Consider the following 112736-nt stretch of genomic DNA (forward strand, 5'->3'; position numbering starts at 1 on the left):
AAGGTACCGCCGAGATCCAGAAAATGATCATTGGCCGACGGCTACTCGAAGAGTATCGATTCCAGGGCTAGATGCCCGGTTTGGGGCACTTTCACCGAGAAGAAGATCACACCCTGTCAACACTCTTCGGCCGCCGACTCAGCTTCCTGGCTTGCCCAGTTGTGGCCCGCAACCGATAGCATCCGGAAAAAGCCGCCGTCCCCCGTATCACTGCGCGGCATCATCCGCTACGAAGGTCATCCATGCCCCACAGCCAAACCTCTGCACCACGCGACGGCATTCTTCAGGGACGCCTTGCTCGCGGAGCATCGCCGTGGCTCCTGCCGACCGTCGCAACCGCGGCACTCAGCCTCGCTCGCGCGCGCCGCTCCAAGGGCGCCGCGGCCGTAGCCGTGCCCGCCACCGCGCTGGCGGCGGGCATGCTGTGGTTCTTCCGCGACCCCGAGCGCGAGATCGCTCAGGGCCGGGTCATCTCCCCCGCCGACGGCGTGGTGCAGAGCATCATGCCGTGGAAGGACGGGCGGACCCGCGTCGCCATCTTCATGAGCCCGTTGAACGTCCACGTCAACCGCGCGCCCCTGGCCGGCACCGTGACGTCCGTGGAGCACATCCCCGGCGGGTTCGTCCCGGCGTTCAACAAGGAGAGCGAGAACAACGAGCGCGTTGTCTGGCACTTCGACACCGAGCTCGGCGACATCGAGATGATCCAGATCGCGGGCGCGGTCGCACGGCGCATCGTGCCGTACGTGCCGCAGGGCACGAAGGTGGAGCAGGGCGAGCGGATCGGCCTGATCCGGTTCGGCTCGCGCGTCGACATCTACCTCCCCGAGGGTGTCGAGGTGGACGTCGAGGTCGGTCAGAAGACCGTGGCTGGGGTGACTCGCATTGACCGTGGTTGATCCCGAGACTCAGGCGGGCTGGGTGCCCGAGGCGGTGGAGGACGAGGCCGACGAGGAGATGCCTCTCTCACTGCGCCTCTCGATAGCGGACACCCTTACGCTCGGCAACGCCACGTGCGGCTTCATGGCGGTGTACTTCACCACCACGGGGATCCTCATCCCGCACCTCCAGGGCAGCAACGAGAGCGGCATGGCGCGGCACTCCGCCGCGACCGCCGTGATCCTGATGCTCTGCGCGGCCGTCTTCGACCTCTTCGACGGGCTCGTGGCGCGCAAGCTGCGGTCCTCGCCGATGGGCGCGGAGCTGGACAACCTGTCGGACCTGATCAGCTTCGGTCTGGCGCCGGCGTACTTCGTCCTCGTCTACGGCATGGTCGCCGACGACGCCCATCAGCGGGTGGCGGCGGTCGGCGCGATCGTCGTGCTGCTGGCGGTGGTGCTGCGGCTTGCGCGGTTCAGTTGCGTGACCGTGAAGGACGGCACCTTCCAGGGCATGCCGTCCCCCTTCGGAGCGCTGACGGTCGTCTCGATCGTGCTCCTGGAGCTGCCCTTCGTGGCGACGCTCCTCGCGATCATCGGCACGGCCTGGCTCATGGTCAGCCGCGTCGAGTACCCGAAGCCGCGGGGCCCCCTCGCGGTGGCCATGCTCTCCTGGATCGTCGCGGCGATGGGGCTGCTCGCGGCCTGGGCGTTCGAGGCGCCGGGCGGCCAGCTGCTGCTGCAGACCGGCTGCGCGCTGCAGCTCGTCCTCGGTGCGGTGATTCCCCTCTTCGCCACGGCTCGGAGGGTGAACAACTTCCGCGGCAATCGTCGTGAGGCGCGCGCCACGCAGTGACTTAGCGTCGCTTGAACGGTGCGAAGAGGGGCCTGAACCGGATGGTTCAGGCCCCTCTTCGCGTACCCTCTGTCGCCCTTCGGGCTCGTCCTCAAGCGCCGGACGGGCTGAGAGTTTGCGGGCTCGTCCTCAAGCGCGGGACCGGCTGAGAGTTTGCGGGCTCGTCCTCAAGCGCCGGACGGGCTGAAGCCTCGTGCGGCCTGTGCCGTGCCCGGCTTGCGGACGACCCTCATTCCGCCCGTCGCCTTCTTGTCCGGCTGGAGGATCACGCTCTCCTTGGAGGAGGGGGCCTTCGGGTTCGTGAAGTTCTGGGGGACGCCGAAGCCCGCGTCGAAGTCGTCGATGGTCAGGAGCGCCTTGTCCACGCCCTCGCGGGTGAGGTCCTTGGCGGCGCACGCCTTCTTCAGGGCCTCGCCGAAGACGGACGCCGCCGTCCAGCCCGCCACGACGCCGTTGTCCAGGGCGTCCTCGGGGTGGGCCTTGCGGTAGTCGGCGACGAGCTTCTTCGCGGCGTCCGTGTCCGCCCCGATGGGCAGGGTGGGCGAGGCCACGTAGTAGTTCTTCGTCAGGGCCGGGCCCGACTGCGTGGCGAGGAGCTGCGGGGCGAACGCGGAGTTGTTGCCGATCACCGGGACGTCGAAGCGGCCGGCCGCCGCGACACCGACCAGGGAGGCGGCCTGGCGCGGACCCGCGCTGATCACGACGGCCTTGACGCCCGCCTTCTTCAGGGCGGAGACCTGGGCGGTCATGTCGTTGTCCGTCGGCTTGATCTTCTGCTCGACGACGGTGAGCCCCGCCTCGGCGGCCATGTGCTTCGAGCCCCTGAGGGCGCTCTCTCCGTAGTCGCCCTCGAAGTAGACGTGGCCGAGCTTGTCGCCCTTCTTGAGGCCCTTCTCCTTCATGAGGAAGTCGATGGCGTTGATCGTCTCCAGGTCGTACGTCGAGCCGACCACGCGCACGTACCGGCTGCCCAGCAGGTTCGACGACCAGGCCTGCGGCAGGACCAGGCCCTTGTCGCCGTCCACGCGCTGCTTGACCGCGGCGACGAACGGGGAGCCGATGAACTGGGCGAAGCCGAGCACCTTCGGCTCCAGCTCCGTGTAGGCGGCGACGGCCTTCTGCGGGTCGTAGCCGTGGTCGCGGACGGTGAGCTTCAGCTTGCGGCCGCAGATGCCGCCGTCGGCGTTGACCTGGTCGACGTAGAGCTGCTGGGCCTGGGTGACGCTCTTGCCGAGGGTGGCGTAGACGCCGGTCATGTCGGTGAGCACGCCGAGGTCGATGCTCTTGGCCGTCACGCCGGTGCCGGTCCGCACCCCTCCCGCGCCCTCTCCCCCGCCGTCGTCGTCCTTCGCCTTCGAGCTGCACGCGGTCAGCGCGAGCAGCGCGGCGAGGGCGGTGGTGGCCGCCGTGGCCCTGGTCAGTGTGTGCATGCTTCCTCCCCTGGAGTGTCTGGACGTGGCCTGCTGCGCCGGTCGGCGATGCGTACCAGGCCGCCGGGCAGGAAGAGCACCACCGCCACGACGGCGGCGCCGTACAGATACCGGGACGCCTCACCCGGTGAGATCCCGCCGGTGCCGGGCGCCGAGACGAGCGGCAGGGCCTCGCTGTACCGGCCGAGCAGCTGCGGCAGCAGGGATACGAGGGCGGCGCCCGCGACCGCGCCTGCGACCGACCCGAGGCCGCCGATGACGATCATCGCGAGGTACTCCAGGGAGAGCGTCATGCCGAAGTAGTCGGGCACGGTGCGCTGGAAGACCAGGGCGAGCAGCACGCCGGCGAGGCCCGCGTACATCGACGAGAGGACGAAGACCCCGGCGCGGTAGCGGGCCACGGGCACGCCCATGACGCCGGCGGCCACCCGGTGGTCGCGGATGGCGTTCAGGGCCCGCCCCGGGCGGCCGCGCAGCACGCCGCGGGCGAAGAGCCCGCAGCCGAGGAGCAGCACGAGTCCCGCGTACCAGAGCTTCTCCGCGGACCCGAACGGTACGGCCGCGATCACCACCTCGCGCTCGTCGAAGGTGAGGCCGAAGAGGTCGAGGGGCGGCACCTCACGCCCGTTGGAGCCGCCCGTGAGGTCGTGCGCGTTGAACAGCACGTGCTGGCCGATGAAGATCAGGGCGAGCGTCGCGATGCCGAGGTAGGCGCCGTGCAGGCGGCCCGCGATAGGGCTGAAGAGCCCGCCCGCGAGCCCGGCGAGGGCCACCGCGAGGGCCGCGGCGACCCCGGTGGGCAGCGATAGCCCTGTGAGGCCGTCGCCGCCGTCCCCGGCGAGCGCGCAGTATCCGTACGCCCCGATGGCGAGGAAGAAGGCGTGCCCCATGGAGAGCTGGCCGGTCGCGCCGGTGAGCAGGTTGATGCCGATCGCGCCGATGGCGGCGGCCATCGCGAAGAGGCCTGCCTGGAGCCAGAAGCGGTCGAGGTAGAAGGGCAGCGCGAGCAGCAGGACCGCGCCCGCCGCCCAGAGGTACGGGCGGGGGCTGCGGGCGCGCTCGGTGCGGATACGGGTACCGGTTCGGGTACGGGTGCCGCTGCTGGTCTCAGACACGGGCGAGCTCCTTCGTGCCGAAGAGTCCGGCGGGCCGGATCAGCAGGATCGCTGTCATGACGAGATAGGGCGCGAGGTCGCCGAGGCCCCGGCCGAGGAAGGTCAGGTCGCTCTGGTAGCCGGTGGCGAGGGACTCCGTCACGCCCACCACGAGTCCGCCGACGAGGGCGCCGGTCGTCGAGTCGAGGCCGCCGAGGATCGCGGCCGGGAACGCCTTGAGCGCGGCCAGCGAGGTCGTGCGTTCCAGGCCCGGCGTGGGGAAGACCGTGAGGAAGAGCGCGGCGACGGCGGCGAGGGCGCCCGCCACCGCCCAGGCCCCGAGGGAGACCCTGCCGAGCCGCACGCCCATGAGCGCGGCCGTCTCGGGGCTCTCGGCGGCGGCCCGCATCGCCACGCCCCACGAGGTGTGGCGGAAGGCGAGCAGGAAGACGGTGATGAGCAGCGCGGCGGCGACGAGCGCGGCGATGCGGGTGTGGGCCACGGAGACCGGCCCGAGGGTCAGCACGCCGTCGCCCCAGGGGTCGCCGAGCGGCAGCACGTCCGTGCCGAGGCGGCGGGTGAGTTCGGTGGTGAGCAGGATGTCGACGCCGATGGTGACGATGGCGAGCACGCTGGGGTCGCTGCCCCGGTAGCGGCGCATGACGAGGAACTCGACGGCGGCGCCGACCACGGCCGCCCCCGCGATGCCGACGAGCAGCGCGGGCCAGAAGCCGAGGTCGTCGTGGAGCGACGCGGTGAGGTAACCGCCGGCGAGGAGCAGGGAGGCGTGCGCGAAGTTCACCACTTCGGTGGCGCGGAAGATGACGACGAAGCCGAGGGCGATGAGGGCGTAGACGGACCCCAACGAGACGCCATTGAGGAGGAGTTCGGTGAGGGTGGTCATGAGCGGGGCTCTCCTTCGCCGCTGCGGTCTCCTTCGGCGGTGCGGTCGCCGTCGCCTTCCGGGGTGCGGTCGCCGTCGCCTTCGGCGGTGCGGTCACCGTGGCCCGTGCCGCCGCTCTCCCCCGTACCACCGCTCTCACCGAGGTAGGCACGGATGACAGCCGGGTCGTTCTGTACGGCGCCCGGGGTGCCGTCGGCGATCCGGCGGCCGAAGTCGAGTACGGTCACCGCGTCCGCGAGCCGCATCACCACCCCCATGTCGTGTTCCACCAGGACGATCGAGATGCCGAGGCTGTCGCGGACGCCCGCGATGACGGCCGCGGTGCGGCGCCGTTCGTCGGCGGTCATGCCGGCGACGGGCTCGTCGAGGAGCAGCAGCCGCGGCTCCATGCACAGTGCGCGGGCCAGCTCGGCGAGTTTCTGCTGCCCGTACGGCAAGGAGCCCGCGGGCAGGTCGAGTTGGCGTTCCAGGCCGACGAACGCGGCGATCTCGCGGACGCGTTCGCGGTGGCGGCGCTCCTCGCGGGCCGCCGAGGGCAGCCGCAGTCCTGCGGCCACGAATCCGGCGCGGGTCAGCCGGTGGCGGCCGAGCAGCAGGCTGTCGGCGACGGTGGCGCGCGGCGGCAGGGCGAGGTTCTGGAAGATCCGGGCGACGCCCAGGCCCGCGATGCGGTGCGGGCGCATCCCGGTGAGCTCGTGGGTGCCGAAGCGGACGCTGCCGCTGGTGGCGCGGTAGACCCCGGAAAGGACGTTGAAGCAGGTCGACTTGCCCGCGCCGTTGGGCCCGATGACCGCGTGCACGGTGCCGGGGCGGACGGTGAAGCTGACGGCGTCGAGGGCGGTGAGCCCGGCGAAGCGGACGGTCAGCTCACGCACGTCCAGTGACGGCACATCCCGGGGCGGTACGGATACGTCCAGGGGCGGCACGCTCCCGGTCGACGCATCCAGGGCCGGCACGTCCCGCCCCCGCGCACGCTCCCGCCCCGTCACGGCGTGCCCTCCCACCGCGTAAGGACCGGCAGCGCGCCGAGGCCGTGGGAGGCGTCGGCCGCCGCGTCCTCGTCGACCACGCCCAGGTAGCGGCGGCGCACCTCGTCGGTGGCGGCGAGCTCGTCCGCGGGCCCGGCGAGGGCGACCTCGCCGACGTCGAGGACGTACGCCGTGGAGGCGAGCCGCAGCGCCAGGGCCGCGTTCTGCTCGACGAGGAGCACCGAGGTGCCCTGCGCGTTGATCTCACGGATGGTGTCGGCGATGCGCGCGGCCATCAACGGCGCGAGCCCGAGGGAGGGTTCGTCGAGGAGGAGCAGGCGCGGGGAGGCCATCAGCGCCCGGCCCACCGCGAGCATCTGCTGCTCCCCGCCGGACAGCAACCCCGCGCGCTGCGTGCCGCGTTCGGCGAGGACGGGGAAGAGGTCGTGGACCCGGCGCAGGGCCGCCGCCTTGACCGCGCGCGAGCCGGTGCCGCCGAGCGCCCCGGCCCGCAGGTTGTCGGTGACGGTCATCCGGGCGAACACCCGCCTGCCCTCGGGCACTTGTGAGATCCCGGCGCCGACCACGCGGTCCGGCGCCAGCCCCTCGATGCGGCGCCCGCCGAAGTGGATGTCGCCCGAGGTGAGCGCCCCGCCGTGAAAGCTGAGGGTGCGTGAGATGGCACGCAGCAGCGTGGACTTGCCCGCGCCGTTGCCGCCGAGCACGGCGACGACGGCGCCGTCGGGCAGGTCGAGCGAGACCCGGCGCAGGGCCCGTACGGGTCCGTACCCGACCGACACGTCGCGCACGACGAGCCCTCCGCCGCGCAGGCAGGCCCCGGCCCGGTCCGCGCGTTCCCCTGTGGACCCGTCCACGTGTCGACCCCCTTGTCCCGCACGGCCCTTCGCCATCGCGTGGCGCTCACCCCAGCACCGCGGGGGCGGCCCGTCCACGGGCCGCGGGCGAAACGCTGCGGGAGACCAGCGGGGGCGGCCCGCGGTTGTGCACGCGCACAACACCGCGTGTCAGGGGCCTGCCGGAGTGGGCCGAGGGGTGGCATCCTCCGCACCAGCGCTGATCTGACGCCGTCGTCGACGGCATGCCGGCAACACCCTCTCGACGTCCCCGAGACGTCCCGGAGCGCGGCGACGGAGGCAACGATGACCGGCCCCACGGGCGGACGCAGGCCGCGGAACGGACACGACTGGAAGCTCCTCAAGGAGGCGTGCACGGCTCTGCTCCCCCGGCTGCCCGAGCTGGTCGAGGAGCATCTGCGCCAGCTCGGCGAGCACTCGTCGGTGTACGGGCACGTCCTGCCGCACGACGCGCAGTGGGCGGAGGCCGAGGAAGCCATGCGGATCGGCATCGAGGCGATCTCCGCGCCTCGGGCGTCGCCGCGCCGCGACCTGGAGTACGCGGAGGAGGCGGGCCGCCGCCGCGCCCAACAGGGCCTGCCGCTCGACCTGTTGGTGCACTCGTACCGCAACGCGGGCTATCTGGTGTGGGACGCGCTGTTGGAGGGCGCGGCGGGGCGGGAGCCGGAGCGGCTCGCGGTCCTGATGCGGTCGGCGACGATGGTGTGGTCGGCGGTGGACGCACAGGCCGCAGTGGCGTCCGACGCCTACCGCGCGACCGAGCTGGAACTGCGGCGGCGCACCGACGAACAGCTCCAGGCGCTGCTCGACGCGCTGCTCGAGGGCAGGTCCGCGCCGGGGCTCGCGGCGCGCGCGGCGGCCGGTCTCGATCTGCCCGAGCACGGGCCGTACGCGGTGGTGGTGCTCCGCGTGGAGCGGCGCGACGGGCGCGAGGCCTTCCACCGGCAGATCCAGCGGGCCGGGTACCGCTTCGTCTGGCGGATGCGGACGGACTGCGAGGTCGGCGTGGTCGCGCTCGCCCCGGCGGGCAGCGGCTGCGCGGACGGCCCGGAAACCGACGGCTCTGCCGGCGGGGACGGCTTCGGCAGCGGGGACGGCGGGCTCGACGGGCTGGCCCGGCTCCTTGAGGGCCGCTGCCCCGGCCCCGGCGGGATCAGCCCCGTCGTGGGCGGCCTCGCGGAACTGGGCCACGCCCGGCGGCTCGCGGAGCTCGCGCTGCGCACCTGCCCGCCGGACGCGACCGGCATCGTACGCCTTGACCGGCGGATGCCGACGGCCCTGGTGGTGAGCCAGCCGGAGCTCGCGGGGTTGCTGGTGGCGGACGTGCTCGGCGAGGTGCTCGCGCTCGAACCGGCGGACCGCGCGGTGCTGTTGGAGACGCTGGACGCGTGGCTGGCCTGCGAGGGTTCGGCGGGGCGTGCGGCCGGGCGCCTCTACTGCCACCGCAACACGGTCTTCAACCGCCTGCGCCGACTGGAGCAGTTGACCTCCCGCTCGCTGGCGCGGCCGCGGGACCTGGTGGAGGTGGCGCTCGCGGTGGAGGCGCACCGGCTCTCGCACCGGGCCCGCCCGGCGTGAAGGGGCGGGCCAACCCGGCATGAAGGGGGCGGGCCCGCCCGGGGTGAAGGGGCGGGCCCGGTACGGGAGTTCAGGTGCTGATCAGATCCTGGAAGGCGCTCGCCGACTCGGCCGTCGACCGGCCGAAGGGCGCGTCGAAGTTCCAGACCAGGAAGAGCAGGAAGGCGATCAGGGCGCTGAAGGTGCCCGCGAGCAGCATTTCCCGTGCGGAGCGCCTGATCTGCAGCGTGAAGATCAGGCCGACGGTGACGAGCGCGCCGCTGACCAGGCCGAACCAGACCACTCCGGGGAGGGTCTCCTCGGCGTTGTCCGCGCGGGTGCGGCGCGCCTCGTCGGCGGCGGCCACCTGGTCGAGGAGCGGCTGGTAGGTCTGCGCCTCCAGGTCGTTCGCGGGCGGGCGCTCGGCGATGTCCTGGCGCAGGGTGTCGAGGAGTTCACCGCCGCGGTCGGTGAGTTCGTGGTTTTCGATCATGCGCGGCCACTCGACGCGGGTCACGTGCTCGCCGTACTGCCGCACGTCCTGCTGGACGCGCTCGCGCACGTCCGCCGGGTAGACCTGTACGCGCCGGGTGATCTCGTGCAGGGCCTGCGCCTCGTCGCGGGTGCCGTCCTGGGCGGCGCCGCGGGCCTCCCAGACGCCGGCGATGGCGAGGCCGAGGACGATCGCGTAGACGACGCCGACCATCATCACCATGTATTCGAGGACGTCGGGCGTCTGGCTGGGGTCGTCGTCGTCCGGCACTCTGCGGTGTCTGAGCACGGTGACGGTCAGCACGACCGCGCAGGCCAGCACCATGGCCAGACCGAGTACGAACCATTCCGTCACGTGGGGCCTCCGGAGGGCGGGTTGGGGCGGGATCGGGCGCCGGACGCGGCGGAGCGCGAGCGTGGGCGCAGCAGTGCGGCGGCGAGGACCGCGGGGGTGGTGACGACCATCGTCGTGGTGACCATCGAGCGCCCGCCCACCCGCTCACGCTCCCCGGCGGGGTGGTAGCCGGGTGGCCCGAAGGACGGCGGGGGCGGCGGGGGCGGCTGGGCGGACCGCGCCCGCGCGGGGTGCGGTGCGGTCTCCAGTCGTACGGGAACGACGAGCTCCCGCACCCGTGGCGCGGCCGGCGCCGGTGGTTCGGCGGGGCGCTTGGTGGGGGCGGGGGCGGGAGCGGGTGGGGGCGCGGGAGGAGGGGCCGCGTGGAGCGCTCCGGGGGCGGGAGTGGCGACCGGCGCTCGGGCCGGCCGCGCGCCGGGGGTGCGGGCCGGTTCGGGCACCGGCTGCGGCGCGTCGTCGGCCGCGGCGGGCGGCAGGTCCGGACGGCAGATCTCCAGCCGTTCCGCCAGGACCACGCCGAGCGCCTCGACCCGCGCGTCGACGGACAGAGCGCCCACCGGGCAGAGGGTCGCGACGATGCCGAGACCGCCCCCGAGCTGCACCCACCCGGTCAAGATCGAGTCCTCTTCACGCCCTGAAGAAACGATCACGTCCCCGGTACGACACGGGGCGGGCTTGCAGCCCGATCCAACGGGCGCGGACGAGAGGCCCCGCAGCCGTGCGGGCAGCCGCGGAGGCGGGGAACCGGGGGCGAAAAAACCCGAAGCCACGGCCGAGGCGAATCCTGGCGGAGGCGCCCGACCCGAGACGGGTCCTGGCGGAGGCGCCCAACCGAGACGGAACCTGGCGGAGGCGCCCGACCGAGACGGGTCCTGGCGGAGGCGCCCAACCCGAGACGGAACCTGGCCGAGGCGCCCGACCGAGACGGATCCAGGCGGAGGCGCCCGACCGAGACGGAACCTGGCCGAGGCACCCAACCGAGAGGGATCCAGGCGGAGGCGCCCAACGAGACAAGCCCGCCCCCGAGGCAGACCTCAGGTGAGATGCACCCGGCCAAGGCGAACCTCGGCCGACATAGACCCCGGCAGAGACACGCCCGGCCCTAGGCAGACCGCAGCCGAGGTGACCCGGCCGAGGCGGACGCCGACCCGAGACAGACCCCGACCGAGGCAGACCCCCGTCCGGGACAAACCCCGGCCAAGGCAGACCCCGGCCGGGGAGACGCCCCGGCCGAGGCGAACGCCCCGGCCGGGGAAAACCCTCAGGCCAGCCTCGGGCCGGAGACCCTCAGGCCAGGAAGTCCCGGGCGATGCCCTCCGCCACCGTCTCCAGGATCGGGCCCGCCTCGGCGATGCACCGCGCTACGTCCGGCTCGACGTCGGTCAGCGCGTACGCGCGGCGGATGCCCGCCCTGCCGAGGACCTCCGGGGCGAGCGCGAGGCGGCCGCAGACCGCGACGACCTCGACCCCGGCGGCCCGCGCGGCGGCGGCCACCCCGGCGGGAGCCTTGCCGTGCAGGGTCTGCTCGTCGAGCGAACCCTCACCGGTGATGACGAGCGTGGCCCGCTCCAGCGCGGGCGCGAAGCCGAGCACGTCGAGCATGACGTCGATGCCGGGCCGGAAACCCGCGCCGAGGCCGACGAGCGCGCCATACCCGATGCCGCCCGCGGCACCCGCGCCCGGCGACTGCGCGTACTCGGCGGCCTTGGGGCCGATGGCCTTCTCCAGGACCGTGGCGAAGTGGGCGAGCGCGGCGTCCAGCGCGGCGACGTCCTCCGGGGTGGCGCCCTTCTGCGGCCCGTACACGGCCGGCGCGCCCTTCGGCCCGGTCAGCGGGTTGTCGACGTCGCTGGCGAGCACGATCTCGACGTCCTTCAGACGCGGGTCGAGGCCCGACAGATCGGCGGTGGCCAGCTCCTTGAGCGGGCCGCCGCCGGGCGCCACGGGGTCGCCGTCCGCGTCCAGGAAGCGCGCGCCGAGCGCGGCGAGCATGCCCGCGCCGCCGTCGGTCGTGGCGCTGCCGCCGACGCCGAAGACGATGGTGCGGGCGCCCGCGTCGAGCGCCGCGCGCAGCAGCTCCCCGGAGCCGTACGTGGTGGAGGTGAGCGGCGCGAAGACGCCCTCCGGGAGCAGCTGGAGGCCCGAGGCCTCGGCCATCTCCACGACGGCGGTGCCGTCCTTCAGCGCGTACGCCGCCGTCACCTGGTCGCCGAGTGGCCCGGTGACCCGCACCTCGCGGCGCTCGAAGCCGCCCGCGACGGCCGCCGCGACCGTGCCGTCGCCGCCGTCGGCGACCGGCAGCGCCTCGACCGTCGCATCGGGCGCGACACGGCGCAGGCCCGCCGTCACCCGCTCGGCGACCTGCACGGCCGTGAGCGAGCCCTTGAACTTGTCCGCGGCGATGAGCACGCGCTGCGCCGGTCCGCGCCCCGCCCGCTCGTCCTGAGCGGGCGCCGGCGCGTGCGCCTGCGTCCGTCGCCCGTGTCCCGCCGTCCCTGCAGCGTCCGCCACCTTGGTTTCCCCTTGCTTTCGGGCCTTGCTCGCGTCAAGGCAGTCGCGCCGCTGCGACCATAACCGCAGACGGGGCCCGCTGCCCATGGCCACCCACGCCGCGAGACGGCGTGCCCCGGCGAAAAATCCCCTCATACCGCTTCATAGTGGTGCGCCATGAGCACGGAAATGATCGATCAGCCCCTCCCCGGCGACGGCCCGCCGGATCCCCCGCCGACCGGCCGGGGCCCGGCGGAAGGTTCGCCTCCGGACGGCACCCCCGACCACGTCGTCGTCGGCATCGGCGTGGCGGCCGTCCTCGCGGTGGTCGCCTGGGCCGCGCTCGGCAAGAAGTCCTTCGAGCACGCGTCGGACACCGCGCTCGGCTGGGTGCTCTCCAACTTCGCCTGGCTCTTCGTGATCGCCGCGGACGTCTTCCTGGTCCTGTGCGTGGTCCTCGCGCTGAGCCGCTTCGGCGCGATCCGGCTCGGCACGGACGACGCGCGGCCGGAGTTCACCAACCTCGCGTGGATCGCGATGATGTTCAGCGCGGGCATGGGCATCGGCCTGATGTTCTACGGCGTCGGGGAGCCGCTCACCCACTATCTGAACCCGCCGCCCTCCTCGGGCGCCGCGCCCCGCACCGGCGGAGCGGCCCGCACCGCCCTGGAGTACTCCTTCTTCCACTGGACGCTGACCCCGTGGGCGATCTACGGCATCGCGGGCCTCGCGCTCGCCTACGCGGGCTTCCGCAAGGGCCGCGGCAACCGTCTCAGCTCGGTCTTCGTGCCGCTCATCGGCGCCCGGCGGGCGGCGGGGTGGCCCGGCCGGCTGATCGACCTGCTCGCGGTCTTCGCGACCGTCTTCGGCACGGCCACCAGCCTCGGCGTGGGCGCCCTCCAGGTCGCCACGGGGCTCAACCTCACCACGGGCGTCGAGGACTCGACCACCCTCCAGCTGATCATCATCGTCTCGCTCGGCGCCGCCTTCGTGGTGTCGGCCTTCTCGGGCGTGCACAAGGGCGTGAGTGGCTCAGCACCCTCAACATCGTGCTTGCGGCCTGTCTGATGCTGTTCGTCTTCGTCCTCGGCCCGACCGTGTACGTCCTCGACGCGATCCCGGCGAGCGTCGGCGGTTATCTGCACCAGCTGCTGCCGATGGCCTCGCGGACGGGGGCATTCACCGACAGCGGCTGGCTCGGCGCCTGGACGATCTTCTACTGGGCGTGGTGGCTGTCCTGGGCGCCGTTCGTCGGCACGTTCATCGCGCGCATCTCGCACGGCCGGACGATCCGCGAGTTCCTGATCGGCGTGCTGCTGGTGCCGAGCGGCGCCACCATCGTGTGGTTCTGCGTGATGGGCGGCACCGGCATCCGGCTCGACGCGACCGGCCGGGTGGACATGGCGGCGCGGGTGGAGGAGGGCGCGGAGTCCTCGCTCTTCGCGATGCTGGACGCGCTGCCGCTCGGCACCTTCACGTCGTGGGTGGCGATGATCCTCGTCATGACGTACTTCGTCACCAGCGCGGACTCCGCCTCCCTGGTGATGGGTTCGCTCAGCAGCCGTGGTTCGCTGCACCCGCCGACCTGGCTGGTCGTCACCTGGGGCGTCCTGATGGCCGCGGTGGCGGCGGTGCTCCTGGTCGCGGGCGGCCTCGACTCCCTGCAAAGCGCGACGATCCTGGTGGCGCTGCCGTTCGCGGTGGTGATGCTGGCGCTGTGCTGGGCGCTCCTGAAGGAACTGCGCGAGGACCCCGGCGCGGGCCCCGCACGCGGCCACGCCCTGCACGGCCTGCGGGACGCGGTACGGACGATGGTCGGCGACGCGATCACCGAGCAGGCTCCGGACCGGCATCGCCGGTTGCGCCGCATCGTGAAGTCCCGGAACAGGGAGGGGGATTGAGGGAGGCGGGGTGATGGAGGTCGGGGCGATGGGAAGGCGGGGTGCTGCGGTGCGAGGGCCACGCTCTTGGCGACCAGGCCCACGTTCACGGAGCACCGCTCTCCTGAAGCGGGTGTCGCAGGTTCGAATCCTGCCGGGGGCACTGATTGCATAGCAGGTCAGCGCATGCGCGAGGCCCCTCGTTCGTTCGAACGAGGGGCCTCGCTGCTGCCCGGAGTCCACATAGAGTCCACATCCCCCAGTGATCATGAAAACCGCTCCGCTCCCAGTACGGGGGCGGAGCGGTTCGCTCTGTCTCAGAGGGATCGGCGCCTCGGCTCGGACGGACACGCTAGGCCCGGCAGCCGCCTCGACAGCCCGCACACGAGGCGAGGGCATCCTACCGTTCCGGTCATGTGCTGGGGACGATCGGCAGGCGCCAACTGGGGCCCTCGGCGGCGTTTTCAAGCCAGATTCGTTGGCGGCCCGGCTCGACGCTCACCCCGAACTCGGTTGCGGTCGGCGCACCCGCTGCGTGCCACAGCGCGAGCGACTGCTCGACCTCGCCCCACAGCGACACCGGGCCACCCTCGCGCACCGACCAGCCGTCGCCGTCCGTGGCACCTCCGCAGCGGTGCGGGATTCGTGGGGGGGGTGTGCGGGTGGGTGGTCGGGCCGCCCGGCGGGAGCCGCGGGGGAGGACTCACCGCCGAGCGACCCTGTCTTAGTGGTGCGCCGCGGTCTGTATGTGCCGAGCCGAGGCGGCGACGCTCGTAGCCGCGAAGTACAGCCGTCCGGACCTCGTCGACGTGATGAGGTACTCGTCGACCTCGGGGCCGACCGCGGCGGGCGACAGTGGGTCGAGGCCGACGGCGAGCAGCACGTGCCCGATCTCGGTGATCATCCGTCCCCAGTGCCCGGCTCGGGTGGTGAGGGCGTGCGGGGTGCCGTCGAGGCGGACCAGGACGACGCCGTCATGCACGGCGATCCGCTCGCCCACGTCGGGCAACGTCCGGTCGGCCGGGGCTGCGCCGAGGGCGTGCACAACACTGCGCATGCGGGACTCGATCACGGCCGCGGTGTCGTCGTCGCGTCTCGGCGTCGGGTGCGTGATCAGCATGGGAGCGAACCCTCTGCCGTCGCTGGTGTGGTCGACCCACGGCCGGACCGACAGGGACGCGATTACGCCCGGTGTCGGCACGGCCGGGGCGAGTTGGTCGGTCGTCACTTCGCCGCCCCCTCATGACTGTTGGGCGGGCCGACCTTGAACTCGGCCCAGACGGTATGCCCGGGGCCCTCGTGCCGGTTCACGCCCCAGTCGTCCGCGAGGGTCGCAACGAGGTAGAGCCCGCGGCCCGAGTCGACGTCGGCGGCCGGTTCCTTCACGTACGGGGCCTGTCCGTCGCTGCCGCCGCCGTCGCGCACCTCGACCCGCAGCCGCTCGTCGCGGCCCACCACCCGGACGAGGAATCCGCGGCCGACACGGCTACCGTGCCGGATCGCGTTCGTCGCGAGCTCGGAGACGCACACCTTCACGTCGTCGAGCCGGTCGTCGGGCTCCCAACCGGTGAGCGCCGCCGCGACGAACGAACGGGCTTCCCCGACGGATACCGGTTGGCGGCTGAACAGTTTCGGGCGTGGTTGCTGCACGGGCGGCCCACCTTCGAGTGTCAGGTTCGTCGGCATGTTCACCGCCGGGGAAGGCCCAGGAGGTAGGCCAGCCGTTCGGCCGTGCCTTCCTCGTCGCCGGTCTCGCCGAGCTCGTATCCCCAATCCGTGACATAGCGCCCGTCGCGGTGGTCTACCGCCTCGACGACGCCCCGGTTAAGCGGGTTCGACACACTTACTGTCGTTTCATCCGTATTTGTTACGGACAGACCATGCGCCGTAAGTTGCTCCGCCAGAATGGCTGCGGTGTTCGCGTCCATGCCTCGATCCCACCGCAGCAGCATGCGGCGCGGGATATGACAACCTATGACACGGAGTTGATCATGCCTCTGACCTTGACGATTACTGGCACGCGGTCAACCGAACACCACGAACTCACCTATTACGCCGACCTCTTCGCCCGATACTTGGGCGCCTTCGCCGACGACGAATCGCACTTCTACATCGGGGGCGCGAAGGGAATCGACAGTCTCACCCTGTTGTGGCTCGCCGAGAACTCGAAGTCGAAGATCACGATCGTCGTGCCCGGGACGGTGGCACAGCAGCCGGCCGAGGCACGGGAGGCGATCGACCGGTGCCGCGAACGGATCGTCGAGATCGCCGAGTTGGGCGCCGAAGAACTGCGCACCCCGGCGTACCACGCCCGAAACCGGTGGATGGTCGATCACTCCGACCTGGTGATCGGGTTCCCCAGGGAAGGGACCGAAGGCACGTCCGGAACCTGGCAGACGATCAACTACGGTGCACAGCAGGGTAAACCTCGCCTGATCGTGCCCGTATGACCCACTCGGCGGGCATCATGAGGACATGAGCACGCACGACAGTGCCGTCGGCGCCGCCACACTCAAGAGACTTCGGCAGCGCCGCGGTTGGTCCCTGCGAGACACCGCGCAAGCCCTGATCGATACCGCTACGCAGCTCGGGCAGCCGCTCGATTCGAGCCTCGCCAGTGTGCAGCGATCGGTCGCACGGTGGGAGAGCGCTATGGCGCCCACCCTGCCGAGCGAGCGATATCAACTGTTGCTCGCGCGCCGGTACGCGCAGGATGCCGCCGGGCAGACGTCGCTCGGTCCCGGCTCGGACTTCGCCGAGCTGCTCGACGCGCTCGCTCACCTCGGGGAGAACGAGCAGCGCCTCGACGAGCTGCGCACGCTGCTCGTGCGGACAGCCACGGATGCCGGCGGCGGGCTGCTCGCACTGCTCGGGCCGACGACCGAGGTCGCTCTGTCGGCCGCCCTTGCTGATCCGTCCCGCGCCGACGAGGAACTGCTCAGCGCGATGCGCGTCGCAATTAACGACGTCAACCTGCGAGTGGGCAGCATCCCGTTCGTACGCCTACAGCTCTTGCTCGCCCCGGTCGTCGAGTCGTGCCGACGTCTACTCGACGAGACCGCAGCAGTCCCCGACGTCTTCGTTCCTGATCTTCAAACGGTTGCCGCACAGGCGTACACACTCGCCGGGCGGTTCGCATTCGAGACCCGGGACGACCAGGCATCGCAATCTCTCTACGCTGCGGCCACGACGGCGGCCGGCGCGATCGGGGCGCCGTGGCGACGGGCCATGGTGCACATGAGTCACGCGCTCGTGACGCTGTACTCGACCCCGGGGCTCGATCCCGCGAAGGCACTCGTCGACGCCGCGGTACGTGACGCACGAGCGGGTGAGAGCGTGACCGTTCGCGCCCGTGCCCATGCCTTGCAGGCTGAAATCGCGGCTCGGGCCGGGGCGGGCAAGCTGCGAAAGCTGCCCTCGCGCTCGCCTGGTACGACATGGAGAGCAGCCGCGACGGCGACCCGGCGACAGCGTCGACGAGCTTCTCGCCCGCTCACCTGCGGGGCTTCGAGGGGGTGACGTCGCTCTACGTCGGCGACGCGTCCGAGGCACACGACTACTTCGCCCGATCGGCAGCCTCGCTTGTCGCCCCGCGAGAACGAGTGCAGCGGGCGATCGTGTCGACCGACCAGGCGCTCGCGCGCATCCGCCTTGACGACCCGCGGTCGGCCGCGGACCTGTTGCACGGTTGCGTCGACGCAGCCACCTCGACGGGCGGGCGAGTAGCCGTGATCCGCCTACGTCGGGCTCGCCGTGACCTACGTCAGTGGCGACAAGAAGACTTCGTGGCCGACCTCGACGACCACATGATCGACTCGCTCGGCGCCTAATCGCCGATACGAAAGATCCCCACTTCCCGGACAATTGATCGAAGGGGTCAGATTCACGATGCCCAGACCGCGCAATCAGTCCACTGCGAACCGCATGGAACCCCTCGGTCAAGTAGCCCGGGAACTCTGGCTTCTGAGTGGCAACGAGTGCTCCTTCGCTGGGTCCACGACGAGTTGCTTGGCGCCGGTGATGAGACCGACGTTCAGGTTGGTGTCGGTCCACTTCTGGTCGCACGCCTCGCCCCGTCGCAGTCCACGGAGCGATCAGGTGGAACAGGGCGTGCAGGGGTTCCCCTTAACGAGGCCGCCGGGTGTTCTCCTGAACCCTGGATGAGCATCTGCGGTTCGATCTCGAATTTGGCGAAGCGGGCCAGGGGGTCCCTCGGCCGGGAGACCAGGCTCACTTCGTGCAGTTGTGCCCCGGAGAGGATCGGCCGCGGATAAGCCATAACGGTCTCCCCGTCGGTGTGAGAGCAGCTCTGGTAGCCGCAGGCGTTGCACGTTCCCTCACCAACGCGCCGCACAGTGACGGGGTGTCGGGTGTCAAGCAGGTGCTCGCACGCATCGATGTCCTGTCCGCACAGGGAGCAGCACCGAGTAGAGGTGAACCCAGCAGACATGCCCCACCTGTAATGCATGAGTGAGAAGGGGAGACATCCCAGCAGGTGTCGTCCGAGTACTCGATGTCGCACCCGAACAGTCCACCTACCAGGGCTGCAACGTGATGGGCGTGGTTGTGGGCGAGTTGGCGGAGGCCGGTGTCTTCGAGGAAATTGTAAGCGTCGACCGCGCGTGCAAGTGCGTTGCGTGCCTCTGTCTCCAAGTCATGCCAGGGACCGGCATGACGCAGTGCGCCGGGCGGCAGGAGAAGGCGGTTCGCCATCAGCGTGTCAGCGGGCCCGTGGCCATGCGCCAATCTCTTGCCCGCAGTGCCAGGCGTGGGGTCGCAGGCACAAGGGGCTCTGTCGGAGCTGCTACGTCTGGGGCGCTCGCGCTCGCCCGGTCGGAGACTGTGTGCGTTGCGGCGGGGTCCCCCGCCGTTGCGGGAGGGTTGGTGCCACGGCTGTTCGCGCCACATGGTCCTCCGCCCATGTGCCGTGCCTTCGCTCACCGACGAGGCTTCGATTTGATCGCTGGTGAGGTTCACCTCCCGCCATGTGAGAGCCGGCATCCGGTCGGGTATGCGGCATCAGCTGCATGCCCCGATGACGGCGGTCCGAGATGGCGGCAGGCGGCTGACCCGAGTGCCGGCAGTGATCTCGCGGAGCCGGACGATCTCTTCGTGCTGGGCGGCGAGGCCGGCCAAGGCCTGACCGCGGAAGTCGGTGAGTTCTTCAATCGTCTCCTCTGCCTGGGCCAGCCATTCCCGGAGCTCAGTTCTCTATGCCTTGAGACGGGTGATCTGGGCCTCGCGAGGGTCAGGGATCTCACCGACGTCTCGAAGCGCCTGGAGGCGTCGTTCGAACTCGGCGCGGAGGTACGCGTATGGGCGGGTGCCGTAGAACGCCGTGCGGTCGGCGGCCGCCTCGTTGGCGAGCGTCTTGACTCGCACATTCCGCCGGATGGCATCTCGCCTCGGAGGAGCCGGTCCATGGTGGCCCGGATGCGGTTCTGTCCTGCTCGGTGGAGTGGGTCGGTGCTCAGGGGGCGGAGCTGGGCGAACATGCCAGGTTCGGGCTTGTTGGGTAGCGGGCCGGAGAGTCAGCCCGTGGGCATGCCGGTCCGGTCGCGTTCGAGCGCGGCGCGCAGCTTCGAGATGGCCCGCGCGACGGCTGGCGCCGAGGAATCGTCGAGCGTACCCCTGAGCAGCTCGACCGCTCCGTCGGCGAAGGTCCTCTCCGCCGCGTCGACGAGTCGGGAGCCGCCGTCGGTCAGGGACAGGAGGGAGGAGCGGCGATCGGACGGGTTCGGCTGTCGGACAGCCCAGCCCTGCCTTTCCAGCCGGTCGATGACCTTGCTGGTCGCCCCGATGCCGATGGCGAACTCGGTAGCGAGGTCCGCCACGCGAGCTTCCGGGTGGTCGCGCAGGTAGCGCAGGGCCTCGAACTGCGAGGTGACGATCCCGTGCCGGTCGCGGAGGAGACCGTTGAGAGCGTTGTACAGACGCGTCTCGCAACGGACCAAGTCGGCGAAGAAGCCCGGGAGGTCTACGGTCTCGTTGTCTCTTTTGGATGCCACGGCATGTATCCTACTTTATATGCCGAGGCATATAGTTCTGTGGAAGGCATTCGCGGTAGAGGGAGAAGCATGAGCAGGGAACAGCGTGCACAGGTCGACGCGATGCTGCGGCAGCCGCGACCTCAAGGCTCCCGGTCGGTCGCAGAGATCCGAGCCGGATTCGAAGCGCTGATGGCCCGAATGATCGTGCCTGACGGCATCCGCACCGCGCGCGCGAAGCTCGGCGACCGGCCCGCATTGCACGTCGAGCCGGCCAGCGACCTCTCACGCGCTGGGACGATCCTCTACTTCCACGGGGGAGGCTGGGTGTACGGCTCCCCGCAGAGCGTGCTGTCGCTGACGGGACACCTCGTCGTCAAGACCGGCTTCGAGGCGTACTCGGTGGACTATCGACTCGCCCCCGAGCACCCGTTCCCGGCTGCGACAGAGGACACTTTGGGCGCCTATCTTGCCCTCCTCGACAGCGGCCTGGACCCTTCGGCCGTCGTGTTCGCGGGGGACTCCGCCGGTGGCGGTCTCGCGGTGACGACCTGCCTGGCCGCCCGCGACGCGGGCCTGCCCCTGCCCGCCGCCCTGGTGGCGTTCTCCCCTGGCCTCGATGCCACCCGTACCGGCGAGAGCATGGTCACCAAGGAAGGGATCGACCCGGTCCTGACCCGCGAGTCCGTGGAACACACCGGGGCCATGTACCTCACTGGGCAGGACCCGCACCACCCGATGCTCAGCCCTGCCGTCCTTGCCGACCTGACCGGCTTCCCTCCGATGCTCATCCAGGTGGGCACCAACGAGATCCTGCTGGACGACTCCACGCGCCTGGCCGCGCGCGCGACGGCCGTCGGAGTGGACGTCATCCTGGACGTCACAGCCGACGTGCCGCACGTGTTCCAGTCGTTCGCCGGCGCCCTGGACGAGGCCGACGAGGCACTGGACCGCGCGGCCTTCTTCATCGGTCAGCGCATCCGCGCCCGGCCGATTGCCCGGTGAGGGCCTCGGCGATCAGGTGCAGCTGACGTTCCAGCGCCGGGCCGCCGGGACGTGCGTCCACCGTCCTCATCGGCACGGTCAGTCGTACTGCCGCTGTGGCCTGCTCGATCTGCGCTGTGACGACGCCAACCGGCTGCGTGGCATACTCGATCGCCATCGCTCGGCCACGGCGGCCGTCCGCCCCGGCACTGAGGTTCGGTAGGATCCGCAGTCTTTGTACCGGGGGAGGAACTATGGCCGAGGGTCGCGGCGCCGAAGGCGTGCACAACCCGCAATCGTCTGACGGTGTCACGGACGAGCAGGCCGCGGTCCAGGTGGTGTACCGGCCTCGGTCTGCCGACACACTGGTCGGCCTTCGGGTCCGCGGGCGGATCAAGCGGACCGGGTTGCTGCTGCGGGGTGTGTTTCTCACTCTGTGGGCAGGGCAGTGGTTGCTCCTCACTGTGGGTCGCGGGAGTTTCGATGTGGTCTCGACCGTCTTGTTTGTGTCCGTCGTTCTGATCGTGTGGGGGTACCCGCGCCTGCAGGCCGCCAGTGTGCAGCGGCTCGTCGGTTGGCAGGGCGAGTACCGCGCCACCGTGTCCCCGGCGGGGATCACCTGCGAGACCGACCACACCACGCTGATCCAGCGGTGGGCCGTCTTCCAGGGCTACCGGGAGACTGCCGGCCACTTCGTCCTGCTGAGTCGGGACCCCAACATCATGTACCTCGGTGTCCTGCCCAAGCGGGGCGTGAATGAGGCCGAGGGCCTCGACCGGCTGCGAGCCATCCTGGACCAGCACACCACTCGCGTGTGAGGAACGCGGCGGGCCCCCACGCCGGCGAAGGTGAACCCGGCCTCTTCCAGTCCGAACAGGGGATCCGCGCGGCCGGCGACCAGCACGGGGGCGAACTGCGGCAGGACGCGCTTCAGCACGGCGGCGTGATCGGTCCAGTCGGGTCCAGTCGATGGCCGCCCAGGTCCGGCGCAGGAGGTCCGGTTCCAACTCCACATCCGGTGTCTTGAGCAGGGCGAGTTCTTGCGCACTGCCCCAATGGCATTCGCAGTTGTTCTCATCGCTATGCGCGGTCGAGCCGGGCTGTGCAGTCCTCAGCTGCCCGGCGCCAAGATCAGCACCTTGAATAGGCGACGTGGTTGAGGACCCGTTGGCGGTCGAGTTCGGTCAACCGCTCTCCTGGTAGTTCACGAACCAGTGGGCGTCGACCTAGCGGGCCATCATGAACCGGTGGTGCGGGCCGATGACGATGCGACAGACGAACTGCGCGGCCTGACAGTCGAAGAGGACGTCGCCGTCGTCGAAGGTCCGGACGGCGCCGGGGCACTGACCAGGGTCATCGCCGCTGACCCGCCAGCAGCCGCCAAAGTCTTCGAATGACCATTGGCTGTCCGCCTCCGCACGGTGGAGGTGCCAGAGACCGGTACAACATGGATAGGTGCCGCGCCCCCCAACTGCCCGAGGAGGCCTGGCACCCCCAGCACGGCATCGTCGAAGTATGGAGGGAGAGGCCATGAGCGCCGCCGCCGCACCTACGGCTCCGACTGCGCCAGGGGTGTGGTCCTGGTGGGGGATTCCGTACACCACCGCCGAGCGGTACCGGCGCCCCGTGGTCGCGGACTTCGATCCGAACCTCCCTTACGACCGCAAAAGCGTCGTCTCCGTCCAGCCCGACAGCGGCGACTGGCTCGAAGCAAGCGGCGGGATGGGCGAGGACTGCCCGCAGCGCGGAGCAGGCTGAGCGTGACACGCGTATTCGCAACATCGTGCTCGGTTTCGCCACCGGCGAGCACTCCCGCCTGTGCCCCGCAGTCACGGACGAGCCCGTCGCGGAAACCTCGGCAACTCTGCTTTCGAGGGCACCGTCCTCTACCAGTAGGTCCTCGATCTGTGGGAGGGCAACGACCACCCCGACGGAGGGCGGGCGACCATCCGGAACAGCGCGCCGAGAGGCGAGACAGAGTGAGGATCGCGGTATGAGCCAATCAACAGCAGCCGGCGACGCCGTGCAGGCGACGATGCGGGCCGTCGTCGTCACCCGGCCCGGCGGCCTCGATGCCCTGGAGCTCAAGGAAGTGCCGGTTCCCGTACGCAAAACCGGTTGGGTACGGATCCGGGTGAAGGCGTTCGGCGTCAACGAGTCCGAGGTCACCACCCGCAAGGGTGAGTCGGACTCGGAGGTCACCTACCCCCGTGTCCCCGGTATCGAGGGCGTCGGCGTGGTCGACGAGGACAGCGGGCTGGGCCCGGGTCAGCAGGTGGCGACCATGATGGGCAACATGGGCCGCACCTACGATGGCGCCTACGCCCAATACGTGAGCGTCCCCGCGGCCCAGGTCATCCCGTTCGAAACCAGCTTGCCGTGGGACGTCGTCGGCGCGCTGCCGGAGATGTTCCAGACCGCGTACGGCTCCCTGACCACAGGCCTCGGCCTGCAGGCGGGGCAGACGCTGCTGATCCGCGGTGGCACCTCCACCGTCGGGCTGAGCGCGGCCACGATCGCGAAGGACCTCGGCGCCACCGTACTGTCCACCACCCGCAGCCCGGACAGGACCGGGGAACTGCGGGCTGCGGGCGTCGACCACCCCCTCATCGACAACGGCACCGTCGCCGACCAGGTGCGCGAGCTGATGCCGGACGGTGTCGACGCCGCGCTGGAACTGGTCGGCTGCTCGGTCCTCGCGGACACCCTGCGCACCGTCCGCCGGCACGGCACCGCGTGCTTCACCGGCGCTCTGGCGGGGCAGTGGTCGATCAACGACTTCACCCCGTTCATGATCCCCGTCGGGGTGCGGCTGACCAGTTACGCGGGCGAGGCCGCCGACCTCCCGGCGGACGTCTTCGCCCGCCAGCTCCAGGCCGTCGCCGAGGGGCGCCTGAGGGTCCCGGTCGCGAAGGTTTATCACGGTCTGGAACAGGTCCGGGACGCCCAGGACGACGTCGAATCCGGCACCACCCCGGGTAAGCACGTCGTCGTCCTGGACGACTGAGAATCGATCGCGGGACGTGGCTCCCCGACGGCATGGGCCCCGAGACGTACTACCGCCGGCTTCGAACGCGCGATCACGAAGCGACTCCGCCACGGGGAGCATCTGCCATCCGACCGCGAGGCCGCCAAGGACGCGACCGCCATCGGCGGCGACTCTACGACCTGAGACGACATCTGATCCCCGAAAGGACTCTCTCGCATGACCAGCACCGCCACCGCTGAACAGGGCGCCGTGCGCTCATGGCTCGGCATCCCGTACGCCACCGCCGACCGCTTCCGCAGCCCGAAGGTCGTGCCCTTCGACCCCGACCTCCCCTACGACCAGAAGGGGCCGGCGCCGCTCCAGGCCGGTGACACCAGCTGGCTCGAGGCCGACAACGGGTTCAGCGAGGACTGTCTGAACCTCAACGTGTGGGCACCCGCCGACGCCGGGGGCAAGCCTCTCCCGGTCATCGTGTACGTCTTCGGCGGCGGGTGGATGCTCGGCGCGAACACCCAGACCACTTCCAACGCGTCAGGTCTCGCCGCGACCGGCCGCGCCATCGGCGTGTCCCTCAACTACCGGCTCGGCCCCTTCGGGTGGCTCTCCCTGTCCCAATACGGCGGCGCTCTCGCAGAAGCGTCGAATCTCGGCCTGCAGGACATCATCGCCGCGCTGCAGTGGGTACGGGAGAACATCGTCCGATTCGGTGGCGACCCGAACAATGTCACGGTCACAGGCCACAGCGCCGGCGCGTTCTCCGCCCTGAGCCTCCTCGCCGCGCCGTCCGCCGAGGGGCTCTACCACCACCTGGCCGCGTTCTCGGGCATGCCATCGCGCCAGGTGCCGGCCTGGGGTGCGGAAGAGCGCGCCCACATTGTCCTCACCACGCTCGGGCTGCAGGACGACCCCGAGCAGCTCCTCACCGTGGACGCGGACCTGCTCGCCAAAACGATGGCCCATACCCAGTCGCCGGATCCCGGTGCCGCGCACGGCGTGGACAACGAAGTCATCGCCATCGTTGATGACCGAGAGCAGTCGAACGGCGTCCTCACGGGCCACCCCATGCGCGTCCTCGAATCTGGTCAACACCGCGACGTCGACATCCTCTTCAGCAGCACCACCCACGAAACCGACTGGTGGGTCCTGCACCGGACCGAAGACTTCGACCCGGGCAGCATGGACGCCCTCATTGCGGAGTTCGCCAACCGGAACCGTATCCCGCGCAGCCGTGCCCGCAAGATCGTCGCCGCCTACGACATCGACGGACGCACTTCTGTCGAGGTCCGCGGTGCGCTGCTCACCGACTTCTCCTTCACGTTGCCGCAGACCCGGGGAGCGCTCGCGCACGCCGCGGCCGGCGGAAACGCGCACCTGCTCGTCGTCGGCCCGGTCGAGGGAGCGCACGCCGTACACGGCACTGAGATGTACGGCATCGTCGGCCAGACCCGCCCCGGCGCCAACGACACGCAGATCGCCCGCGACACGTTCGTCCGGGACGCGCTGCTCGCACTCGCCTGCGGTGACACCGGTGCGCTGTGGGAGCCCGTCACCACGGTGCCGACCGCCAAGGGGATCGGCGACATGCCCTACGACGCCACCGCTCACGCTGAAAAGGTCCTCGAGACTTTCTCGGGCGTTAACCGCCCGTAGCTGCTTCGCCGGGAGTGAGAACCGTCTGAGTCTGTGCGGTCAGCCCAGGGGCCCGGTGACGGCATCGCTGCCATTCCGTTCCCGTCGAGTCCGCACCAACCCCCTGACGTCAGGGGACGCCCCCGGATCCCCCGGACCCTGGACGGCTGAGATCCGGGCATGGCCCCGCCCCGCTCACGGACCGGCCGTATCTACTCCGGACGCGAACGCGGCCGGGGTGAGGCCGGTGCGGTCACGGAAGAAGCGGCCGAAGTTCGCGGTGTCGGAGAAACCGAGATGTGCGGCCACACTCCGGGCATCCCACCGCGCACCTCCCAGCAGGCGCCGGGCTTCGAGCAGGCGCCGCTCGCCGATGAGGTCACGCACCCCTTTGCCGGTGGCGTCCCGGGCGGCACGGCTCAGCGTGCGCACCGAGCAGCCGAGCAGCTCGGCGTAGTCCACCGCCCGGTTCAGTTCACGGAAGTGCAGCTCCAGGGCATCCGCGAACCGGCCGTAGGTGTCACCGCGGCCAGTGCCGGCCGACGCCGCGCCCGTGGGAGCGGTGCCGGAGGCGCTGGCCAGGCGCAGCAGCAGCGATTCGAGCAGGCTGCGCCGCAAGGCATGGTGGACATCGAGGGGGCGGCGTCCGAGCGCCCGGTGTTCGTCGAGGAGCTGGAGCGTCGTCTGGTGGAGCCAGGTGGCGTCGTCGGGGTGTGGGTTCAGCACGGCGGGGGCCTCGTGCGAAGTGAGCGGAGCCAGCAGGCGGGCGGTGCCGGGCGTCAGCACGTCCGGTTCGAACAGGATGAACGGGCCGCGGGCGGTGCCGGGTGGATGCCAGCACTGCGTGTGTCCGGGTCGCACCCACAACCACTGGCCGGGGGCAACGGTCCGCGTGAGGTGGTCGACGTCGTGGAGCAGCTCGCCCGCGGTGACCGCGATGAGGTAGTGGAAGGTGGCGCGGCCCGGGCGGGGCGGGTTCCACGGCCAGTCGTCGTGCTGGGCGAAGAAGTCTTCCACGGTGCTCACCTCCAGCCCGAAGGGCGTGCCGACCGGGGGCTGGAAACCGTACAAGGGGACCTCAGTCGGTTCGGCCTGGCCCTTCGGGGCTGAATGTCGTTTGTCGACCATGATGTGTCCGCAGCCTACCGCCCGTTTTCGGTGGTTTCAGGGCAAGGATGGACTGTGCCGCCGCAACTGCGGGACCCACACTCTGCGGTCTTCGGCGCCGCAGCCCGCTACCACTTCAAGGAGGACAACGCCCCATGACTCTGCACAAGTCCGCCGCCGACTGCGCGCAGGAGCTTCCCGGAGCCGAGCTGGAGCATCCCTTCGGGGACGACTGGGAGGTCTTCAAGGTGCGCGGCAAGCTGTTCATGCTGATGACCGAGGTCCCAGGGCGTCCCGTCGTGATCCTCAAGTCGGAGCCCGGCGAGGCGCTCGCCCTGCGGGGACACAACAGCCACATCACCCCCGGCTACCACATGAACAAGAAGCACTGGATCACCCTGGAAGATGGGGACGGCGTGGACGAATCCCTGGTCCGGGAGCTCGTCACCGAGTCCTACCGGCTTGTCGTCGCTCACCTGCCCAAGGCCGACCAGCCCGTCGACCCGCACACCTACGCCGGCGGCACGCGGGCATCCCGGTGAGCGCGGCCGGCGACCGGCTCCAGGACACCGCCCGCAAGGCGGCCCTCGCCCTGCCCGACGTCAGCCACTCACGCCCCTTCACTCCCCAGCTCGACGTGTACAAGGTCGCAGGCAAGGTGTTCCTCATCGTCACCGACGACCCGGACGAACAGATCATCACGGTCAAGTGCGAACCCGAACACGCCCGTGCCCACATGGACGCCCACGCCTCGATCACACCGGGCCGCTACCTCGACAAACGCCACTGGATCACGCTCAGACCGGGGCCGGGCATCACCGAACGGCTGATCACCGACGCGATCGAGGACTCCTACGACCTGGTCGCCGCCCAGTTGCCACCAGGCGACCGTCCCGACCTCCGATAAACACCCCCAGCGCACCCACCAGCGGCTGCGCTGCCTCCTGTCAGCAACCCCCGTTTCGCTACGCTCGCCGCCGACCGAGAGACCCATGGAACCAACCCTGCCGCTCTTCGACGAGGAGCCCACCCGGCCACTCGCCGACCGCCTGCGCCCCACCCGGCTCGACGAGGTCGTCGGGCAGGACCACCTCCTGGCCCCGAACGCCCCGCTGGGCCGCATGATCGCCCAGCAGCGCCTCAGCTCCGCCATCCTGTGGGGCCCGCCCGGCGTCGGGAAGACCACCATCGCCCGGCTCCTCGCCCACGCCGGCAACCTGGCCTTCGAGCCCGTGTCGGCCACCTTCTCCGGCGTGGCCGACCTGCGCAAGGTCTTCACCGCAGCCCGCAGCCGGCGCACCGTCGGCCAGGGCACCCTGCTGTTCGTCGACGAGATCCACCGCTTCAACCGCGCCCAGCAGGACAGCTTCCTGCCCTACGTCGAGGACGGCACGATCACCCTGATCGGCGCCACCACAGAGAACCCGAGCTTCGAACTCAACGGCGCCCTCCTCTCCCGCAGCCAGGTCCTCGTCCTCAAACGCCTCGACGAAACCGCCCTGTCCACCCTCCTCGACCGCGCCGAACACCTCACCGGCCACCGTCTGCCCCTGGACGACGACGCCCGCCGAGCACTGATCGCCATGGCCGACGGCGACGGCCGCTACCTCCTCAACATGGCCGAACAACTTCAGGCCCTCCCCGACACCGGGACCATCCTGAACACCGCCGTGCTCGCCCACCACATCCAGCAGCGCGCCCCGCTGTACGACAAGGCGCAGGAGGGCCACTACAACCTGATCTCCGCGCTCCACAAATCGATGCGCGGCTCCGACCCGGATGCGGCCCTGTACTGGCTCGCCCGCATGCTCGATGGCGGCGAGGACCCCCTGTTCGTGGCCCGCCGCCTGGTCCGCTTCGCGAGCGAGGACATCGGCATCGCCGACCCGCAAGCCCTTCAGCAGGCGCTCGCCGCCTGGGACGTGTACGAGCGACTCGGCTCCCCCGAAGGCGAGCTGGCGATCGCCCAGGCCGTCGTCTACCTCGCCACCGCCCCCAAATCCATCGCCGTCTACCGCGGCTTCAATGCCGCACACCGCGCCGCCCGCCGCACCGGCTCACTCATGCCGCCCGCCCACATTCTCAACGCCCCGACCCGGCTGATGAAGGACATCGGCTACGGCAAGGACTACCAGTACGACCCCGAGACCACCGACGGCTTCTCCGGCACCGACTACTTCCCCGACGGCATGGACCGCGAGACGTACTACCAGCCCACCCGCAACGGCTACGAAGCCCAGATCACCGAACGCCTGCGCCACTGGGCCACTGGGCCACTCTGCGAGCACGCAGACAACGCGGCTGACACGACAGATGCCGGCCCAGACGACAAATACCGGGTCGGCCGACCAGGCGGTCACTGACGCAACGTCAGCTACCACCTGACGGGCCGTCAGAAAAGCACGTCTGCGCCGAACTTGGCCGCTCCGCTCTCGAAGGCCAGCAGCCGCTGCTTGCGATCGAGGCCGCCCCCGTACCCCGTCAGGCTGCCGTTGGCGCCGATCACGCGGTGGCAGGGCACGATGACGCCGATGGGGTTCTTACCGTTGGCGAGGCCGACCGCGCGGGAGGCGGTGGGGCGGCCGAGCATCTCCGCGAGCTCACCGTACGTACGGATCTCGCCGTAGGGGATGTCCTGGAGCGCGCGCCAGACCGTGCGCTGGAACGGGGTGCCGTCGAGCCGCAGCGGCACGTCGAACTCCGTGAGCTCCCCCGTGAAGTAGGCCGCCAGCTGGAGGGTCACCTCGCGGAACGGGGCGGGGTCGGGGACCCCGAAGGTCTCCTCGGGCGGACGGTGACGCTGCTCGATCATGTAGAGGCCGCTGAGCACGCCGTCGGTCGCGACGAGTGTGAGCGTCCCGTAGGGGCTGTCGATGCGGGTGTGCAGGCGTTCCATGGGCATGGGTCTCGCTGTCCCTTACGCGGGGAGGTGGTTGATCGGGTGGTCGTCGGTGGCCCACAGGTACTGGACCGCGTACGCCCGCCAGGGCCGCCAGGCGGCGGCGCGCGCGGTGAGGGCGGCCGGGGTGTGCGGCAGGCCGAGTTCCTGTGCGGCGCGGCGGATGCCGAGGTCGGTGGGGAGGAAGGCGTCGGGGTCGCCGAGCGCCCGCATCGCGATGACCTCGACCGTCCAGGGCCCGAAGCCGGGGAGCGCGGCGAGCCGGGCGCGGGCCTCGTCCCAGTCGCTCTCGACGCCGAGTCCGAGCCCGCCGTCGGCGAGTTCGCCCACGAGCGTGGTCAGGGTGGTGCGGCGGCTGCGGGGCAGGGCGAGGGACTCGGGGTCGAGCGCGGCGAGCGCCTCAGGGCCGGGGAAGAGGTGGGTGAGGCCGCCCTCGGGGTCCGCGACCGGGGTGCCGTGCGCGGTGACCAGGCGGGCGGCGTGGGTGCGGGCGGCGGCCGTGGAGACCTGCTGGCCGAGGACGGCCCGCACGGCGAACTCGGCCTCGTCGACGGTGCGCGGGACGCGCCGCCCCGGGGCCTTGTCGACGAGCGGCGCGAGCAGCGGGTCGGTCCTCAACTGGCCGTCGACGGCGGCCGGATCGGCGTCCAGGTCGAGCATGCGGCGGCACCGGCTGATGGCGATGGTGAGGTCGCGCAGGTCGGTCAGGGCGAGCCGGCAGCCGATGTGGTCGGGGTACGGGGTGAGGGCGACGATCCCGTGCCCGTAGGGGAGGCTCAGGGTCCTGCGGTACGCCCCGTCGCGCCACTCCTCGACGCCGGGCACCGCGGTGGCGACGAGGTGGCCGAAGAGGTTGTCGGGGTTGAGCGGGGCGCGGAACGGCAGCCGGAGCGAGAGGACGCCACCCGCCGCGCCGGACGCCGAGACACCCGACCCCGTGACACCCGGCGCAGTGACACCCGGCGCAGTGGCACCCGATGACGAGGCACCCGACGGCGCGGCTCCGGGCCGCTTGGGCGTACGGGCCCGCAGCTCCCCCGGCGCCAGCGCGAAGACTTCGCGCACGGTGTCGTTGAAGGTGCGGATCGAGGAGAACCCGGCGGCGAAGGCGATCTCGGCCATCGGCAGCCCGCTCGTCTCGATGAGCAGCCGCGCGGTCTGCGCGCGCTGGGCGCGGGCGAGGGCGAGCGGTCCCGCGCCGAGCTCGGCGAGCAGCTGGCGTTCGACCTGCCGGGTGCTGTAGCCGAGGCGGTGCGCGAGTCCGGGGACGCCCTCGCGGTCGACGACGCCGTCCGCGATGAGGCGCATGGCGCGGGCCACCAGGTCGGCGCGCTGGTTCCACTCGGGCGAGCCCGGGCTGCTGTCCGGCCGGCACCGCTTGCAGGCCCGGAAACCGGCCTGTTGACAGGCGGCGGCGCTCGGGTAGAACGTCATGTTCTCGGCCTTGGGCGGCACGACCGGGCAGCTCGGCCGGCAGTAGATCCGGGTGGTGACCACTGCCGTGAAGAACCAGCCGTCGAAACGGGCGTCCTTCGACTGGACGGCGCGTACACAGCGCTCTGTGTCGGTGTGCATGCCTCCAAGGATCGCGGGTCCCGCTCTCGATGGCTGGCGAGAATCCGACATCGACGTCGCGCTGCCTGGGCCGTCGGACGCCCCAGTCCCGGCTCAGTCCTGCTCGGCCAGGGCCGCGGCGAAGGCGTCGTGCGCCTCCTGGCCGAAGAGCACGAACCGCACCTCGTCGAAGTGCTCGGGCTCCGCCGTCTCCCGGACCGTGCGGACGGCGATGCGGGCCGCGTCGTCGAGCGGCCAGCGGTAGACGCCGGTGGAGATCGCGGGGAAGGCGATCGTACGGGCGCCCAGCTCGGCGGCGACGCGCAGCGACTCGCGGTGGCAGGAGGCGAGCAGCTCCGAGCGGTCCTCTGCGGCGGACCAGACGGGGCCGACGGTGTGGATCACGTGTCCGGCGTCGAGCCGGCCCGCGGTGGTGGCGACGGCGCGGCCGGTGGGCAGCCCCTTGCCGTAGTGGGAGGCGCGCAGGCGGCGGCAGTCGTCGAGGATCTCGGGGCCGCCGCGCCGGTGGATGGCGCCGTCGACCCCGCCGCCGCCCAGCAGCGAGGAGTTGGCCGCGTTCACGATGGCGTCGGCCCGCTGCTCCGTGATGTCGCCCCGGACCAGGGTGATGGCTACGGTCACGACGTACTCCTCAGTGTCTTCCACACGGCCTTCGCGGCATTGTGCCCGGACATGCCGTGGACGCCGGGGCCCGGGGGCGTCGCGGACGAGCAGAGGAAGACCGCCGGGTGGCGGGTGGTGTACGGGGAGAGGGAGAGTTTCGGCCGCAGCAGCAGTTGCAGCCCGCTCGCGGCGCCGCAGGCGATGTCGCCGCCCACGTAGTTGGCGTTGTGCGCGGCCAGTTGGGGTGGTCCTGCCGTGGCGCGGGCGAGGACCCGGTCGCGGAAGCCGGGGGCGAAGCGCTCCAGCTGCCGCTCGACGGCGTCGGTGAGGTCGCCCTCCCAGCCGTTCGGGACATGGCCGTACGCCCAGAAGACGTGCTTGCCCGCCGGGGCGCGGGAGGGGTCGACGACGCCGGGCTGCACCGTGATCAGGAACGGCTTCTCCGGGGCCCGCCCGTGGTACGAGGCGGCGCGCAGCGCGGTGTCGATCTCCCGGCTGCCCGCGGCGACCTGCACGGTCCCGGCCCGCCGCGCCTCCTCCGCGGTCCACGGGACGGGTCCGTCGAGGGCGTAGTCGATCTTGAAGGCGCTCGCCCCGTACCGGTACCCGTCGTAGGCACGGCCGAGCCCGGCGATCCTGGCGAGGGCGGTGGGCGAGGTGTCGAAGACGTAGGCGCGGGCGGGCGGCAGGTCGTCGAGCCGCTTGACCTCGTAGTCCGTGTGGATGCTGCCGCCGAGGTCCTTCAGATACGCGGCGAGCGCGTCGGAGATGGACTGCGAGCCGCCGCGCGGGACGGGCCAGCCGCGGGCGTGCGCGGCCAGCGCGAAGACCAGGCCGACGCCGCTGGTGATGATGCCGTCGAGGGGCGCGATGACGTGCGCGACGAGCCCCGCGAAGAGGGTGCGGGCCCGGTCGTCGCGGAAGCGGCGCATCAGCCAGGTCGACGGCGGCAGGCCCACGAGCCCGAACCGGGCGAGGGTCACCGGGTCGCGCGGCAGGGAGGTCAGCGGCAGCGACATGAAGTCCCGCAGCAGGGTGTCCCACTTGGGCAGGAAGGGCTCGACCAGTCTGCGGTAGGCGCCCGCGTCGCGCGGTCCGAAGGAGGCGGCGGTCTCGGCGACGGAGCGGGACAGCACGGCGGCGGTGCCGTCGAGGAAGGGGTGAGCCATGGGCAGCGCGGGCTGCAGCCACTCCAGTCCGTACCGGTCGAGGGGCATGTCGCGGAAGGCCGGGGAGTTGATGCCCAGCGGGTGGGCGGCCGAGCAGGGGTCGTGCCGGAATCCGGGCAGCGTCAGCTCCTGGGTGCGGGCCCCGCCGCCCACGGTGCTCTTCGCCTCGAAGAGGGCCACGGAGAACCCGCGCCGGGCGAGCTCGACGGCGGCGGTCAGGCCGTTCGGCCCCGCACCCACGATGACGGCATCAAGCATCGGCACCCTCGGACTCCTCTGTCAGCCGGTGGCCTCTGCCGCCAGGATAGGCCGGGCCGCCGGCGCCCTCTCAGACGCCGCCGGCGAGAAGGCCGACGACGCGCCGGGCCGTGGCGGCGTCGCGGGCCGCGGTGAACGGCAGCGCGTTGTTCCCGCCGATACGGAACGGCGCGCCCGTCAGCGTCAGATCGGCGCCGCCGGCCTCGGCGACGAGCAGCAGACCCGCGGCATGGTCCCAGGCCAGCTCCCAGGAGAAGGCGACGGCGTCGAGGTCCCCCCTGGCTATCGCGAGGTACTCCAGCCCGGCCGACCCGCACGGCCGGGGCCTGACCCCGTCCACCGCGAGCCCCAGCAGGGCCTTCTTCTGCTCCTCGGTGGTGTAGTCCGGATGCGAGGTGGCCACGGCGAGGTCCCGGCCCGGCGCGGGCGACCCGGCGATCAGCCGCTCACCGTTCAGCCAGGCACCTTGACCTCGAACGGCCACGGCCAGCTCGTCCAGCGCCGGCGCATACGTCCACGAGGCCTGGACCTCGCCCCGGACGGCCAGGGCGACGAGCATGCAGAAGCCGGGGTCACCGTTGACGAACTGACGCGTGCCGTCGACCGGGTCGACGATCCAGACCGGAGCGTCACCGTGTATCGCCTCGTACGCAACCGGGTCGGCGTGCACGGCTTCCTCACCGACGACGACCGAGCCCGGAAGAAGGGCGGCGAGGTCACGGGTCAGCTGCTCCTCCGCACGACGATCGGCAACGGTCACCATGTCGTGCGGCCCGCTCTTCTGAACGACGTCACCCTCGGCGAGCCGCCGAAAGCGAGGCATGACCTCCGCCGCGGCGGCCTTCCGGAGCGCCTCTTCCACGTCGCGTACACCGTGCGTAAGAAAGTCTTCGATCATGTACCCATGAGAGCACGCCCCACTGACATCCCCGAGCCCACAGCCCAACACCCCCAAAACCCCAGGTAAACCCTAGGCACACCCCCTCCGGCCACCAGCCCGCGACAACCGACGACAACCGGGCGCGGCCAGGGCCGCACGCCCCCCCCCGGCCGGCACCCGCGTACGAGACGGAAGGGGACGTGGGGGTATGTGCGCACGGAGCACCGAGCGCACGGTGGCCCCGCTGTCCACGAGGCGCGGCGAACAGTGGATGGCGAGTACGCACATACCCCCGCGGCCCCGCACCCAAAAACGAACCCAAGGCGCAACGCAAGCCCAAGGCGCCCCCGCACCCGAACCGCTACCGCTACCGCTACCGCCACCGCTACCGCCCCACCGCATACCCCTGCGCCCCGCGAGGATTGGCAGCCCCCGACAGCACCCCAGTACGAGGATCCCGAGCCACCGCACACAACCGCCCCTCCGACCACGCACCCCCCACCGTCACGTCATGCCCCCGCCGCCGCAGCTCGTCCACCACCCCCGCGTCCATCCGCGACTCCACCACCAGGCTCCCCGCCGCCATCCCCCGAGGATGGAACGAGCCGGGAAACGCCTCCGTGTGCCAGCTGGGCGCATCGATCGCCCCCTGCAGATCGAGCCCACCCCGCACCGCCTCCCGCAACACCACCCCCAGGAAGAAGTGCACCTGCCACTGGTCCTGCTGGTCACCCCCCGGCGTACCGAAGGCCAGCACCGGCACCCCGTCCCGCAGCGCCAGCGACGGCGTCAACGTGGTCCGGGGCCGCCGCCCGGGCGTCAGCGAGTTCGGCAGGCCCTCCTCCAGCCACGCCATCTGCAACCGCGTCCCGAGCGGAAATCCCAGCTCGGGTACGACGGGATTGGACTGCAGCCATCCCCCGCTGGGCGTCGCGGAGAGCATGTTCCCCCACCGGTCGACCACGTCGAGGTGGCACGTGTCGCCGCGCGTCCCCCCGTCCGCGACTACCGTCGGCTCCCCGGCCCCGGCGGCCGCCCCGGCCCCCCGGTCCAGCCCCCGCGTCTCCCCCGCGGCCACCGCCACCGCGTGCGCGGACAGCCGGGGCTCCCGTCCTCCGGGGGCCCCGGGCCGCAACAGATACGACGCCTTCTCCTCGATGAGCCGCCTCCGCCCCGCGTTGTACTCCTCGGAGAGCAACTCCCGCACCGGCACCCCCTCCGCCCCCTCTTCCCCTGCATCCCCGTACCAGGCCTCCCGGTCCGCCATGGCCAACTTGCAGCCCTCGACGAGGAGATGGACGTACTCGGCGGACCCGTACGCGGGCAGCTCCGCCACGTCTCGCGGCAGCAGGGCGAACTGCTGCAAAAGCGCGGGGCCCTGACTCCAGGCGCCCACCTTGCACAGGGTCCAGCCGTTCCAGTCGTACGTGACGGGATCCTCGTACGACGCGGACCACCCGCGCAGATCCGCCGCGCTCAGCGTCCCCACGTGCCGCTCGCCGCTCGTGTCCATGGTGGGCCGCCCGGCCTGCCGCACGAGCGCCTCGGCGATGAACCCGCCCCGCCACACCTCACGTGCCGCCTCGATCTGCGCCACGCGTGACCCCTCGCCCGCCTCGGCGGCCCTCGTCTCGGCCTCCGCTGTCAGCCGTCGCCAGGTCGCGGCGAGCGCGGGGTTGCGGAACAGCTCGCCGGGGCGCGGGGAGCGGCCCCCGGGCAGATAGACGTCGGCGGACGTGGGCCACTCCCGCTCGAAGAGCTCCCGTACCGTCTCGACGGTCTCGCCGACCCGTTCGACCGGGGCGTGGCCGTCCTCCGCGTACCCGATGGCGTACTTGAGGACGTCGGCGAGCGACTTCGTGCCGTGGTCCCGCAGGAGCAGCATCCACGCGTCGAACGCGCCGGGCACGGCGGCCGCGAGCGGGCCGGTGCCGGGCACCAGTTCGAGGCCGAGGGAGCGGTAGTGGGCCACGGTGGCGCCGACCGGCGCGCCCCCCTGCCCGCAGAGCACGCGCACCTCGCCGCCGGCCGGCGCGAGGATGATCGGGACCTCGCCGGCGGGCCCGTTGAGGTGCGGTTCGACCACGTGCAGGACGAATCCCGCGGCGACCGCGGCGTCGAAGGCGTTACCGCCGTCCTCCAGGACGGCCATCGCGGACTGCGAGGCGAGCCAGTGGGTGGACGACACCATTCCGAAGGTGCCCTGGAGGGTGGGGCGGGTGGTGAACATATAGGGTCTGACCTCGCTGTTTACGCGCGCCGGAAGGTCGAATCCGCGCTGGGGATCGGGCCTGGGAAGAATCTGGGGAGTTCGGACCGGCACTCTCCTACACCCGGCCCGCGAGCAGGCTATCGATCGCCCTGCGCCCCTTCCTCCCCGCCCTTCCTCCCCGCCTCCGGCATGTAGTGCGCGTAGGGATCGAGTGTGATGGCCGGTGATGAATGCCCCAATCACTTGGCGAGGGGGGCGACTGACTCACGACGTAGGCACGAAGCTCGGCCGCAGACACCTCGTTCAGTGATACATCGCCAGGCGGTAGCACGTGCAACCGAATCCGGACGCCGTACGGTCGGAACCGGCTCGCTCGAAGGAACAAGAAGGCGCCGAACATGGCGACGGTGGCCAGGCCCATCGTCGCGAGCGCCGCCGCACGGGTGCGGTCTCTGACGATGTGCAGCGGCAGCATCGGATGCTTGGCGTGGGACTGCCACCACACGAAGACGGCGAGCAGGGCCACACCGGCCGCAAACAGGGGCAGGACCAACGGGTCGGCCCAACCGGCGGATTCCGCGTCACTGGAGGCGTACACGATCGCCACGAGCCCGCCGGAGGCGAGCAGCGCGCCGGGGATGTCGAGGCGCACCCCGCGCCGCCCAGGGCTGTCCTTGAGGAGGGCCGGCGCGCCGCCGAGGGCGGCCGGCGCGATGGGGACGTCGATGCCATGCCCGGGGCCCCTTCGCGAACCGGGGGGACCCTCGTTGCTGCCCACCGATGTTGCCCGCGGTCGCTGACCAAGTCCGCCGTCATCGGCCGAGGTTCGAGCTGTGACGACTTCTGACGGGTGGCCAGGTGGCACCAGGCAATCCTCCAATGGAGTGAGCGCAACCCACACGAGTGATCGAACACAACATCACGGCTCTCCAAGTCCGTCCCCGGAAGGAGAGAGCCCGGTATTCGAATTCAGGTTCTAGATTTCGCCCGTCTCCACCCGTTACGGCGACACGAGAGCCCCCGTTACCCGCTCACCAGTCCGCATCCCGCCCCGAGGAGCCCTCATGAATCCCGTGCATCTTCCTGCGCTTGTTCATCGCGCGTTCGAAAACACCGCCGCTTCCTCGAGTACTGCTCTGCACTCCGCCGCCGACCTCAACGCCCCGTCCATCGGTGCGTCACGACCGGATACGAGGTGCCGGGCATGACACACGCCAGCGCCCAGCCGGGGCTGCCCCATCCAGACGAGGGGCATAGCCATCCTCCGTCCGGGAGGCAGAACCGGACACGGCCAGCGGCCCCCGCAGTCGCCACGCCGGGGACTCCAGTCCACGGTCACCGGTTCGACGATGCGCTCGTGCTCGCACAGGGCCGGCACCCCGTTGGGCACCTGCCGCAGGAGGGTCGGCTGTGAGCGAGAAGCCTCACCTGCTGATCGCCGACGTCGCACAGGTTCTGCTCCGGCCCAACGGCGCCGTCCTGTGCGTGCTTCGTAATGCGGGCGCCGCCCTGGCACCGGGACAGCTCACTGTCGTGGGCGGTCATCTGCAGGCCGGTGAACCACTCGACCACGCCGCACGCCGCGAAGCGCAGGAGGAGGCGGGAGTTGTGATCACTGCTGAGCAGCAGGAGTTCTGCGGCCTCATCCACCACCACGATGCCGGTGGTGCGCTGGATCGGATCACCGCCGTGTTCGTGACCCAGTCGTGGACGGGCGAGCCGTACAACGCCGAGCCGGACAAGCACGAAGGGCTCTTCTGGGTGTCGATGGAAAAGCCCTCCCCGGACTGCCACCCCTCCACCATCACGATCTTCCACATGCTCACCCACGGTCCGTCCTACCGGGCCACCAACTGGCCTGCGGGAGGCGCCCGGTGAAGAGGTTCTTCGGTCCGGTCACGATGGCCGACCCACAGGTCTCCGACGCCGAACACGAACTGTTCGGCGGACCGCTGCGCTACGACATGGGCTGGTCCCAGCACGAGCACGCGACGTTGGACCTGACCATGATGTCCGCGCTGCGCTCCATGCCCGGCCTCGTCGGGGCCACGCTGCGCCTGGCCTGGCAGGCTGACCGGCGTGCCCTCCTCTCGGTCGGGGTGAGCGAGATCAGCCAGGGCATCGCCGCTGCCGCCGGGCTACTGGCGGTCAACGCCGTCATGCACGCACTGCTCGCCGGCAGCGGCAACGCCGCCGAGCGGCTGCACGCTCTGCTGCCCGGTCTCCTGGCCGCCGCGATCATCAGCGTCGTCAACTCCGTCCTGTCGGCCTGGTCCACCTCTCGCGCGGGGCGGCTGGAGCCCAAGGTCGAGCGGATCGCCACCACGCAGTACCTGGCTGCCGCGGCCCACGTCGAACTGGAGGCCATCGACGACCCCGACTTCCGGCGGCTCGTGGACATCGCCCAGCAGGGTCCCGGCTCCGCCCGCCGGATGATCAGCGCCTGTGTCGCCGCGCTGAACGGTCTCATCTCCCTGGTCACCACCGCGGGCATCCTCGCCGTGCTGCACCCCGCCCTGTTGCCCATGCTGATCCTCATTGCCGCCCCGCGCGGCTGGGGCGCCATGCGGGTGGCCCAGGAGCGATACGTGTCGGTGATGAGCTGGATCGAGCACGTCCGGGCCAGCCGCCTGATCGGCAACCTGCTCACCGAACGATCTGCCGCCCAGGAGGTCCGTCTCCACGCCGTAGGCCCGTTCCTCCTCAGCCGCTACGAGCGCATGGCCGAGAGCGCCGAGGCCGAACAGGAACGCCTCGCCTCCAGCAAGGCCCTGACCGAGTGGGTGGCCTCCGCGCTGTCGGGGCTGGCGATGGCGGCGACCTACGGAGCCATGTTCTGGCTGATCCTGGCCGGGCACATGAGCCTCGCCGTCGCCGGGACCGCCGTCATCGCGGTGCGCACCGGCTCAGCCAGCCTGGGCGCACTGGTGATGAACATCAACCAGCTGCACGAGGAGAGCCTCTACGTCCGTGACCACGGCCGCTTCCTCACCGAGGCCGGCCGGCGGACGCTGCCCGCAGGTGGTGCACCTGTTCCGGAACGGATCAAGGATGTCGTACTGGACCAGGTCACTTACCGCTACCCCGACCGCGACACCGCGGCTCTGGACGGCGTTTCCCTGACGCTGCCCATGGGATCGGTTACGGCGGTGGTGGGCGAGAACGGCTCCGGCAAGAGCACCCTGATGAAGATCCTCTCCGGAATGCTGCTGCCCGAGAGCGGCACCCTGCGCTGGGGCGCGGCAGACCTCGCCGATCTCGACCGCGCCCAGGTCTTCGAGCGGGTCTCCCTGCTCACCCAGGACTTTCAGCGCTGGCCGGTAACCGCCGCGATGAACATCCGCCTCGGCCGCCCCGACCACCCGGCGACCGACGACGACCTGCACCCCTCGGTCGACTACGCCGTCGCCGGTCCCGTCATCGCCAAACTCCCCGACGGCTTACACAGTCTGCTGGCCCGCATGTTCCGCGGCGCCATCGAACTGTCAGGCGGCGAATGGCAGAAGGTCGGTCTGGCCCGTACCCACTGGCGCAGCTCAACCTCGCAAGCGGACGGCGTCCTCATCGTGGACGAGCCGACCTCCGCCCTCGACCCGGAAGCCGAGATCGAAGCCTTCGACCGCATCCGCCGCCTCGCCGCCCCGAACCGGGCCGTCGTCCTGGTCACCCACCGCATGTCCGGCGTCCGCCACGCCGACCACATCTACGTGCTCAACAACGGACACCTCACCGAGCACGGCACCCACGACGAACTCATCGCCCAACAAGGCCGATACGCGGCCATGTTCGACGCCCAAGCCGCCCAGTACGCCCCGAGCACGCTCATCCCGCGCCCCACCGCCCCCGCCGCCCCGGACCAGGTATGACCCGCTCGACCGGAAGGCCCCCCGTGACCACACCCCCCATCCCCACGGACCTCGACGAAGCCACCCCGTGCACCACTGTGCCGGCAGCGCAATACGCCGCGTCCCGGCATGCGGTGTGGCTCGGCGCCGCCGCGATCATCACCGACGAGGTCGGCCGGATCCTTCTGGTCCGGCCCACCTACCGCGAGGACGACTCGTGGCTGCTGCCTGGAGGCGTCGTCGAACCCGGCGAACACCCGCACGTCACCTGTCGGCGCGAGATCACCGAGGAACTGGGCCTGGACCTGCCGCTGTCGGCCGTACTCGCCGTCCACTCCTTCTCCGCACACCACCCGGACCTTCAGCCCGGCCCGATCTGCCCCGGGGAGGCCCGGTTCGTCTTCGACGGCGGAACCCTCACCCCCGACCAAGTGCAGGCGATCCGTCTTCCCCGTGAGGAGCTGTCCGAGTTCGCCTTCCTGGAGACCCGGAACGCAGTGCAGCGGCTGCGGCCCGTGGACGGACAGATCATGCTCGCCGCCTACCGTGCCCGGCTCGGGAACACCGCCACCGCGCACCTGGCCGACGGCCGGCACATCCTCGACGTCCCGCCGCTGGACCGGCACGACGTCCACGTCCGCTACCGGCCCTCGTGGGACAGCCCTCTCCACCGCGGCCCCGTCCCCGACCGGCTGCCCGTACAGCAAGCATGGGCATGGTGCTTCGTCCCCGACGGCAGGGTCGTCCTGGTGGCCGACCCCGGCCCGCAGGGCGCGCTGCCGATGCTGCCGGGCGGCACCGTGGAGGAGACCGACGCGACGCCCGAGGGCACCCTGCACCGCGAAGCCGCCGAGGAGGCCCAACTCGCCCTGGCCGATCCGGTGCGACTGGGCTGGGTGCTGGACGAGACCGGCGAGGTCTACGGCGGTGTGGGGCCCAACGCCCGACTCCGTCTGGCCGCGCAGGTCACCGCCGTCGGACCGGCGGCCGTCGACTCCGCCACCGGCCGCCCCTTCGTCCGCCTGCTCGCCACCCCTGCCCAGGCAGCCGCCCTGCTGAGCTGGGGTCCGCCCGGCGCGCGGCAATCACAGCTCGCGGTGGACACCGCACGCGAGCGGTGGGGTCTGCCCGCCGCTCGCGCCGCCGCCATCGAGGAGATCCCGGCGGAGGGAATGCGGCTGAACTGACCCGAACCCTGCCCCCTCCTCGATTCGTCCCGCTCCCCGCCTCCTGAGGTAGCCCCATGCCGCTGTCGCACGACCACATCCGCACCACCGTCGAGACCTACCTCGCTCGTCACCCTCACGAGCTGGAGCAGCTCGGCGTCTTTCTGGACGCCCTCGACCGGACCGGCGAGGACATCTCCAGCCGCTCGACCTTCACCGGCCATGTCACCTGTGGAGCGATCGTCATCGACCACCTCGGCCGCGTCCTGCATGTGCTGCACCTGGCCAGCGGGAAAGTCCTCGCTCCAGGAGGGCATGCCGAGCCCACTGACGAGGCCCTGACGGCGGCGGCGCTGCGGGAACTGCACGAGGAGACCGGGATCCCGCCCTGGGCTGTCACGCCCTGGCCCGGATACGAGACCGTGCCGCTGGACATCGACGTCCACGACATCGACGCCCACGCGGGCAAGGGCGAACCCGGGCATCAGCACTTCGACCTCCGCTTCCTCTTCCGCCTGCACGCCACGGCCGAGGTGCCGGTCGTGCTCCAGGAAGACGAGGTTGGCGGCATCGAGTGGCGGCCCATGGACCAGGTCACCTCACCGACTCTGCGCGAGAAGCTGCTCAAGCTCCCGCTCCAAGTGGATCCGGAGACGGCCAACGCCTCCGCCCTGATCTACAACGACCGCGGCGAGTACCTGCTCCACCTGCGCGACCACTTCCCCGGCCAGATCTGGGAGCCGGGCATGTGGTCCCTGCTGGGCGGCGGCCGAGAGTCCCAGGACGCCACCCTGGAACACACCGTGCGGCGCGAGCTGCACGAGGAAGCCGGCCTCGACATCGCCGACCTCACCCCCTTCGGCATCGAGCACGCCACCGACGACGCCGACGCGACCGTGCCCATCGCCATCTACGCCGGCCGCTGGAACGGAGACCCCCGCGACCTCCGCCTGACAGAAGGGGTGATGCTGGCCTGGTTCACCCCCGACAACCTCCACCGCCTCCGCATCGCGGACACCACCAGCGATCTCGTACGGCGCCACGCCGCCGGCCACCCGGCGCCGCAGAGCGGGCCCGAACCCGAGGAGGAAGGCCCGGCTTCGCCGCGCGGCACGGTCCCCAACATCATCGGCGTCCACCTCTATCTGGAGCGGCCCGACGGTACGGTGCTGCTCGGGCTGCGCCACCCCGACTCCGCCTTCGCACCGTCCACTTGGCACGTCCTGGCGGGCCACTGCGAACAGGAGAACGCCATCGACTGCCTGATCCGGGAGGCAGACGAAGAAGCCGGCCTGCGCATCGAACGCAAGGACGTCGAACTCGTCCACGTCGTCCACCACATCGGCAAACCCAGGAACCCGCCCCGCCTGGGCCTGTTCTTCCGCGCCCGCGCCTGGAGCGGCGAGCCGGAACCGCGCGAGCCGGACAAGTGCACCCAGTGGAAATTCTGGGACCCCACCGCCCTTCCCGACGATCTCGTCCCGTATACCCGACTGGCTATCACGAAGATCCAGAACGGCGAGCTGTACAGCGAGACGGGCTGGCCCGCATGACCGACACAGCGACCAGCACGCCCCGACACGCTCCCGCTGCGACAGCGGCCGGACGCCCCGACACGCGCCTGGTAGTGATCCGCGGCAACTCGGCGTCCGGCAAGTCGAGCGTGGCGCAGGGCCTGCGAGATCACTACGGTCGCGGCGTCGCGATCGTGGGCCAGGACGTGATCCGGCGAAATGTGCTGCGTGAGCATGACACCGCGGGCGGCGCCAACATCGCCCTGCTCGGCAGGATCGCCCGCCAAGCACTGGACGCCGGCTTTCACGTCGTACTCGAAGGAATCCTCTACGCCGACCGCTACAGCCACATGATCACGTCGCTGGTCCGGGACCACCGGGGTCTCTCAGCCTGCTACTACCTCGACGTGCCCCTGGAAGTGACTCTGGCCCGGCACGCGTCGAAGGCAGACGCCGCGTACCTGAGGCAAGTCACCGAGGCCCACCTCACCTCCTGGTACCGCGAGTTGGACCTGCTCCCCGGCGGTCCGGAGGCCGTGGTCCCGGCCGACAGTACGCTGCAGGACACCGTCGATCGGATCGTGCGCGACACCGATCTGACCGCCGTCGCCTCCGCCCCGCCACCGCAGTGCACGCCCTCACAGGGAGACTCGATGAACCTGGTGTTGATGTCCGATCCGCAGGTCGCCGCGGTCCCGGTGCGCGAGTGCGGAGAGCCGCTCGTCGACGTGCGCGACCACGACTTCCGCGTCGACCCCCGCGAGCAAGACCCACTGGGCGCGTTCGCCCACGTACGTGAAGGCGTCCTCGCCCGGCTGAAGCACGCCCGCTCGCTCCTGCCCGCCGGCACCGACCTGCTGTTCATCGAGGGCTACCGGCCACTCTCCCTCCAGCAGCACTACTTCACCGAGTACCGCGACGAGCTGGCCGCCGCCCACCCCGACTGGACACCTGAGCAACTGCACCAGGCCACCAGCCGGTATGTGTCGCCGCCCGAGATCGCGCCGCACTCCGCGGGCGCGGCCGTGGACGTGACCCTCGTCGACCAGGACGGCCACGAACTCGACCTCGGCACCCGCGTCAACGCCTCCCCGGAGGAGAGCGACGGGGCCTGCTTCACCCACGCGTCGAACCTCAACGACCAAGCGCGCCACCACCGCACGCTGCTGCTCAAGGCGATGGAGGACGCGGGTTTCACGAACTACGAAACCGAGTTCTGGCACTTCTCGGTGGCAGACCGGTACGACGCGCTGATGCGGCAGGAGCCGCACGCGCGCTACGGACCAATCGAACTGCCGTAACGCACCGGCCGACTCGTCCACCTCGTCGCCACCCGCTCCGATCCGGAGACCCAGGGATCGGCCACGGCCACCGCTTCGTGGTGGCCCGCCGGGATCGTACGACCGCGGCGAGCTGTACGAGGTTGACCTGACGGCGAAGGAAACCGGCGCGCCCACGAAGGTGGCGAGCCAGCTCGGGTACAGCGTCCGGGTTGCGACGGACGCCGTGGCACACGCGTACGTGACCAACACTGCCAACGGCTGGCTGTACGAGGCCGACATCGCGGACGGCGAGGGCAAGGGGCGCCGGCGTGTGGCGGCCGACGAGCTCGGCGCCCCCAGCCGGGTGGGTGCCGACGCGGTCATCAGCACCCGCCCGCGCCGCTGCATGGCACAGCTGCTCCCGAGTCGGCCAAGCGCTTCCAGCAACCTGCCTGCACCCCAGCAGCGCCGACTGCGGGCCGCAACGCCCTAAGGGCTGTCCCGCGGATCTTGATTGAGAGCTGCCAACAGGCGTAGGACCAGGTGGTTCGCATCGTTCTTGCGCCATGCGACGGCGACTCGTGTGCGCGCGGTGCCGGGCTCGATCCCGCGGAAAGCAACGCCCTTGAGGCGGATGCGGCGGATGCTGTTCGGGGCCAGTGATACGCCCAGGCCAGTTTCCACCAGGGCGCAGACGGTCTGCCATTCCACGGCGTGCTGGGTCACTTGGGGGGTGAAGCCCGCAGCGGTGCACAGGTTGGTGATCTGGTCGTACAGCGGCGGGCCGACGGCGCGGGGCAGGAGCACGAAGGGGCTTTCCGCCAACTGCTCTACTCTGACGGTCCGTTGTGCCGTGAGTGGGTGTGAGGAGGGCAGGACGGCCACGAACGGTTCGGTCAACACGGTCTTGAATCCGAGGTCCGCGTCATGGGCGGGCGGTTCGCGCAACAGGCCGATGTCGATCACCCTTTCGCGCAGAGCGGCCAGTTGCGGTGTGGTGGTCATCTCCTGGATGTCCAGGTCCACGGCGGGGAACCGTTCCCGGAAGGTGCGCAACAGGCCGGGGAGGACAGTGAGGGCGAGGGAGGCGGCGAAGCCGATCCGCAGGCGGCCGGCCCTGCCGCTGCCGACCTCTCTGGCTGCGGTCAGACCTGTCGCCAGGTCGGTGAGCGCATGCCGGGCAGCGGGCAGGAGTTCCCGGCCCGCCGGGGTGAGGCCGATGTTCCCGGGTTCGCGGCTGAAGAGCGCGTACCCGACCTTGTCCTCCAGGCGGCGGATCTGCTGGCTCAGCGGCGGCTGGGCGATGCCCAAGCGGGTGGCGGCGCGACCGAAGTGGAGTTCCTCGGCGAGCACGACGAAGGCGTGCAGCTGCGGGAGGGGAAGTTCGGGGCGCTCCATACGCAAAGAGATATCACTCCATGCCCGAAAGTGTATTAGACGTATCAGTGCTGGTCACTTAGCGTTCGGCGCATGACAGAACGACGTTCCATCCTCAGCGGCTCGACGTTCGAGGAGCAGATCGGCTACGCCCGCGCCGTGGTCGACGGCGAGTGGGTTCATGTGTCCGGGACGACCGGGTTCGACTACACCACCATGACGATTTCGGACAACGTGGTGGAGCAGGCCGAGCAGTGCCTGCGCAACATCGAGGCTGCGTTGAGCGAAGCGGAGTGCACCTTCGCTGACGTGGTGCGGGTGCGCTATCTGCTGCCCGACCGGGCCGACTTCGAGCCCTGCTGGCCGGTGCTGCGTCGCGCCTTCGGAGAGGTCCGGCCGGCCGCCACCATGCTCATGTGCGGCCTCGCCGATCCCCGCATGAAGATCGAGATCGAGGTGTACGCCCGGCGGATCACCGCGTAACCGCGTAGTCCGGTCTGCGTGAACGGGGGCGCCGTCCCCGAGGTCGGGCGGGGCGATCTGACACGCGCCGAGTGGGTACGGCTCCAACCACTGCTGCCCGGCGGCGGATTGCCGGGCGGACGGTAGAGCGACCATCGCACGGTGATCAACGGCATCCTCTTCCGCCTGCGAACGGGCACGCCCTGACGTGACGTGCCTGCGCGGTACGGGCCGTGGAAGACCCTCTACGAGCGTCACCGCCGCTGGTCGGCGGACGTACTTTGGCTTCGACAGGACGGTCTACAGACGCCGCAACGAGGTCGAACGCACCACCAACGCGCTCAAGACCTTCCGGGCCGTGGCCACGCGCTATGACAAGCGCGCCTACGTTCTTCCCATTGTGACCCCGCTGACCCTTCCCTCGCTGGTTAAGGGGCGGATGCCGTACGGGCGGCGGGGCCGGGCTTGTGGCCGGGGGCCCGATGGTTTCCGAAGGCGACCGTGATGTCGGAGCGTACGAGGACGAAATTGCGGGGGTTGCCCTTGAGGAGGCAATGGCTGAGGTGTCCGCCGGGCGGGAAGGCCCGGTCCAGCCCGGCCTCGGCCCACCAGTGGGCGAGGCGGCCGTCGGCATCGGCCAGCAGGTGCCATCCGGCCCCGGCCAGCTCGCGCTGGGCGTCGCGGAGCTCGGTGTTGGTGTGCTCGTGCCACGGGCCGGTGCTGACTGCGGCTCGGGTGATGCCGAGCCCGTCTCCACCACACGGGTGCCCCAGCACCACACCACCCGTAGGCGTCACAGCTGCGCCCCTCCTGTTCTTCAGAGGCGGAGGTCCTTTGTCACCGTGGAGGCCGGGCTGGTCAGGACTGCGTCGAAGGCATCGGTGACGGGAGTGTGCACGTACGTCCCCTGCAACCGGATGCGGTCGGGCTGGTCGGAGAGTGCGGAGTGGTCGGAGACATGGGTGCGTGCACCGCGAAGATCGGCGATGCCGAGCCCGTGGCCGGCGTCGGCGAACGCGGCCTCGATGCTTCCGGGTTCGGGTGGTGCCAGCGTCGTGTCGCCGAGGGTGAAGCCGAAGGGCGCCTTCTCGTCGCGGTGCATGTCCGCCGTGTGTCCGGCGACGCTGGTCAGAGCGAGCGCGAAATAGCCGTCGCCGAGCGCACGTTGCAGCTGCTGTCCCATGGGGAGCCCCGTGAGGCGTCCGTCGAAGGAGATGGGCTCCTTCTGGATGTGGGCGTTGTGTGCGGCCAGGACGATACGGGCGCCGGGGTCGAGGCGTTCCAGGTGCCAGAGGACCGATCTGGCCATGTAGGCGTCCCGGGCCGAGGTGTCGGCGGTGAGGCCGTTGCCCGCGAACAGGCCGGCCATGGCGCGGAAGGTGTAGTCGGCGTGGCAGGCCCCTTCGAGGCGGTGTGCGGCGAGGTCGTACTCGTGCCGGTCGCCGCGGGCGACGTACAGCGGTTGGAGGGAACGGAAGCGGATGAGCAGGCGAGCCAGAAGCGCGGTGAGGGCGTCCTGTTCGGTGGCGGGCAGGCGCGCCCAGGCGGGCGCGGCCACGGCCGCGGTGCCGCCGGCGAACGACGCGGCGATCCGCATGGCCGTCTCGACGGCCGGTACGGTCTCGGGGTCGACGCGGCGCAAGTAGTCGGCGACCGGGGCCAGGGAGGGCAGCAGGGATCCTCCTGCCGCCGGGATGTCGATCCCGGCGAACCGCACCGGTGAGGAGGCGGTGCGGTTGTGCCGGCGGACCCATTGCAGGGGTTCGGTGAGCCCCACGGGAACCGCCGTGGCGAGGTGGGCCGTCAGGTCCTCGTCCGTGCCCTCCCCTTGGGCCCAGGTATCCAGGGTCAAGCCTTCGCTGAAGCCGTACTCGAAGGCCAGGACGGTGAAGCCACAGCGTTCGACGAGGAACCGCAGGACGCGGCGGCGCAGCAGTGCGAACTCTTCGATGAAATGGGAGTGTTCGCCGATCGCGACGACGCGGGCGTCTTCGACGAGGTCGCGCAGCGGTTCCAGGTCGTCGAGCGGAGCCCGGGGGTCCAGGCTGGTGAGCGGGACGGCATGGTCGCGCAGCCAGTCGGTGAAGCGGGGGCCGGAGGATGTACGCGGCATGATGGCGGCTCGATTCTCAGTGCGCGGAGGTGCCGGGGGCCGCGGCCTCCAGGTCGTCCACGGTGCCGGACATGATCGTGCGGAGATGAGCGGTGAGGTGCGGCAGGGGCCAGTCCCACCAGGCCAGTTCGAGGAGGCGCGCGATGTCGGCGTCGGAGTTCCGGCGGCGCAGCAGCCGGGCGGGGTTGCCGCCGACGACGCCGTAGTCGGGGACGTCGTCGACGACGACGGAGCCGGAGGCGATGACCGCTCCGTGTCCGATGCGGACGCCGGGCATCACCATGGACCGGTAGCCGAACCAGACGTCGTGGCCCACCGTGGTGTCGCCTCGTCCGGGCAGGCCGGTGATGAGATCGAAGTGATCGGTCCACGAGCCGCCCATGATGGGGAAGGGGAACGTGGAGGGGCCGTCCATCCGGTGGTTGGCGCCGTTCATGATGAACCGCACGCCCTCCCCCAGCGCGCAGAACTTCCCGATGATGAGTCTCTCGGGCCCGTAGTGGTACAGGACATTGCGGGTCTCGAAGGCGGTGGGGTCATCGGGATCGTCGTAGTAGGTGAATTCCCCGACCTCGATCAGCGGTGAGGTCACCAGGGGTTTGAGCAGCACGACCCGCGGCTGGCCGGGCATCGGGTGCACCAGAGTCGGGTCGGCGGGCACGAGCGGCATCTGTGATCGCTTTCTCTGTGAACGGTGTGGATGTCAGGTGTGCAGGCCGAGCGTCCCCGTCAGGCGTTGGGGCCGGGGGTGCCGAACCAGCGGCCGAGCGCTTCGTGCAGCGCCGGCGCGGCGGTGTCGTGGGGCTCCTCGACGGCCGCGGCCCAGGCGATGTGTGCGTCCGGCCGGATCAGGACGGCGTCGGCAGGGAAGTCGTCGGTCTTTGCGGTGTGGACGTCGATGCGGAGGCGCCAGTCTGCGGCCACCCGGCGGAGGTCTTCTCGGTCCGCGAGGTCCAGCAGGAGAGGCCGTGCGGTGTGCAGGAGTTCACCGACGCCGGTCACTCCCCGGTCGCCGTGCAGGGTGAGGTCGGGAACGAACGCTCCGGCCCACGGGTGGCGGCCGGATGATCCGGCCATCGGGTAGCGGATGTCGGAGCCGGCCACGAACGCCCCCATGCGGCGCAGCGCCTGCTCGTCGGTGAGCAGTTCCTGGAAGACCTCGCGGAGTGCGTCGGCGGCCGGGTCGGTGCCGCGCCGCAGCGCCACCTGGGCTCGGGTGTGCAGCATGGTGCGCGCGCCGGCGAAGTGCCGTTCGTCGTGGTAGGTGTCCAGCAGTCCGTCCGGGGCCCAGCCGTGGATGTCGGCGGCCACCTTCCAGGCCAGATTGACGGCGTCGAGCATGCCGGCGTTGATCGCCACTCCTGTCGCGGGGAACAAGTGCGCCGCGTCACCGGCCAGCAGGATCCGCCCACTTCGGTACTGCTCGGCTTGCCGGGCCTTGAAGGTGAACCGCGACAGGCGGATCGCTTCGGCCACCGGGAGCTCCGCCCCCAGGACGCGACGGACGCTGTCCTGGAACTCGGCCGTGGACATCGGACTGTCGTCGTCGTACTCGCCGGTCTCGTCCTCGGTGGTGTAGAGGGAGACCACGGGTGAGTCCGACGATGCGCCAACGCCCAAGAGCCCGCGGTCCGTCCGGGTGAAACCTCCCGGCACCGTCCCGAAGCCGGCGATGTCGAGATCCCCGTTGTCGAGCACGGTCACCGTGTCGGGAAAGGTGACCTGGGCCAGCCGGTTGACTTCCGGATAGGTGGTGCCGGGGAATGCGATGCCCGCCGCGTCGCGGACCCGGCTACGAGCACCGTCGCAGCCCACCAGGTAACGGGCGGTCACCCGGTACGGCCCGTCCGGGCTGAGCACCTCCGCGGTCACGGCTGTCTCGTCCTGGACGACCGCGACCACCTGATGCCCGCGGCGGATGTCGGCGCCGAGCTCGCCGACGCGATCCTCGAGCAGCCTTTCGAGCTGCTGTTGCGGGAGCGGCAGGGCATGCAGTGGAGGGTCGGCGAGCTGGGTCAGGTCGAGATGAACGCCGCCGAAGGGGAACCGAGGGGCGGGACGGGGGCCGGTGCAGGCGGCCTCGCATCGTTCCAGCAGGCCCCGGTAGCGCAGCAGTTCCAGGATCTGCCCGCCGAGGCCGCCGGCCTTCGGGGTGTCCCGGCGGCGCGGACAACGCTCCAGCACCAGCGGGTGCAGCCCGGCCAGGCGCAGCTCGCACGCCAGCATCAATCCCGTCGGACCGGCGCCCACAATGATCACGTCGTATTCCATACATGTCCCCCCGTTGGAACGGCACGTGCCGTGCCGTTCAGAAGACCGCACCGGCCACTCTCCCGTCAAGTACGGCACGTGCCGTGCCGATAGGATGGGCGGTATGACCGACCCTCACCGCGGCACCGCCAAGACCGAGGCCATCATGCGGACCACGCTGGAACTGGGCCAGGAGATCGGCTACGCCAAGCTCAGCATCGAAGCGATCGCGGCCCGAGCCGGCGCGGGAAAGCACACCATCTACCGCAGGTGGCCCTCCAAAGGTGCCCTGCTCCTGGATTCACTGCTGTCGCTGCACCAGTCCAGCCTGGACTACCCCGACACGGGCGACATCGTCGCCGACTTGCGCACACAGATCCACGCGGCCGTCGACCTGCTGGGCAACCCGCCCTTCGGTCCGCTGTACCGGTCCCTGATCGGTGAGGCCCAGCACGACCCACAGGTCGCCGCCGCGCTCGACGAGCGCTTCATCGCCCCCCAGGCCGAAATGACCGTCAACCGGTTGAGAGCGGCACAGGAGCAAGGCCAGCTGTCACCCGCCTTCGACCTGAGCCTCGCCATGGCGATGCTCTCCGGCCCGCTCTACTTCCAATTCCTGATCACCCAGGAGCCCTTGACCCACGAGTACGTCGACCGCGTCCTCCACGCCCTCTTCAACGGCATGGGAAAGCCCTCATAAGCTGGGCTATCCGGAGGCGGTGCCGCGGCCAAGCAATACGGGACCCGACACCGCCGGCGCACCCGGCCTCGACGAACGCAGTGAGGAGCCACACGTTGAAGGAAGTTTCATATCAGGGTCGACGTAATCGCGAGGTCGAACTCTGCCGCGATCCGGGCATGCCGACCCTAGTCGAGTTTCAGGCAAGAAATTCCTGGTTCAGTGCGTTTGTTGTCGGCGGCATCGCTAAATCTGCTGGACGCGAGGAGCGCGAACCGGCTTCCATCAGTACGTGGGGTCGCAAGCCCTACCGATTTCTCCTTGCGCCGAGATTCACCCATGCATTCGTTAAACGGATTTCGGACTCGAACAGTGGCGGAGGGATCGCGCGGTGGCAGCTTCGCGCCACCCCTGCCAGTGCCGCCCGCATCCTGTCGTCCGCAGAAATCGGAATGGCGACAGACGTGGTTCGCTGCACCACTGCTGTCCGCTCCGCTAGCTATGAATTTTCACCGAAAATACCCACGCAGGACATCAATATCCTGCACTTCTCCGAAGATGGGAAGAAAGTCACCGAATTGATCGACCCAGCGGTGATCCGCGGGACTTTTAAGATACCGGGACCTGGATATCTCCAAATCGAAACGCCCGGCCCATGGGAGATAAAACTGTAACCACGAAACTGAGCAAGAGATCCGCCTGCCCTTCATCGCAGGCGGATTTCCGTGGCCGCCCACTCGAGTCCGCGTGCGGCGAGTGTGGCGAACTTCCTCGACCACGTTGAACCGACGGTCCCGCCGCACCAAGATCAATCCTTGGCGTTCAATCCTGGAGCACCAGGTCGTCTTCGTGCCCGGCTATTCGGGGAATGGGCCGCGGACCGAGACTCCGCCGTCCAGCACGATCTGCTGGCCCGTGATGTAGCGGGCCTCGTCCGAGGACAGGTAGACGGCCGCAGCAGCCATCTCCTCCGACGTGCCGTAGCGGCCTACCGGGATCTCTGGAACCCAGGTGTCGGAGGGGCCGGTGTTGACGGCAGTGCTGATCGCCCCGCCTGCGACGACGTTCATCCGGATGCCGTCGGCCGCGTACTCGGCAGCGACGGTCCGGGCCAGGCTGTACAGGCCGGCCTTGGCAGCGCCGTAACCGGCCTGCTTCGGAGCGGCCATGAATCCGGTGACGGAGCCGATGCTGACGATGTTCCCGCCGGTGCCCTGTTCCAGGAACAGCCGCAGCACGCGCCGCACCGCGCGAGCCACGTAGCGCAGATTCACGTCGTAGACGGTGTCCCAGTCGTCGTCGGTCATCTCATGCAGCCTGACCGCGGGTACGAAAGCAGCTTGCCCGCCGACCACCGTCATCAGGGTGTCCAGTCCACCGAGTTGTTCGGCCGCGCCGACGATCACGTTTTCGAGCTGCTCGCTGGAGCGGACGTCGCCGCTCAGCGCGTAGGAGACGTGCCCGGCCGCACGCAACTCGTCCGCCGCCTCGGTTGCCCGTGCAGCGTCCACGTCGGCCACCGCCACCGCCGCCCCTGCAGCCGCACAGGACCGGACGATGGTTCGGCCGATCCCGGCCCCGCCACCACCGATCACCAGAATCCGTTTGCCGTCGAGCCTGCTCAACCCGGCCATGTACCCTCCACCCTTGCTCAAGTCGCCCAAAGTTAGTCGCAACGAAGCGGACAAGGAAACAAGAAGGTGCTGAAGGAATCGCGGACGGATGCCAGAGACCGTGCGGCCCGTCGGCTGCGCTCCCGAGCAGCACGTCGTCGGCACCTCTTCCAGGCTCAAAATCGGGTAGGCGCCCAGGACCGGCCGGCGGACATATCGGGGGATGACGCCGTTGCACTTCGCCACGCCGCCACGCTGTCCCAGAGCGCGCCGCCCGCGGAGTTGCTCATAGTAGGCCCGGAGGCCATGTCGCCCAGGGCCGCGAACGCGGAGAGGAAGAATGCAGGCCGTGCATCCGGTTCGCGGCCCTGGTCGCTTCGCCGGCCAGGTCGCCGTCGAAGCCGACGAACAGCCGTCTTGGCCTCGCCGGGATAGGGATCGGCGACCCGCCGCACCGTCAGCGAGATGTCAGGAGACATGATGAAGCGCATCGGGATCATCGGCGTAGGCGAAATCGCCCGCGCAATCGTGGACGGCCTATGTGACGGCATCGAGGAACCACCGAAGATCTGCCTCTCGCCACGAGGAGCCCGTACCGCCGCGGAACTGTCCCAGCAGTATCCGAGCGTGCGGGTGTGCACCGACAACCAGGACGTGGTGAACCGCTCCGAGTTGGTGATCCTCGCCGTCCGCCCCCAGGACCGTGACGAGGCCCTCCCCGGGCTCCGGGTCGGCAGCGACAAAGTCGTGGTCAGCCTCATGACCGGCATCGCCATCAGCGAGCTGCGCCAAACGCTCGCCACCGGCGCCCCCGTGGTGCGCGCCATCCCGCTGCCCTCCGTGCGCGAGTGCCGGTCCGTCACCGTGACCTGCCCCTCCCACCCGGCCGTGGACGACCTCTTCGGCCACCTCGGCGGGACCCTCCCCGTCGCGGACGAAGCGACCCTCAACGTCTTCCAGACCCTGACGGCCACGCTGACCACCCATTACTGGTACCTGGTCACACTCACCGCTTGGGCCGCCCGGCAGGGCATTCCCGCTGAGGACGCCGACCGCTACATCCGCGGCCTGTTCCAGGGCATCGGGCGCGCCTTGAGCGACGAGACCCGTTCCCTGCACCGGCTCGCCGCCGACCACGAGACACCGAAAGGAGCCAACGAGCGCATCCGCACCACATGGTTCGACACAGCCAACTCCGACGCTCTACAGAAGGCACTTGACGCACTTCTCTCCGACCTCAAGTAGTCAAGTGGCGGACGAGGGCGGGCGGTTGAGATGCGCTGCGGCCGTCGCACGCGACTTGATTGGAACTCGCCAAGCGGTCGGCTCCGGAAGTCCTTCGGTGGGTTGACTCCGAAGCCGGGACCATGCCCGGAAACCGGTATCGCCGTAGGCCGCCGGACTTCTAGCCTGTGCTTCATGCATCAGCCCAGACGGCGTGACCGGCGCCTTGCTCGCCACGTGCCACGGGAGCGTGCCCGGTGCCAGCCTTCGCAGCTCACCGGCGCCGGCGCTGATGTGGTCCTGGTCGGCCTCTTTTCAGCGAAGCAGAAGGACTTCGAAGCACTCATGACGTCGGCCGCTGCAGGACTCGCAGCGCGGGGCGCCCGGATTGTCGGGCAGATCGTGCAGCGGCGAGGCGTCTCGGACGGCGGGGCTCAGAAGATGGGCCTGCCCTACTCCTCGCGGACCCTGCTGAGCTACGGGAAGGTCCGCGAGGTGGCTCAAGCGTGTGAGCAGGCCGATGCTGACGTGGTCGTCTTCCTGACAACGCTGACCGAGCGTCAGCAGCGCGCGCTGACAGCGATGCTCGGCCGTCCCGCGGTGAGTCTCGGCGACATCGTCACCGAATGGGGCGGGTCGTGAACACGGGAGCTGTCACCTCGTGGTTTCTGCGTAGGGCCCCGAGAGGCGGGCGCTCAGGACGGCCTGCGGGCAACCCGGGGAGTTCGGGCCCCGAGGGCTCGTCCTCCCGCTCCGGCAGAGGCTGTCGACCGCCCTGCGTGGCGCGGCGGGCCGGATGCCCGTCCGTGAGAACTTGGCTCTCATGACCCCCTCCCAGCACCCGGATCAGTCGCCCGATCCGCGGCGACCGGACCCGGACCCCGACCCCGATCCGCAGCAGACCACCGGCCTGGAGCCGGGCGGGGGCGTGCCCCCGGGCGAGACCCCGCCGGCGGAGAGCAGCATGCCGGGCGCGGGGCCCGAAGAGACGCACAACCCCCCGAAGGGCTGGTCCAAGGGGCCGCTGGCCCTGATCATCGGCCTCGCGGTGCTGATCGCGGCGTTCTTCCTCGTCTACGCGATCGTGCTGCTGCTCTGACGCGTGACCGCGCCCCGGCGGCCGCGGCTCACCGGTGGTCCGCCCGCGTCCGGTGCCAGGCGTCGGGGCCTCGTCGTACGTCACCAGACCGCGGGCCTCGAAGGCGCGCAGCCACCCCTCCATCGGCCAGACACCCCACCGTCGCCGGTAGAGGGCGCCGTTGCGCAGGATGTCGTCGAGGTGCTGGACCGGGGGCGTTTGTGTCGGGTGGTGCTGGTGGAACGCGGGGGCGCCGCCCACCCACCAGAGGTCGACGCCGTGCCGGGTGGCGGTGGCGGCGAAGTCGGTGTCCTCGGCGCCGTATCCGCTGTAGTCCTCACAGAAGCCGCCGACGCGGTTCCAGGTCGCGGCGGTGAGGGCGAACGACAGGGACCAGAACAGGTTCGGGTCTCCCCCGCGCACCACCGTTCCTTCGGCGGGTGCCGGGCGCGCGGGGTGCGGCTCGGCGAGGGCGTCCAGGTCGTCCAGCCGGTAGCCGCCGGGCGGTGCGGGCGGCAGGTAGGTGACGGTCCCGCACAGGAGCGCGTCGTCCTCGGCCGCGCGGGCGTAGCCGTCGAGCAGGGTGGGGCCGGGCACGCAGTCCACGTCGAGGAAGACCAGCAGGTCGGCACCGGCGCCGAGGGCGTGCGCGGCCCCTGTGTTGCGGGCGGCGGCCAGCGGCATCCTGCCCCCGGCCAGTGGGACGGGGACCACGGCGGCCGCGGGGTCCCGGCCCGCGATCAGCGGGCCGATGTCCGGGTCGGCCATGGAGACGATCACGTACTGGTCGGGGCGGCGCTTGCCGCGGGCCAGGCCGTCCTGCTGGAGCAGCAGATGCGCGTGCCGCCCGGCGGCCGGCGTGATCACCGCGGTCCGCATGCGCCCTGCCCTGGTGCGCGGGACGCCGATGTGCGGGACGCCGATGCGCTGGGCGCCGGTCCGCGGGACGCCAGGTCGGTGAGCAGCCGCGCCGCCCGCTGGGCCCCGTCGCCGTGGGACCACTCGTCCCAGCGGTCCGGCCGTGCGGCCGCCCTCGACAGGAGCGCGGGCCACTCCCGTGCGGCGGGCCAGTCCTCCCGTACGGTCGCCAGGCCGGCCGCGCGCAGGGCGTGCGCCGTGGCGTGCTGCTCCCGGTAGGGGCGGTCCTGCGGGATGACGAGCGTGGGTACGCGGGCGGCGGCGCACTCCGCGACGGCGTTCTGTCCGGCGTGGGTGATCACGAGGCGGGCGCGGCAGAGCAGGGGCCAGGGGTCGTCGAGCCAGGCCGCCCGGGGTCCGCCCAGGACGGTCCACGTCCAGTCGGGGGTGGCCCGCTGCGCCTCGGACAGGCGCGCATCGTTGGCGTCGTCCGCGTCGTTCCAACGGTGCGGGGTCCGCGCACTCACCTCCAGCTTCCGGTGCGTCGGCATGTCGCGCATTCCGGATCCCACGCCTCGTCCGAATGCGGGGCGATTCATCTGTTTCACCGGCTTCGCACCGGGTCACCCGGGACCGACGGCCTCCGGGCCCCCGGAACGACATCAGACGCCCCGCGACACGGATGGGACGGCGACTCCTCATGGCCATCGAGTGGAGACGGCGGCAGGGCGGGGTGCGCCATCGGAGTTGCACGGCGCGTCATCGGAGTTGAACGCCTCCGTCCTCGGTGGGGCCCCGCTCGGGCCGGGGTATGTCTCGCCACCGGGACCCGTCCGACGTTTTGGGCGTCACCGTCAGCCCGCAGCTCTGTCCCAGCTCACAAACGGTTCCGACCGAAGGGAATGAAGTGGCCACGTCCAGCTCCAGCGAAGGTCCCCAGAGCAACCCGGTGAAGGAGGCCGCCGAGAAGGTGGCCGACGCACTGCGCCCCGACGCGGGCGGCGGCAACCCGGACATCCCCGGCCGTCCCGCCCCGGAGCCCGTCCAGGTCGAGGAGCCGACGCGGGTACGCGGCCCGCTGCCGCCCAAGCCGGACCAGAAGGGCCCGGCCACGGTCAGCCCGACCGGCGCGGACACCGGCGTCGACCAAGAGGTGGTGGCCCAGCGGGAGGCCTACCTCACCACCGCGCAGGGTGCCCGGCTGTACGACACGGACCACTCGCTGAAGGCCGGCGAGCGGGGCCCGACCCTGCTCCAGGACCACCATCTGCGCGAGAAGATCACGCACTTCGACCACGAGCGCATCCCGGAGCGGGTGGTCCACGCGCGCGGAGCCGCCGCGCACGGCGTGTTCCAGGCCTACGGCACCGCCGCGAAGATCACGAAGGCGGCGTTCCTCGCGAAGGGCGCCGAGACGGAGGTCTTCGTACGGTTCTCCACCGTCCTCGGTTCGCGCGGCTCCGCCGACACCGTGCGGGACACGCGCGGGTTCGCGACGAAGTTCTACACCGACGAGGGCACGTTCGACCTGGTCGGCAACAACATCCCGGTGTTCTTCATCCAGGACGCCGTCAAGTTCCCCGACGTGATCCACGCCGGCAAGCCGCACCCCGACCGGGAGATCCCGCAGGCGCAGAGCGCGCACGACACGTTCTGGGACTTCGTCACCCTGCACACCGAAGCCGCCCACCACACCCTGTGGAACATGTCCGACCGGGGCATTCCGCGCTCGTACCGGATGATGGAGGGCTTCGGCGTCCACACCTTCCGCCTCGTCGACGCCGAGGGTGCGACCACGCTGGCGAAGTTCCACTGGAAGCCGCGGCTCGGCGTGCACTCGCAGGTGTGGGAGGAGGCCCAGATCACCGCGGGCATGGACCCGGACTTCCACCGCCGCGACCTCGCGGACGCGATCGAGGCGGGCGCGTTCCCGCAGTGGGAGCTGGGCGTCCAGGTCTTCCCCGACACCCCGGAGCAGGTCTTCGAGGGCATCGATCTGCTCGACCCGACCAACCTGGTCCCCGAGGAGCTGGCCCCCGTCCAGCCCATCGGGCTGCTCACGCTGAACGCGAACCCGGTGAACTACTTCGCGCAGACCGAACAGGTCGCCTTCCACCCCGGCCACCTCGTCCCGGGCATCGACGTCACGGACGACCCGCTGCTGACCGGCCGCCTGTTCTCCTACCTGGACACGCAGATCTCCCGGCTCGGCGGCCCCAACTTCGGCCAGCTGCCCATCAACCGCCCGCACGCCCCCGTCAACGACATGCTGCGCGACGGCATGCACCAGACGGCGGTGCACGCGGGGACCGCGCCCTACAAGCCCAACTCCCTCGACGGCGGCTGCCCGTTCTTCGCCGGCGAGGACGTCTCGGCCTTCGTGGAGGTGCCGGCGCGGGTCGAGGCCGGGCCCAAGGTACGCCGGGCGCCCGCCTCGTTCGCCGACCACTTCAGCCAGCCGCGCAGGTTCTGGCTGAGCATGTCGCCGGTGGAGCGTGAGCACATCATCGCCGCGTACACCTTCGAGCTGAACAAGTGCTACGAACAGGCCATCAAGGAACGGGCGTTGAGGGTCCTCGCCAACATCGACCCGGAGCTGTGCCAGGAGGTCGCGACCGGTCTCGGCCTTCCGGCGCCCGATGCCACCGAGCCGCTCGCGTCGGTCGACCCGAGCCCCGCGCTCTCCCAACTCGGCCGCAGCTGGCCGACGGACGGCCGCATCATCGGCATCGTGGCCGACCCGGCGGACGACCTCGCGGGCCTGCGGGCCGTGCGGCAGGCCGTCCTGGACGCGGACATGGTTCCGCTGGTGATCGCGGCCACGGGCGGCAAGCTCGACGACCGGCAGGGCGAACCGGTCACCGTGCAGCGGACGTTCACCACCGCGAGGTCGATCGAGTTCGACGCGGTCCTGCTGGGCGGAACGCCCCGGGCGGGGGCGGACGCGTACGGCGCGCGGGACGCCAAGGCGGACGAGCTGCGGGCCGGGGTCACCGACCCGCGGGTGCTGCTCCTGGTCTCCGAGGCGTACCGGCACGGCAAGGCGATCGGCGGCTGGAACGGGACGCAGTCGGCCCTGGAGGCGGCGGGCGTACCGGCCGCGGCCCCCGGAGTGGTGGTCGCCGACGACGGCGCGGCGGTGCTGCGGGAGATCACCTCGCTGCTGGCCGAACACCGGGTCTGGGACCGGTTCCCGGCGAAGGCCTGAGGTGCGGGGGCAGCGCTCCTGAGGTGCGGGGGCGGCGCTGAGGTACTGGGGCGGCGCGAGGTCGCGCCGCCCCACGCGGGTCACAGGCTGGACAGGATCTGCGGTGACAGGGTCTTGATCAGGGTGTTCGTCCAGCGCATCTGCCGCAGGGTCTGAGGGTGGCACTCGGAGGCCAGCCCGAGCAGGTCGTCGTCCTTGGTGGCCTGTGCGACCTGGGCGAGCATCTCCCAGTGCAGGGAGTTCTCCGCGGCGGCGAGGTGGAGTTCCCGCAGATCGCGCAGGAGCAGCAGTCCGGGTTCGGGACGGTGCGCCACCGCGTCGGACGCCTTCTCCGTGAGGGTGGACAGCAGGTGCGGGAGGGACGGGGCGGAGAGTCTGCCCAGGTCCGCGCCGTAGCGTTCGGCGGTGTCGGTCAGGCGCCTTGCGTGCGTGCGGGACCAGTCGGCGAGGTCCAGGCCGACGTGGTGGACCTCGTGTTCGGTGTGGTGGCGCCGGGCCACCGAGGTCAGGTGCCCGGCCAGGTGCTTCTCACCGTGGTGGAGGACCCGCAGGGCAAGGGTGACGCCGTTCACCGGCTCTCCTTTCCGGAGGTGTCTGCCACGGGCCCGGTCGTGTGGGTGACGCGTGCGGACGGGCCTCCTGTCGTGGCCGGTACCGTCGCGGCCCCGGGGCCCGACGCGGGGGCCGAGGCGGTGGTGGTCGGGGCGGGGGCGCTCGTTCCGTCGCCGCGTTCCAGGAGGTGCAGCGCGGCCGCGGCGGTCTTGAACAGCGGCTGCTTGGACACGGGGTCCCAGTCGGTGATGGTGGTCTCGTTCGCCGCCCGGCCCGGGGTGTCCTCGTCGGGGCCGTAGCCGGCGTCCGTGTCCCAGTAACCGTAGTGGAACGGGACGAAGAGCAGTCCGGCGCGGATGTCCGTGACGCGCAGCCGGCCGCGCAGGGCGCCGCGGGGCGTACGGACCTCCACCAGGTCGCCTTCGCCGAGTCCGAGCGCGGTCGCGTCCCGCGCGGATGCCTCCACCCATACGTCGGGGGCGGCCGCGTCGAGTTGGGGGGTGCGGCCGGTCTTGGTGCGGGTGTGGAAGTGGTAGACGGTCCGCCCGGTGGTCAGCTGGAACGGGTATGCCTCGTCGGGCAGTTCGTGCGGCGGAAGGTACGCGGCCGCCTTGAGCAGGGCCTTGCCGCCCGGGTTGAGGGACCGGTACTCCACCGGCTCCTGTGCCGCGCCGGTGACGAGGTCCTTGCCGTAGGACTCGCAGGTGTCGGGGTGGGCCCAGGCGATGCCGTCGGTGTAGAGGCGCTCGGTGCCGTCGGGGGCCCGGTCGTCGCACGGCCACTGGATGCCGCTCTCGCCCCGGAGCTTGTCGTGGCTGAGGCCGGTGTAGTCGCACGGGCGGCCCGCGCTGCACCGTTTCCACGCCTCGAACGCCGTCTCGGGGCCGTCCCAGGTGATCAGCGGCCCGCCGTCCTTGTCGCGGAAGTCCATCCTGGCTGCGTAGTCGAGGAAGATGTCCAGGTCCGGCCGGGCCTCTCCGGGTGGCTCGACCGCCTTGTCCGACAGGTGCACCGTCCGGTCGGCGTTGGTGAACGTGCCGGTCTTCTCCCCCCAGGTGGCCGCCGGGAGCACCACGTCGGCCAGCTGCGCGGTCTCGGTCAGGAACAGGTCCTGGACGACCACGAAGAGCCGCTCCTGCCCCAGGATCGAACGGATCCGGGACAGTTCCGGCAGCGATACGGCCGGGTTGGTCCCGCTGATCCACAGCATGCGGATCGAGCCCTGCTCGGCGTAGCGGAACATCTGCATCGCATGGGTGGGCGGCGCGTAGTGCGGGATGGTCGTCGGCTCCACGTTCCACACCCGCGCCAAGTCGGCGACGTGCGCGTCGTTCTGCCAGTTGCGAAAGCCCGGCAGATCACCGTTGGCGCCGCACTCGCGGGTGTTCTGGGCGGTGGGCTGGCCGTTCATCTGCAGGAGCCCCGCGCCGGGCCTGCCGAGCATGCCGCGGATCAGGTGCAGGTTGTTGACCTGTACGGCGGCCGCGGTGGCCTGGTGGGACTGGTAGACGCCCTGCAGCACGGTGGACAGCAGCCGGTCCGCCGTCCCAAGCAGTTCCGCCGCCTCCCCGATCCGCGCGGCGGGCACGTCGCAGATCTCCGCCGCCCAGACCGGCGTGCACGTCGCCACCCGGGCCGACAACTCGTCGAAGCCGACCGTGTGGGCCTCGATGTAGGCGTGGTCCACCCGGTCGGTACGGATGATCTCGTGCAGGAGGGCGTTGAGCAGGGCGAGATTGGTGCCCGGTCGCGGGGCCAGGTGGACGGCCGCCCTGCGGGCCGCCTGGGTGGGCCGGGGGTCGACGCACACCAGACGGGGCGGGTCGCCGCCCGCAAGCCGGTCCAGGACGCGCATCCACTGCACGGGCTGGGTCTCGGCGAGGTTGTGGCCGAACAGCGCGATCACGTCGGCGTGGTCGATGTCGTCGTAGCAGCCGGGCTGTCCGTCGCAGCCGAAGGACTCCTTCAGCGCCTCGGCGGCGGTGGAGGTGCACAGGCGGGTGTTGCCGTCCAGATGGTTGGTGCCGATGCCGGCCCGGGCAAGGACCGCGAGCGTGTAGTACTCCTCCAGGAAGAGCTGGCCGCTGGTGTAGAAGCCGATCGATCCCGGCCCCCGGTCGGACAGAAGGGTCCGCGAGCGGGAGACGACGCGTTCCATCGCGGTGTCCCAGTCGCACTCCACGAGGCGGCCCTCGTGCCGGACGAGCGGGCGCGTGAGGCGGTCGGGTGCGGCGTTGGCCTGCCAGGCGAAGAGGTCCTTGGGCCCGAGCCGGCCGTGGTTGACGCGGTCCCGCGCCCGGCCCCGCACGCCCGCGATGCGGCCGTCCACGACGGCGATGTCCATGGCGTCGCCGTCGGAGTGCAGGATCGACGCCGTCTGCACCCAGCGCTCCACGTCGTCCGGCGTGACGCCGTCCGCCAGGCAGGTGTCCACGCGCGCGGGCCACGGCTCGTGCCGCCCGAAGGGGGTGCGGGTTCCCCAGGGTTCCGCGATCCGGTCCACGCTTCCTGCGTCCACGCCTGCCTCCCAGCGCCCGCCGCGGCTCGTGCGCACAGCGCCCGTGATCGGTACCCCTCGTGTGCGGCGCATAACTCCGCCATTGCGGCACCTCGGCCGGACACGCGGCGACCGTACTCATCCCGCGAAGAGCGCCTCGATCCGGTCCGCGGCCGTCCGCAGCCCGGTCAGCCGCCCGACCCCCGGTGCGTACGCCCCCGCCCCCGTCGCCCACCCCGGCCCCGCGACCAGCACGGCGGGGCGGGCCCTGGCACCCCGCACCCCCCACTCGGTCTCCGTGACGAGGTGCACCAGTGCCCGGTCGGCGGTGTTGCGCGAGTGGGCCCAGAGGACCACGGCCGAGGGCCCGATGCGCCGCACCGCCTCGTACAGCGCCTCCGCGGGGAGCGCGGCGCCGAACATCCTGGTGGGCAGGCCCCGTTCGCCGAGCACCGCGGTGAGGGCCTCCAGCGCGAGGGTGTGCTGCTCACCGGGTACGCAGGTGAGCAGTACCGGAGCGGCGGGCGCCGGCGCGGACCGGCGCGGGGGCACCACGCGCGCCCCGACGTCCGGGACGCGGCGCAGAGCGGACGAGACGTGCCAGGAGAGCAGGTGCTCGACCTCCACGTACCGCTCGCCGCACGAGGCCCACTTGCGCCCGATGGCGTGCAGGGCCGGCGCCATGACCTCCTCCCAGCCAGTGGTGAGCCCGTACGCGCCCAGCGCGGTCCGCAGCTGTGACTCGACGGCGGGGGCGTCGAGCCGCACCGCCGCCCGGGCGAGGCCGCGGCACTCCTGGCGGACGGTGCCGAGGGAGAGCGTGCCCGGGACGCTCGCGGGACGGGAGCGCGGCACCGTGGCCGCGGCCTCGGTCAGGGCCAGCCGCGCGGCCTCGGCCGGCGGCACGCCGAGGCCGGTCAGCCGGCACATCTCCTCCACCCGGCCGACGTCCTCGGGGCTCCAGCGGCGGTGCCTGCCCTGCTCGCGGCGGGCGGGACCGATCCCGTACCGCCGCTCCCACGAGCGCAACGTGGTCGGCGCGACGCCGAGCCTGCGGGCGACGGCGCCCGTGGCCAGCCCCGCGTCGGCCGCGCCGGACCGCCCGGTGGATTCCGCCTGCCGTGTCGCACCCATCCCGCGACGATACGACGCACAAGCGCTGCGGGTTGTCGCCTCTCACGGAATGTCACCACTGTGGGGCCAACTCCGGCCCGTGTACGAGGAGTACGCGGCACGGTGTCCCGCGCTCCCGGGAGGCAGAGCATGGAAATCTCCGGCGCCCGCGTCCTGGTGGTCGGCGCCACCGGCGTCCTCGGCGGCCTCACCGCCTGCGCCCTGGCGGAACGTGGGGCCGAAGTGGCCCTGGCGGGCCGCAATCCGGTACGCCTCGCCGCACTGGCCCAGGACCTCGGCGACTGCCCCGCCCGCAGCTTCGAGGCGTGCGACCTGGACCAGTGCACCGCCCTCGGCCCGTGGGCGCAGCGGGTCCTTTCGGGGCTCGACGGGGTCCTCGTGACGGTCGGGGCGGCGGGGTTCGGCGCCGTCGAGGACGTGTCCAACGCGGCGGCGGGCCACCTGCTGACGGTCAACGCCCTGTGTCCGATGGCGGTGTTGCGGGGCGCGGCCCCGGTGGTCGCCGACAAGGGGTTCCTGCTGGCGGTCACCGGGGATCCGACGGAACGGCCCGGCACCGCCGACTACGCCGCTTCCAAGGCGGCGTTGAGCGGCTGGCTCGGCGTGCTGGCCGGCGAACTCGCGCCGCGGTCCGTCGCGGTCGTCGACTTCCGGCCGCCGCACCTGGACACGGGCTGCACCGAACGGCCCCTGATCGGCCGGTCCCCCGCACCGCAGCCGGGGGCCGACCCGCTGGCCACGGCGCTGACCCTGGTGGCGAGGATCACCGGGGCCTGAGGTCCCGCGCGCTCACTCGATGCCGCGTGCCTGCTTGAACCGGCTGAGCCCGTCGGCCAGTTCGAGGAGCGGTTCGGGATAGTCGTAGCGCTTCCGCTCCTTCGCGGGCAGCTTCCACGGTTCGTGGATCGCCGCGCCCTTCAGCTCGGCGAGTTCGGGGACCCAGCGGCGTACGTAAGCTCCGTCCGGGTCGTACCGCTTGGCCTGGGTCACGGGGTTGAGCACCCGGTTGGGGCGGCTGTCCGTGCCGGTGCCCGCCACCCACTGCCAGTTGAGCTGGTTGTTGGCGACGTCGCCGTCGACGAGGAGCCGTCGGAAGTGCCGGGCGCCGATGCGCCAGTCGACGTAGAGCGTCTTGGCGAGGAAGCTCGCGGTCAGCAGCCTGCCGCGGTTGTGCATCCACCCCTCGTGAAGGAGCTGGCGCATCGCGGCGTCGACGATCGGATAGCCCGTGCGCCCCTCCTGCCAGGCGCTGATGTCCTCCCGCGCCGCCTTTGCCGAGCGCCAACGGTCGTCGCGCGTACGGTAGTCGGCGGTGGCAGCGCGCGGCCGCGCGGCGAGCACCTGGTGGTGGAAGTCGCGCCAGCACAGTTGCCGCACGAAGGCCTCGGCCCCCTGGCCCGTCCGGGCGCGGGCGTCGCGGACCAGTTCGGTGACGGACAGCGTGCCGAAGTGCAGATGCGGCGAGAGCTTCGATGTGACGTCGCCCGCCAGGTCGTCGTGGCGCTCCTCGTACCCGTCGATGCCGTCGTCGCCGGCGCGCAGCCACTTCTTCCAGCGCGCGCGTCCGATGGCCTCGCCACCCCGGGCGAGCCCCGGCGAGAGGTCGGACAGGTCGTCCCGGTCGGGCAACGAGTCGGAGCGGACCCGGTCGGGGACGCGCACGGTGCGCGGGGCGGCGAGGACGGCCCGGGGTTCCTGTGCGGACCAGCGGCGGAAGTACGGGGTGAAGACGGCGAAGTGGTCGGAGCCCGTGGGGGTCACCTCTCCGGGTGCGAGCGCGGTGACGACGGCGTCGTGGACGTGCAGGCTCCTGCCGTCCTTCTCCAGCGCCTCGCGCAGCCGCCGTTCGCGGGCGTGCGCGTACCGACTGACGCCGCCCGCCATGTGCACGTCCGCGGCGTCCGTCTCCTCGGCGACGGCGCGGGCCTCCTCGACGGGGTCGCCGGTGCGCACCACGAGCCTGCCGCCGCGGTCCCGCAGCCGTCGGTCGAGGTCGGCCAGGCAGTCGGCGAGGAAGGCCGCGCGGTTCGGCCCCATGTCGTCGTGGCCGTCGATCGCCGGGTCACGGACGAAGAGCGGCACGACGGCGTCCGCGCCCTTGACGGCGGCGCGCAGCGGCGGATGGTCGTGGACCCGCAGGTCCGAGGTGAACAGGACGACCGAGATGGGCATGGTGCGTACTCCAGTGGGGGCGGGGCCGGGGGCGGGTTGCCGGGTGTTCTTCCGGGTGTTCTGCCGGGTGTCCTTCCCTTCTTCGGGCCTGCGGTCCTGCGGGGATGCGCCGTCCGGTGCGGGTTCCCCCGTACGGCGCGCACAAGAGGTGCGGTCGGGGACATTTCCGTGCTCGGCTAGCGTTGGGGACGATTCGGCGGTCCGGAACGACGAGCCGGGGGCGGTCGTGGCCCGCGGCCATGGAGGAGACACGGTGCACGGTGAGTACAAGGTCCCCGGCGGCAAGCTCGTCGTGGTGGATCTGGACGTCGAGGACGGCGCGCTGCGCGACACGCGGGTGGCCGGTGACTTCTTCCTGGAGCCCGACGAGGCGCTGGAGGCGATCAACGGCGCGCTGGACGGGGCCCCCGCCGACACGGACGCCGCGGGCCTGGCCGCCCGTATCGACGCCGCGCTCCCGGAGGGCACGGTCATGTACGGCCTGACGTCGGAGGGCGTCGGCGTGGCCGTCCGCCGCGCGCTCGCGCACGCCACGGACTGGACCGACTACGACTGGCAGTTGGTGCACGAGGGCCCGCAGCCGCCCGCCCTGCACATGGCCCTCGACGAGGTGCTGACCCAGGAGGTCGCGGCGGGACGGCGCCCGCCGACGCTGCGCGTGTGGGAGTGGGCCTCGCCCTCGGTGATCATCGGGAGTTTCCAGTCGCTGGCCAACGAGGTCGACGCGGAGGGCGCGGCCCGGCACGGCATCGACGTCGTGCGCCGGATCTCCGGGGGCGGGGCCATGTTCGTGGAGCCCGGCAACACCATCACGTACTCGCTCTCCGTCCCGGACGCCCTGGTCCAGGGGCTCTCCTTCCAGGACAGCTACGCCTACCTCGACGACTGGGTGCTCGGCGCCCTCGCCGACATGGGCATCAAGGCGTGGTACCAGCCGCTCAACGACATCGCGACGGAGGCGGGCAAGATCGCGGGTGCGGCGCAGAAGCGCACGGTGGCGCCCGGCGGCGGCGCGGGCGCGGTGCTGCACCACGTGACGATGTCGTACGACATCGACGCGGACAAGATGCTCGAAGTCCTGCGCATCGGCAAGGAGAAGCTGTCGGACAAGGGCACGCGGAGCGCCAAGAAGCGCGTCGACCCGCTGCGACGGCAGACCGGGCTGCCCCGCGAGGCGGTCATCGACCGCATGATCGACTCCTTCCGCTCGCGGTACGGCCTGACGGAGGGCAAGGTCACCGAGGAGGAGTCGGCGCGCGCGCAGGAGCTGGTGCGCACCAAGTTCGGGACGTCCGGGTGGACGGCCCGCGTGCCCTGATCCGGGGCACGGCACGGACGGTGCGGGCTCGGGGTCAGGACGACCGGGGGCTGCGCTGCCAGGCCGTCGTGCCGAGCATGCCGGTCTCTCCGATGTCGAGGCCGCCGTCCGGTTCGACGGTCTGGCGCGGCTTCCCCTTGGCGGGGCCTATCTCCACGTAGACACCGCTGCCCCGCCGGGTGCTCGCGTCGACGGCCGAGTACCGCCAGACCAGCGTGGTGTACGCGCGCTCCCCCGGCTTCAGCGCGACGCGGTGCGGGCCGGGGTCGTCCATAGTGGTGACCGGCTCCGTGCCCTTGAGCACCGAGACGTCGAACAGGGCGCGGTCGAGCCCGCGGACGCGGATGTCCGGATAGCCGTCGACCACGCGCACGCGGTGGCCGCAGTTGGTCAGCGTCACCGACATCGCGCGCAGCCCCATGGTCGCCGTGACCATGCCGGGGGACATCGTGACGCCCGAGTTCGGGCACGGCGGGGTGCGGCCTGAGGGGGTCGCGGGATCGGCGGGATCGGCGGGACGCGCGGAATCGGTGGGGCCGGTGGGGCGCTGCGTGTTCGCGCCGGGAGGGGCCGCCTCGGCGGGCGGGCGGCGTTCCGGGTTCGTCTCGCGGTCCAGTTCCTCGGAGAGCCCGCAGCCGGCCAGGAGCAGCGCGGTCGCCGACAGCGCCAGGGCACGGCTGAGGGTTCTCGGGAGGCCGGTCACGCCCAGATCATGCCATGGCCAAGGGTGGCGCGGCGGGCCCGCGCCCAGGGGTTCGGCGGTCAGGACAGCTCGGGCACGATCGATGTCCCGTAGGCGTCGATGACGTCCTCGCGCGCGTCGTGCATCGCGTAGAGGGCGAACTGGTCGACGCCCAACTCCTTGAGTTCACGCAGCCGTTCGAGATGAGCCTCGACCGGGCCGAGCAGGCAGAACCGGTCGACGATCTCGTCGGGGACGAAGGCGGTGTCGGGGTTGCCGGCCCGGCCGTGGTGGCTGTAGTCGTAGCCCTCGCGCGCCTTGATGTACGCGGTGAGTGCCTCGGGCACCATCGCGGAGTGCTCGCCGTACCGGGCGACCAGGTCGGCGACGTGGTTGCCGACCATCCCGCCGAACCACCGGCACTGCTCGCGGGCGTGCGCGAGGTCGTCGCCGACGTAGGCGGGGGCGGCCACACAGATCTTCACGTCCGCCGGGTCGCGCCCGGCGTCGGCCGCCGCGTCCCGTACCGCCTTCACCATCCACTGCGTCAGATACGGGTCGGCGAGCTGCAGGATGAAGCCGTCCGCCCGCTGTCCGGCGAGCGCGAGGGCCTTCGGGCCGTACGCCGCCATCCACACCGGCAGTTTGCCGTCCCGTACCCACGGCAGCCGCAGGGTCTGACCGCCGACGTCCGCCTCGCGGCCCTCGGCGAGGTCGCGGATGACGCCGATCGCCTCGCCGAGGCGGGCGAGGGTGTTGGGCTTGCGCCCGGCGACGCGCATCGCGGAGTCGCCGCGCCCGATGCCGCACACGGTGCGGTTGCCGTACATGTCGTTGAGCGTGGCGAAGGTGGAGGCCGTGACCTCCCAGGTGCGGGTGCCCGGGTTGGTGACCATGGGGCCGACCGTCAGCCGGGTGGTGTGCTCCAGGATGCGGCTGTAGATGACGAACGGCTCCTGCCAGAGCACGGCCGAGTCGAACGTCCAGCCGTAGCGGAAGCCGTTGCGCTCCGCGCGCCGCATGAGGCCGACGACCTCCGAAGCGGGCGGGTCGGTCTGCAGTACGAGTCCGAAATCCATGGCCCCGGCTCCTCACGCAGGTCACACAGGTCGAAGGGCGCCTCAGACGCCTCGAAAGCCGCCCGAGAAGGGACAATCCTCGACTTGTTGCCGAGGCTTGGCAAGAGGGACTCGGCGGCCGTACGGCTACGGTTGCGGTCGCTGGCAGGTTGCCTGCCTGGGCGTCAGTGGGCCGGGGTGACCAGGTCGTCCACGACGGTGGTGACGTCGTCGAGGTCCCCGGGGCCGAGGGAACGAATCCGGCCGCCCGCCAGGGTAAGGATCCGGTCGGCGGACGCGAGGCCGTGCGGCTACGTGTGCGCGGCGCGCGGGCGGTCACTGGCAGTCCGCCTGACCGGGCGTCAGCGGGCTGGGCGGCCAGGTCGCCCATGACGGCCGTGACGTCGTCGAGGTCGGCGTGGTCGAGGGAACGGATCCGGCCGCCCGCCAGGGTAAGGATCCGGTCGGCGGCTGCGAGGCCGTGCGGCTACGGTTGCGCGGTGCGCGGGCCGTCGCCGGCAGATCGCCTGACCGGGCGTCAGCGGGCCGGAGCGACCAAGCCGCCCATGACGGCTGTGACTGACGTCGTCGAGGTCACCGGGACCGAGGCCGGTCGGCGGCCGCGAGCCGTGCGGGCTACGTTTGCGCGGCGCACGGGCCGTCATCGGCGGGGCCGCCTGACTGGGCGTCAGCGAGCCGGGGCGACCAGGTCGTCCATGACCGCCGTGACGTCGTCGAGGTCGCCGGGGCCGAGGGAACGGATCCGGCCGTCCTCCAGGGTGAGGATCCGGTCCGCGGACGCGAGGCCCGTCCGCTCGTGGGTGACCAGGAGCGTGGTCCGGCCGCGGGTGGCGTCGAGGATGTCTTCGAGCACCGCTGCGGCCGTGTCCGGGTCGAGGCCCTCGGTCGGCTCGTCCAGGACGAGCACGGGCGGGTCGGCGAGCAACGCGCGGGCCAGCAACAGGCGTTGGCGCTGGCCGCCCGACATGGTGGCACCGTCCCCGCCGAGCACGGTGTCCCATCCGTCCGGCAGCGACTCGATCCAGTCCAGGATCCGGGCACGGCGGGCCGCGTCGCGCAGGTCGGCGTCGGTGGCCTCGGGGCGGGCCAGGATCAGGTTGGCGCGGATGCCGGCGTGGAAGACGTGCGCGTCCTGGGTCATGCCGGTGACGGCGCGGCGGGCGTCGGCGCCCGAGCAGTCGGCGAGTTCGCGCCCGCCGACGCGGATGCTGCCCGCCTCGTACGGGACGAAGCGCATGAGCGCCGCGATCAGGGTGGACTTGCCGGACCCGCTGGGCCCGAGGAGTACGACACGCTCACCGCGCGGCACGCGCAGGCTCACGCCGTCCAGGGCCGGGGGCCCGCCCGGCAGGTGACGTACCGTCACGTTCGTGACGGTCACGTCGAGGGGCCCTCCGGCGGGCAGCGGCTCAGGGGCGGGCGGGTCGGCGACCGGCGCCGGGGTGTCGAAGAGGTCGGCGAGGCGCTGCGCGGAAGCACGCACCTCCGCGAAGCGGCGGGCCGCCGCGGGCAGCGGCGCGAGGGCCTCGAAGGAGACGAGCGCGAGGACCGCGAGGACGGTGAGCTGGACGGCGGGCAGGTCACCGGCGGCGTGGGCGCGCAGCGCGAGCCAGGTGACACCGACCGTCGCGGCGCCCTGCAGCACCAGGACCACGGCCTGGGCGAGGGAGGTGGTCAGGGCCTTCTGCCGCTCCAGTGCGGCGATCCGCGCGGTGACGCCGCGCGCCCGGTCGTGGGTGCGGCCGCGAGCACCGTACGCGGTGAGCTCGGCGGCGCCCTGGGTCAAGTCGACGGTGACGGCGGCGAGTTCGGCGCGTGCGGACTTCTCGGCGTGGCCCGCGCGCCGGGACAGCGCGAGGACGAGGGCGGGCACGAGGAGCCCCGCCACGGCGAGCAGGACGCCGAGCAGCAGTCCGGCGTACGGCAGCAGCACCATGACCGTGCCGGTGGCGGTCGCGGCGACCACGAAGGCGGCAGTGGCCGGGATCATGACCCGCAGCAGCAGGTCCTGGGCGGCGTCGACGTCGTCGACCAGCCGGGTCAGCAGGTCGCCGCCGCGGAAGGCGGGGGTGCCGGCCGGGGCGAGCGGCACCAGCGCCTCGTACACCCGGGCACGGAAGCCCGCGACGGCGCGCAGCACCCCGTCGTGGCCGAGGAGCCGGTCGATGTAGCGCAGGGCGCCGCGGCTGAGGGCCAAGGCGCGTACGGCGACGATGGCGACGCTCACGGCGGCCAGCGGTGGCTGCTCGGCGGCGCGGGTGATCAGCCAGGCGGCGGTGGCCATCAGGGCGACGGCAGCGAGCTCGCTCCCGGCGGCGGCGAGCGCGGCGGGCAACAGCCGCCGCCAGTACGGCAGAAGGTGCCGGACCAGCCGGACGGTGGGCCGCGGACGGCGACCGGTGGCGGGAGCCTCGGGGTGGGAGATCATGAGGCCACCAGCCTTTCCGTGGGCGTCAGTTCGGGGGCGGCCGGCGGGACCGCGAGCATGCCCGCGCGGACCGTGACGATTCGGTCGGCGCGCGGCAGCAGACTCGTGCGGTGCGCCACCACTACCGCGGTGCGGCCACGCATCAGGGCGACGGTGGGACGCGGACCGGTGACGGGAGCCTCAAGGTCCGGAGTCATGAGGCCACCAGCCTTTCCGTGGGCGTCAGTTCGGGGGCGGCCGGCGGGATCGTGAGGGCGCCCGCGCGGACCGTGACGATTCGGTCGGCGTGCGGCAGCAGGCTCGTCCGGTGCGCCACCACTACCGCGGTGCGGCCACACATCAGGGCGACGGTGGCGCGGGTGACGGCCGCCTCGCTCTCGGGGTCCAGGTGGGCGGTGGGTTCGTCAAGGAGCAGGACGGGCGCGTCCTTGAGGAACGCGCGGGCCAGCGCGATCCGTTGGCGCTGGCCCGCGGAGAGACCGGCGCCGTGCTCGCCGAGGAGCGTGTCGTACCCCTCGGCCAGCTCCTCGACGAAGAGGTCGGCCGACGCGGCCCGCGCCGCCTCGCGCACCTCCGCCTCGCTCGCGTCGGGGCGGCCGAGCCGGATGTTGTCGGCGACCGATCCGGCGATCAGGTGGGCGCGCTGCGGCACCCAGGCGACCTGGGCGCACCAGGCGTCGGGGTCGAGTGCACCGAGGTCGGCGCCGTCGGCCGTGACCCGGCCGGAGGTGGGCGTCACGAAGCCGAGGAGCAGGGAGAGCAGCGTGGTCTTGCCGGCGCCGCTGGGACCGATCAGGGCGATGTGCTCGCCGGGGGCGACGGTGAGGGAGACGTTCCGCAGGGCGGGCGCGGCCCGGTCGGGGTACTGGACGGTGACGTCGTCGAGGCGGAGCAGCGCCGTGCGGGCGTCGGGGGCGGGGAGGCGGTCGGCGGGCGCGGGCGTGTCGTCCTCGTCGTCGAGCGTGGTGAAGACCCGTTCGGCGACCGCGATGCCCTCGGCGCTGTCGTGAAACGCGCCGCCCATGGCGCGCAGCGGGAGGTACGCCTCGGGGGCGAGGAAGAGGACGATCAGGGCGGTGTGCAGGCCCACGTCGCCGTGGAGCAGCCGGAGTCCGACGGGGACGGCGACCAGGGCGACGGAGAGGGTGGCGACGGTCTCCAGGACGAGGGAGGAGAGGAACGCCACGCGCAGGGTCCGCATGGTGGCCCGCCGGTGGGCGTCGGCCATCTCGCGCACGACCTTGGTCTGGTGCCGCTCGCGGCCGAACGCGCGCAGGGTCGGCAGTCCGGCCACCACGTCGAGGAAGTGGCCGCCGAGGCGGGAGAGCAACCGCCATTGCCGGGCGGTGCGTTGGGCGGTGTGCATACCGACGAGCGCACCGAAGACGGGGATCAGCGGCAGGGTGATGACGATGATGAGCGCCGACGTCCAGTCGGTCCACCACACCGCGGCGACCACCGTGAGCGGCACCACCGCGGTGGCCGCCATCGTGGGCAGGTAACCGACGACGTAGGGGTCGAGGGCGTCCAGGCCCCGGGTGAGCAGCGTGGCCGTCTCGCCGTGGCGGCGGGCGGCGAGGCGCAGCGGGTTGGTGTGCTGCAGCCGCCCGGTGATCCGGTCCCGCAGGGCGGCCTTGGCGCCGGCCGCGGCGCGCTGGGCGAGCACGCCGCGGAGCCAGGTCAGCAGGGCGCGCAGCACCATGACGGAGGCGAGCGCGGCCGGCGGCCCGATGCGCAGCGCGTGGTCGGCGAAGCCGTCCGCGAGGACGGTCGCGAGCAGCACCGCCTGGGTGACGATGAGCCCGGCGCCCACCAGGGCAAGCACCGAGGAGTACGTCATGTGGCGCCGCAACGCGGGGACTTCGCGCATCAGCCGGCGTTCGACGGGCTTCATCGTGGGGGTGCCTCTCGTCGCTTTCCGGGGATCAGAAGTAGCTGGGGTGACGTTGGCCCGTCCGCCCCCGGAAGGCCCACCAGCTCCAGAACTGGTAGGCGAGGATCGTCGGGATCACCAGGACGCCGAAGCCGCTGAGGATCTTCAGGGTGGCGTCGTCGGTGATGGCGTGGTCGATGTCCAGACCCGCGCCGGCCCCGGTGGTCAGGAGGTACGGGTAGTGGCCGGCCCCCAGGAGCAGCACCGGCAGCGCGGTGGCGCAGCAGGTGGCGACGAACGCCAGGACCTCGTGGCCGCGGGTGAGGTACCACCAGCCCGCGCCGAGCGCCGCCACGAACGCGGCGGTGATGACCGCGGAGGTGGCCCGGTTGGTCATCGAGGCGCCCACGCCGAAGAGGGTGAGGAGGAGCGCGAGCGCTCCCACGGCCGCGGCGCCGCCGATCAGCTTGGCGCCCAACTCCCGCGCCTTGGTGGCGATGTCGTCCTCGGAGCGCAGGGCGACGAAGGCCGCGCCGTGCGCCGCGAAGAGCAGCACGGTGGTGGCCCCGCAGGCCAGCACGAACGGCGTGAAGACCTCACCGAAGCCGATGTGGAAGCTGCCGTCGGCGCGGCGCGGCACGCCGTGCAGCATCAGGCCCACGACGAGGCCCCAGCAGACGGCGGGCACGGCGCCGCCGAACACGACCAAGGCGTCCCAGGCCCGGCGCCCGCGGAGGCTGCGGGAGCGGCGGCGCAGCTGGACCGCGGCGTTGCCGAGGACCAGTCCCGCGAGGATCGCCACGATCAGCGGGTACATGCCGGACAGGAGGGTGCCTTCCAGGTGCGGGAAGGCACCGAACAGGACGCCGGCGAAGGCGACCAGCCAGACCTCGTTGCCGAGGAAGAAGGGCGCGATGGCGTCGAGGGCGGCGTTCCCGCTGGTGCGCTTCTCCTCCGGTTCGTCTCGGCCGAGGAAGGGGTGCAGCATCTGTGCGCCGTAGTCGTAGCCGCCGAGCACAAAATACCCGGCGAGCAGCAGGCCCAGGAGGGCCAGCCAGACGGTCTCCAGACTCATCTCGCTCAACTTTCCGTTACAGCTGGGGAGTTCATGGTGGTGGGTGCCGGGCGGGCCCGGTTCAGAAGGCGGGAACCGGCTGCTTCTCGTCGGCGCTGCCCTCCGGCCCGTCGGGCACCTCGTCCGGGAGCGGTTCGGTGACGCCGAGCTGGGTGGCGTCGGGGCCGCGGCGGGCGAACTTGGTGATCAGGGTCCAGTTGGTGACGGCGAGCGCCACGAAGATGGTGATGAACAACGCACAGGACAGCAGCAGCGACGTCTTCCCGACGTGGGAAAGGGCGTCCTCGACCGTCAACTGCCCGTACACGATCCAGGGTTGGCGGCCGACCTCGCGGACGACCCAGCCGCCGACGGAGGCGATGAAGGGGAACGGGATCGTCGCGACCAGGATCCAGGAGGCCCACCGCCAGCGCAGCAGCCGGTCCTTCCACAGCAGGATCAGGGCGATGAGGGTGATGGTGGAGACGGTGTTGCCGATGAGCGTCATGACGTCCATCGAGACCCGCATCGTGTCCTGCCAGGGCACGTAGTTGCCGGGGCCGTGCTCCTTGACGAGCTGCGCCTGCAGTTCGGCGACGCCGCTGTTCTCGAGCACCGCGTCCTTCATGGGCTGGGTGCGCTCGATGATGGGCCGCTGCATCTCGCCGACGATGACGACGAAGAAGGAGGCGACCGTCGAGATCCACAGTCCCAGCTTCATGGAGCTGCGGAACAGCGCGGTCTCCTCGGTGCCCTTCAGGAAGTGCCAGGCGCTGATGCCGGCGATGAAGACGCCGCCGGTGGTCAGGGCGCCCAGCGAGAGGTGCAGGAGGGCGACCAGGGCACTGGAGTTGGTGAGCAGCGCCGCGAAGTCGGTGAGGTAGGCGACTCCGTCGCGTACCTCGTAGCCCACCGGGTGCTGCATGAAGCCGTTGGCGATCAGGATCCAGTAGCCGGAGGCGTACGCGGTGAGGGCGACCAGCCAGATGAGCGTGACGTGCACGCCTCTGCGCAGCCGGCCCCAGCCGAAGATCCACATGCCGAGGAAGGTGGACTCGGCGAAGAAGGCGATCAGGGTCTCGAGGGCGAGCGGGGCGCCGAAGACGTTGCCCGCGAACTTGCTCAGACCGCTCCAGCTGAGCCCGAACTGGAACTCCATGACGAGGCCGGTGACGATGCCGACCGCGTAGTTGATGACGTAGAGCTGGCCCCAGAAGCGGGTCATACGCTCCCGGACGGCTCTCTGTGCGGGATCACGGGTGAACGCGGCCCGGGTGTGCATGATCGCCACGATGGGGACGAGCCCCATGGTGAGGATCACGAACAGCCAGTGGATGCCGGTCGTGGCCGCGAACTGGAGTCGGGCCAGATCCGCAGCGCTCATGATGCGACCTTCCTGGGGGGACGGTGGCCGGTTGGGACGGCTTGAGGGTTCGGGGTGGGCGGCGGACGGTGGGCGATGTCATCAGGGTCTCGGTCGCGTCCGAGACGGTGGCCGGGTGGGGAGGCCGCCGCTTCGCGTGTGCGGCCGACGGGCACCGTTGCCCGCCATCCGCGCGGTGGCCTCGATCAAAACCGTAGAGAGAATTCCTTATGCAATCCAAGACCGGTTTTGCCATGTGAGGATGTCCCGGAAGGCATAAGTGAAGGTGGATCATGGATCTTCTGCAGTTGCGCTACTTCCAGGCCGTCGCCCGCTTCGAGCACATCAGCCGTGCCGCGGAGGAGCTGCGCGTCGCCCAGCCCTCGCTCAGCCGCACCGTGGCGCGCCTGGAGTCCGAGCTGGGCGTCCCGCTCTTCGACCGGCAGGGCCGCCGCATCCGGCTCAATCAGTACGGGGTGGTGTTCCTGGGCCACGTGGACCGCGCCCTGAGCGAGCTCGACGACGCGCGCAGGGCCCTGAGCGATGCGCGGGACACCGCGCTCGGCCGGGTCAGCGTCGCCTCCGAGACCCTCCTGACCATCACCCATCTCCTGGGCAGTTTCCGCGCGGCGTTCCCGCGCGCCGACGTACGGCTCTACCAGTCGAACGCGGAGGAGATGGACCGACAACTGCGCGCCAGGGAGGTCGACTTCTGCGTCGCGTCGCAGCCGTTGACCGGCGCCAGCCTCGACCGGATCGAACTCGCCCGCGAGGAGGTGCTGCTCGCCGTCCCGCGCGGCCACTGGCTGGACGGCCAGGAGAGCGTGACCATCCGTGAGATCGCCGCCGAGCCCTTCGTCACGACCCGCCCCGGCCAGTGGCAACGCACGCTCCTGGACCGGCTGTTCGCCTCCGAGGGGCTGACGCCGCTGCTGTCCTGCGAGGGCGACGAGCCGGGCGCGAGCCAGGACATGATCAGCGCGGGGCTCGGCATCGGACTCATCCCCGCCATCTCCCGTCAGGCCGGAACCGACTCCCAGGTGCCGGTCGCCTGGGTGCACGTGAACGCGCCCGACTGCCACCGGGTGCTCACCCTGGTGTGGAACCGCGACACCTATCTCTCCGACGCCGCCGTGAAGTTCCGGGAGTTCACGACCAGCAGGCCCTTCATGACACACCGCCTGCCCGACCCCCGCCGCGGCCGCGCCCGCCGGCCATAGAAGCCACGCCCGCCGGGCCCCGGGGACGCCGCCCGCCACCCCCGGGGCCTGTCAAGCACATCACGTCCGGACGTCCGGTTCTGGCCCGCCCGGAACTCCTTTGGTACGCTCCGAGGCGCTGCCGCAACCCTGGCCCAGGACTCGCGTGTCCGAACGGCCAGCTGGTGACGGCGAGTTGATTGGGGTGTCGCGTCCCCCGTCGCCCGCCGGCCGCGCCGTCTCCACCTTCTGTTTCCCCTTGCCAGTCGCCAGGCATCCCTGTCACGGCGCGCCCTGTCGCGCGTCCGGATGCCATCGAGGAGTTCCGCCATGCCCAAAATCACGTATGTCGCCGTCGACGGGGCCGAGACCGCCATCGACATCCCCGAGGGCACGAGCGTCATGCGCGGCGCCGTGTTCAACGACATCGACGGAATCGTCGCCCAGTGCGGCGGCAACATGCAGTGCGCCACGTGCCACGTCTACGTGGACGAGACCACCCTCGACAAGCTGGAGCCGCCGAAGGAGCGCGAGGACGAGATGCTCGACTTCACGGCCTGCCCGCGCAAGCCCAACAGCCGGCTGAGCTGCCAGCTGAAGTCGAGCGACGCGCTGGACGGCCTGATCGTCCACCTTCCCGAACGGCAGAACTGATGACGCACAGCACTTCCCCCGACTCGGTCGTCGTCGTCGGGGCGGGCCAGGGCGGCTACCAGACGGCGGCGTCCCTGCGGGAGCACGGCTACCCGGGCCGCATCACGCTCATCAGCGCCGAGGACGCCCTCCCCTACGAGCGGCCGCCGCTGTCCAAGGCCTACCTCAAGGGCGAGGCCGACGAGGCACAGCTGTGGCTGCGGCCCGCGACGTACTACGTGCGCCAGTCCATCGACCTGGTCGCCGGCACCGTCACCGAGATCGACCCGGCGGCGCGCACGGTGCGCCTCGCCGACGGCTCCTCGTACGACTACGGGCACCTGGTCCTCGCCACCGGCGCCAAGCCGCGCACCCTCGGCGTGCCCGGCACCGGACTGCGCGGCGTACACACCCTGCGGACCTCCCAGGACGCCGCCGCGCTGCAGTCCTCGCTGGCGGGGGCCCGGCGCGCGGTGGTGGTGGGGGCCGGTTTCATCGGCCTCGAATTCGCCGCCGTGGCACGGCAGTTGGGCGTAGAGGTGACGGTCGTCGAGGCGCTCGACCGGCCGCTCGCCCGGGTGGCATCGGCGCGCACCGCCGAGCACTTCACCCGGCTGCACCGCGGCGCGGGCACCCGGCTGCTGTTCGGTCAGGGCGTCGCCGCGCTGCACGGCGACGGCCGCTCCCACGTGACGGCGGTGGAGCTGGCGGACGGCAGCCGGCTGCCCGCGGACCTCGTCCTGGTCGGGATCGGTGTGATCCCGCACACGGAACTGGCGGCCGCGGCCGGGCTTCCGGTGAACGGCGGGATCACCGTCGACTCCCACCTGCTCACCGACGACCCGCACATCTCGGCCATCGGCGACTGCGCGGCGTTCCCGCAGGCGCGCTCCGGCAGCCGGCTGCGGCTGGAGTCGGTGCAGAACGCCGTCGGCCACGCCCAGTCGGTCGCCCGCAGGCTGACCGGGACGCCCGGCCGTTACGACGAACTGCCGTGGTTTTGGAGCGACCAGTTCGCCACGACCGTGCAGATCGCCGGGTTCGACGAGGGGCACGACACCGAGGTGGTCCTCGGCGACGACCCCGACGCCTTCTCGGTCCTCCTCTTCCGCGGGGACGAGCTGCAGGCGGTCGAGTCGGTGAACCGGCCCACGGACCACCTCGCGGCCCGGCGGCTCCTGACGCAGGGCTCCACCTTGACGCCCGGGGATGCCGCGGCGCCGGGGTTCGGCCTTCGCGAGCACCTGCGGAGCCTCGTCAGGGGCGGGACGGAGGCGCCGGTGCCGCTCTGACGGCGGCCCCGCCGGCCGACCGCCGGCGGCTCCGAGGCGGCGCATGCGGGCGACCGGAATCGGCTGATCCTGTTCCGGTCGCGCGCTGACCCGGCCTCGGGGAATTATGGCGGGAATTCTTTACGGCCCGACCTTGCATTTCTTGAATTTTTGCGCCGAGTTGATTTCGGCATGCCGCGTGTGATGCGAATGTCGCATCCTGTTCATGAGTGAAACGTAAAAACACTGTTGATTTGATTCGTTGAACAAGGCAGGATCAAATCCAGGCCAACGGGGGGCCAAAGGTGTCTGCTGCCTGCCCCCTCATGCTCACCGCTTTTTGTGGAGGGGACCTCAATGTCTGATTCCGTCGCAGGTCAGAGCAGCTCTGACGCGGTCGGATCACGTACTCGCAGCGTGCCGAACCCGTTCCAGCGACTGTGCGCGCCGGGCATTTCCGCACCGGAGACAAAGCGCATCGAAATTCTCACCTGAGAACCACTAGATTACCGCTGGATCGGAGTTGCGTCATGGAAGACGTTATACGGGAGATTCGTATCCGCGGGGCACTTCAGCAACCCGACTGGAGTGATATTTCCCAGCTGAACCGGGTCAGGGAGGCGCTGGCCGCCCGCCCCCCGCTGGTCCAGGGCGATGACCTGGCCACCCTGCGCACCCTGCTCGGCAAGGTCGCCGCGGGTGAGGCGATGGTGCTGCAGTCCGGCGACTGCGCGGAGGATCCCCAGGAGTGCACGCCCCGCCAGGTGGCCCGCAAGGCCGCCCTGCTCGACCTGCTGGCCGGCTCGCTCGGCCTGATCACGGGCAAGCCCGTCCTGAGAGTGGGACGCATCGCGGGCCAGTTCGCCAAACCCCGCTCCAAGCCCACCGAAATCATCGACGGGGTCGAACTGCCCGTGTTCCGCGGCCACATGGTCAACGGGCCCGAGCCGGACGCCGAGAGCCGCCGCCCCGACCCCTTGCGGATCATCACCGGTTATATGGCGGCCGGGGACATCGTCGAGCATCTGGGGTGGCGGGAGAGGGCCGCGGGCCGCGACGTCGTGACATCGCCGGTGTGGACGAGCCATGAGGCGCTGCTGCTGGACTACGAGACGCCGATGCTGCGCATGGACGACAAGGGCCGCATGTTCCTGGGCTCCACCCACTGGCCCTGGATCGGTGAGCGCACCCGCCAGGTCGAGGGCGCCCACGTCGCGCTGCTGGCGGAGGTCAGCAACCCGGTGGCCTGCAAGGTCGGTCCCACCATGGAACCGGCCGACCTCCTGGCGCTGTGCGAGCGCCTTGACCCCTGGCGCGACCCGGGCCGCCTGACCCTGATCGCCCGCATGGGCGCCGGCAACGTGAGCGCACGCCTGCCCCGCCTGGTGGAGGCCGTACGCGAGGCAGGGCACCCGGCGATCTGGCTGAGCGACCCGGTGCACGGCAACACCGTCACCGCGCCCGGCGGCTACAAGACCCGCATGGTCGACACCGTCGCCGACGAGATCACCGCGTTCGTCGAGGCGGTGCGCGCCGGCGGCGGCACCGCGGGCGGCCTGCACCTGGAGACCACCCCCGACGACGTCACCGAATGCGCCAGCACCGAGGCCGACCTGGAGCGCGTCGGCGAGCGCTACACCTCCTGCTGCGACCCCCGCCTCAACCCCGCCCAGGCCCTCACCGCCGTCAACGCCTGGCCCGCCTGAACCGTACGTCCGGCCCGTACGGCTCACTGAACAGCGTTCAAACAGCTGAACACGGCACAACAGAACGGTACTTGCGCCACGGCGTCTCACGCGGATGTGGCGGTATTCCAGCGGGAATCCGTCATCGCCGGAGAAGGACGGCGCATCGTGGGCAGCGACCGGCCGGACGGTGCGGTCCGGCCACCGCCCCGCACCGCACGAGCCACCCCGAAGGACCGCCGGGCCGGCGTCCTCCCCCGAGCGCCGGCCCGGCCCCCCTTCCTCCGTACGGAAGATCACCGCAGCTCACAGCGGTACGAGGTAGCACCGGCACGACCAAAGACGAGTGGGAGAACGAAACCAGATGCACACCTATGTAGTCGTCGACGCGTTCGCCAAGGAGCCCCTCACCGGCAACCCGGCGGCGGTGTTCTTCGACAGCGACGACCTGAGCGCGGAGCAGATGCAGCGCATCGCCGGGGAGATGAACCTCTCCGAGACCACGTTCGTGCTGAACCCCAAGCAGGGCGGGGACGTTCACGTACGCATTTTCACGCCGGTCAACGAACTGCCCTTCGCAGGCCACCCGTTGCTCGGCACCGCCATCGCGCTGGGGCAGCGGACCGACGCGGACCGGCTGCGGATCGAGACCGCCATGGGCGTGATCCCCTTCGAGCTGGGGCGCGTCGACGGCAAGGTCGTCTCGACGAGCATGCGCCAGCCGGTGCCCGTCTGGGAGCCCTTCGATCGCGCGGACGAGCTCCTCGACGCGCTGGGCATCCAGGAGTCGACGCTGCCGGTGGAGATCTACCGCAACGGCCCGCGTCACGTCCTGGTCGGCTTCGAGAGCTTCGAGGCCCTGTCGAAGGTGAACCCCGACCACCGCGCGCTCGCGACCTTCCCCGACATGGCGACCAACTGCATCGCCGGCTCCGGCACGACATGGCGCAACCGCATGTTCTCGCCCGCGTACGGAGTCGTGGAGGATGCCGCCACCGGCTCCGCCGCGGGCCCCATCGCCATCCACATCGCCCGGCACGGGCTCGCCTCGTACGGGCAGCACATCGAGATCACCCAGGGCGTCGACATGGGCCGCCCCTCCCCCATGGGCGCGCTGGTGCACGGAGAGGGCGACCGCGTCGACTCCGTCGACGTCTCGGGCCACGGCGTCGTCACGATCGAAGGGCGGATGCATGTCTGATGTACGGCGTTCCGAAACCCTGACGGGCTCTGTGGAGGTGGCCTTCCCCGAGTTCCGCACCCCGCCCGCGGAGCCGTTGGGGCTGTTGTCGTCCTGGCTGAAGGCGGCCACCGAGCTGGGGGTGCGTGAGCCCCGCGCGCTGGCCCTGGCCACCGCCGACGCCCAGGGCCGGCCCTCCTCGCGGATCCTGGCCGTCAACCAGGTCACCGACACCGGGCTGGTGTTCATCACCCACGCCGGCAGCCAAAAGGGCCGCGACCTGGCCGCCAACCCCCACGCCTCGGGCGTCCTGTACTGGCGCGAGACCAGCCAGCAGGTCACCCTGGCCGGCCCCGTCGTCCAGTTCCCGCGCGCCGAGGCCGAACAACTCTGGGCGGCCCGCGCGGTGTTCACCCACCCCATGTCGACGGTCTCCCTGCAGAGCGAGCCGCTGCGCGACCTCGACCACCTCGAGGAGATCCGCGAGCGCGCGCTGGCGCTGGGCGAGCCGGCCCGCCCGCTGCCCTGCCCCGAGGCGTTCGTCGGCTACCGCCTGGAACCGGTGAGTGTGGAGTTCTGGGCGAACGGCACCGACCGCCTCCACGAACGCCTGCGCTACGACCGCACCAGCCAGAACCAGAACCAGGACCAGGACCGGGGCTGGACCGTCACCCGCCTGCAGCCCTGAAACCCCCCACCCGTTCGGAGACCCACACCATGACCTCCCCCATACCCGACCAACTCGCCGCCACCGGGCCGGTGTTCACCAGCCACCTGGACCTGCGCGCCCGCAACCGCCGCGCCGTCGAGCAGTACATGGAGATCGGCCCCGAGGCCCGCCTGCGCCGCTACACCCTCTACACCGACGACGGCACCGCCGCCCTGTTCAACACCGACATCGGCCGCCCCATCATCGTCCAGGGCCGGGAAAAGCTGAAGCGCCACGGGGAACTGTCCCTGAAGGTCCTGCCCGACTGGCAATGGTTCGACGTGCACCTCTACGAGACCCAGGACCCCGCCACCATCTGGGTCGAGTGCGACGGCGAAGGCACCATCCGCTTCCCCGGCTATGCCGAGGGCCGCTACCGCAACCACTTCATCCACGGCTTCACCCTCCACGACGGACAGATCGCCGCCAGCCGCGAATACACCAACCCCATCGAGCACATGCGCGCCCTGAACATCGACACCCCCCACATCAACCGCGACTGGATCCCCTCCTGATCCGCCCATCCGACACTCAAGGGAGAGACAGGCAATGAGCCCGGACACCACCCCCCGGCCGGCGGCCCGCGCCACCATCGACCTCATCACCGCCGCCTGGCACACCCAGGCCGTCTACGCGGCGGCCAAGCTGGGCGTGCCCGACCTGATCGCGGCGGGGCACTCCGCCCCGGCCGGCATCGCGCGGGCCGCCGGCGCGGACGAGGACGCCGTCCGGCGCCTGCTGCGGCTGCTGCTCCGCCTGGACGTGGTCGACGGCAACGAGACCGAGGGCTACCGCAACACCTCCGTGGGCGAGTTGCTGCGGGACCGTCCCGGCTCCCTGCGTGACGTGTGTCTGCTGTACGGCGAGGAGTTCTACCAGGCCTGGGGCGACTCCATCGAGACGTTCCGTACCGGCAGGACCGGCTTCGAGAAGGCGTACGGGCAGTCCCTGGTCGGCTACCTCCGCGAGGACTCCGACGCCGCCAAGCGCTTCCAGCGCGCCATGCGGGCGCAGGCCGACAACTTCGCCTTCGACGCGGTCCCGCAGCACGTCGACTTCTCCGCCGACCGGCACGTCGTCGACATCGCGGGTGGCAGCGGCCAGTTGCTGTCCACCGTGCTCGGCTCGGCGCCCGGGGCCCGCGGCACGCTGATCGACCTGGAGCACACGCTGCCCATCGCCCGCGCGCACCTGGAGCAGAGCGTGGGCGCCGACCGCGCCGAGGTCGTCGCCGGGGACATGTTCACCGTGCCGATCCCGCAGGAAGCCGACACGTATCTGCTGTCCCGGGTGCTCGGCGACTGGTCGGACGACGAGTGCGTACGTCTCCTGAGCTCCATACGCGAGGCCATGGCCCCGCACTCCCGCCTCGTGGTCATCGAGATGGTCGTCCAGGACGGCAGGGCCGGTCTGCTCGCGCCCCTGTGGGACCTGCACCTGATGGTCGTCAACGGCGGCCATCAGCGTTCCGCCCAGGAGTACCGCGGACTGGCGGCCCGTTCCGGCCTGTCCATCGACCGCGCCGTCCAACTCCCCATGGAGGCCTGCGCGATGGTCCTCACCCACGGCGGCTGACCGCCGCCACCGCAAGGCCCGCCCGGCTCCACGCCCGGCCACCTGCCCCGCCCGTCGGCCACCTGCCCGCCCATCCGTCTTCCCGTCGTGACCGAGGAGTCTGCATGTCACCACAGCAGCCGAATCCACCGCGCACCATCAGCACCACCACCGGCCCGTTCGGTCCCGGCATCCACCTCCGGGAGACGGACGGTGTCCGGGGAACCGGCCTCGGCGCCCCCGTCATCCGCGGGCTGCACACATCGGTGGCCGCGTTCGTCGGGGACGCCCCCGGCCTGCCGGACAAGCCGGCCTTCGTACGCCATCCGCAGGAGTTCATCGAGGCGTTCGCGCCGCGCCGCGGGGGCGACGGCACGGCGCGCTCGTACGTGCACGACGCGGTGCTCGGCCACTTCCGCAACGGGGGCGGCGGGGCATGGCTCCTGGGGACGACCACCGAGGGGGACCGTATCGGCGGCTACCGGGCCGCTCTCGCCAGGCTGGAGCGGCTGCCGGAGGTCACCCTCGTGGTGGCACCGGATCTCTGGCGGGTGGAGGAGGAGGCGCAGCGCGTCGCGGAGCTGCTCGCCGGGCACTGCAGACGGGTCGGCAACCGGGTCGCGCTGCTGCACACACGCGCGGGACTCGCCCCCGCCGACGTACACAAGCCCTTTGAACTCCCGGAGCCCGACGCCCAGTTCGCCGCCGTGCACTATCCGTGGATCACGGTGACGGAGCCCGGCGGGAGCGAGCATGTGGCGCCGCCCTCGGGACATGTGGCCGGGCTGTGCTGCCGCGTCGACGTGGAGCGCGGCGCGTACACGGCCCCCGTGGGCCCGCTGGTGGGCGTGGTGCACCACGAGCGGAACGTGTCCGACGAGGAACAGGAGGCGCTGGGGGGTGTGGGGGTGAACTGCCTGCGGTTCGTCCCGGGGCAGGGCATCCGGGTCACGGGGGCGCGCACGCTGTCCGCCGAGGCCGACTGGACGGACCTCGCGGTGCGCCGCCTGGTGAACCACGCCCGCGCGTCGCTCGCGCAGGGCACGTGGTGGGCGGCGTTCGAGACCAACAGTGCTCATCTGCGGTCGCTGGTACGGCAGTCCGCCGTCATGTTCCTGAAGGGATTGTGGCGCCAGGGCGCACTGCGCGGCGAGACCGCGGACGAGGCGTTCCACGTCGTCTGCGACGAGACCAACAACAGCTACGCGTACGACGCGCCCGGCACAAGCGCCACGAACGGCGTGAACGGTGCGAGCGGCGTGAGTAGCGCGGGCATCGGCGATCCGACGCGGGGCCGCGTGGTCCTCGACGTCGGTGTCGCCACCCGGCGGCCGGGTGAGTTCGTCACCTTCCGCATTCTGCACGAAGCCGGCCACAGGAACCCCTGACCGGACCATTCACCCTGAAGGAGATTCACCGCAATGGAGATTCACTCATGCTCGCGGGACCACCGCCAGGAACTCCGCGAGGCGACCGGAGCCATCCTGTGTGACCCGTGCGTGGCGAAGCTGCAGCGTCATCTGCGCGCACTGCCCGGCCTGCACCAGGAGGGTCTGCACCACGTTCTGGCGACGTCGCGGCGGCGCAACCCGACGAAGGTCTCGGGCAGCCGCAAGCGCGATCACCTGAACGTCGCGGCGCTCGACGTCCGCAGCAACATCCTCGCCATCCTGGAGTCGTGGGCGAGTTACGTGGCCGACGAGCTCGACGTCGCTCCCCCGGCCAGGTCCGTCCCCCACCTCGCGTGCTTCCTGCTGCTGCACCTGGAGTGGCTCACGGCGCAGCCGCCGGCGGCGGACTTCGCGGCGGAGGTCCAGGAGTTGCACGTCGAATTGCTCGGGGTCATCGAGCCCGACCAGGCCGACCGCAATCCGCTCACCAGACGCTGTGTGGTGGAGAGTTGCGCGGGGACGATCAACACCTCGCCGCAGCACGAGGGGGCCGCCGGAGCGGCCGGCAGCATCAGCTGCTCATCGGGACACTCGTGGGAGATACGGGAGTGGCTCGTGCTGCGTCACCTCATGGACCGGCAGAGCCGGGAAGCGGCCTGACGCACCCGGTCACCCCGGTCACTTCGGTCACCTCGGTCACTCAGTAGCCCGGGTGATGACGCCGGCGACGCCGACAGCTCGGCCTGTTCAGCGGGAGAGAGCAGGACGGAGCGGGACGTGAGCGCCGACGAGGGCGCGGGGCCCGGACAGATGGTCACGGGGCGCGGGACGACTCACCGCGCCCCGTGGCCGTCTGCGTAGGGGGCTCTTCGCCTAGCGGACCTGCAGGTTGCCGAGGTAGGACCGCACATTGCGGCGCGTCTCGGGCACGCTGTCACCACCGAACTTCTCCGCGACCGCGTCCGCGAGGACCAGCGCGACCATCGCCTCGGCGACGATCCCGGCGGCCGGCACGGCGCACACGTCGGAGCGCTGGTGATGCGCCTTGGCGACCTCGCCGGTGGCCACGTCGATGGTCGCCAGAGCACGCGGCACCGTAGCGATCGGCTTCATCGCCGCACGCACCCGCAACAACTCACCCGTGGTCAGCCCACCCTCCGTACCACCGGAGCGGCCCGAGGTGCGCCTGATGCCGTCATCGGTGCTCACGATCTCGTCGTGCGCCTTCGACCCCGGCACCCGCGCCAGATCGAAACCGTCACCGACCTCGACACCCTTGATCGCCTGAATACCCATGAGCGCGGCGGCAAGCCGCGCATCCAGCCGCCGATCCCAGTGCACGTGCGAACCCAGACCCACCGGCACACCGTAAGCAAGGACCTCGACCACACCACCAAGAGTGTCGCCGTCCTTATGGGCCTGGTCGATCTCCGCGACCATCGCCTTCGACGCATCCGCATCCAGGCAACGCACCGGATCCGCGTCCAGCTTCTCGACATCGGCCGGCGTCGGGTACACCCCATAAGGCGCCTTCGCCGCAGCCAGCTCCGTGACGTGCGAGACGATCTCGATCCCGGCCGTCTCCTTCAGATACGAACGGGCCACCGCACCCAGCGCGACACGGGCCGCCGTCTCACGCGCCGAAGCACGCTCCAGAATCGGACGGGCCTCGTCGAACCCGTACTTCTGCATACCCGCCAAGTCCGCGTGACCAGGACGCGGACGCGTCAACGGAGCATTACGGGCCAGGTCGGCCAGCACATCCGGATCCACCGGATCGGCCGACATCACCTGCTCCCACTTGGGCCACTCCGTGTTCCCCACCATGACCGCGATCGGCGAGCCCATGCTCAAACCGTGCCGCACCCCACCCAGGAACGTGACCTCATCACGCTCGAACTTCATCCGCGCACCACGGCCATAACCCAACCGCCGCCGCGCCAGATGGTCGGCCACCATCTCCGTCGTGACCGGCACGCCGGCGGGAAGACCCTCCAACGTCGCGACAAGCGCGGGTCCGTGCGACTCCCCCGCGGTCAGCCAACGCAACCTGCTCAACGGATGCTCCTCTGTCTCAACCGCGCGTGTTCGGCGGCCTGTTCAGCCGCTCGTGCTCGACGCGAGCGCGTAGCCGGTGAACAGGCGCCGCATCTCGTCGTGGAATTCGGGGAAGGTCTTCGCCACGCAGGACGGGTCGTCCAGCGTGATCGTGCCGGGCGCCGCGAGCCCGAGCACCGAGAAGGACATCGCGATCCGGTGGTCGCGCCGGCACGCGACACGGGCGGGGCGCGGCACTCCGGGGTGGACGGTGATCCAATCGGGGCCGTCCGAGGTCTCGATGCCGCAGGCCCGCAGGTTCGCCGCCACGGCGGCGACACGGTCGGACTCCTTGAGCCGCGCGTGCGCGATGCCGCGGATGGTGATGGGCGCGTCGGCGAGCGGCGCGATGGCGGCGAGGGTCATGAAGGTGTCGGAGATCTCGCCCATGTCGACGGTGAAGCCGCCGCGCAGCCGTCCCGTGCCGGTCACGGTGGTGGCCGCCCGGCCCACGCACACCTCTGCGCCCGCCTGGCGCAGGACGTCGACGAAGCGGAGGTCGCCCTGGAGGCTGTCGGTGCCGAGGCCGGGCACGGTGACGGTGGTCCCGGTGACGGCCGCGGCGGCGAAAATGTAGGAGGCGGAGGACGCGTCGGGTTCGACGACGACGTCGGCCGCGTCGTACGGGCGGGGTGCGACGTGGAGCGTGCCGTCGTCGCTCTCCTCGACGCGGGCCCCGAAGCGCCGCATCAGAGCCAGCGTCATGTCGACGTACGGGCGGCTGACCAGGCTTCCGGTGCGGATGCGCAGGCCGTCGCGCATGAGCGGCGCGGCCATCAGGAGTCCGCTCAGATACTGGCTGGACAGGGACGAGTCCACGGTGAGCTCGCCGCCCGTGAGGCCCCGCGCGCGGATCAGCAGGGGCAGGCCGTTGCCCGGCCCGGGGTCGAGGTCGGCGCCGAGCGCGCGGAGCGCGTCGATGAGGGGGCGCTGCGGGCGGGCCCGCAGCTGCGAGGAGCCGTCGAAGAGGAAGGTGCCGTGGCCGGTGGCGGCGAACGGCGGCAGGAAGCGGGCGGCCGTCCCGGCGTCGGCGCACCAGGGCCTGGCGGATCCGGTCGGGCCGCGGCCCGTGCCCGTCACCTCCCAGAACTCGTCCCGCGGGCCGCTGCGCACGGTGAGACCGCACGCGCCGAGCGCCTCGCGGAAGGCGACGGTGTCCTCGCTCACCAGCGGGGCGCGCACCGTGCTGGTGCCGTCGGCCGCGGCGGCCAGCAGGAGCAGTCGGTTGGTCAGACTCTTGGATCCCGGTATCCGGGCGGCCAGGCCGGCGTCCGGCTCCTTCTCCGTGATCACGCGGGTGCCTTCCTGCGACGGGCGGTGAGGTACGGGGGTACGAGTACGGGGTGGGGGCCGGCGCGTGCCGCGCGCGGCGAAGTGCGGGCCGGGGCTCTTCTTGGGGGGAAGGGAACGCCCCGGCCCGGTCGGTGGGGGTGGTGCCGGCCGGAGTCGTCAGGACCCCGGCCGGCCGCTCACCATTCGAGCAGCGCGAGCCCCGCGGCCATGCCGCCGCCGAACCCGGCCAGGAGGATCAGGTCGCCCGGCCGGAAGGCGCCCTTGCGGGCGGCCGCGTCCAGGGTGATCGGGATGGAGGCGGCGCCGGTGTTCCCGTACTCCTCCAGCGTGAGGTGCGTGGTGGCGCGGGACAGCGACAGGTCCTCGATCACGGTGTCGAGCATGACGCCGTTGGCCTGGTGCGGCACGAAGTGCGCGATGTCGTCGGGCACCACGCCCGCCTCGTGCAGGAACTGCTTGGTCAGCTGCGGCAGTTGCTCCACGACGAAGCGGCGCACCTCGCGGCCGTCCATCGCGAAGTACTGGAGCTTCGCGTCCAGGGCCGCCTGGTCCGGCGGGATCCTGCTGCCGCCCGCGGGCACCTGGATGAGGTCCGACAGCTCGCCGAAGGTGTGCAGGGCGACATGGCGGATCCGCGGGCCCTTGCCGGGGCCGAGGACCATCGCGCCGGCCCCGTCGCCGAACAGCACGACCGTCTTGCGGTCGGCCGGGTTCAGGATCCGCGAGTAGACGTCCGCGCCGATGACCAGCGCGTGGCCGCCGCGGCCCGCCAGCATGCCCTCGACCACGGACAGCGCGAAGACACTGCCGGAGCAGACGGCGTTGACGTCGAACGCCGCGGCGCCCGGCGCGCCCAGCTGCTGCTGCACGAAGACGGCGGTCGGCGGCTGCGGCCGGTCCGGCGTCGAAGTGGCCACCACGATCAGCGAGAGCTGTCCTGCCGTGATGCCCGCCGACTCCAGCGCGGCGCGGCCCGCCGCCACCGCCAGATCCGAGGTCGCCTGCCCGGGAGCGGCCCAACGCCGTTCCCTGATCGCGGTCTTGCGGACGATCCACTCGCCGTCGACCCCGGCCGGGGCGCCTACCTCGTCATTGGAGACGATACGGTCCGGCACATAAGCGCCCGTACCGAGAACTGCGACATCGGCTGCGACATCGGTCATGCGCCTGCCCTACCCTCAACGCGACGTGAATGGATGGTGCCGGTGGCCGGCGCCCGGTCGGCGCCGCCGTACCCGTACGCGGCGTGCGGGGGCGGCCCCGACGGGCCGCCCCCGCACCTGCGGTACCGCACGGGGCCCTACCGCCGTTCGTAGATCCGCTTGTGACCGCGCAGGGCCGCGAGGCGGAACTGTCCGCCGTTCTGCACCGGCGTCGGGTAGTCCCCGCCGTCCGTGGGGAACGACCGCTCGTGCAGCTGCCGGTAGCCCGTGTAGTCCAGCGGCGTGCGCCGCTCGATGGCCGCGCGGTTCTCCGCGGTGCGCAGCCGCTCGCGGTAGCCGGGGACCGGCTCGCCCGCGAAGAACTCGGCGACGCTGCCCGAGCCGTAGCTCAGGAACCCGATCGGGCGCCCTGTCAGGTCGTCGGCCTGGTCGAGGAGCGCGGCGAGGCCCAGGTACACCGACGCGGTGTAGCTGTTGCCGATCACCCGGTTGTATGCGGTGGTCCGGCCCAGCGCCTGCTCGATGGCGTCCTTGTCGGTGTCGTACCCGCAGTAGTTGAGCAGGTGGCGGTGGGCCTTGTACGCCATCTTCGTGAACGGCTGGTGGTAGCAGAACGCGGCGAAGTCCTCCAGCGCCCGGCCGCCCTGCTCGGTGTAGTCCTTCCAGCAGCCCTCGACCGCCTGCAGATAGGCGGAGATCGACTCCTGCCCGTCCACCAGCGCCGCGTCCCGGTAGTTCGGCCGCCAGAAGTCCATCACGTCGGCGGTGAACAGGCCGGAGGGGCCGTCGATGCGCACCAGGGCCGGGTCCGCGCTCACCAGCATGGCCACCGCTGCGGCGCCCTGGGTGGCCTCGCCGGGGCTGTCCAGCTCGTACTTGGAGACGTCACTGGCGATCACGAGGACCTGTTGCTCGGGGTCGCGCGCCACCAGGCCGAGGGCGAACTGCAGCCCGGCCGTCGCCCCGTAGCAGGCCTGCTTCAGCTCCACCACGCGGGCCGCCGAGGGCAGTCCGAGCAGCGAATGGACGTACACGCCACCCGACTTGGCCTGGTCGATGGAGGACTCCGTCGCGAAGACGACGGTACGGATGCGCTCGCTGCCGTGCCGCTCGACGATCGGCGCGGCCGCCGACGCGGCCAGCGTCACGATGTCCTCGTCGGCCGCCGGCACGCTCATCGACTCCTGGCCGATGCCGATGTGATACTTGCCGATCTCCGTGCCGTTGTACGCGGCGAGCGCCGAGTGCGGCAGCACGAACTCGGTCGTCGCGAACGACAGATCATGAATACCTATGCCCGAACCACTGGCCATGCCTCACACACCGACCTTTTCCGTCGTGTTGTCGCGCTCCAACTGGACGTGCGCACGCATCAGTTCACCGGGGTTGGTCTGGGCGGCGAGGAGCGAGAGCTCCCCGCACAGCACGGTCGCCGCGGCGATGACGGCGAGGCGGCGGGCGTTCTCCCCGGGCTCGCGCTCGGCCCGGCAGCCGAGCCGGGCGAGGTTGGTCTCCACGAACTCGATCCCCTTGCCGTTGCCGACCGTGCCGACGATCAGGTTCGGCAGCGTGCAGGCGAAGTAGAGGTCGCCGTCGCGGTCCTCGGCCATGGTGACGCCCTGCGAGCCCTCGACGATGTTGGCCGCGTCCTGGCCGGTGGCCAGGTAGAAGCCGAGCAGCATGTTCGCGTAGTGGGCGTTGGCCGAGCGGATGCCGCCGGCCAGCAGGGTGCCGAGCATGTTCTTGCGGATGTTCAGCTGGACCACCTTGGCGGCGGTCGTGTGCAGGACGTCGGTGACGACGTCCCGCGGGATGAGCAGCTCCGTGACCACGTTCTTGCCCCGGCCGAGGATGCCGTTGATCGCGGTGGCCTTCTTGTCCGTGCAGTAGTTGCCGGAGATCGATCCGTAGGCGATGCCCGGGATGGTCCCCAGGAGGTGCTTCAGGAGCGCGTCGGAGGCCAGCGTCGCCATGTTGTGCCCGGACGCGTCACCGGTGGTGAACTCGAACCGGATGAACAGCAGGTTGGCGTTGATCTCGTGCCGGATGTTCACCAGCTCGGCGAACCGGCTGTTGCCGCGCACCACTTCGCGCAGTTCGTCGATGCGCGCGTCGATGGCGCGGGCGGCCACGTACGCGGTCTGCGCGTCCGTCGCCTCCACGAGCACCGAGCGGGTCATCCGCTCGTCGACGAGGGTGGCGACGATGCCCTTCTCGGCGAGCATGGAGACCTTCGCGCCGCGTCCCACGGAGGGCCACAGCGGCGTCTCATAGGTGGCGAGGGGGACCTGCGTCTCGGTGGTGGCGACGTTCCCGGAGATGCGCAGCGGGCCGACCCAGCGCATCGGGACGCCTGCGATGGCGTGTGTGTCGGTCATCGGGTGCTTCCCGTCAGCTCGGTGGCGGCCGCGACGGAGCGCGAGCGCTGGGCGAAGGGCCCGGTCTCGATGCCCCGGTCGGCGCAGAAGGTGCGGAGTTCGCCGTGGATCAGCAGGTCGCAGCGCTGCAGTTCGGCGGGGGTGCGGGCGCCGAGCATGGTCTGCAGGGCCGCCAGCTGGTCGAGCCAGGTGGAGATCTGTGCGATGAGGGCGGAGACGCCCTCGTCCTTCAGGGTGCGCAGGAACCCGCCGGAGACGCCGACGCCGGACGCGCCGAGCGCCAGGGCGCGGGCCACGTCGAGCGCGTTGCGCACGCCGCCGGAGGCGAGGACCGGGATGCCGACGTCCTGGGTGTCCAGGAGGCAGGCGGCGGTGGACTGGCCCCAGCCGTGCAGGAAGGCGTACTCGCGCAGTTCGCGGCGGCCGTTCTCGATGCGCGCGAAGTCGGTGCCGCCGCGGCCGCCGAGGTCGGCGACCTTGACGCCCAGGCTCTCCAGGAGGAGGACGGTCTCACGGCTGAGGCCGTTGCCGACCTCCTTGACGATCACGGGGACGTCGACGGCCGCCGCGATCTTCTCGATCTGCGGGACCCAGGAGGAGAACGACCTGTCGCCCTCGGGCATCGGCGTTTCCTGGGCCGTGTTGATGTGGATCTGCAGGGCGTCGGCCCGCACCAGGTCGACGGCGCGCTGCGCCTTGTCGACGGAGGCGGTCGCGTTGACGTTGGCGAGGACGAACCCGTCGGGGTTCTCCTTGCGCAGCACGCTGAACGTCTCGGCGCACGACGGGTCCTTGAAGTACGCGCTCATGGACCCGGAGGCGACGGCGACGCCGGTCTCGCGGGCGGCGATGGCCAGGTCCCGGTTGATGACGCCGGTGCTGACGCTGCCGCCGGTCATCGCGTTGATGTAGAGCGGCACCGGCCAGGAGATGCCGGCGAAGCTCGTGGCCAGGGAGACGTCCGGCCGGTCGATGCCCGCCAGCGCGTGGTGGACGAACGACACCTCGTCGAACTGGTTCTGTCCGCTGTGCTGGCGCTGGTGCTCGACGGCCAGCCGGACGTGGTCGTCCTTGCGTTGAGAGATCATTCCTCGTTCCCTTCCATGGCGGGACGGATCGGCAAGGGCCGCACGCCCGCCGTGGTCCACCGTTTCTGTACGTGAGCGATGTCCTGGGCCGCCCCGGCGTCCAGCAGCGCGATGCCGCAGTCGCCGCCGCCCGCCCCGGAGGGCTTGGCCGCGCCGCCGACGGCTTCGGCGGCGTCGCACAGCGCGGTCAGCCGGGGGGTGAAGATGCCGAGTCCGACCGCCTCGTCGAGGCGCGTCAGTTCCTGGCGGGCTCTTCGGATCTGGTGCAGCAGGGTGTCGCGGTCGCCGCGTTCCAGTGCGTCGGCGGCGGCGCGCACGAAGTCGTTGCTGGTCTCCACGAACGCCCGGTGCCCGGCGGTGCCCCGCCAGGCTCCGCGGTCGAGGCCGGAGACGAGCGTCAAGGTCGAGGCGGGGTTTCCGGTCCAGCCGACCTCCAGCGAAAGGCCTTCGGGCGGCGGCAGTCGGCGTACCGCGAAGTCCGGCCAGGGCTCCCGCAGCGCCTTCTCGACGCCGGCGGCGCGGGCCAGGTCGAGTACGGCGATGCGGTCGGGCGCCTGATAAGTGATCCAGCCGCCCCAGGTGCTCGCGGCGAGGTCGCCTCCGGAGGCCTTGGGTTCCAGGCCGGCCGTGGCGAGCATGGCGAGCCGGTACCGGTCCTCGTACGACAGGTCGAGACCGCAGTACGCGGCCACGGCGGCGACGGTCGCGACGGTGACCGCCCCGCTCGACCCGAGCCCGAACTTGGTGCCATTCTCGTGCAGGCCGCTGCTCACCGAGACGTGCAACTCCGGTGCGGGCAAGCCGCGTTCGGCAAGGAGCCGGTTCACGATCTCGACGGAGGCCGCCACGTGTGCGAGGCCTTCGCCGAGCCGCCGGGTGTCCTGCGGCGTCACCCCGGTGAGCTCGCCGTCCCGCCACCGGCAGTGCGCGGGCGAGGCGAGGAGGTCGGAGGAGAGGACGACGGCGGGCGCGTCGGGCTCGGACACGGTGACGGTGATGTACCGGTCGACGGCTACGAGGATCGCGGGGTTGGCCGGGTCCACCACGGCGTACTCGCCCGCGACGAACAGCTTGCCCGGCGCGCGCCGCACGACCGTCCGAGGCGCCATCACCCGTCCTCGTCCAGGAGCCGGGCGGCGGGTCCGGGCCGGGCGACGTGGATCGTGCCGCCCTGCGCCGCGGCGCGCACGACATCGGCCACCCGGTCGGCGTCCGCGTTGCGGCAGAGCACCTTCACGTTCGGCCCGGCGTCCATGGTGGCGTAGGCCGCAACCCCGTCCCGCCGCAGCCCCAGCACGGCGTCGAGCACGGTGAGCGTGGCCGGCGAGAGGTAGCGCACCGCGGGGCGGGCCGCCAGCATCGTGGCGTGCATGCCGAGCGCGTTGCGCTCCGCGATCTCCCCGACGGCCGCCAGGTCGCCGCGGCCGAGCGCCCGGCGCATGTCGGCCAGGTCGTCCCCGCTGGACCGGGCCCACGGCTCGTACAGCGGCGAGGTGTCGACGGTGCGCCGCATGGCCGCGCGGCTGGACACGTCCTTGGGTCCGGCGTTGACGACGGCGACGACCAGCGCGGGGTCGAGGGGGCCGGTGGGCACCGGCTCGGCGTACGAGCTGAGGTCCGCCTCCTCCTCGGTGCCGTCCTCGCGGCCCGCGTGCCAGACCACGAAGTCGCCGAAGAGGGAGCGGGAGGCCGAGCCGGAGCCGCGCCGGGCGAGGCGCGACAGGGCGGTGGCGTCCAGGGCGAGTCCGTAGGCGGCGGCCGCGGCCACGGCCAGGGCGGCGAAGCCGCTGGCGGAGGAGGCGAGTCCGGCGCCGGTGGGCACGGTGTTCTCGGTGTCCACGACGGCGCGGTGGGTGGCCCCGGCCCGCTCGCGCACCAGGTCGAGGAAGGTGACGATGCGCTGCCGCGCGTCGCCCTCGGCGGGTTTGCCGCCGAGTGTCACCTCGTCGTGGTCCGCGCCGGGGGCCTGCCGGACCCGGGTGGTCGTGGGGAAGATGTCCAGGGTCATCGACAGGCTGTCGGTGCGCGGCAGGATGAGCCGTTCGTCGCGCTTTCCCCAGTACTTGATGAGCGCGATGTTGGGGTGGGCCACGGCGGTCGCGGTGCCCGGCGCGCTCGCGCGCACAGAGTGCACCGACTGCACCGACCCGGCCGACGCCGGCCGCACCGACTCGTCCGACCGCACCGCGGTGGCCTGCTGTTCAGCGCCCATGGCCGGTGAACCCCCTCAGCGGTACGACCCAGGTCTGGACGGCGCCGGCCTCGTGCAGCCGCCGGGTCACCGCGCTCGCCTGCCCGGACCGGGTCAGCGCGAGCACACAGCCGCCCATGCCGCCCCCGGTGATCTTGGCGCCGAGGCTGCCCGCCCCGAGCGCGCCCTCGACCAGCGCGTCGATGCGGTCGGTGCTCAACCCGGCGGCGCGCAGTAGCTCGTGATACTCCGTCATATGGTGGCCCAGCTCCTCGGGTTCGCCGTCGGCGAGGGCGTGCCGGGACGCGTCGGTGAGCTCCGTCGCACGGCCCACGAACCGCTCCTGCGCCCCCGGGTGCCGCTGGAAGCCTTCGCGCAGCAGCCCGACGGCGTCCTTGGTGCGGCCCACCTCACCGCTGTCGGCGACGATGAACAATCCCTCGCAGCCGATGGGGAGTTCCTCGGCGTGACCCTGCTGGAAGAGCAGCGGGCCCGATGCGCCCACGGCGGTGGCGTCGACGCCGCTCGCGCGTCCGTGCGCCACGTTCTCCGCGGTCTGTACGAGGTCGAAGGCGGTCTGCGGGGTGACCTCGCGGTCGAAGAGGTCGGCCAGCGCGAAGACGACGGCACGCGCGCAGGCCGCGCTGGAGCCGAGGCCGCGGCCCGGCGGGATCGCGCAGTCCAGGATGACGTCGAGGTGGACGTCGTCGGTCACGTCCATGGTCGCCCGGAACTCGGCGGTCAGCCGCTGCAGCCAGTCAGAAGCCTGCGTCGCCACCGGCCGCGAGGCGGACCCGGTCATCGTCAGGGACACGTCGCCGGAGTCGCCCGGGGTGCGGGCGGACCAGCCGGCGCTCGCCGTGACCGCCAGCTGCGGCACCGGGAGCGCGAGTGCGGGGGCGCCATAAACGACCGCGTGTTCCCCCAGCACGATGGTCTTCGCGTGGGCGCGCCCGATGCCGACCGACCGAGCGCGTCGTACGTCCGGCAATCCCTCCGCCGAGGCCGATGGCGTCAACGCGCTCAGCTCCCTTTGTCTTTTCTGCATGGAGATCGCATCATCCAGAGTTCTAGGAAGAAATGAAGCCGGCCGGATTCCGTGCGGAATCCGGCCGTTCCAGAGAAAGATCTTCAGGCCCTGGCGGGTGAATTGCCGTCAGGAATCCGAACTGCCGTCAGGAATCCGAACGCAGCAGATTCTCCACGCGCTTCTGCCACTGGTAGTACGAGGCGATCTTGTGGTACTCGCCCTTGGGCGTCGACGCGATGCCGTACACGTAGTTGCGGCCCGTCGTGTCGTACGGGGCGTTCCTGATGAGCCGGTCGAACGACGGCGCGAGGTCGATGGGCAGACCCAGCGGCTCCGGCGTCATCACGGAGTACGTGAAGCGGTTGATCTCCGGCGAGTCCCAGCTGAGGGTCACGTAGATGACGAACGAGCGTTCGCAGAACCGCAGCAGCTCCGCGCTCGGCTCGGCGAGGCCGAGCTCGCCGAGGATCGCCCTGACGCCCTTCTCCTCGAAGACCTCGGCAGGCACGCGGTCACCGACACCGCCGCCGAAGTACAGGTTCATGGTGCGCTTGGAGTAGTCGATGCCGACCGTGCTCACCATGTCGGCGAGGCCCCACTTCTTGAAGAAGTCGAGGTTGGCGGCGACACCCTCGGGGATCGAGGGGAGCTTGACCAGGTCGTCGACCTTGACCAGGTTCTCGGCGCTGGGGAAGGACCAGGTCTTCGTGAACCCGCCGGCGACGCCGAAGTCGACGCCGCAGCTGGTGATGGGGAGGTTCTCGTGGACCTCCTTCAGCAGGCTGCCGACCGGGTGGTCCGTCTTCGGCGTGAGGTCGTGCTCCAGGGCGCGGGCGTACGGGTCGAAGCCCTTCGGCAGCATCGTGAAGCGGCAGTCGAGGTCGTCGGCGCTGCTGCCGGTCGACGCGCGGAAGGAGATCACGGAGTTGCCGACGAACTCCTTGTAGGCGTTCAGGATCGGCCAGACCTTCTCGCGCGAACTCGTGACGTCCACGATCTGAGCCGTCTTCTCGATGATCGAGTACAGCTCGTTCAAATCGGTTGTCTCAGACATGGTTCCTCCATGGAGCGATCGGCGGACGCCTGCGGAACGGCAGGGTGAATCTCACGCTTAGGGTCAGCAATTCCCTCCTCGACCTGCGGAGTTCCCCCCTCGGAACAACTCCGGGTCAGGGCAGGCCCATCGGCACGCCTGCAAAGGGAGGGGCCGCCATCGCATGCGCGGCTCTCGCACCGCCCGCAAGAGAGGCGGGACGGCACGCATGAGATGGAATGCGGTGGGAATCGGAACTGCGTCGGGCTCGGGCCCGGTCTCGCCGGCATCAACCGGCGGCTACGGCGCTCAACCCCCGGCCTCGCGGCGGGTTTTGGGCAGAGTCGGCGTGCAGAAATAGTGACACGGGGCCGACCGCCGGGCCAAGCCCCTCCCCGAGTGACCCGGGTCACACCAACGGCGGGGCGGGGCCGATGAGTTCGGCCCCGCCCCGCCGTCCGACCGTCGGCCGGTCACAGCGAGCGTCATGCGTACCGCCGCACCGCTCACGCGTACTGGCAGATCCCCCGCGGCACGTACGACCCGTGCCCCGCGCGTCCCGCGTACACCCGGTCCTCGATGACCGGAACGCCCCGGGACAGCACCGTCTCCACGCGTCCGGTGATCCGCTTGCCCTCGTACGCCGAGTAGTCGACGTTCATGTGGTGCGTCTGCGCGGAGATGGTCTGCTCCGCGTGCGGGTCGTAGATGACGATGTCCGCGTCGGCGCCCGGCGCGATGGTGCCCTTCCTCGGGTAGAGGCCGAACATCCGGGCCGGCGTGGCGCAGGCGACCTCGATCCAGCGGCGCCGGCTGATGTGCCCGTCGACGACGGCCTGGTGCAGCAGGTCCATGCGGTTCTCCACGCCCGGCAGGCCGTTCGGGATCTTGGAGAAGTCGTCCCGGCCCATCTCCTTCTGCCCCTTGAAGCAGAACGGGCAGTGGTCGGTGGAGACGACCTGGAGGTCGTTCGTGCGCAGCCCCCGCCACAGCGCCGCCTGGTGCTCGCGTGGCCGCAGCGGCGTGGAACAGACGTACTTGGCGCCCTCGAAGTCGGGCTCGGCGAGGTTGTCGGTGGACAGGAAGAGGTACTGCGGACAGGTCTCGCCGAAGACCGGCAGGCCGTCGTCCCTCGCGCGGGCCAGCTCGGCGACGGCCTCCTGCGCGGAGACGTGCACCACGTACAGCGGGGCGCCGGCCACCTGGCTCAGCTTGATGACGCGGTGCGTGGCCTCGGCCTCCAGGAGCGCCTTACGGACCTCGCCGTGATAGCGGGGGTCCCGTTCGCCGCGGGCGAGCGCCTGTTCCACCAGGACGTCGATGGCGAGGCCGTTCTCCGCGTGCGTCATCACCAGGCCGCCGTTGGAGCTCGCGCGCTGCATCGCCCGGAGGATCTGCCCGTCGTCGGAGAGGAAGACGCCGGGGTAGGCGGTGAAGAGCTTGAACGAGCTGACCCCGGCCGAGACGAGCGCGTCCATCTCCTTGAGCGAGGACGCGTTCACATCGGACATGATCATGTGGAAGCCGTAGTCGACGGCGCACCGTCCGGCCGCCTTCGCGTGCCAGGCGTCCAGGCCCTCCGCGAGCGTCCCGCCCTTGGGCTGGATCGCGAAGTCGACGATGGTGGTCGTGCCGCCCCAGGCCGCGGCGCGGGTGCCGGTCTCGAAGGTGTCCGCCGCGGTGGTGCCGCCGAACGGCATCTCCATGTGCGTGTGGGCGTCGACGCCGCCCGGGATCACGTACTTCCCGGTGGCGTCGATCACGCGGGCGGCGGTGAAGTTGTGGCTGTCGTGGGTGGCCAGCGCCACCACCCGGCCGTCCTCGGCCAGGACGTCGACGGGCAGTTCGTCGGAGGCCGTGACGACCAGGCCGCCGGTGATCAGCGTGCGGTTGCTCATGTGGTGCGCTCCCTTTCCTGCGGGCCCGCGCGGTGCCGCGCGGTCCTCCGGACGAACTAGGGCCTGTCCGGCGGATCTTGTCGCGGGCGTGGGGCCTGCCACGCCGACCTGCGGCGTTGTCGTCGGTTGCCAACGCTCCGCGTTGCCGCCCTCCTCCGCCTTGCATCTCGACGCACCAGACCCCGCTCACCAGCACGAAAACGCGCGGGCCACCCGTATGCGACCTGATCCGCCGGACAGGCCCTATGCGCTCCGCAGGGCCTGTTCGAGGATCGAGGCGCCCTCTTCCGCCTCCGCGACGGTCAGCGAGAGCGGCGGTGCGATGCGCAGCGCGCTGGTGTCGTGCCCGCCGCCCTTGCCGATCAGGAGACCGCCCTCGCGGGCCGCCTCCAGCACGGCGGCGGCCGCGCGCGGGTTGGGCCGGTCGGTGCCCGGCTCGACCAGTTCGACGCCGATCATGAGTCCGCGTCCGCGCACCTCGCGTACGACGGGCAGCTGTGCGCAGATCGCCCGCAGCCGCTCGATGAGGAGCCCGCCGACCCGCCGGGCGTTGCCCTGCAGGTCGTGCTCCAGGAGGTACGCGAGGTTGGCGAGGCCGGCCGCCATGGTGACCGGGGAGCCGCCGAAGGTCGAGATGGAGTTGGCGTCCAGGGAGTTCATGACCTCGGCGCGGGCCACCACGCCGCCGATCGCCATGCCGTTGCCGATGCCCTTGGCGAAGGTGAGGATGTCCGGCGGGCCGCTGCCCGCGTGCGCCTGCCAGCCCCAGAAGTGGTCGCCGGTGCGCCCCCAGCCGGTCTGTACCTCGTCGGCGATCCACAGGATGCCGTGCTCGTCGAGGACCTCGCGGAAGGCCGCGTAGAGGCCGTCGGGCGGCGAGGTGAAGCCGCCGACGCCCTGGACGGGTTCGGCGATGAGGGCCGCCACTCCCCCGCGGCCCTGCCCGAGCATGTCGCGCAGGTCGGCCACGCAGGCGGCGGTGAACTCGGCGTCGCTCAGGTCGGCGTACGGGCCGCGGCTGCGGACGCCGCCGTGCACGTACAGCGTCTGGAGCGGCGAGAGGCTGGTGGGCGACCACGACTGGTTGCCGGTGATGCCGACGGTGGTGAAGGAGCGGCCGTGGTAGCTGTTGCGCATCGCCAGGATCTGGTTGGAGCGGCGGTGGGCGGTGGCGAGCAGCAGCGCCGCGTCGTTGGCCTCGGTGCCCGAGGTGGTGAAGAAGACGCGTGCGTCGGGGATGCCCGACAACGCCGCGACGCGCTCGGCGAGTTCGACCATCGGGCGGTTCAGATAGAGGGTCGAGGAGTGGATGATCCGGCCCGCCTGCTCGCTCACCGCCTTGGTGACCTCGGGCAGCGCGTGCGCCGTCATGGTGGTGAGGATGCCGCCGAAGAAGTCGAGGTACTTGTTGCCGGCCGCGTCCCACACGTGGCGACCCTCGCCGTGGGTGAGCTCCATGGGCCGCTGGTAGTAGAGCGCGAGCCAGTCGGGCAGCACGGCCCGGTGGCGGTCGTACAGGTCGCTCACGGCTGCACCAGTCCTTCGTAGGCGTCGGGTCGGCGGTCGCGGTAGAACGCCCACTGCTGGCGTACTTCCTCGATGAGGGCGAAGTCGAGGTCCCTGACGACGAGTTCCTCGGTCTTGTCGCTCGCGGGGTCGCCGACGAACTGGCCGCGGGGGTCGACGAAGTACGACGTCCCGTAGAAGTCGTTGTCGCCGTACTCCTCCTGGCCGACGCGGTTGATCGCGGCGACGAAGTACTCGTTGGCGACGGCCGCGGCGGGCTGTTCGAGCTGCCAGAGGTGGGCGGAGAGGCCGCGCGAGGTGGCCGAGGGGTTGTAGACGAGCTGGGCGCCGCCGAGGCCCAACTGCCGCCAGCCCTCGGGGAAGTGGCGGTCGTAACAGATGTAGACGCCGACCTTGCCGACCGCGGTGTCGAAGACGGGCCAGCCGAGGTTTCCGGGCTTGAAGTAGTACTTCTCCCAGAACCCCTTCACCTGGGGGATGTGGTGCTTGCGGTACTTGCCGAGGTAGCTTCCGTCGGCGTCGATCACGGCCGCGGTGTTGAAGTAGAAGCCGGACTGCTCGATCTCGAAGACGGGGACGACGATCACCATGCCGGTCTCGCGGGCGAGCGCCTTCATCCGGGTCACCGTGGGGCCGTCGGGCACCGGCTCCGCCCAGCGGTAGTGCTCGGCCTCCTGGACCTGGCAGAAGTAGGGGGCGTTGAACACCTCCTGGAAGCCGATGACCTTCGCCCCTTGGCGGGCCGCCTCGCGGGCGTGCTCCTCATGCTTGGCGATCATGGATTCGGTGTCGCCCGTCCAGGTTGCCTGGACCAGTGCGGCGCGTACGACGTTGACCATGAGCTGCTCCTTCGCAAGTCCGTGAGAGGACGTCAGAGAGCTTCTACGCACGTAGACTTGCTGCGTGGATTAGGAGAACGTAAGCCTCCGCCGAGGGGCTGAGCAAGACCATCGCCGTCAACCGGCTCAGTCGATCATGATTCGCACCCGAGCGGCCGAGAAACGGGCCGAAAGGGACAGAGTCAGGGGCAGGTACAGGGGCGGGCCGGGTCAGGGTGGGTCAGGCGCTGAAGCCCGCGACGCGCAGGGCGTGCACGAGATCCCAGTGGTGTTCGTCGGAGACTCCCTTGGCCGTCTCCAGGAGGACGGGGATGAGGCGGTGCGGATCCGTGTGCGCGCAGCGGGCCACGTCCTCCGAGGTGCGGACGCGGACGTAGGAGTCCAGGAGCGCGCGGGCCTCCCGCTCCCGGTCGGCGTCCATGAGGGCGAGGATCGCCTCGGCGATCTCGGGCGCGGGACGCGCGACGCCCTGCCGCAGCAGCTTTCTGCAGTCGTCGCCGCGGCCCGCCCCGGCCAGCGCGTCGGCCAGTGCGACGAGCCGGTCGGGCGGCAGGGAGGCGGCCTCCCAGAGCAGGGTGGCCCAGTCGGCGCCGAGGCCGGCGCGGTGCAGTTCGCCGGCGAAGAGCGGCAGCCGGGCGGCAGGCCAGGCCGTGGCCTCCACGAGCACGCCGTGCGCCTCACCGCTGCGGCCCTCGCCCCGGAGCCGGATGAGGTCGCGGACGGCGTCGGAGGTGGCACGGGCGTCGGTGTCGGGGCCGGGTGCGGTTGCGGCTTCGGCACGCCCCCGGGGCCGCGTCTGGGCTTCGGTGTGGTGCGGGTCGGATTCCTGCGCCGCCGGAAGGGATGGGACCGACGAGGCCGCCACCTGCGGGAAGCGCGCCCCCCGGGGCGGCTCACCCGCGGACGCCGGTTCAGGCCCGGCCACCGGCCCGCGCGCGCCCTGCCCACCGCTGTCCCCGAACCCGGCGAACCGTGCGCCGCGCGGCCGCCGCCGGGAACGCTCGGGCCCCTGCCGGGGTACGTGGGGTCCGGCGTCCGGCGCCGAGTGGCGCGGCGCGGGCGCCGGCTCGAAGTCGTCGACCGGGGCCGGGCCCACGGCGTGGCCGTCGGCGACCACCTCACCGGCCTCCACAACGTAGTCGGCAAAGCCCCCGGCGAACCCACCCGCAAACTCGCCCGCAAACCCCTCGGCCGAGCCATCACCGTGACTCCCCGCAAGGCCCCAAGAGGCGCCCCCGCCGTACTCCCCGGCGAAGCCACCGCCAGGCCCGCCACCCACGCCCCCACCGGCATCCACACCCGCACCCGCACCCACGCCCAGGCCCGCTCCCCCGCCGAACGAGTCCCCCGAGAAGTCTCCCCCCGGCGCCCCCGCACCGAGGTCGACCCACGTCGGGCGCTCCACCTCGGTCAGGCGGTCCATGCGCTCCCGGAGTTCGGCACAGCGCGCCGTGGCCCGCTCGTGGTCGTCCCGTACCCACGCCAGGTCGAGGTTGATGCGGTCGGCCTCGTCCGCGTCGAGCGCCGCGGCCAGTTGCCGCGACAGGTCCGCCTGCCGCTCCAGGGCGACCCGCTGCTCCCTGAGCATCATGTCGAGCCGGTCGCCGAGGAGTTCACGGCCGCCGGGCCGGGCGTCGTACGCGTCGAGCGAGGCCCGGTGCAGGGCCTGCGCCCGGCCCCGTTCACGCTCGGCCTCGGGGACGCCGCGGTCCGCCGCGAGGTCGTGGAGCAGCGCCTGCACCACGTCCCAGGGCGGCACCTCGGCGCCGTCCACACAGGCCCGCATGCCGTCGGGGTCGCGCTGCCAGAACACGCCGCACCAGCCCGCGTCCTGGTCGAGACGCCCGAGCAGTTCCCTCAGGTATTTCGCGAACTCCCCTACCTGGTCCGGGAGTTGTCCCACTGCCATCTGATCCGCACCGCCCCGTGGAGACTTGGAGTCTTCCGGTCCGGAAGATAACACCAGATGAGTTACGGGACGACTACATGCAGTTTTCCGGACCTCCCTTACCGCAGGTCACTCCCGAGTCCACCGCCTCACTTGTCCGGCCGCACCACCATCGCCGAACCGCCGCCCCTGCGGGTCTTCTCGGCGGCGGCGAGCCACTTGCCGCCGGGCAGCCGCTGCACGCCCGTGGCCGCGCCGATCTCGGGGTTCTGCTTGAAGGAGTGCCCGAGGGACTCCAGGGACGCGCGCGACGGACTGTTCCAGAGCCCCGGTTCGAGCTCGGTCTGCGCCGCGTTGCGCTGGCTCGCGCGGGGCGCGGCGATGGCGTCGACCAGCGGCAGGCCCCGGTCCACGAAGCCGGTCAGGGTCTGCAGCACGGTCGTGACGATGGTCGCGCCGCCCGGTGATCCGAGCGCCACCACCGGCTTGCCGTGCTTCAGCACGACGGTCGGGGCGATCGAGGAGCGCGGCCGCTTGCCCGGTCCCGGCAGGTTCGGGTCGTGCACCGCCGGGTCGGCGGGCGCGAAGGAGAAGTCGGTGAGTTCGTTGTTGAGCAGGAAGCCCCGGCCCGGGACGGTGATGCCGCTGCCGCCCGTCGACTCGATGGTGAGGGTGTACGCCACGACGTTGCCCCACTTGTCGGCCGCGGTGAGGTGCGTGGTGTTCTCGCCCTCGTACGTCGTCGGGGCCGCCTCGTCACCCGTGCCGCACGCCTCGGGGTGGCGCGGGTCGCCGGGCGCGAGCGGGCTCTTGAGGACGGCGTCGTCCTTGATCAGGCACTCCCGCGAGTCGGCGAACCGCTGGGAGAGCAGTTCCTTCGTCGGTACGTCCTCGAAGGCGGGGTCGCCCACCCAGCGCCCCCGGTCGGCGAACGCGATGCGGCTGGCCTCGATGTAGCGGTGCAGGTACTTCGCCTTCGACGCCTTGGAGAGGTCGGTGCGCTCCAGGATGTTCAGCGCCTCGCCGACCGTGGTGCCACCGGAGGAGGAGGGGGCCATGGAGTAGACGTCGAGGCCCCGGTAGGAGGTCTTCGTGGGCTTCTGCCGCTTGACGCCGTACGCCGCGAGGTCCTTCGCGGAGAGGTCGCCGGGGCGGGCCACCCGGCCGGATCCGGGGTCGACGGGCGGCTTGTTCACCGTACGCACGATGTCCTCGGCGAGCTTGCCGCGGTAGAGGGCGTCCACGCCCTTGCGGCCGAGCTCCGCGTAGGTGCGGGCCAGGTCGGGGTTCTTGAACGTGGCGCCGACCACCGGCAGCTTGCCGCCGGGCAGGAAGAGCTTCGCCGTGGCGGGGAAGTCCGCGAACCGCTCCTGGTTCGACTCGGTCTGACCGCGGAACGTCGGGTCGACGGTGAATCCGTCGCGCGCGAGCCGCTCGGCGGGCTTCAGGAGCGTGCCGAGGCTCTTGCTGCCCCAGGTGTCGAGAGCCGACTGCCAGGTCGCGGGCGTGCCGGGGGTGCCGACGCTGAGGCCGCTGGTGACCGCGTCGGCGAAGGGCAGCGGTTTGCCGTTCTCCAGGAACAGTGCGGAGTCCGCGGTGCGCGGGGCGGTCTCGCGGCCGTCGATGGTGGAGACCTTGTGGGTCCTGGCGTCGTAGTGGACGAAGTATCCGCCGCCGCCCACGCCCGCCGAGTACGGCTCGGTGACGCCGAGCGCGGCGGCGGTGGCGACGGCCGCGTCCACGGCGTTGCCGCCCTTTTGCAGGACCTCGATGCCGGCCGCCGAGGCGTCCGGGTCGACGCTGGCGACGGCGCCGCCCGCACCGACGGCGACCGGCGTCTTGTCCGGGGGCCTCGCGGGACCTTGTGCGGATGCCGGTTCCGCTGAGCGCGTAGGCGAAGGGGGCGCGGCCGCACCGACCGACACCAATACCCCTCCGACCGCCAATAGGGTCAGATTCCGTACGACAGCACGACGCATTCGTACCTCCAGTCAACAGCCGTCTGCGCAGCGTAACTTCGAGTCGCCCGTCGCGTCAGGACCTCCTCGAACACGGGTCCGGCGGGCCGCTAGCATGCGCCCCCATGACTGAAGACGTGCGGAACATCGTCCTCGGCCTGATCGCGGTCGGCATCAGCGCCGCCCTTGGCTGGCTCGTCCGCGGCGCCCTGTGGAAGCGCAGGCTCCGCCGCAAGCAGGCCTTCTTCGGGCTGCCCGAGAACTCCGAGTCGCTGCTCGTGGTGAACCGCGACGCGGGCGGCCCCGAGCTGATGGTGGTGCGCCAGGACGTGTTCGCGCTCATCGAGCTGGCCGGGGTGATCAAGGAGTGCGGGGCACACGCCCAGGTCGTCGCGCACGACGCGGCCCAGCAGGGCTTCGGCGAGCGCACCGAGTTCTGCGTGGGCAACCCGGTGGCGAACCGCCGGATGGCCGCGCACATGCACTCCCTGCTGCCGGGCGTACGGGTGAACACCGAGCCCGAGCCGGTGCCCGACCGCGGCGCCTTCCAGATCGGCCCCGAGCGCTACCGCCTGGAGTCCGGACTCACCGAGTACGTGCTCCTCGCCCGGCTCACCGCGGACCAGGGCCAGGACGCCCGGCCGGTCTTCCTCTTCTGCGGGCAGCGCGCGGTGACCAGCCAGGCGGCCACCCGCTATCTGGCCCGGCACCACGAGAAGCTCGCCCGCAAGCACGGCAACAAGCCGTTCGTACTGCTCCTGAAGATCGTGAACTCGCAGGCGTACGGACCCGACGTCGTCGAGGTCGTCGCGGATGTGACGCAGGACGCCCGGACCCCGCTGCCCACGCCCGCCCGCGCCTCCCATCGCGCCAAGTGATCCGTCTCTCACGGAACGTCGACGAACGTCGACGCCATTCCGGCTCTTCTGTGACCTAGCAGGCATTTTCCGGACAACGGACAACCCGCCGGGGCGATCCGCCCTCTCACCGTGCAGACCGATTCGCACGGAGGTACGTTCCTTGACCCCCCAGAGCTCTTCGAGCCGCCGACGCCCCCTTCGCGCCCGCCACACGGCGGTCGCGGGCCTCGCGGTGCTCACCGCCGCCCTGTCCGCCTGTTCGGGCGGCAGCGGCTCGTCCGGCGACGACCGGGCCGCCGAGAAGCCGAAGATCTCGGTGAACCTCTCGGGACAGCAGGCGAAGGCGGGCGGCCCGGTCACCGTGAAGCTGGCCGACGGCAAGCTGAAGGAGGTGACCGTCACCGACGACAAGGGCACGGAGCTGCCCGGCAAGGTCGCGGCGAACGGCACCACCTGGACCTCGCAGCGCACGGTCGCCCCCGGCACCGCGTACCGGGTCCAGGCCGGCACCGACCAGGGCGGCACCGCCAAGTCCACCTTCAGGACGGCCGCGCCCGACAAGGTCAACAAGGTGACCCTGGCCCCGGGCAAGGGCACCACCGTCGGCGTCGCCCAGCCGCTGTCGATCACCTTCGACCACGCGGTGCGGAACAAGGCCGAGGTCGAGAAGAGCCTCAAGGTGACGACCTCGAACGGCACCACGGGGTCCTGGGGCTGGATCAAGAACTACGACGGCAAGGACCGCGTCGACTGGCGCCCCAAGGAGTACTGGAAGTCCGGCACCAAGGTGAAGCTGGACGCGAAGCTGAACGGCATCGACTCCGGCGGCGACGACTGGTTCGTGCGCGACTACGCCACGCACTTCACCGTCGGCAGGAACCAGGTCGTCAAGGTGAACCTGGACAGCAAGACGGCGGCGGTGCAGCGGGACGGCAAGACCGTCAAGTCGGTGCCGATGTCGGCCGGCACCCCCGGCGGCGAGAAGGCCTCCTGGGGCGGCACCTCCGTCCTGATGTCGAAGGAGGGCACGATCAACATGCGCTCCGAGACGGTCGGCCTCTCCGGCAGCAACAGCTACGACAAGATGGTCGACGACTCGATGCGGCTGACCTGGTCGGGCATGTACGCCCACGCGGCCCCGTGGAACGCCGCGTACTTCGGCAACACCAACCACAGCTCGGGCTGCATCGGCATGAGCGACGCCAACGCCGACTGGCTCTACGGCCAGGCACTGATCGGCGACCCCTTCGAGGTCACCGGCAGCGGCTCCAAGGGCGTCCCGGACCCGGGCAACGGCTACGGCGAGTGGAACCTCTCCTGGTCGGACTGGCAGGCCAAGAGCGCGCTGAAGTAGTCACCCGTCCTCGCCCCAGGGGTCACTGAGGCTTCAACTATCGTTACCGGGGCGTAACTTACCGACGGGTTACCCCCGGTAAACAATCGCGGTTACCGTCGGGTCACTTTGCACTTTCAACGAGTGAGGAAGTGACCCGTGAGAGCTCCGTACCCCCACCGGGCCCTGCGCACGACCACCGTCGGCGCGGTCTCCGCGACCCTCGTCGCGGGCGCCGCCCTCGGCCTCGCCCCGGCGGCACAGGCGGCACCGGCCGCCGCGCCGCCGGTCGCGGGCTCCGCGGACGTGCGCTTCGTCGACATCCCCGGCGACGGCGGCACGATCCTCAAGGCCAACGTCTTCACCCCCAAGGACGCGAAGGCCGGGGCGACCTACCCCTCGATCGTGCTGCCCACCAGCTGGGCCATGCCGCAGATCGAGTACGTCGCCCAGGCCCAGAAGCTCGCCGACGCCGGGTACGTCGTGGTCAGTTACAACTCGCGCGGCTTCTGGCAGTCCGGCGGCGAGATCGAGACCGCGGGCCCCGAGGACATCGCCGACGCCTCCAAGGTCATCGACTGGACGCTCGCCCACACCCCGGCCGACCCGTCGAAGGTCGGCATGGCCGGCGTCTCGTACGGCGCGGGCATCAGTCTGCTCGTCGCCGGGCACGACAAGCGCGTCAAGGCCGTCGCCGCCCTCAGCGGCTGGGGCGACCTCATCGACTCGATCTACAGCGGCCGCACCCAGCACGCCCAGGCGGCGGCCCTGCTGGGCGGCGCGGGCGCGCTCACCGGCCGGCCGAGCGCCGAACTCAAGGAGACGCTGAAGGACTTCCTCGGGTCCAACCTGGACAAGGAGGACGAGATGATCGCCTGGGGTGCCAAGCGCTCCCCCGCGACCTATCTCGACGACATCAACAAGAACGGCGCGGCCGTCATGCTCGGCAACGCCTGGGGCGACACGCTCTTCCCGCCCAACCAGTACGCCGAGTTCTACGAGCGCCTCACCGGCCCCAAGCGCCTGGAGTTCCGCCCCGGCGACCACGCGACGGCCGAGGCCACGGGCCTGCTCGGGCTGCCCAACGACACCTGGACCTCCACCCAGCGGTGGTTCGACCACTACCTCAAGGGCGCGGACAACGGCATCGACAAGGAGCAGCCGGTCCAGCTCAAGTCCCGCTCGGAGGGCGGCTACGAGGGCTACCCGGACTGGAAGTCGGTCGGCGCGACCCGCACGAAGATCGCGATGGCGGGCTCCACGACGATCCACACGAACGTCGACTCGGGCGCCAACGGCGGCATCGCCATCCTCTCCAACGCCCTCGACCAGTTCCTGAAGATCCCCCCGATGGCGTCGGTGCCGCTGCTCCCGCGCCGTTACACGGGCGTCTGGCAGTCGGAGCGCTACACCTCGGCCCAGCGGGTGCGCGGCACCGCCAAACTGCACACGACGCTCACCCCGACCAAGGAGAGCGGCACCCTCGTCGCGTACCTCTACGACGTGGGCCCGCTCGGCCTCGGCAAGCTGGTCAGCAACGCGCCGTACACCTTCCACGGCAAGACGCCCGGGAAGCCGTTCGGCGTGGACCTGGAGTTGTTCTCCACGGCCTACGACGTACCGGCGGGCCACAAGCTCGCCCTGGTCGTCGACACGGTCGACCCGCTCTACATCGAGCACAACCCGGCCGGCGCGCAGCTGACCTTCTCCTCGCCGGCGACGGACCCGTCGTACCTGTCCGTTCCCCTGCGCGAGCAGTGATCTCCGGCTGCTGCCGGGTCGGTGTCCCCTCGTGCCACTGCCTACTGGGTGCCCGGCAGCAGCGTCCCCGGTTCGGCCGGGGCCACATCGGCGGCCTCGGTCTTGGGGTTGCGCCGCTGACGCCTGGACACCCACTGGGCGAACCACGACAGCAACATGCACATCCCGATGTAGACAGGTGAGATCACCATGACCACGGGGATGAAAGGCAAATCGTAGTCGAGGTTCGAAGCGATCAGCTTCCCGGCGTGGAGGAACTCCTCGTAGGTGATCAGATATCCGAGCGACGTGTCCTTCAGGGCCACCACCAACTGGCTGATGATGGCGGGCAACATGGCACGAACGGCCTGCGGTACGAGGACGTGTGTCATGACCTGTGTCTTGCGCATTCCGAGTGCGTAAGCCGCCTCCCGCTGCCCCCTCTCCACGGAGTTGACGCCGGATCGGAAGACCTCGGCGAGTACGGAACCGTTGTAGAGCGTGAGCCCGGCGACCAGCGCGGGCAGTGGCTGGACCTTCAGCGCCACGAAGACGAAGAAGATCATCACCAGGACCGGCATCGCCCGGAAGAACTCCACGACGAGCGTGGCGAGCCAGCGCACCGGCCGGTGGTCGGAGAGCCGGCCCACCGCGAGCAGCCCGCCGAGCGCGAGCGCGAGGACCGCGGAGATGGCGAACGCCTTGAGCGTGTTGCCGAGGCCGCGCAGGAGCAGCTCCTGGATGCCCTTGTACTCGAAGGGCGTCCACTTGGTCGAGGTGAACTGGTCGGTGTCGAAGAGCAGATAGAGGAGCCAGCCGACCAGAGCGAGCACGATCAGGGTGGAGATCAGCCCGTACAGCTTGTGCCGGCGGATCGTCCGGGGGCCCGGGATGTCGTAGAGGGCGGTGGAATCGTGGGAGAGGGCTTTCATCGGGCGACTCCCCAGCGCTTTTCGAGGACATTGAAGATCGCGCTGATGGCGAGGGTGATGATGAGGTAGCCGACGGCGATCCAGACGAAGGTCCAGATGATGTTGTAGCCGAGCTCGTTGAGCGTCTTGTACGTGCCGAGCAGCTCCGTGACGCTGAAGGCGCCCGCGATCGCCGAGTTCTTGGCCAGCGCGATGAGGTTGGAGCCGACCGGCGCGATGACGGACCGGAAGGCCTGCGGCAGCACCACCATGGACAGGGTCTGGCCGAAGGACATGCCGAGGCTGCGGGCCGCCTCGCCTTGGCCCTTGGGCACGGTGTTGATGCCCGATCTGAGCGCCTCGCAGATGAAGGCGGAGGTGTAGCAGCCGAGGGCGAGCACCGCGAACACCTTGAAGGGCAGCACCAGGCCGAACCGCGGGAGGCCGAGCAGCACCGCGAAGAAGAGCAGCGTGAGCGGGGTGTTGCGCAGCACCGTCACCCAGGCCGTGCCGAAGGCCCGGAAGGACCCGACGGGCGCCACCCGGAAGGAAGCCATGACGAAGCCGAGCACGAGCGCCAGGACCGAGGCGTAGACGGTGAGTTCGACGGTGCCGACGAAGCCCTTGCCGAAGGTCGAGAAGTTGTCTGTCAGTACGTCCACGACGCCTCCTCAGCTCGCCGGGTAGCGGTCGATGGCGGGCGGCTTCGGCGCCGGCACGCCGGAGAGGCCGAGGGTGGCGTCGTACGCCTTCTTCCAGTCGCCGTCCTTCTCGCGGGCCGCGAGGGCGTCGTCGACGGCGAACCGCAGGGCGTTGTCGCCGCGGGGCACGCCGATGCCGTACGGCTCCTTGGAGAACGGCTTGCCGACCACCTTGAGTTCGTCGGGCACCTTCGCCGCGTAGCCGATGAGGATGGCGTCGTCGGTGGTGACGGCGTCGACCTGGTACGTCAGCAGATTGTCGACGCAGACCGAGTACGTGTCGTAGGCGACGAGGGTGGCCTTCGGGTAGTCCTTCTGGATGCGCTGGTACGGGGTCGATCCGGCGGCCGAGCAGACGCTCTTGCCGTCGAGGTCCTGCGGGCCCTTGATGTCGTCCTCGTCGCTGCGCACCAGCAGGCCCTGGCCCGCCATGTAGTAGGGGCCGCCGAAGCCGACGAGCTTCTTGCGGTTGTCGTTGATGGTGTAGGTGCCGACGTAGTAGTCGATCTGCCCGTTCTGCAGGGCGGTCTCGCGGTTCGCCGACGCGATGGTCTTGAACTCGATCCTCTGGGGGTCGAGGCCCAGCGAGGCCGAGATCATCTTGGCGATCTCGATGTCGAACCCGGAGTAGGTGCCGTTCGCCGGGTCCTTCTCGCCGAGGTAGGGCTGGTCCTCCTTGGCGCCGACGATGAACCTGCCCCGGCTCTTCGCCTTCCGCCAGGTCCCCGACTCGGGCAGCTGGAAGCCGGTCGCCACCCGGTACTTGGGCAGTTCGTCGGCGGCGGGCCCCTTGGTCGGCGGGCTGCCTTCCTTGCCGCAGGCCGCGGCGGCGCAGGCGGTGAGGACGAGCGCCACGAGCAGGCGGAGCGCCCGCGGGGTGTGCCGCCCGGCGTGAGACATGGTGTGTCGCTTCACGAGCAGTCCCCCCGTCAGTGCTTGAGGATCTTGGAGAGGAAGTCCTTGGCGCGCTCGCTCTCCGGGTGGGTGAAGAAGTCCTCGGGGGTCCGGTCCTCGACGACGCGGCCGTCGGACATGAAGACGACCCGGTTGGCCGCGGAGCGGGCGAAGCCCATCTCGTGCGTGACGACGACCATGGTCATGCCGTCCCGGGCGAGCTGCTGCATCACCTCAAGGACCTCGTTGATCATCTCCGGGTCGAGCGCCGACGTCGGCTCGTCGAAGAGCAGCGCCTTGGGGTCCATGGCCAGGGCGCGGGCGATGGCCACGCGCTGCTGCTGGCCGCCGGAGAGCTGCGCCGGGTACTTGTCGGCGTGCGCGGAGAGGCCCACGCGCTCCAGGAGCTCCCGGGAGCGCTGCTCCGCCTCGTCCTTCTTGCGGCCGCGCACCTTGACCTGGGCCAGCGCGACGTTCTGGAGGACGGTCTTGTGCGCGAAGAGGTTGAAGGACTGGAAGACCATGCCCACTTCCGCACGGAGCCTCGCGAGCGCCTTCCCCTCGTCGGGCAGCGGCTGTCCGTCGAGTCTGATCTCTCCCGACTGGATGGTCTCGAGCCGGTTGATCGTCCTGCACAGTGTGGATTTGCCCGACCCCGACGGGCCGATGACCACGACCACCTCCCCCTTGCCGACGGTGAGGTTGATGTCCTGGAGGACATGCAGCTTCCCGTAGTACTTGTTCACATCGCGCAGCTCGATCAACGGATCGACGGCCATGGCAAGACCTGCCCACTCTCAGCTGTGTACGTCCGCGCAAACTATCCACGTGAAAACGGGAGTTACTGGACGACACGCACTTATGGGCATTAACCGTATTTGAGGTAATGCGGACTACGTCTCGGACGCCTCGGCGTAGACCTGCGACAGCTCGGGCGCGCCGTGCACCGCCCAGTCGAGTCCCGCCTCGACCACCTGGATGTCCCGCCCGCTCTTCAGCCGTACGACGGGGCTGCCACCGGGCCAGACGTGCCAGGCCGCGCCCGGCACGGTCCGCACCACGACGCTGCCGAGGTAGAGACCCGCGTCGTTGCCGAGCCACGGCAGCAGCTCGGGGTCGTCGCGCCAGCGCGGCAGGAGTTGGTCGAGGGCGCCCAACGAGGCCGGGGAGTCGTCGAGTTCGAGGCCGGCGGCGGCCGCCTGGGAGCGCAGCAGTTCGCACTCGGAGAAGAGCGCGGCGACGCCGTCCGGGTCGTCCTGGAAGGCGGCCGCGAGCCCCTCGGCCGGGTCCGTCGCGGTGTGCCGCCTGCGCCACTTGTCGAGGAACGGGATGTTCATGATCGGCCTCTTCCGTCGGGTGGCGCCGCCGGACGCGCGGCCGGGCGCTGGTTCCGCATCTCCAAATGTATCTTGCATCAGTT

The 112736-nt window shown here is 71.1% G+C and carries 104 protein-coding genes, 1 tRNA gene and 5 pseudogenes (1 of these 110 cut by a window edge); 48 read left to right on the forward strand and 62 right to left on the reverse strand.

The window, feature by feature from the left end:
- The 3 genes from ACFYO9_RS10290 to pssA all read left to right on the forward strand — a co-directional run.
- Window positions 1-71: the 3' end of an acyl-CoA dehydrogenase family protein gene (locus tag ACFYO9_RS10290; protein WP_358776921.1), read on the forward strand. The gene continues 1135 nt to the left of window position 1, outside the view; the window shows 71 of its 1206 coding nt (coding positions 1136-1206); its start codon lies beyond the left edge, outside the window; its stop codon occupies window positions 69-71.
- 171 nt (window positions 72-242) lie between these two features.
- Window positions 243-899, forward strand: a complete 657-nt coding sequence (locus ACFYO9_RS10295; RefSeq protein WP_078593758.1) for a phosphatidylserine decarboxylase — start codon at window positions 243-245, stop codon at window positions 897-899.
- Window positions 886-1734, forward strand: coding sequence for a CDP-diacylglycerol--serine O-phosphatidyltransferase (gene pssA / locus ACFYO9_RS10300; RefSeq protein ID WP_355816030.1), 849 nt, complete (start codon window positions 886-888; stop codon window positions 1732-1734). Before ACFYO9_RS10295 ends, pssA begins: the two co-directional genes overlap by 14 nt.
- 167 nt (window positions 1735-1901) lie before the next feature.
- Here the strand turns inward: pssA and ACFYO9_RS10305 are convergent, their stop codons facing one another.
- The 5 genes from ACFYO9_RS10305 to ACFYO9_RS10325 all read right to left on the reverse strand — a co-directional run bounded on the left by ACFYO9_RS10305 (window position 1902) and on the right by ACFYO9_RS10325 (window position 6960).
- On the reverse strand, window positions 1902-3164 hold the full coding sequence (locus ACFYO9_RS10305; RefSeq protein ID WP_358776922.1) for an ABC transporter substrate-binding protein: 1263 nt from the start codon (window positions 3162-3164) through the stop codon (window positions 1902-1904).
- Window positions 3152-4279 carry a branched-chain amino acid ABC transporter permease gene (locus ACFYO9_RS10310; RefSeq protein WP_388666123.1) on the reverse strand — a complete coding sequence of 376 codons (1128 nt, stop codon included), beginning with the start codon at window positions 4277-4279 and terminating at the stop codon, window positions 3152-3154. Before ACFYO9_RS10310 ends, ACFYO9_RS10305 begins: the two co-directional genes overlap by 13 nt.
- Complete coding sequence (locus ACFYO9_RS10315) at window positions 4272-5162, reverse strand: branched-chain amino acid ABC transporter permease (RefSeq protein ID WP_355816035.1); 891 nt, start codon at window positions 5160-5162, stop codon at window positions 4272-4274. The genes ACFYO9_RS10310 and ACFYO9_RS10315 overlap by 8 nt, the downstream gene beginning before the upstream one ends.
- Entirely contained in the window at window positions 5159-6052 is an 894-nt protein-coding gene (locus ACFYO9_RS10320) for an ABC transporter ATP-binding protein (RefSeq protein ID WP_358776975.1), read from the reverse strand. The genes ACFYO9_RS10315 and ACFYO9_RS10320 overlap by 4 nt, the downstream gene beginning before the upstream one ends.
- Before the next feature lie 95 nt (window positions 6053-6147).
- Window positions 6148-6960: an ABC transporter ATP-binding protein gene (locus ACFYO9_RS10325; RefSeq protein ID WP_358776976.1), complete on the reverse strand. Its 813-nt coding sequence runs from the start codon at window positions 6958-6960 to the stop codon at window positions 6148-6150.
- A 330-nt stretch (window positions 6961-7290) separates the two neighbouring features.
- Between ACFYO9_RS10325 and ACFYO9_RS10330 the strand changes: the two genes are divergently transcribed.
- Window positions 7291-8583, forward strand: a complete 1293-nt coding sequence (locus ACFYO9_RS10330; protein WP_358776923.1) for a helix-turn-helix domain-containing protein — start codon at window positions 7291-7293, stop codon at window positions 8581-8583.
- A 70-nt stretch (window positions 8584-8653) separates the two neighbouring features.
- Here the strand turns inward: ACFYO9_RS10330 and ACFYO9_RS10335 are convergent, their stop codons facing one another.
- The 3 genes from ACFYO9_RS10335 to ACFYO9_RS10345 form a co-directional block, all read right to left on the reverse strand.
- On the reverse strand, window positions 8654-9409 hold the full coding sequence (locus tag ACFYO9_RS10335) for a hypothetical protein (protein WP_358776924.1): 756 nt from the start codon (window positions 9407-9409) through the stop codon (window positions 8654-8656).
- Window positions 9406-10023, reverse strand: a complete 618-nt coding sequence (locus ACFYO9_RS10340; RefSeq protein ID WP_358776925.1) for a hypothetical protein — start codon at window positions 10021-10023, stop codon at window positions 9406-9408. The genes ACFYO9_RS10335 and ACFYO9_RS10340 overlap by 4 nt, the downstream gene beginning before the upstream one ends.
- A gap of 673 nt (window positions 10024-10696) precedes the next feature.
- Entirely contained in the window at window positions 10697-11818 is a 1122-nt protein-coding gene (locus tag ACFYO9_RS10345; protein WP_355816247.1) for a glycerate kinase, read from the reverse strand.
- A 270-nt stretch (window positions 11819-12088) separates the two neighbouring features.
- Between ACFYO9_RS10345 and ACFYO9_RS10350 the strand changes: the two are divergent.
- Both ACFYO9_RS10350 and ACFYO9_RS10355 read left to right on the forward strand, forming a co-directional pair.
- Window positions 12089-13800 (forward strand): annotated as a pseudogene (locus ACFYO9_RS10350) (BCCT family transporter).
- A 57-nt stretch (window positions 13801-13857) separates the two neighbouring features.
- Window positions 13858-13942, forward strand: a tRNA-Arg gene (locus ACFYO9_RS10355).
- 249 nt (window positions 13943-14191) lie between these two features.
- Here ACFYO9_RS10355 and ACFYO9_RS10360 read toward each other — a convergent pair.
- From ACFYO9_RS10360 to ACFYO9_RS10375, 4 genes are all read right to left on the reverse strand, one after another.
- Complete coding sequence (locus ACFYO9_RS10360) at window positions 14192-14359, reverse strand: hypothetical protein (RefSeq protein WP_358776926.1); 168 nt, start codon at window positions 14357-14359, stop codon at window positions 14192-14194.
- A 144-nt stretch (window positions 14360-14503) separates the two neighbouring features.
- Window positions 14504-15007: a hypothetical protein gene (locus ACFYO9_RS10365; protein WP_358776927.1), complete on the reverse strand. Its 504-nt coding sequence runs from the start codon at window positions 15005-15007 to the stop codon at window positions 14504-14506.
- Window positions 15004-15429: an ATP-binding protein gene (locus tag ACFYO9_RS10370; RefSeq protein WP_358776928.1), complete on the reverse strand. Its 426-nt coding sequence runs from the start codon at window positions 15427-15429 to the stop codon at window positions 15004-15006. The genes ACFYO9_RS10365 and ACFYO9_RS10370 overlap by 4 nt, the downstream gene beginning before the upstream one ends.
- 38 nt (window positions 15430-15467) lie before the next feature.
- Window positions 15468-15707 (reverse strand): hypothetical protein, encoded by a 240-nt coding sequence (locus ACFYO9_RS10375; RefSeq protein ID WP_358776929.1) that lies wholly within the window; start codon window positions 15705-15707, stop codon window positions 15468-15470.
- A 36-nt stretch (window positions 15708-15743) separates the two neighbouring features.
- Here ACFYO9_RS10375 and ACFYO9_RS10380 point away from each other — a divergent pair, with 36 nt between their 5' ends.
- From ACFYO9_RS10380 to ACFYO9_RS10390, 3 genes are read left to right on the forward strand one after another with little or no spacing between them, the layout of a single operon-like run.
- A complete protein-coding gene (locus ACFYO9_RS10380; RefSeq protein ID WP_388666126.1) occupies window positions 15744-16229 on the forward strand; it encodes a hypothetical protein in 486 nt (161 codons plus the stop codon).
- Between the two features lie 25 nt (window positions 16230-16254).
- Window positions 16255-17298: a hypothetical protein gene (locus ACFYO9_RS10385; protein ID WP_358776931.1), complete on the forward strand. Its 1044-nt coding sequence runs from the start codon at window positions 16255-16257 to the stop codon at window positions 17296-17298.
- Window positions 17295-17609, forward strand: a complete 315-nt coding sequence (locus ACFYO9_RS10390) for a hypothetical protein (protein WP_358776932.1) — start codon at window positions 17295-17297, stop codon at window positions 17607-17609. The genes ACFYO9_RS10385 and ACFYO9_RS10390 overlap by 4 nt, the downstream gene beginning before the upstream one ends.
- Window positions 17610-18990: 1381 nt before the next feature.
- On the opposite strand, the gene ACFYO9_RS10395 is transcribed toward ACFYO9_RS10390, so the two are convergent.
- Entirely contained in the window at window positions 18991-19161 is a 171-nt protein-coding gene (locus ACFYO9_RS10395; protein ID WP_388666128.1) for a hypothetical protein, read from the reverse strand.
- Window positions 19162-19310: 149 nt separating this feature from the next.
- Window positions 19311-19787 (reverse strand): MarR family transcriptional regulator, encoded by a 477-nt coding sequence (locus ACFYO9_RS10400; protein WP_355816063.1) that lies wholly within the window; start codon window positions 19785-19787, stop codon window positions 19311-19313.
- 69 nt (window positions 19788-19856) lie between these two features.
- Between ACFYO9_RS10400 and ACFYO9_RS10405 the strand changes: the two genes are divergently transcribed.
- Together ACFYO9_RS10405 and ACFYO9_RS10410 are read left to right on the forward strand one after the other, a co-directional pair.
- The gene (locus ACFYO9_RS10405; RefSeq protein ID WP_355816066.1) at window positions 19857-20771 is read left to right on the forward strand and encodes an alpha/beta hydrolase; all 915 of its coding nucleotides are present in this window, start codon (window positions 19857-19859) and stop codon (window positions 20769-20771) included.
- Between the two features lie 485 nt (window positions 20772-21256).
- Window positions 21257-21568: a YcxB family protein gene (locus ACFYO9_RS10410; protein WP_355816068.1), complete on the forward strand. Its 312-nt coding sequence runs from the start codon at window positions 21257-21259 to the stop codon at window positions 21566-21568.
- 23 nt (window positions 21569-21591) lie between these two features.
- Here ACFYO9_RS10410 and ACFYO9_RS10415 read toward each other — a convergent pair.
- Window positions 21592-21895, reverse strand: a pseudogene (locus tag ACFYO9_RS10415) (hypothetical protein); the annotation flags it as partial.
- 102 nt (window positions 21896-21997) lie between these two features.
- Here ACFYO9_RS10415 and ACFYO9_RS10420 point away from each other — a divergent pair.
- From ACFYO9_RS10420 to ACFYO9_RS10435, 4 genes are all read left to right on the forward strand, one after another.
- Window positions 21998-22147, forward strand: a complete 150-nt coding sequence (locus ACFYO9_RS10420) for a hypothetical protein (RefSeq protein ID WP_355816071.1) — start codon at window positions 21998-22000, stop codon at window positions 22145-22147.
- A 118-nt stretch (window positions 22148-22265) separates the two neighbouring features.
- Window positions 22266-22508 carry a hypothetical protein gene (locus ACFYO9_RS10425; RefSeq protein WP_355816074.1) on the forward strand — a complete coding sequence of 81 codons (243 nt, stop codon included), beginning with the start codon at window positions 22266-22268 and terminating at the stop codon, window positions 22506-22508.
- A 235-nt stretch (window positions 22509-22743) separates the two neighbouring features.
- A complete protein-coding gene (locus tag ACFYO9_RS10430; protein ID WP_355816077.1) occupies window positions 22744-23757 on the forward strand; it encodes a zinc-binding dehydrogenase in 1014 nt (337 codons plus the stop codon).
- Between the two features lie 198 nt (window positions 23758-23955).
- Complete coding sequence (locus ACFYO9_RS10435; protein WP_355816080.1) at window positions 23956-25389, forward strand: carboxylesterase family protein; 1434 nt, start codon at window positions 23956-23958, stop codon at window positions 25387-25389.
- 174 nt (window positions 25390-25563) lie between these two features.
- Here the strand turns inward: ACFYO9_RS10435 and ACFYO9_RS10440 are convergent, their stop codons facing one another.
- The gene (locus ACFYO9_RS10440) at window positions 25564-26499 is read right to left on the reverse strand and encodes a helix-turn-helix domain-containing protein (protein ID WP_388666194.1); all 936 of its coding nucleotides are present in this window, start codon (window positions 26497-26499) and stop codon (window positions 25564-25566) included.
- A gap of 131 nt (window positions 26500-26630) precedes the next feature.
- Here ACFYO9_RS10440 and ACFYO9_RS10445 point away from each other — a divergent pair, with 131 nt between their 5' ends.
- From ACFYO9_RS10445 to ACFYO9_RS10455, 3 genes are all read left to right on the forward strand, one after another.
- Window positions 26631-27017 carry an MmcQ/YjbR family DNA-binding protein gene (locus tag ACFYO9_RS10445; RefSeq protein WP_355816086.1) on the forward strand — a complete coding sequence of 129 codons (387 nt, stop codon included), beginning with the start codon at window positions 26631-26633 and terminating at the stop codon, window positions 27015-27017.
- On the forward strand, window positions 27014-27382 hold the full coding sequence (locus ACFYO9_RS10450) for an MmcQ/YjbR family DNA-binding protein (protein ID WP_358776933.1): 369 nt from the start codon (window positions 27014-27016) through the stop codon (window positions 27380-27382). Before ACFYO9_RS10445 ends, ACFYO9_RS10450 begins: the two co-directional genes overlap by 4 nt.
- Window positions 27383-27467: 85 nt before the next feature.
- On the forward strand, window positions 27468-28838 hold the full coding sequence (locus tag ACFYO9_RS10455; RefSeq protein WP_358776934.1) for a replication-associated recombination protein A: 1371 nt from the start codon (window positions 27468-27470) through the stop codon (window positions 28836-28838).
- A 29-nt stretch (window positions 28839-28867) separates the two neighbouring features.
- Here ACFYO9_RS10455 and ACFYO9_RS10460 read toward each other — a convergent pair whose 3' ends face one another.
- The 7 genes from ACFYO9_RS10460 to ACFYO9_RS10490 all read right to left on the reverse strand — a co-directional run bounded on the left by ACFYO9_RS10460 (window position 28868) and on the right by ACFYO9_RS10490 (window position 36849).
- Entirely contained in the window at window positions 28868-29371 is a 504-nt protein-coding gene (locus ACFYO9_RS10460; protein ID WP_358776977.1) for a methylated-DNA--[protein]-cysteine S-methyltransferase, read from the reverse strand.
- 21 nt (window positions 29372-29392) lie between these two features.
- The gene (locus tag ACFYO9_RS10465) at window positions 29393-30949 is read right to left on the reverse strand and encodes an AlkA N-terminal domain-containing protein (RefSeq protein ID WP_358776935.1); all 1557 of its coding nucleotides are present in this window, start codon (window positions 30947-30949) and stop codon (window positions 29393-29395) included.
- Between the two features lie 93 nt (window positions 30950-31042).
- Window positions 31043-31570, reverse strand: a complete 528-nt coding sequence (locus ACFYO9_RS10470; RefSeq protein ID WP_355816097.1) for an O-acetyl-ADP-ribose deacetylase — start codon at window positions 31568-31570, stop codon at window positions 31043-31045.
- Window positions 31567-32979: an NAD(P)/FAD-dependent oxidoreductase gene (locus ACFYO9_RS10475; protein ID WP_358776978.1), complete on the reverse strand. Its 1413-nt coding sequence runs from the start codon at window positions 32977-32979 to the stop codon at window positions 31567-31569. Before ACFYO9_RS10475 ends, ACFYO9_RS10470 begins: the two co-directional genes overlap by 4 nt.
- 70 nt (window positions 32980-33049) lie before the next feature.
- A complete protein-coding gene (locus ACFYO9_RS10480) occupies window positions 33050-33877 on the reverse strand; it encodes an inositol monophosphatase family protein (RefSeq protein WP_358776936.1) in 828 nt (275 codons plus the stop codon).
- A 367-nt stretch (window positions 33878-34244) separates the two neighbouring features.
- Complete coding sequence (locus tag ACFYO9_RS10485) at window positions 34245-36089, reverse strand: gamma-glutamyltransferase (protein ID WP_355816103.1); 1845 nt, start codon at window positions 36087-36089, stop codon at window positions 34245-34247.
- Between the two features lie 97 nt (window positions 36090-36186).
- Window positions 36187-36849 (reverse strand): hypothetical protein, encoded by a 663-nt coding sequence (locus ACFYO9_RS10490; RefSeq protein ID WP_358776937.1) that lies wholly within the window; start codon window positions 36847-36849, stop codon window positions 36187-36189.
- Between the two features lie 632 nt (window positions 36850-37481).
- Between ACFYO9_RS10490 and ACFYO9_RS10495 the strand changes: the two genes are divergently transcribed.
- From ACFYO9_RS10495 to ACFYO9_RS10520, 6 genes are all read left to right on the forward strand, one after another.
- Complete coding sequence (locus ACFYO9_RS10495) at window positions 37482-37949, forward strand: NUDIX domain-containing protein (RefSeq protein ID WP_355816108.1); 468 nt, start codon at window positions 37482-37484, stop codon at window positions 37947-37949.
- Complete coding sequence (locus ACFYO9_RS10500; protein WP_358776938.1) at window positions 37946-39937, forward strand: ABC transporter ATP-binding protein; 1992 nt, start codon at window positions 37946-37948, stop codon at window positions 39935-39937. The genes ACFYO9_RS10495 and ACFYO9_RS10500 overlap by 4 nt, the downstream gene beginning before the upstream one ends.
- Before the next feature lie 23 nt (window positions 39938-39960).
- Window positions 39961-41103: an NUDIX hydrolase gene (locus tag ACFYO9_RS10505; protein WP_358776939.1), complete on the forward strand. Its 1143-nt coding sequence runs from the start codon at window positions 39961-39963 to the stop codon at window positions 41101-41103.
- Between the two features lie 56 nt (window positions 41104-41159).
- Complete coding sequence (locus tag ACFYO9_RS10510; RefSeq protein ID WP_358776940.1) at window positions 41160-42635, forward strand: NUDIX domain-containing protein; 1476 nt, start codon at window positions 41160-41162, stop codon at window positions 42633-42635.
- Window positions 42632-43897, forward strand: a complete 1266-nt coding sequence (locus tag ACFYO9_RS10515; RefSeq protein ID WP_358776941.1) for a M15 family metallopeptidase — start codon at window positions 42632-42634, stop codon at window positions 43895-43897. Before ACFYO9_RS10510 ends, ACFYO9_RS10515 begins: the two co-directional genes overlap by 4 nt.
- Window positions 43898-44117: 220 nt before the next feature.
- Window positions 44118-44351: a hypothetical protein gene (locus ACFYO9_RS10520; protein ID WP_358776942.1), complete on the forward strand. Its 234-nt coding sequence runs from the start codon at window positions 44118-44120 to the stop codon at window positions 44349-44351.
- Here ACFYO9_RS10520 and ACFYO9_RS10525 read toward each other — a convergent pair.
- Window positions 44348-45256, reverse strand: coding sequence for a LysR family transcriptional regulator (locus tag ACFYO9_RS10525; RefSeq protein WP_358776943.1), 909 nt, complete (start codon window positions 45254-45256; stop codon window positions 44348-44350). The genes ACFYO9_RS10520 and ACFYO9_RS10525 overlap by 4 nt on opposite strands.
- Before the next feature lie 72 nt (window positions 45257-45328).
- Between ACFYO9_RS10525 and ACFYO9_RS10530 the strand changes: the two genes are divergently transcribed.
- The 3 genes and pseudogenes from ACFYO9_RS10530 to ACFYO9_RS10540 form a co-directional block, all read left to right on the forward strand.
- Complete coding sequence (locus tag ACFYO9_RS10530) at window positions 45329-45718, forward strand: RidA family protein (RefSeq protein ID WP_358776944.1); 390 nt, start codon at window positions 45329-45331, stop codon at window positions 45716-45718.
- 18 nt (window positions 45719-45736) lie between these two features.
- Window positions 45737-45988, forward strand: a pseudogene (locus ACFYO9_RS10535) (transposase); the annotation flags it as partial.
- A pseudogene (locus ACFYO9_RS10540) lies at window positions 45987-46082 on the forward strand (IS5/IS1182 family transposase); the annotation flags it as partial. The pseudogenes ACFYO9_RS10535 and ACFYO9_RS10540, both read left to right, overlap by 2 nt.
- Before the next feature lie 43 nt (window positions 46083-46125).
- Here the strand turns inward: ACFYO9_RS10540 and ACFYO9_RS10545 are convergent.
- From ACFYO9_RS10545 to ACFYO9_RS10560, 4 genes are read right to left on the reverse strand one after another with little or no spacing between them, the layout of a single operon-like run.
- Window positions 46126-46494 (reverse strand): hypothetical protein, encoded by a 369-nt coding sequence (locus tag ACFYO9_RS10545; protein WP_358776945.1) that lies wholly within the window; start codon window positions 46492-46494, stop codon window positions 46126-46128.
- 20 nt (window positions 46495-46514) lie between these two features.
- Window positions 46515-47810, reverse strand: coding sequence for an erythromycin esterase family protein (locus ACFYO9_RS10550; RefSeq protein WP_358776946.1), 1296 nt, complete (start codon window positions 47808-47810; stop codon window positions 46515-46517).
- A gap of 16 nt (window positions 47811-47826) precedes the next feature.
- Complete coding sequence (locus tag ACFYO9_RS10555) at window positions 47827-48480, reverse strand: CatB-related O-acetyltransferase (RefSeq protein WP_358776947.1); 654 nt, start codon at window positions 48478-48480, stop codon at window positions 47827-47829.
- 59 nt (window positions 48481-48539) lie between these two features.
- Window positions 48540-50081 (reverse strand): FAD-dependent monooxygenase, encoded by a 1542-nt coding sequence (locus tag ACFYO9_RS10560; protein ID WP_358776948.1) that lies wholly within the window; start codon window positions 50079-50081, stop codon window positions 48540-48542.
- 103 nt (window positions 50082-50184) lie between these two features.
- On the opposite strand from ACFYO9_RS10560, the gene ACFYO9_RS10565 reads away from it, so the two are divergent.
- Both ACFYO9_RS10565 and ACFYO9_RS10570 read left to right on the forward strand, forming a co-directional pair.
- Window positions 50185-50760, forward strand: coding sequence for a TetR/AcrR family transcriptional regulator (locus ACFYO9_RS10565; RefSeq protein ID WP_355816143.1), 576 nt, complete (start codon window positions 50185-50187; stop codon window positions 50758-50760).
- A gap of 95 nt (window positions 50761-50855) precedes the next feature.
- Complete coding sequence (locus ACFYO9_RS10570) at window positions 50856-51413, forward strand: hypothetical protein (protein ID WP_358776949.1); 558 nt, start codon at window positions 50856-50858, stop codon at window positions 51411-51413.
- A 183-nt stretch (window positions 51414-51596) separates the two neighbouring features.
- On the opposite strand, the gene ACFYO9_RS10575 is transcribed toward ACFYO9_RS10570, so the two are convergent.
- On the reverse strand, window positions 51597-52598 hold the full coding sequence (locus tag ACFYO9_RS10575) for an SDR family oxidoreductase (protein WP_358776950.1): 1002 nt from the start codon (window positions 52596-52598) through the stop codon (window positions 51597-51599).
- 219 nt (window positions 52599-52817) lie between these two features.
- Between ACFYO9_RS10575 and ACFYO9_RS10580 the strand changes: the two genes are divergently transcribed.
- The 3 genes from ACFYO9_RS10580 (at window position 52818) to ACFYO9_RS10590 (ending at window position 54675) form a co-directional block, all read left to right on the forward strand.
- Window positions 52818-53597, forward strand: a complete 780-nt coding sequence (locus tag ACFYO9_RS10580; RefSeq protein WP_358776951.1) for an NAD(P)-binding domain-containing protein — start codon at window positions 52818-52820, stop codon at window positions 53595-53597.
- Between the two features lie 174 nt (window positions 53598-53771).
- Window positions 53772-54218 carry a hypothetical protein gene (locus tag ACFYO9_RS10585; RefSeq protein ID WP_358776952.1) on the forward strand — a complete coding sequence of 149 codons (447 nt, stop codon included), beginning with the start codon at window positions 53772-53774 and terminating at the stop codon, window positions 54216-54218.
- Window positions 54219-54399: 181 nt separating this feature from the next.
- A complete protein-coding gene (locus tag ACFYO9_RS10590; RefSeq protein ID WP_358776979.1) occupies window positions 54400-54675 on the forward strand; it encodes a DUF6480 family protein in 276 nt (91 codons plus the stop codon).
- Window positions 54676-54978: 303 nt separating this feature from the next.
- Here ACFYO9_RS10590 and ACFYO9_RS10595 read toward each other — a convergent pair.
- Together ACFYO9_RS10595 and ACFYO9_RS10600 are read right to left on the reverse strand one after the other, a co-directional pair.
- Window positions 54979-55533: pseudogene (locus ACFYO9_RS10595) on the reverse strand (glycosyltransferase family 2 protein); the annotation flags it as partial.
- Window positions 55518-56063: a glycosyltransferase gene (locus ACFYO9_RS10600; protein WP_358776953.1), complete on the reverse strand. Its 546-nt coding sequence runs from the start codon at window positions 56061-56063 to the stop codon at window positions 55518-55520. The gene ACFYO9_RS10600 and the pseudogene ACFYO9_RS10595, both read right to left, overlap by 16 nt.
- 356 nt (window positions 56064-56419) lie before the next feature.
- On the opposite strand from ACFYO9_RS10600, the gene ACFYO9_RS10605 reads away from it, so the two are divergent.
- On the forward strand, window positions 56420-58720 hold the full coding sequence (locus tag ACFYO9_RS10605) for a catalase (RefSeq protein WP_358776954.1): 2301 nt from the start codon (window positions 56420-56422) through the stop codon (window positions 58718-58720).
- Between the two features lie 80 nt (window positions 58721-58800).
- Here ACFYO9_RS10605 and ACFYO9_RS10610 read toward each other — a convergent pair whose 3' ends face one another.
- From ACFYO9_RS10610 to ACFYO9_RS10620, 3 genes are all read right to left on the reverse strand, one after another.
- Window positions 58801-59292 carry a hypothetical protein gene (locus ACFYO9_RS10610; protein WP_358776955.1) on the reverse strand — a complete coding sequence of 164 codons (492 nt, stop codon included), beginning with the start codon at window positions 59290-59292 and terminating at the stop codon, window positions 58801-58803.
- Entirely contained in the window at window positions 59289-61790 is a 2502-nt protein-coding gene (locus ACFYO9_RS10615) for a nitrate reductase (RefSeq protein WP_358776956.1), read from the reverse strand. The genes ACFYO9_RS10610 and ACFYO9_RS10615 overlap by 4 nt, the downstream gene beginning before the upstream one ends.
- Window positions 61791-61907: 117 nt before the next feature.
- A complete protein-coding gene (locus tag ACFYO9_RS10620) occupies window positions 61908-62903 on the reverse strand; it encodes a MerR family transcriptional regulator (protein ID WP_358776957.1) in 996 nt (331 codons plus the stop codon).
- Between the two features lie 129 nt (window positions 62904-63032).
- Here ACFYO9_RS10620 and ACFYO9_RS10625 point away from each other — a divergent pair, with 129 nt between their 5' ends.
- The gene (locus tag ACFYO9_RS10625) at window positions 63033-63680 is read left to right on the forward strand and encodes an SDR family oxidoreductase (protein WP_358776958.1); all 648 of its coding nucleotides are present in this window, start codon (window positions 63033-63035) and stop codon (window positions 63678-63680) included.
- Between the two features lie 12 nt (window positions 63681-63692).
- On the opposite strand, the gene ACFYO9_RS10630 is transcribed toward ACFYO9_RS10625, so the two are convergent.
- Entirely contained in the window at window positions 63693-65075 is a 1383-nt protein-coding gene (locus ACFYO9_RS10630; protein ID WP_358776959.1) for a deoxyribodipyrimidine photo-lyase, read from the reverse strand.
- A gap of 253 nt (window positions 65076-65328) precedes the next feature.
- On the opposite strand from ACFYO9_RS10630, the gene ACFYO9_RS10635 reads away from it, so the two are divergent.
- Complete coding sequence (locus tag ACFYO9_RS10635) at window positions 65329-66393, forward strand: biotin/lipoate A/B protein ligase family protein (protein ID WP_358776960.1); 1065 nt, start codon at window positions 65329-65331, stop codon at window positions 66391-66393.
- 34 nt (window positions 66394-66427) lie between these two features.
- On the opposite strand, the gene ACFYO9_RS10640 is transcribed toward ACFYO9_RS10635, so the two are convergent.
- The 7 genes from ACFYO9_RS10640 to ACFYO9_RS10670 form a co-directional block, all read right to left on the reverse strand.
- Window positions 66428-67096, reverse strand: a complete 669-nt coding sequence (locus ACFYO9_RS10640; protein WP_358776961.1) for a DUF4232 domain-containing protein — start codon at window positions 67094-67096, stop codon at window positions 66428-66430.
- 59 nt (window positions 67097-67155) lie between these two features.
- Complete coding sequence (locus tag ACFYO9_RS10645) at window positions 67156-68154, reverse strand: TIGR03842 family LLM class F420-dependent oxidoreductase (protein ID WP_358776962.1); 999 nt, start codon at window positions 68152-68154, stop codon at window positions 67156-67158.
- Window positions 68155-68821: 667 nt separating this feature from the next.
- Entirely contained in the window at window positions 68822-70582 is a 1761-nt protein-coding gene (gene cydC, locus ACFYO9_RS10650; RefSeq protein WP_358776963.1) for a thiol reductant ABC exporter subunit CydC, read from the reverse strand.
- Entirely contained in the window at window positions 70579-70779 is a 201-nt protein-coding gene (locus tag ACFYO9_RS10655) for a hypothetical protein (RefSeq protein WP_358776964.1), read from the reverse strand. Before ACFYO9_RS10655 ends, cydC begins: the two co-directional genes overlap by 4 nt.
- Complete coding sequence (cydD, locus tag ACFYO9_RS10660; protein ID WP_358776965.1) at window positions 70776-72476, reverse strand: thiol reductant ABC exporter subunit CydD; 1701 nt, start codon at window positions 72474-72476, stop codon at window positions 70776-70778. Before cydD ends, ACFYO9_RS10655 begins: the two co-directional genes overlap by 4 nt.
- 31 nt (window positions 72477-72507) lie before the next feature.
- On the reverse strand, window positions 72508-73530 hold the full coding sequence (gene cydB / locus ACFYO9_RS10665; protein WP_358776966.1) for a cytochrome d ubiquinol oxidase subunit II: 1023 nt from the start codon (window positions 73528-73530) through the stop codon (window positions 72508-72510).
- Between the two features lie 61 nt (window positions 73531-73591).
- Window positions 73592-74893 (reverse strand): cytochrome ubiquinol oxidase subunit I, encoded by a 1302-nt coding sequence (locus ACFYO9_RS10670; RefSeq protein WP_355816209.1) that lies wholly within the window; start codon window positions 74891-74893, stop codon window positions 73592-73594.
- Between the two features lie 272 nt (window positions 74894-75165).
- Here ACFYO9_RS10670 and ACFYO9_RS10675 point away from each other — a divergent pair, with 272 nt between their 5' ends.
- From ACFYO9_RS10675 to ACFYO9_RS10720, 10 genes are all read left to right on the forward strand, one after another.
- Entirely contained in the window at window positions 75166-76092 is a 927-nt protein-coding gene (locus ACFYO9_RS10675; protein ID WP_355816212.1) for a LysR family transcriptional regulator, read from the forward strand.
- A 309-nt stretch (window positions 76093-76401) separates the two neighbouring features.
- Entirely contained in the window at window positions 76402-76725 is a 324-nt protein-coding gene (locus ACFYO9_RS10680) for a 2Fe-2S iron-sulfur cluster-binding protein (protein WP_358776967.1), read from the forward strand.
- A complete protein-coding gene (locus tag ACFYO9_RS10685) occupies window positions 76725-77996 on the forward strand; it encodes an FAD/NAD(P)-binding oxidoreductase (protein ID WP_358776968.1) in 1272 nt (423 codons plus the stop codon). The genes ACFYO9_RS10680 and ACFYO9_RS10685 overlap by 1 nt, the downstream gene beginning before the upstream one ends.
- 509 nt (window positions 77997-78505) lie before the next feature.
- A complete protein-coding gene (locus tag ACFYO9_RS10690; protein WP_388666130.1) occupies window positions 78506-79681 on the forward strand; it encodes a 3-deoxy-7-phosphoheptulonate synthase in 1176 nt (391 codons plus the stop codon).
- Between the two features lie 343 nt (window positions 79682-80024).
- Window positions 80025-80861 carry a PhzF family phenazine biosynthesis isomerase gene (locus ACFYO9_RS10695; protein WP_358779411.1) on the forward strand — a complete coding sequence of 279 codons (837 nt, stop codon included), beginning with the start codon at window positions 80025-80027 and terminating at the stop codon, window positions 80859-80861.
- Entirely contained in the window at window positions 80854-81528 is a 675-nt protein-coding gene (gene phzG, locus ACFYO9_RS10700) for a phenazine biosynthesis FMN-dependent oxidase PhzG (protein ID WP_358779410.1), read from the forward strand. Before ACFYO9_RS10695 ends, phzG begins: the two co-directional genes overlap by 8 nt.
- A 29-nt stretch (window positions 81529-81557) precedes the next feature.
- On the forward strand, window positions 81558-82064 hold the full coding sequence (locus ACFYO9_RS10705; protein ID WP_388666133.1) for a PhzA/PhzB family protein: 507 nt from the start codon (window positions 81558-81560) through the stop codon (window positions 82062-82064).
- Window positions 82065-82098: 34 nt separating this feature from the next.
- Window positions 82099-83124 (forward strand): methyltransferase, encoded by a 1026-nt coding sequence (locus ACFYO9_RS10710; protein ID WP_358773805.1) that lies wholly within the window; start codon window positions 82099-82101, stop codon window positions 83122-83124.
- A 104-nt stretch (window positions 83125-83228) separates the two neighbouring features.
- Window positions 83229-84491 carry a phage tail sheath subtilisin-like domain-containing protein gene (locus tag ACFYO9_RS10715; protein WP_358773804.1) on the forward strand — a complete coding sequence of 421 codons (1263 nt, stop codon included), beginning with the start codon at window positions 83229-83231 and terminating at the stop codon, window positions 84489-84491.
- 33 nt (window positions 84492-84524) lie between these two features.
- Entirely contained in the window at window positions 84525-85154 is a 630-nt protein-coding gene (locus ACFYO9_RS10720; RefSeq protein ID WP_358773802.1) for a hypothetical protein, read from the forward strand.
- Window positions 85155-85367: 213 nt separating this feature from the next.
- Here ACFYO9_RS10720 and aroC read toward each other — a convergent pair whose 3' ends face one another.
- From aroC to ggt, 15 genes are all read right to left on the reverse strand, one after another.
- Window positions 85368-86552 (reverse strand): chorismate synthase, encoded by a 1185-nt coding sequence (gene aroC / locus ACFYO9_RS10725; RefSeq protein ID WP_358773800.1) that lies wholly within the window; start codon window positions 86550-86552, stop codon window positions 85368-85370.
- 42 nt (window positions 86553-86594) lie between these two features.
- Entirely contained in the window at window positions 86595-87884 is a 1290-nt protein-coding gene (gene aroA, locus ACFYO9_RS10730; RefSeq protein ID WP_358773798.1) for a 3-phosphoshikimate 1-carboxyvinyltransferase, read from the reverse strand.
- A gap of 176 nt (window positions 87885-88060) precedes the next feature.
- Window positions 88061-89047: a ketoacyl-ACP synthase III gene (locus ACFYO9_RS10735; protein ID WP_355806172.1), complete on the reverse strand. Its 987-nt coding sequence runs from the start codon at window positions 89045-89047 to the stop codon at window positions 88061-88063.
- A 137-nt stretch (window positions 89048-89184) separates the two neighbouring features.
- A complete protein-coding gene (locus tag ACFYO9_RS10740; protein WP_355806169.1) occupies window positions 89185-90360 on the reverse strand; it encodes a hydroxymethylglutaryl-CoA synthase in 1176 nt (391 codons plus the stop codon).
- A 3-nt stretch (window positions 90361-90363) separates the two neighbouring features.
- Window positions 90364-91425: a hydroxymethylglutaryl-CoA reductase gene (locus tag ACFYO9_RS10745; RefSeq protein WP_358712039.1), complete on the reverse strand. Its 1062-nt coding sequence runs from the start codon at window positions 91423-91425 to the stop codon at window positions 90364-90366.
- Window positions 91422-92513, reverse strand: coding sequence for a type 2 isopentenyl-diphosphate Delta-isomerase (gene fni, locus ACFYO9_RS10750; RefSeq protein WP_358712037.1), 1092 nt, complete (start codon window positions 92511-92513; stop codon window positions 91422-91424). Before fni ends, ACFYO9_RS10745 begins: the two co-directional genes overlap by 4 nt.
- Window positions 92510-93622 (reverse strand): phosphomevalonate kinase, encoded by a 1113-nt coding sequence (locus ACFYO9_RS10755; RefSeq protein ID WP_358773796.1) that lies wholly within the window; start codon window positions 93620-93622, stop codon window positions 92510-92512. The genes fni and ACFYO9_RS10755 overlap by 4 nt, the downstream gene beginning before the upstream one ends.
- Window positions 93622-94725, reverse strand: a complete 1104-nt coding sequence (mvaD, locus tag ACFYO9_RS10760; RefSeq protein WP_358773794.1) for a diphosphomevalonate decarboxylase — start codon at window positions 94723-94725, stop codon at window positions 93622-93624. Before mvaD ends, ACFYO9_RS10755 begins: the two co-directional genes overlap by 1 nt.
- Entirely contained in the window at window positions 94715-95722 is a 1008-nt protein-coding gene (mvk, locus tag ACFYO9_RS10765) for a mevalonate kinase (protein WP_358773792.1), read from the reverse strand. Before mvk ends, mvaD begins: the two co-directional genes overlap by 11 nt.
- 157 nt (window positions 95723-95879) lie before the next feature.
- The gene (locus tag ACFYO9_RS10770) at window positions 95880-96788 is read right to left on the reverse strand and encodes an aromatic prenyltransferase (protein WP_358712029.1); all 909 of its coding nucleotides are present in this window, start codon (window positions 96786-96788) and stop codon (window positions 95880-95882) included.
- 485 nt (window positions 96789-97273) lie between these two features.
- Complete coding sequence (hydA, locus tag ACFYO9_RS10775) at window positions 97274-98665, reverse strand: dihydropyrimidinase (RefSeq protein ID WP_358773790.1); 1392 nt, start codon at window positions 98663-98665, stop codon at window positions 97274-97276.
- Between the two features lie 243 nt (window positions 98666-98908).
- Window positions 98909-100192 carry an aspartate aminotransferase family protein gene (locus ACFYO9_RS10780; protein ID WP_358773789.1) on the reverse strand — a complete coding sequence of 428 codons (1284 nt, stop codon included), beginning with the start codon at window positions 100190-100192 and terminating at the stop codon, window positions 98909-98911.
- Window positions 100189-101031, reverse strand: a complete 843-nt coding sequence (locus ACFYO9_RS10785) for a nitrilase-related carbon-nitrogen hydrolase (protein WP_358773787.1) — start codon at window positions 101029-101031, stop codon at window positions 100189-100191. The genes ACFYO9_RS10780 and ACFYO9_RS10785 overlap by 4 nt, the downstream gene beginning before the upstream one ends.
- A gap of 220 nt (window positions 101032-101251) precedes the next feature.
- On the reverse strand, window positions 101252-102940 hold the full coding sequence (locus ACFYO9_RS10790) for a hypothetical protein (RefSeq protein WP_358773785.1): 1689 nt from the start codon (window positions 102938-102940) through the stop codon (window positions 101252-101254).
- Window positions 102941-103068: 128 nt separating this feature from the next.
- The gene (gene ggt, locus ACFYO9_RS10795) at window positions 103069-104898 is read right to left on the reverse strand and encodes a gamma-glutamyltransferase (protein WP_358773783.1); all 1830 of its coding nucleotides are present in this window, start codon (window positions 104896-104898) and stop codon (window positions 103069-103071) included.
- 104 nt (window positions 104899-105002) lie between these two features.
- On the opposite strand from ggt, the gene ACFYO9_RS10800 reads away from it, so the two are divergent.
- The 3 genes from ACFYO9_RS10800 to ACFYO9_RS10810 all read left to right on the forward strand — a co-directional run bounded on the left by ACFYO9_RS10800 (window position 105003) and on the right by ACFYO9_RS10810 (window position 108831).
- Entirely contained in the window at window positions 105003-105755 is a 753-nt protein-coding gene (locus ACFYO9_RS10800; RefSeq protein ID WP_355806136.1) for a hypothetical protein, read from the forward strand.
- Window positions 105756-105897: 142 nt separating this feature from the next.
- Entirely contained in the window at window positions 105898-107091 is a 1194-nt protein-coding gene (locus ACFYO9_RS10805) for an Ig-like domain-containing protein (RefSeq protein WP_358773781.1), read from the forward strand.
- Window positions 107092-107229: 138 nt separating this feature from the next.
- Entirely contained in the window at window positions 107230-108831 is a 1602-nt protein-coding gene (locus tag ACFYO9_RS10810; protein ID WP_358773779.1) for an alpha/beta fold hydrolase, read from the forward strand.
- A 41-nt stretch (window positions 108832-108872) separates the two neighbouring features.
- Here the strand turns inward: ACFYO9_RS10810 and ACFYO9_RS10815 are convergent, their stop codons facing one another.
- From ACFYO9_RS10815 to ACFYO9_RS10835, 5 genes are all read right to left on the reverse strand, one after another.
- Window positions 108873-109742 (reverse strand): amino acid ABC transporter permease, encoded by an 870-nt coding sequence (locus tag ACFYO9_RS10815; RefSeq protein WP_355806127.1) that lies wholly within the window; start codon window positions 109740-109742, stop codon window positions 108873-108875.
- Window positions 109739-110383, reverse strand: a complete 645-nt coding sequence (locus ACFYO9_RS10820; protein WP_355806125.1) for an amino acid ABC transporter permease — start codon at window positions 110381-110383, stop codon at window positions 109739-109741. Before ACFYO9_RS10820 ends, ACFYO9_RS10815 begins: the two co-directional genes overlap by 4 nt.
- Window positions 110384-110392: 9 nt before the next feature.
- Window positions 110393-111322: a glutamate ABC transporter substrate-binding protein gene (locus ACFYO9_RS10825; protein ID WP_358773777.1), complete on the reverse strand. Its 930-nt coding sequence runs from the start codon at window positions 111320-111322 to the stop codon at window positions 110393-110395.
- A 29-nt stretch (window positions 111323-111351) separates the two neighbouring features.
- The gene (locus ACFYO9_RS10830; RefSeq protein ID WP_355806120.1) at window positions 111352-112095 is read right to left on the reverse strand and encodes an amino acid ABC transporter ATP-binding protein; all 744 of its coding nucleotides are present in this window, start codon (window positions 112093-112095) and stop codon (window positions 111352-111354) included.
- Between the two features lie 114 nt (window positions 112096-112209).
- The gene (locus ACFYO9_RS10835; protein ID WP_355806117.1) at window positions 112210-112653 is read right to left on the reverse strand and encodes a DUF6278 family protein; all 444 of its coding nucleotides are present in this window, start codon (window positions 112651-112653) and stop codon (window positions 112210-112212) included.
- Window positions 112654-112736: the final 83 nt, after the last annotated feature.

This window comes from Streptomyces sp. NPDC005863 (assembly GCF_042871345.1).
GTDB lineage: Bacteria > Actinomycetota > Actinomycetes > Streptomycetales > Streptomycetaceae > Streptomyces.

Coding starts and splice junctions, on each gene's coding strand:
- ACFYO9_RS10590 (WP_358776979.1), top strand. CDS start 54,400: ATGACCCCCTCCCAGCACCCGGATCAGTCGCCCGATCCGCGGCGACCG.
- ACFYO9_RS10405 (WP_355816066.1), top strand. CDS start 19,857: ATGAGCAGGGAACAGCGTGCACAGGTCGACGCGATGCTGCGGCAGCCG.
- ACFYO9_RS10790 (WP_358773785.1), bottom strand. CDS start 102,940: ATGGCAGTGGGACAACTCCCGGACCAGGTAGGGGAGTTCGCGAAATAC.
- ACFYO9_RS10705 (WP_388666133.1), top strand. CDS start 81,558: ATGACCTCCCCCATACCCGACCAACTCGCCGCCACCGGGCCGGTGTTC.
- ACFYO9_RS10515 (WP_358776941.1), top strand. CDS start 42,632: ATGACCGACACAGCGACCAGCACGCCCCGACACGCTCCCGCTGCGACA.
- ACFYO9_RS10830 (WP_355806120.1), bottom strand. CDS start 112,095: ATGGCCGTCGATCCGTTGATCGAGCTGCGCGATGTGAACAAGTACTAC.
- ACFYO9_RS10690 (WP_388666130.1), top strand. CDS start 78,506: ATGGAAGACGTTATACGGGAGATTCGTATCCGCGGGGCACTTCAGCAA.
- ACFYO9_RS10670 (WP_355816209.1), bottom strand. CDS start 74,893: ATGAGCGCTGCGGATCTGGCCCGACTCCAGTTCGCGGCCACGACCGGC.
- ACFYO9_RS10430 (WP_355816077.1), top strand. CDS start 22,744: ATGAGCCAATCAACAGCAGCCGGCGACGCCGTGCAGGCGACGATGCGG.
- ACFYO9_RS10740 (WP_355806169.1), bottom strand. CDS start 90,360: ATGGCCAGTGGTTCGGGCATAGGTATTCATGATCTGTCGTTCGCGACG.
- ACFYO9_RS10770 (WP_358712029.1), bottom strand. CDS start 96,788: ATGTCTGAGACAACCGATTTGAACGAGCTGTACTCGATCATCGAGAAG.
- ACFYO9_RS10645 (WP_358776962.1), bottom strand. CDS start 68,154: ATGGATTTCGGACTCGTACTGCAGACCGACCCGCCCGCTTCGGAGGTC.
- ACFYO9_RS10835 (WP_355806117.1), bottom strand. CDS start 112,653: ATGAACATCCCGTTCCTCGACAAGTGGCGCAGGCGGCACACCGCGACG.
- ACFYO9_RS10560 (WP_358776948.1), bottom strand. CDS start 50,081: ATGGAATACGACGTGATCATTGTGGGCGCCGGTCCGACGGGATTGATG.
- ACFYO9_RS10330 (WP_358776923.1), top strand. CDS start 7,291: ATGACCGGCCCCACGGGCGGACGCAGGCCGCGGAACGGACACGACTGG.
- ACFYO9_RS10550 (WP_358776946.1), bottom strand. CDS start 47,810: ATGCCGCGTACATCCTCCGGCCCCCGCTTCACCGACTGGCTGCGCGAC.
- ACFYO9_RS10295 (WP_078593758.1), top strand. CDS start 243: ATGCCCCACAGCCAAACCTCTGCACCACGCGACGGCATTCTTCAGGGA.
- ACFYO9_RS10720 (WP_358773802.1), top strand. CDS start 84,525: ATGGAGATTCACTCATGCTCGCGGGACCACCGCCAGGAACTCCGCGAG.
- ACFYO9_RS10480 (WP_358776936.1), bottom strand. CDS start 33,877: ATGATCGAAGACTTTCTTACGCACGGTGTACGCGACGTGGAAGAGGCG.
- ACFYO9_RS10385 (WP_358776931.1), top strand. CDS start 16,255: ATGAGCACGCACGACAGTGCCGTCGGCGCCGCCACACTCAAGAGACTT.
- ACFYO9_RS10745 (WP_358712039.1), bottom strand. CDS start 91,425: ATGACCGACACACACGCCATCGCAGGCGTCCCGATGCGCTGGGTCGGC.
- ACFYO9_RS10755 (WP_358773796.1), bottom strand. CDS start 93,622: ATGGCGCCTCGGACGGTCGTGCGGCGCGCGCCGGGCAAGCTGTTCGTC.
- ACFYO9_RS10455 (WP_358776934.1), top strand. CDS start 27,468: ATGGAACCAACCCTGCCGCTCTTCGACGAGGAGCCCACCCGGCCACTC.
- ACFYO9_RS10425 (WP_355816074.1), top strand. CDS start 22,266: ATGGAGGGAGAGGCCATGAGCGCCGCCGCCGCACCTACGGCTCCGACT.
- ACFYO9_RS10685 (WP_358776968.1), top strand. CDS start 76,725: ATGACGCACAGCACTTCCCCCGACTCGGTCGTCGTCGTCGGGGCGGGC.
- ACFYO9_RS10530 (WP_358776944.1), top strand. CDS start 45,329: ATGACAGAACGACGTTCCATCCTCAGCGGCTCGACGTTCGAGGAGCAG.
- ACFYO9_RS10815 (WP_355806127.1), bottom strand. CDS start 109,742: ATGAAAGCCCTCTCCCACGATTCCACCGCCCTCTACGACATCCCGGGC.
- ACFYO9_RS10510 (WP_358776940.1), top strand. CDS start 41,160: ATGCCGCTGTCGCACGACCACATCCGCACCACCGTCGAGACCTACCTC.
- ACFYO9_RS10735 (WP_355806172.1), bottom strand. CDS start 89,047: ATGACCGATGTCGCAGCCGATGTCGCAGTTCTCGGTACGGGCGCTTAT.
- ACFYO9_RS10525 (WP_358776943.1), bottom strand. CDS start 45,256: ATGGAGCGCCCCGAACTTCCCCTCCCGCAGCTGCACGCCTTCGTCGTG.
- ACFYO9_RS10625 (WP_358776958.1), top strand. CDS start 63,033: ATGGAAATCTCCGGCGCCCGCGTCCTGGTGGTCGGCGCCACCGGCGTC.
- ACFYO9_RS10785 (WP_358773787.1), bottom strand. CDS start 101,031: ATGGTCAACGTCGTACGCGCCGCACTGGTCCAGGCAACCTGGACGGGC.
- ACFYO9_RS10580 (WP_358776951.1), top strand. CDS start 52,818: ATGTCAGGAGACATGATGAAGCGCATCGGGATCATCGGCGTAGGCGAA.
- ACFYO9_RS10485 (WP_355816103.1), bottom strand. CDS start 36,089: ATGTTCACCACCCGCCCCACCCTCCAGGGCACCTTCGGAATGGTGTCG.
- ACFYO9_RS10675 (WP_355816212.1), top strand. CDS start 75,166: ATGGATCTTCTGCAGTTGCGCTACTTCCAGGCCGTCGCCCGCTTCGAG.
- ACFYO9_RS10315 (WP_355816035.1), bottom strand. CDS start 5,162: ATGACCACCCTCACCGAACTCCTCCTCAATGGCGTCTCGTTGGGGTCC.
- cydC (WP_358776963.1), bottom strand. CDS start 70,582: ATGATCTCCCACCCCGAGGCTCCCGCCACCGGTCGCCGTCCGCGGCCC.
- ACFYO9_RS10800 (WP_355806136.1), top strand. CDS start 105,003: ATGACTGAAGACGTGCGGAACATCGTCCTCGGCCTGATCGCGGTCGGC.
- ACFYO9_RS10465 (WP_358776935.1), bottom strand. CDS start 30,949: ATGCACACCGACACAGAGCGCTGTGTACGCGCCGTCCAGTCGAAGGAC.
- ACFYO9_RS10475 (WP_358776978.1), bottom strand. CDS start 32,979: ATGCTTGATGCCGTCATCGTGGGTGCGGGGCCGAACGGCCTGACCGCC.
- ACFYO9_RS10715 (WP_358773804.1), top strand. CDS start 83,229: ATGTCACCACAGCAGCCGAATCCACCGCGCACCATCAGCACCACCACC.
- ACFYO9_RS10585 (WP_358776952.1), top strand. CDS start 53,772: ATGCATCAGCCCAGACGGCGTGACCGGCGCCTTGCTCGCCACGTGCCA.
- ACFYO9_RS10445 (WP_355816086.1), top strand. CDS start 26,631: ATGACTCTGCACAAGTCCGCCGCCGACTGCGCGCAGGAGCTTCCCGGA.
- ACFYO9_RS10380 (WP_388666126.1), top strand. CDS start 15,744: ATGACAACCTATGACACGGAGTTGATCATGCCTCTGACCTTGACGATT.
- ACFYO9_RS10695 (WP_358779411.1), top strand. CDS start 80,025: ATGCACACCTATGTAGTCGTCGACGCGTTCGCCAAGGAGCCCCTCACC.
- ACFYO9_RS10375 (WP_358776929.1), bottom strand. CDS start 15,707: ATGGACGCGAACACCGCAGCCATTCTGGCGGAGCAACTTACGGCGCAT.
- ACFYO9_RS10620 (WP_358776957.1), bottom strand. CDS start 62,903: ATGGGTGCGACACGGCAGGCGGAATCCACCGGGCGGTCCGGCGCGGCC.
- ggt (WP_358773783.1), bottom strand. CDS start 104,898: ATGCGTCGTGCTGTCGTACGGAATCTGACCCTATTGGCGGTCGGAGGG.
- ACFYO9_RS10555 (WP_358776947.1), bottom strand. CDS start 48,480: ATGCCGCTCGTGCCCGCCGACCCGACTCTGGTGCACCCGATGCCCGGC.
- ACFYO9_RS10600 (WP_358776953.1), bottom strand. CDS start 56,063: ATGCCGACGCACCGGAAGCTGGAGGTGAGTGCGCGGACCCCGCACCGT.
- ACFYO9_RS10630 (WP_358776959.1), bottom strand. CDS start 65,075: ATGCCCATCTCGGTCGTCCTGTTCACCTCGGACCTGCGGGTCCACGAC.
- ACFYO9_RS10710 (WP_358773805.1), top strand. CDS start 82,099: ATGAGCCCGGACACCACCCCCCGGCCGGCGGCCCGCGCCACCATCGAC.
- fni (WP_358712037.1), bottom strand. CDS start 92,513: ATGATCTCTCAACGCAAGGACGACCACGTCCGGCTGGCCGTCGAGCAC.
- hydA (WP_358773790.1), bottom strand. CDS start 98,665: ATGAGCAACCGCACGCTGATCACCGGCGGCCTGGTCGTCACGGCCTCC.
- phzG (WP_358779410.1), top strand. CDS start 80,854: ATGTCTGATGTACGGCGTTCCGAAACCCTGACGGGCTCTGTGGAGGTG.
- mvaD (WP_358773794.1), bottom strand. CDS start 94,725: ATGGGCGCTGAACAGCAGGCCACCGCGGTGCGGTCGGACGAGTCGGTG.
- ACFYO9_RS10435 (WP_355816080.1), top strand. CDS start 23,956: ATGACCAGCACCGCCACCGCTGAACAGGGCGCCGTGCGCTCATGGCTC.
- cydB (WP_358776966.1), bottom strand. CDS start 73,530: ATGAGTCTGGAGACCGTCTGGCTGGCCCTCCTGGGCCTGCTGCTCGCC.
- ACFYO9_RS10460 (WP_358776977.1), bottom strand. CDS start 29,371: ATGGAACGCCTGCACACCCGCATCGACAGCCCCTACGGGACGCTCACA.
- ACFYO9_RS10655 (WP_358776964.1), bottom strand. CDS start 70,779: ATGACTCCGGACCTTGAGGCTCCCGTCACCGGTCCGCGTCCCACCGTC.
- ACFYO9_RS10680 (WP_358776967.1), top strand. CDS start 76,402: ATGCCCAAAATCACGTATGTCGCCGTCGACGGGGCCGAGACCGCCATC.
- cydD (WP_358776965.1), bottom strand. CDS start 72,476: ATGAAGCCCGTCGAACGCCGGCTGATGCGCGAAGTCCCCGCGTTGCGG.
- ACFYO9_RS10825 (WP_358773777.1), bottom strand. CDS start 111,322: ATGTCTCACGCCGGGCGGCACACCCCGCGGGCGCTCCGCCTGCTCGTG.
- ACFYO9_RS10305 (WP_358776922.1), bottom strand. CDS start 3,164: ATGCACACACTGACCAGGGCCACGGCGGCCACCACCGCCCTCGCCGCG.
- ACFYO9_RS10565 (WP_355816143.1), top strand. CDS start 50,185: ATGACCGACCCTCACCGCGGCACCGCCAAGACCGAGGCCATCATGCGG.